The organism is Polynucleobacter finlandensis, from assembly GCF_018881755.1.
Lineage (GTDB): Bacteria > Pseudomonadota > Gammaproteobacteria > Burkholderiales > Burkholderiaceae > Polynucleobacter > Polynucleobacter finlandensis.
Genome location: NZ_JACVPS010000004.1, coordinates 1 through 114,712 on the forward strand (window position 1 = coordinate 1; position 114,712 = coordinate 114,712).

General features: G+C 44.4%; 121 protein-coding genes (1 of these 121 cut by a window edge). 52 read left to right on the forward strand and 69 right to left on the reverse strand.

What is annotated here, in order from left to right; genetic code table 11:
- Positions 1-127: 127 nt before the first annotated feature.
- Complete coding sequence (locus ICN49_RS03380) at positions 128-943, reverse strand: class I SAM-dependent methyltransferase (protein WP_216165813.1); 816 nt, start codon at positions 941-943, stop codon at positions 128-130.
- 434 nt (positions 944-1,377) lie between these two features.
- Here ICN49_RS03380 and ICN49_RS03385 point away from each other — a divergent pair, with 434 nt between their 5' ends.
- From ICN49_RS03385 to ICN49_RS03480, 20 genes are all read left to right on the forward strand, one after another.
- The gene (locus ICN49_RS03385; protein WP_216165815.1) at positions 1,378-2,385 is read left to right on the forward strand and encodes an NAD-dependent epimerase; all 1,008 of its coding nucleotides are present in this window, start codon (positions 1,378-1,380) and stop codon (positions 2,383-2,385) included.
- 113 nt (positions 2,386-2,498) lie between these two features.
- Positions 2,499-3,752 carry an oligosaccharide flippase family protein gene (locus ICN49_RS03390; RefSeq protein WP_369411502.1) on the forward strand — a complete coding sequence of 418 codons (1,254 nt, stop codon included), beginning with the start codon at positions 2,499-2,501 and terminating at the stop codon, positions 3,750-3,752.
- A 151-nt stretch (positions 3,753-3,903) separates the two neighbouring features.
- Complete coding sequence (locus ICN49_RS03395) at positions 3,904-4,743, forward strand: hypothetical protein (protein ID WP_216165819.1); 840 nt, start codon at positions 3,904-3,906, stop codon at positions 4,741-4,743.
- A 199-nt stretch (positions 4,744-4,942) separates the two neighbouring features.
- On the forward strand, positions 4,943-6,181 hold the full coding sequence (locus ICN49_RS03400) for a hypothetical protein (protein WP_216165821.1): 1,239 nt from the start codon (positions 4,943-4,945) through the stop codon (positions 6,179-6,181).
- A 50-nt stretch (positions 6,182-6,231) separates the two neighbouring features.
- A complete protein-coding gene (locus tag ICN49_RS03405; RefSeq protein ID WP_216165823.1) occupies positions 6,232-7,218 on the forward strand; it encodes a hypothetical protein in 987 nt (328 codons plus the stop codon).
- 112 nt (positions 7,219-7,330) lie between these two features.
- Positions 7,331-8,392 carry an NAD-dependent epimerase/dehydratase family protein gene (locus ICN49_RS03410; protein ID WP_216165825.1) on the forward strand — a complete coding sequence of 354 codons (1,062 nt, stop codon included), beginning with the start codon at positions 7,331-7,333 and terminating at the stop codon, positions 8,390-8,392.
- A 24-nt stretch (positions 8,393-8,416) separates the two neighbouring features.
- Positions 8,417-9,316 carry an alpha-1,2-fucosyltransferase gene (locus ICN49_RS03415; RefSeq protein WP_216165827.1) on the forward strand — a complete coding sequence of 300 codons (900 nt, stop codon included), beginning with the start codon at positions 8,417-8,419 and terminating at the stop codon, positions 9,314-9,316.
- Positions 9,317-9,403: 87 nt separating this feature from the next.
- Positions 9,404-10,411, forward strand: a complete 1,008-nt coding sequence (locus tag ICN49_RS03420; protein ID WP_216165829.1) for a glycosyltransferase — start codon at positions 9,404-9,406, stop codon at positions 10,409-10,411.
- A gap of 81 nt (positions 10,412-10,492) precedes the next feature.
- Positions 10,493-12,358, forward strand: a complete 1,866-nt coding sequence (gene asnB / locus ICN49_RS03425; protein ID WP_216165831.1) for an asparagine synthase (glutamine-hydrolyzing) — start codon at positions 10,493-10,495, stop codon at positions 12,356-12,358.
- An 18-nt stretch (positions 12,359-12,376) separates the two neighbouring features.
- Positions 12,377-13,390 carry a class I SAM-dependent methyltransferase gene (locus ICN49_RS03430; RefSeq protein WP_216165833.1) on the forward strand — a complete coding sequence of 338 codons (1,014 nt, stop codon included), beginning with the start codon at positions 12,377-12,379 and terminating at the stop codon, positions 13,388-13,390.
- 10 nt (positions 13,391-13,400) lie between these two features.
- A complete protein-coding gene (gene tviB, locus ICN49_RS03435; RefSeq protein WP_216165835.1) occupies positions 13,401-14,672 on the forward strand; it encodes a Vi polysaccharide biosynthesis UDP-N-acetylglucosamine C-6 dehydrogenase TviB in 1,272 nt (423 codons plus the stop codon).
- Positions 14,673-14,676: 4 nt separating this feature from the next.
- A complete protein-coding gene (locus ICN49_RS03440) occupies positions 14,677-15,717 on the forward strand; it encodes an NAD-dependent epimerase/dehydratase family protein (RefSeq protein WP_304610257.1) in 1,041 nt (346 codons plus the stop codon).
- Complete coding sequence (locus tag ICN49_RS03445) at positions 15,692-16,876, forward strand: glycosyltransferase family 4 protein (protein WP_216165838.1); 1,185 nt, start codon at positions 15,692-15,694, stop codon at positions 16,874-16,876. The genes ICN49_RS03440 and ICN49_RS03445 overlap by 26 nt, the downstream gene beginning before the upstream one ends.
- Positions 16,876-17,904, forward strand: a complete 1,029-nt coding sequence (locus tag ICN49_RS03450; protein WP_216165840.1) for a polysaccharide biosynthesis protein — start codon at positions 16,876-16,878, stop codon at positions 17,902-17,904. The genes ICN49_RS03445 and ICN49_RS03450 overlap by 1 nt, the downstream gene beginning before the upstream one ends.
- Positions 17,905-17,913: 9 nt before the next feature.
- A complete protein-coding gene (gene wbjC, locus ICN49_RS03455; RefSeq protein WP_216165842.1) occupies positions 17,914-19,041 on the forward strand; it encodes a UDP-2-acetamido-2,6-beta-L-arabino-hexul-4-ose reductase in 1,128 nt (375 codons plus the stop codon).
- 52 nt (positions 19,042-19,093) lie between these two features.
- Complete coding sequence (gene wecB / locus ICN49_RS03460) at positions 19,094-20,242, forward strand: non-hydrolyzing UDP-N-acetylglucosamine 2-epimerase (RefSeq protein ID WP_216165844.1); 1,149 nt, start codon at positions 19,094-19,096, stop codon at positions 20,240-20,242.
- Between the two features lie 3 nt (positions 20,243-20,245).
- Positions 20,246-21,481 carry a glycosyltransferase family 4 protein gene (locus ICN49_RS03465; RefSeq protein WP_216165846.1) on the forward strand — a complete coding sequence of 412 codons (1,236 nt, stop codon included), beginning with the start codon at positions 20,246-20,248 and terminating at the stop codon, positions 21,479-21,481.
- Positions 21,481-22,443: a UDP-glucose 4-epimerase family protein gene (locus ICN49_RS03470; protein ID WP_216165848.1), complete on the forward strand. Its 963-nt coding sequence runs from the start codon at positions 21,481-21,483 to the stop codon at positions 22,441-22,443. The genes ICN49_RS03465 and ICN49_RS03470 overlap by 1 nt, the downstream gene beginning before the upstream one ends.
- Before the next feature lie 59 nt (positions 22,444-22,502).
- A complete protein-coding gene (locus tag ICN49_RS03475) occupies positions 22,503-23,063 on the forward strand; it encodes a sugar transferase (RefSeq protein ID WP_216165850.1) in 561 nt (186 codons plus the stop codon).
- An 81-nt stretch (positions 23,064-23,144) separates the two neighbouring features.
- Complete coding sequence (locus tag ICN49_RS03480) at positions 23,145-24,992, forward strand: polysaccharide biosynthesis protein (RefSeq protein WP_255535384.1); 1,848 nt, start codon at positions 23,145-23,147, stop codon at positions 24,990-24,992.
- Between the two features lie 127 nt (positions 24,993-25,119).
- Here ICN49_RS03480 and ICN49_RS03485 read toward each other — a convergent pair whose 3' ends face one another.
- The 10 genes from ICN49_RS03485 to ICN49_RS03530 all read right to left on the reverse strand — a co-directional run bounded on the left by ICN49_RS03485 (position 25,120) and on the right by ICN49_RS03530 (position 37,755).
- Entirely contained in the window at positions 25,120-26,331 is a 1,212-nt protein-coding gene (locus tag ICN49_RS03485; protein ID WP_216165854.1) for a glycosyltransferase family 4 protein, read from the reverse strand.
- 86 nt (positions 26,332-26,417) lie between these two features.
- The gene (locus ICN49_RS03490; protein WP_216165856.1) at positions 26,418-27,335 is read right to left on the reverse strand and encodes a glycosyltransferase; all 918 of its coding nucleotides are present in this window, start codon (positions 27,333-27,335) and stop codon (positions 26,418-26,420) included.
- 116 nt (positions 27,336-27,451) lie between these two features.
- Positions 27,452-28,438, reverse strand: coding sequence for a GDP-L-fucose synthase family protein (locus ICN49_RS03495; protein ID WP_216165858.1), 987 nt, complete (start codon positions 28,436-28,438; stop codon positions 27,452-27,454).
- Positions 28,439-28,489: 51 nt separating this feature from the next.
- Positions 28,490-29,620, reverse strand: coding sequence for a GDP-mannose 4,6-dehydratase (gene gmd / locus ICN49_RS03500; RefSeq protein WP_216166188.1), 1,131 nt, complete (start codon positions 29,618-29,620; stop codon positions 28,490-28,492).
- A gap of 20 nt (positions 29,621-29,640) precedes the next feature.
- Positions 29,641-30,591 carry a GDP-mannose 4,6-dehydratase gene (locus ICN49_RS03505; RefSeq protein WP_216165860.1) on the reverse strand — a complete coding sequence of 317 codons (951 nt, stop codon included), beginning with the start codon at positions 30,589-30,591 and terminating at the stop codon, positions 29,641-29,643.
- A gap of 17 nt (positions 30,592-30,608) precedes the next feature.
- Positions 30,609-32,093: a mannose-1-phosphate guanylyltransferase/mannose-6-phosphate isomerase gene (locus ICN49_RS03510; RefSeq protein ID WP_216165862.1), complete on the reverse strand. Its 1,485-nt coding sequence runs from the start codon at positions 32,091-32,093 to the stop codon at positions 30,609-30,611.
- Positions 32,094-32,306: 213 nt separating this feature from the next.
- Positions 32,307-33,641, reverse strand: coding sequence for an undecaprenyl-phosphate glucose phosphotransferase (locus tag ICN49_RS03515; protein WP_216165864.1), 1,335 nt, complete (start codon positions 33,639-33,641; stop codon positions 32,307-32,309).
- A gap of 23 nt (positions 33,642-33,664) precedes the next feature.
- Positions 33,665-34,675 carry a UDP-glucose 4-epimerase GalE gene (gene galE, locus ICN49_RS03520; protein WP_216165865.1) on the reverse strand — a complete coding sequence of 337 codons (1,011 nt, stop codon included), beginning with the start codon at positions 34,673-34,675 and terminating at the stop codon, positions 33,665-33,667.
- A gap of 81 nt (positions 34,676-34,756) precedes the next feature.
- Positions 34,757-35,788 (reverse strand): hypothetical protein, encoded by a 1,032-nt coding sequence (locus tag ICN49_RS03525; RefSeq protein WP_216165867.1) that lies wholly within the window; start codon positions 35,786-35,788, stop codon positions 34,757-34,759.
- A 398-nt stretch (positions 35,789-36,186) separates the two neighbouring features.
- Positions 36,187-37,755: a glycosyltransferase family protein gene (locus ICN49_RS03530; protein WP_216165869.1), complete on the reverse strand. Its 1,569-nt coding sequence runs from the start codon at positions 37,753-37,755 to the stop codon at positions 36,187-36,189.
- 215 nt (positions 37,756-37,970) lie between these two features.
- Between ICN49_RS03530 and ICN49_RS03535 the strand changes: the two genes are divergently transcribed.
- The gene (locus ICN49_RS03535; protein ID WP_216165871.1) at positions 37,971-38,117 is read left to right on the forward strand and encodes a hypothetical protein; all 147 of its coding nucleotides are present in this window, start codon (positions 37,971-37,973) and stop codon (positions 38,115-38,117) included.
- 73 nt (positions 38,118-38,190) lie between these two features.
- Here ICN49_RS03535 and ICN49_RS03540 read toward each other — a convergent pair whose 3' ends face one another.
- Positions 38,191-38,733, reverse strand: coding sequence for an HPP family protein (locus ICN49_RS03540; RefSeq protein WP_216165873.1), 543 nt, complete (start codon positions 38,731-38,733; stop codon positions 38,191-38,193).
- A 173-nt stretch (positions 38,734-38,906) separates the two neighbouring features.
- Here ICN49_RS03540 and ICN49_RS03545 point away from each other — a divergent pair, with 173 nt between their 5' ends.
- Entirely contained in the window at positions 38,907-39,344 is a 438-nt protein-coding gene (locus ICN49_RS03545; protein ID WP_088524842.1) for a rubrerythrin family protein, read from the forward strand.
- Between the two features lie 84 nt (positions 39,345-39,428).
- Here ICN49_RS03545 and ICN49_RS03550 read toward each other — a convergent pair whose 3' ends face one another.
- The 6 genes from ICN49_RS03550 to ICN49_RS03575 all read right to left on the reverse strand — a co-directional run bounded on the left by ICN49_RS03550 (position 39,429) and on the right by ICN49_RS03575 (position 43,310).
- Positions 39,429-39,737, reverse strand: a complete 309-nt coding sequence (locus ICN49_RS03550; RefSeq protein ID WP_216165875.1) for a high-potential iron-sulfur protein — start codon at positions 39,735-39,737, stop codon at positions 39,429-39,431.
- A gap of 227 nt (positions 39,738-39,964) precedes the next feature.
- Complete coding sequence (gene folE, locus ICN49_RS03555) at positions 39,965-40,786, reverse strand: GTP cyclohydrolase I (RefSeq protein WP_216165877.1); 822 nt, start codon at positions 40,784-40,786, stop codon at positions 39,965-39,967.
- Between the two features lie 46 nt (positions 40,787-40,832).
- The gene (locus ICN49_RS03560) at positions 40,833-41,204 is read right to left on the reverse strand and encodes an MAPEG family protein (RefSeq protein WP_216165879.1); all 372 of its coding nucleotides are present in this window, start codon (positions 41,202-41,204) and stop codon (positions 40,833-40,835) included.
- The gene (gene plsY / locus ICN49_RS03565) at positions 41,201-41,848 is read right to left on the reverse strand and encodes a glycerol-3-phosphate 1-O-acyltransferase PlsY (protein WP_216165880.1); all 648 of its coding nucleotides are present in this window, start codon (positions 41,846-41,848) and stop codon (positions 41,201-41,203) included. Before plsY ends, ICN49_RS03560 begins: the two co-directional genes overlap by 4 nt.
- Before the next feature lie 27 nt (positions 41,849-41,875).
- Positions 41,876-42,832 (reverse strand): site-specific tyrosine recombinase XerD, encoded by a 957-nt coding sequence (gene xerD / locus ICN49_RS03570; protein ID WP_439650842.1) that lies wholly within the window; start codon positions 42,830-42,832, stop codon positions 41,876-41,878.
- Complete coding sequence (locus ICN49_RS03575) at positions 42,825-43,310, reverse strand: YajQ family cyclic di-GMP-binding protein (RefSeq protein WP_216165882.1); 486 nt, start codon at positions 43,308-43,310, stop codon at positions 42,825-42,827. The genes xerD and ICN49_RS03575 overlap by 8 nt, the downstream gene beginning before the upstream one ends.
- Before the next feature lie 96 nt (positions 43,311-43,406).
- Here ICN49_RS03575 and murB point away from each other — a divergent pair, with 96 nt between their 5' ends.
- Complete coding sequence (gene murB / locus ICN49_RS03580) at positions 43,407-44,444, forward strand: UDP-N-acetylmuramate dehydrogenase (protein ID WP_216165884.1); 1,038 nt, start codon at positions 43,407-43,409, stop codon at positions 44,442-44,444.
- Here murB and xseA read toward each other — a convergent pair.
- Entirely contained in the window at positions 44,441-45,667 is a 1,227-nt protein-coding gene (gene xseA, locus ICN49_RS03585; protein WP_216165886.1) for an exodeoxyribonuclease VII large subunit, read from the reverse strand. The two genes, murB and xseA, sit on opposite strands and share 4 nt — an antisense overlap.
- 314 nt (positions 45,668-45,981) lie before the next feature.
- Here xseA and ICN49_RS03590 point away from each other — a divergent pair, with 314 nt between their 5' ends.
- The 6 genes from ICN49_RS03590 to adk all read left to right on the forward strand — a co-directional run bounded on the left by ICN49_RS03590 (position 45,982) and on the right by adk (position 49,928).
- Positions 45,982-46,614 carry a MotA/TolQ/ExbB proton channel family protein gene (locus tag ICN49_RS03590; protein ID WP_216165888.1) on the forward strand — a complete coding sequence of 211 codons (633 nt, stop codon included), beginning with the start codon at positions 45,982-45,984 and terminating at the stop codon, positions 46,612-46,614.
- Complete coding sequence (locus ICN49_RS03595; protein WP_216165890.1) at positions 46,611-47,084, forward strand: ExbD/TolR family protein; 474 nt, start codon at positions 46,611-46,613, stop codon at positions 47,082-47,084. The genes ICN49_RS03590 and ICN49_RS03595 overlap by 4 nt, the downstream gene beginning before the upstream one ends.
- Positions 47,085-47,091: 7 nt before the next feature.
- Positions 47,092-48,177 (forward strand): tetraacyldisaccharide 4'-kinase, encoded by a 1,086-nt coding sequence (lpxK, locus tag ICN49_RS03600; protein ID WP_216165891.1) that lies wholly within the window; start codon positions 47,092-47,094, stop codon positions 48,175-48,177.
- 25 nt (positions 48,178-48,202) lie between these two features.
- Positions 48,203-48,382: a Trm112 family protein gene (locus tag ICN49_RS03605; RefSeq protein ID WP_216165893.1), complete on the forward strand. Its 180-nt coding sequence runs from the start codon at positions 48,203-48,205 to the stop codon at positions 48,380-48,382.
- Between the two features lie 12 nt (positions 48,383-48,394).
- The gene (kdsB, locus tag ICN49_RS03610) at positions 48,395-49,156 is read left to right on the forward strand and encodes a 3-deoxy-manno-octulosonate cytidylyltransferase (protein ID WP_216165894.1); all 762 of its coding nucleotides are present in this window, start codon (positions 48,395-48,397) and stop codon (positions 49,154-49,156) included.
- 106 nt (positions 49,157-49,262) lie between these two features.
- The gene (gene adk, locus ICN49_RS03615) at positions 49,263-49,928 is read left to right on the forward strand and encodes an adenylate kinase (protein ID WP_216165896.1); all 666 of its coding nucleotides are present in this window, start codon (positions 49,263-49,265) and stop codon (positions 49,926-49,928) included.
- A gap of 48 nt (positions 49,929-49,976) precedes the next feature.
- Here the strand turns inward: adk and ICN49_RS03620 are convergent, their stop codons facing one another.
- The 4 genes from ICN49_RS03620 to glyA form a co-directional block, all read right to left on the reverse strand.
- Positions 49,977-50,279, reverse strand: coding sequence for an addiction module antidote protein (locus ICN49_RS03620; RefSeq protein ID WP_216165898.1), 303 nt, complete (start codon positions 50,277-50,279; stop codon positions 49,977-49,979).
- The gene (locus ICN49_RS03625) at positions 50,280-50,576 is read right to left on the reverse strand and encodes a type II toxin-antitoxin system RelE/ParE family toxin (protein WP_216165900.1); all 297 of its coding nucleotides are present in this window, start codon (positions 50,574-50,576) and stop codon (positions 50,280-50,282) included. It lies immediately after the preceding gene.
- A 95-nt stretch (positions 50,577-50,671) separates the two neighbouring features.
- Entirely contained in the window at positions 50,672-51,118 is a 447-nt protein-coding gene (gene nrdR / locus ICN49_RS03630) for a transcriptional regulator NrdR (protein WP_216165902.1), read from the reverse strand.
- Positions 51,119-51,158: 40 nt separating this feature from the next.
- Positions 51,159-52,403 (reverse strand): serine hydroxymethyltransferase, encoded by a 1,245-nt coding sequence (glyA, locus tag ICN49_RS03635; RefSeq protein WP_216165904.1) that lies wholly within the window; start codon positions 52,401-52,403, stop codon positions 51,159-51,161.
- Between the two features lie 64 nt (positions 52,404-52,467).
- On the opposite strand from glyA, the gene tolQ reads away from it, so the two are divergent.
- The 7 genes from tolQ (at position 52,468) to queC (ending at position 57,774) form a co-directional block, all read left to right on the forward strand.
- Positions 52,468-53,124 (forward strand): protein TolQ, encoded by a 657-nt coding sequence (gene tolQ, locus ICN49_RS03640; RefSeq protein WP_216165906.1) that lies wholly within the window; start codon positions 52,468-52,470, stop codon positions 53,122-53,124.
- A 2-nt stretch (positions 53,125-53,126) separates the two neighbouring features.
- Positions 53,127-53,549 (forward strand): ExbD/TolR family protein, encoded by a 423-nt coding sequence (locus tag ICN49_RS03645; protein WP_216165908.1) that lies wholly within the window; start codon positions 53,127-53,129, stop codon positions 53,547-53,549.
- Positions 53,550-53,574: 25 nt separating this feature from the next.
- Positions 53,575-54,372 (forward strand): energy transducer TonB, encoded by a 798-nt coding sequence (locus ICN49_RS03650; RefSeq protein ID WP_216165910.1) that lies wholly within the window; start codon positions 53,575-53,577, stop codon positions 54,370-54,372.
- A gap of 3 nt (positions 54,373-54,375) precedes the next feature.
- A complete protein-coding gene (gene tolB / locus ICN49_RS03655; RefSeq protein ID WP_216165912.1) occupies positions 54,376-55,686 on the forward strand; it encodes a Tol-Pal system beta propeller repeat protein TolB in 1,311 nt (436 codons plus the stop codon).
- A gap of 106 nt (positions 55,687-55,792) precedes the next feature.
- The gene (gene pal / locus ICN49_RS03660; RefSeq protein ID WP_216165914.1) at positions 55,793-56,299 is read left to right on the forward strand and encodes a peptidoglycan-associated lipoprotein Pal; all 507 of its coding nucleotides are present in this window, start codon (positions 55,793-55,795) and stop codon (positions 56,297-56,299) included.
- Positions 56,300-57,031: a tol-pal system protein YbgF gene (gene ybgF / locus ICN49_RS03665; RefSeq protein WP_216165916.1), complete on the forward strand. Its 732-nt coding sequence runs from the start codon at positions 56,300-56,302 to the stop codon at positions 57,029-57,031. It abuts the gene before it with no gap.
- A 5-nt stretch (positions 57,032-57,036) separates the two neighbouring features.
- Positions 57,037-57,774 carry a 7-cyano-7-deazaguanine synthase QueC gene (gene queC / locus ICN49_RS03670; RefSeq protein ID WP_216165918.1) on the forward strand — a complete coding sequence of 246 codons (738 nt, stop codon included), beginning with the start codon at positions 57,037-57,039 and terminating at the stop codon, positions 57,772-57,774.
- Between the two features lie 10 nt (positions 57,775-57,784).
- On the opposite strand, the gene ICN49_RS03675 is transcribed toward queC, so the two are convergent.
- From ICN49_RS03675 to ICN49_RS03710, 8 genes are all read right to left on the reverse strand, one after another.
- Positions 57,785-58,168 carry a helix-turn-helix domain-containing protein gene (locus ICN49_RS03675; protein ID WP_216165920.1) on the reverse strand — a complete coding sequence of 128 codons (384 nt, stop codon included), beginning with the start codon at positions 58,166-58,168 and terminating at the stop codon, positions 57,785-57,787.
- A complete protein-coding gene (locus ICN49_RS03680) occupies positions 58,165-58,473 on the reverse strand; it encodes a type II toxin-antitoxin system HigB family toxin (protein ID WP_216165922.1) in 309 nt (102 codons plus the stop codon). The genes ICN49_RS03675 and ICN49_RS03680 overlap by 4 nt, the downstream gene beginning before the upstream one ends.
- Before the next feature lie 101 nt (positions 58,474-58,574).
- A complete protein-coding gene (locus ICN49_RS03685) occupies positions 58,575-59,186 on the reverse strand; it encodes a riboflavin synthase (RefSeq protein ID WP_216165924.1) in 612 nt (203 codons plus the stop codon).
- Positions 59,187-59,195: 9 nt separating this feature from the next.
- Positions 59,196-60,329, reverse strand: coding sequence for a bifunctional diaminohydroxyphosphoribosylaminopyrimidine deaminase/5-amino-6-(5-phosphoribosylamino)uracil reductase RibD (gene ribD / locus ICN49_RS03690; RefSeq protein WP_216165926.1), 1,134 nt, complete (start codon positions 60,327-60,329; stop codon positions 59,196-59,198).
- Between the two features lie 55 nt (positions 60,330-60,384).
- Positions 60,385-60,921, reverse strand: coding sequence for a GspH/FimT family pseudopilin (locus tag ICN49_RS03695; protein ID WP_255535385.1), 537 nt, complete (start codon positions 60,919-60,921; stop codon positions 60,385-60,387).
- A complete protein-coding gene (locus ICN49_RS03700) occupies positions 60,918-61,214 on the reverse strand; it encodes a hypothetical protein (RefSeq protein ID WP_216165928.1) in 297 nt (98 codons plus the stop codon). The genes ICN49_RS03695 and ICN49_RS03700 overlap by 4 nt, the downstream gene beginning before the upstream one ends.
- Before the next feature lie 32 nt (positions 61,215-61,246).
- Positions 61,247-61,867 carry a PilW family protein gene (locus ICN49_RS03705; RefSeq protein ID WP_216165930.1) on the reverse strand — a complete coding sequence of 207 codons (621 nt, stop codon included), beginning with the start codon at positions 61,865-61,867 and terminating at the stop codon, positions 61,247-61,249.
- Entirely contained in the window at positions 61,791-62,078 is a 288-nt protein-coding gene (locus tag ICN49_RS03710) for a type IV pilus modification PilV family protein (RefSeq protein WP_216165932.1), read from the reverse strand. Before ICN49_RS03710 ends, ICN49_RS03705 begins: the two co-directional genes overlap by 77 nt.
- 122 nt (positions 62,079-62,200) lie before the next feature.
- Here ICN49_RS03710 and ribBA point away from each other — a divergent pair, with 122 nt between their 5' ends.
- The 4 genes from ribBA to ICN49_RS03730 are packed head-to-tail and all read left to right on the forward strand — an operon-like array spanning position 62,201 to position 65,930.
- The gene (gene ribBA / locus ICN49_RS03715; RefSeq protein ID WP_216165934.1) at positions 62,201-63,337 is read left to right on the forward strand and encodes a bifunctional 3,4-dihydroxy-2-butanone-4-phosphate synthase/GTP cyclohydrolase II; all 1,137 of its coding nucleotides are present in this window, start codon (positions 62,201-62,203) and stop codon (positions 63,335-63,337) included.
- A gap of 24 nt (positions 63,338-63,361) precedes the next feature.
- Positions 63,362-63,892, forward strand: a complete 531-nt coding sequence (gene ribH / locus ICN49_RS03720; RefSeq protein ID WP_216165936.1) for a 6,7-dimethyl-8-ribityllumazine synthase — start codon at positions 63,362-63,364, stop codon at positions 63,890-63,892.
- A 17-nt stretch (positions 63,893-63,909) separates the two neighbouring features.
- A complete protein-coding gene (gene nusB, locus ICN49_RS03725) occupies positions 63,910-64,416 on the forward strand; it encodes a transcription antitermination factor NusB (RefSeq protein WP_216165938.1) in 507 nt (168 codons plus the stop codon).
- A 35-nt stretch (positions 64,417-64,451) separates the two neighbouring features.
- Entirely contained in the window at positions 64,452-65,930 is a 1,479-nt protein-coding gene (locus tag ICN49_RS03730) for an NAD-dependent succinate-semialdehyde dehydrogenase (RefSeq protein WP_216165940.1), read from the forward strand.
- Positions 65,931-65,955: 25 nt separating this feature from the next.
- Here the strand turns inward: ICN49_RS03730 and trmB are convergent, their stop codons facing one another.
- From trmB to ICN49_RS03750, 4 genes are all read right to left on the reverse strand, one after another.
- Positions 65,956-66,777, reverse strand: coding sequence for a tRNA (guanosine(46)-N7)-methyltransferase TrmB (gene trmB, locus ICN49_RS03735; RefSeq protein WP_255535386.1), 822 nt, complete (start codon positions 66,775-66,777; stop codon positions 65,956-65,958).
- Between the two features lies 1 nt (position 66,778).
- Positions 66,779-67,714 carry a UDP-glucuronic acid decarboxylase family protein gene (locus ICN49_RS03740; RefSeq protein WP_216165944.1) on the reverse strand — a complete coding sequence of 312 codons (936 nt, stop codon included), beginning with the start codon at positions 67,712-67,714 and terminating at the stop codon, positions 66,779-66,781.
- Between the two features lie 61 nt (positions 67,715-67,775).
- Positions 67,776-68,261 carry a DUF2721 domain-containing protein gene (locus ICN49_RS03745; RefSeq protein WP_255535387.1) on the reverse strand — a complete coding sequence of 162 codons (486 nt, stop codon included), beginning with the start codon at positions 68,259-68,261 and terminating at the stop codon, positions 67,776-67,778.
- A 27-nt stretch (positions 68,262-68,288) separates the two neighbouring features.
- Positions 68,289-69,155 carry an undecaprenyl-diphosphate phosphatase gene (locus tag ICN49_RS03750; RefSeq protein ID WP_216165945.1) on the reverse strand — a complete coding sequence of 289 codons (867 nt, stop codon included), beginning with the start codon at positions 69,153-69,155 and terminating at the stop codon, positions 68,289-68,291.
- 123 nt (positions 69,156-69,278) lie between these two features.
- Between ICN49_RS03750 and ICN49_RS03755 the strand changes: the two genes are divergently transcribed.
- Entirely contained in the window at positions 69,279-70,901 is a 1,623-nt protein-coding gene (locus tag ICN49_RS03755) for a TolC family protein (RefSeq protein ID WP_216165947.1), read from the forward strand.
- Here ICN49_RS03755 and waaC read toward each other — a convergent pair.
- The 6 genes from waaC to ICN49_RS03785 are packed head-to-tail and all read right to left on the reverse strand — an operon-like array spanning position 70,890 to position 76,413.
- Positions 70,890-71,942 carry a lipopolysaccharide heptosyltransferase I gene (gene waaC / locus ICN49_RS03760; RefSeq protein ID WP_216165949.1) on the reverse strand — a complete coding sequence of 351 codons (1,053 nt, stop codon included), beginning with the start codon at positions 71,940-71,942 and terminating at the stop codon, positions 70,890-70,892. The genes ICN49_RS03755 and waaC overlap by 12 nt on opposite strands.
- Positions 71,942-72,508 (reverse strand): dTDP-4-dehydrorhamnose 3,5-epimerase, encoded by a 567-nt coding sequence (rfbC, locus tag ICN49_RS03765; RefSeq protein ID WP_216165951.1) that lies wholly within the window; start codon positions 72,506-72,508, stop codon positions 71,942-71,944. The genes waaC and rfbC overlap by 1 nt, the downstream gene beginning before the upstream one ends.
- Positions 72,508-73,434 carry a glucose-1-phosphate thymidylyltransferase RfbA gene (rfbA, locus tag ICN49_RS03770; RefSeq protein WP_216165953.1) on the reverse strand — a complete coding sequence of 309 codons (927 nt, stop codon included), beginning with the start codon at positions 73,432-73,434 and terminating at the stop codon, positions 72,508-72,510. The genes rfbC and rfbA overlap by 1 nt, the downstream gene beginning before the upstream one ends.
- An 8-nt stretch (positions 73,435-73,442) precedes the next feature.
- The gene (gene rfbD, locus ICN49_RS03775; protein ID WP_216165955.1) at positions 73,443-74,408 is read right to left on the reverse strand and encodes a dTDP-4-dehydrorhamnose reductase; all 966 of its coding nucleotides are present in this window, start codon (positions 74,406-74,408) and stop codon (positions 73,443-73,445) included.
- Positions 74,409-75,467, reverse strand: coding sequence for a dTDP-glucose 4,6-dehydratase (gene rfbB, locus ICN49_RS03780; RefSeq protein ID WP_216165957.1), 1,059 nt, complete (start codon positions 75,465-75,467; stop codon positions 74,409-74,411).
- Between the two features lie 10 nt (positions 75,468-75,477).
- Positions 75,478-76,413 (reverse strand): hypothetical protein, encoded by a 936-nt coding sequence (locus ICN49_RS03785; protein ID WP_216165959.1) that lies wholly within the window; start codon positions 76,411-76,413, stop codon positions 75,478-75,480.
- An 8-nt stretch (positions 76,414-76,421) separates the two neighbouring features.
- Here ICN49_RS03785 and ICN49_RS03790 point away from each other — a divergent pair, with 8 nt between their 5' ends.
- Entirely contained in the window at positions 76,422-77,435 is a 1,014-nt protein-coding gene (locus tag ICN49_RS03790; RefSeq protein WP_216165960.1) for a glycosyltransferase family 10 domain-containing protein, read from the forward strand.
- The gene (locus tag ICN49_RS03795) at positions 77,432-78,463 is read left to right on the forward strand and encodes a hypothetical protein (RefSeq protein WP_216165962.1); all 1,032 of its coding nucleotides are present in this window, start codon (positions 77,432-77,434) and stop codon (positions 78,461-78,463) included. The genes ICN49_RS03790 and ICN49_RS03795 overlap by 4 nt, the downstream gene beginning before the upstream one ends.
- On the opposite strand, the gene ICN49_RS03800 is transcribed toward ICN49_RS03795, so the two are convergent.
- From ICN49_RS03800 to ICN49_RS03810, 3 genes are read right to left on the reverse strand one after another with little or no spacing between them, the layout of a single operon-like run.
- Positions 78,460-79,380 (reverse strand): glycosyltransferase family 2 protein, encoded by a 921-nt coding sequence (locus ICN49_RS03800; protein WP_216165964.1) that lies wholly within the window; start codon positions 79,378-79,380, stop codon positions 78,460-78,462. The two genes, ICN49_RS03795 and ICN49_RS03800, sit on opposite strands and share 4 nt — an antisense overlap.
- 2 nt (positions 79,381-79,382) lie before the next feature.
- Positions 79,383-80,282: a DUF6492 family protein gene (locus tag ICN49_RS03805; protein ID WP_216165965.1), complete on the reverse strand. Its 900-nt coding sequence runs from the start codon at positions 80,280-80,282 to the stop codon at positions 79,383-79,385.
- 3 nt (positions 80,283-80,285) lie between these two features.
- A complete protein-coding gene (locus ICN49_RS03810) occupies positions 80,286-81,638 on the reverse strand; it encodes a glycosyltransferase family protein (RefSeq protein WP_369411503.1) in 1,353 nt (450 codons plus the stop codon).
- Between the two features lie 80 nt (positions 81,639-81,718).
- Here ICN49_RS03810 and ICN49_RS03815 point away from each other — a divergent pair, with 80 nt between their 5' ends.
- The gene (locus ICN49_RS03815) at positions 81,719-82,648 is read left to right on the forward strand and encodes a glycosyltransferase family 61 protein (RefSeq protein WP_216165967.1); all 930 of its coding nucleotides are present in this window, start codon (positions 81,719-81,721) and stop codon (positions 82,646-82,648) included.
- 1 nt (position 82,649) lies between these two features.
- Here the strand turns inward: ICN49_RS03815 and ICN49_RS03820 are convergent, their stop codons facing one another.
- From ICN49_RS03820 to ICN49_RS03845, 6 genes are all read right to left on the reverse strand, one after another.
- A complete protein-coding gene (locus ICN49_RS03820; protein WP_216165969.1) occupies positions 82,650-83,369 on the reverse strand; it encodes an FkbM family methyltransferase in 720 nt (239 codons plus the stop codon).
- A 12-nt stretch (positions 83,370-83,381) separates the two neighbouring features.
- Entirely contained in the window at positions 83,382-84,350 is a 969-nt protein-coding gene (locus ICN49_RS03825) for an aspartate carbamoyltransferase catalytic subunit (protein ID WP_216165971.1), read from the reverse strand.
- Positions 84,350-84,853 carry a bifunctional pyr operon transcriptional regulator/uracil phosphoribosyltransferase PyrR gene (pyrR, locus tag ICN49_RS03830; RefSeq protein ID WP_216165973.1) on the reverse strand — a complete coding sequence of 168 codons (504 nt, stop codon included), beginning with the start codon at positions 84,851-84,853 and terminating at the stop codon, positions 84,350-84,352. The genes ICN49_RS03825 and pyrR overlap by 1 nt, the downstream gene beginning before the upstream one ends.
- An 11-nt stretch (positions 84,854-84,864) precedes the next feature.
- Positions 84,865-85,272, reverse strand: a complete 408-nt coding sequence (gene ruvX, locus ICN49_RS03835) for a Holliday junction resolvase RuvX (protein ID WP_216165975.1) — start codon at positions 85,270-85,272, stop codon at positions 84,865-84,867.
- Positions 85,265-85,849, reverse strand: coding sequence for a YqgE/AlgH family protein (locus ICN49_RS03840; protein ID WP_216166196.1), 585 nt, complete (start codon positions 85,847-85,849; stop codon positions 85,265-85,267). Before ICN49_RS03840 ends, ruvX begins: the two co-directional genes overlap by 8 nt.
- A gap of 103 nt (positions 85,850-85,952) precedes the next feature.
- Positions 85,953-86,762, reverse strand: a complete 810-nt coding sequence (locus ICN49_RS03845) for a YdcF family protein (protein WP_216165977.1) — start codon at positions 86,760-86,762, stop codon at positions 85,953-85,955.
- Between the two features lie 63 nt (positions 86,763-86,825).
- On the opposite strand from ICN49_RS03845, the gene ICN49_RS03850 reads away from it, so the two are divergent.
- Both ICN49_RS03850 and ICN49_RS03855 read left to right on the forward strand, forming a co-directional pair.
- On the forward strand, positions 86,826-88,304 hold the full coding sequence (locus ICN49_RS03850) for a cryptochrome/photolyase family protein (protein ID WP_216165979.1): 1,479 nt from the start codon (positions 86,826-86,828) through the stop codon (positions 88,302-88,304).
- 32 nt (positions 88,305-88,336) lie between these two features.
- On the forward strand, positions 88,337-89,176 hold the full coding sequence (locus ICN49_RS03855; RefSeq protein ID WP_216165981.1) for a symmetrical bis(5'-nucleosyl)-tetraphosphatase: 840 nt from the start codon (positions 88,337-88,339) through the stop codon (positions 89,174-89,176).
- Between the two features lie 7 nt (positions 89,177-89,183).
- Here ICN49_RS03855 and hemL read toward each other — a convergent pair whose 3' ends face one another.
- The 10 genes from hemL to ICN49_RS03905 all read right to left on the reverse strand — a co-directional run bounded on the left by hemL (position 89,184) and on the right by ICN49_RS03905 (position 99,896).
- Entirely contained in the window at positions 89,184-90,476 is a 1,293-nt protein-coding gene (hemL, locus tag ICN49_RS03860) for a glutamate-1-semialdehyde 2,1-aminomutase (RefSeq protein WP_216165983.1), read from the reverse strand.
- Positions 90,477-90,492: 16 nt separating this feature from the next.
- A complete protein-coding gene (locus ICN49_RS03865; RefSeq protein ID WP_011902084.1) occupies positions 90,493-90,663 on the reverse strand; it encodes a rubredoxin in 171 nt (56 codons plus the stop codon).
- A 38-nt stretch (positions 90,664-90,701) separates the two neighbouring features.
- Entirely contained in the window at positions 90,702-92,141 is a 1,440-nt protein-coding gene (locus ICN49_RS03870; RefSeq protein WP_216165985.1) for a THUMP domain-containing class I SAM-dependent RNA methyltransferase, read from the reverse strand.
- Positions 92,142-92,167: 26 nt separating this feature from the next.
- A complete protein-coding gene (locus ICN49_RS03875; RefSeq protein WP_216165987.1) occupies positions 92,168-92,593 on the reverse strand; it encodes a CopD family protein in 426 nt (141 codons plus the stop codon).
- Positions 92,594-92,634: 41 nt separating this feature from the next.
- The gene (locus ICN49_RS03880) at positions 92,635-93,912 is read right to left on the reverse strand and encodes a glutamate-5-semialdehyde dehydrogenase (protein WP_216165989.1); all 1,278 of its coding nucleotides are present in this window, start codon (positions 93,910-93,912) and stop codon (positions 92,635-92,637) included.
- A 35-nt stretch (positions 93,913-93,947) separates the two neighbouring features.
- Positions 93,948-95,009, reverse strand: a complete 1,062-nt coding sequence (holA, locus tag ICN49_RS03885; RefSeq protein ID WP_216165991.1) for a DNA polymerase III subunit delta — start codon at positions 95,007-95,009, stop codon at positions 93,948-93,950.
- Between the two features lie 18 nt (positions 95,010-95,027).
- Positions 95,028-95,588 carry an LPS-assembly lipoprotein LptE gene (locus tag ICN49_RS03890; RefSeq protein ID WP_255535389.1) on the reverse strand — a complete coding sequence of 187 codons (561 nt, stop codon included), beginning with the start codon at positions 95,586-95,588 and terminating at the stop codon, positions 95,028-95,030.
- 34 nt (positions 95,589-95,622) lie between these two features.
- Positions 95,623-98,295 (reverse strand): leucine--tRNA ligase, encoded by a 2,673-nt coding sequence (gene leuS / locus ICN49_RS03895; RefSeq protein WP_216165993.1) that lies wholly within the window; start codon positions 98,293-98,295, stop codon positions 95,623-95,625.
- A 51-nt stretch (positions 98,296-98,346) separates the two neighbouring features.
- Positions 98,347-99,147 carry a 4-hydroxy-tetrahydrodipicolinate reductase gene (dapB, locus tag ICN49_RS03900; RefSeq protein WP_216166198.1) on the reverse strand — a complete coding sequence of 267 codons (801 nt, stop codon included), beginning with the start codon at positions 99,145-99,147 and terminating at the stop codon, positions 98,347-98,349.
- 86 nt (positions 99,148-99,233) lie between these two features.
- Positions 99,234-99,896 (reverse strand): outer membrane protein assembly factor BamE, encoded by a 663-nt coding sequence (locus tag ICN49_RS03905; protein WP_255535390.1) that lies wholly within the window; start codon positions 99,894-99,896, stop codon positions 99,234-99,236.
- Between the two features lie 88 nt (positions 99,897-99,984).
- On the opposite strand from ICN49_RS03905, the gene fur reads away from it, so the two are divergent.
- Positions 99,985-100,440: a ferric iron uptake transcriptional regulator gene (fur, locus tag ICN49_RS03910; RefSeq protein ID WP_216166199.1), complete on the forward strand. Its 456-nt coding sequence runs from the start codon at positions 99,985-99,987 to the stop codon at positions 100,438-100,440.
- 89 nt (positions 100,441-100,529) lie between these two features.
- Here fur and gap read toward each other — a convergent pair whose 3' ends face one another.
- Both gap and tkt read right to left on the reverse strand, forming a co-directional pair.
- Entirely contained in the window at positions 100,530-101,558 is a 1,029-nt protein-coding gene (gap, locus tag ICN49_RS03915) for a type I glyceraldehyde-3-phosphate dehydrogenase (RefSeq protein WP_216165998.1), read from the reverse strand.
- A gap of 60 nt (positions 101,559-101,618) precedes the next feature.
- Positions 101,619-103,613 carry a transketolase gene (gene tkt, locus ICN49_RS03920; protein ID WP_439650843.1) on the reverse strand — a complete coding sequence of 665 codons (1,995 nt, stop codon included), beginning with the start codon at positions 103,611-103,613 and terminating at the stop codon, positions 101,619-101,621.
- A 44-nt stretch (positions 103,614-103,657) separates the two neighbouring features.
- Between tkt and ICN49_RS03925 the strand changes: the two genes are divergently transcribed.
- The gene (locus tag ICN49_RS03925) at positions 103,658-104,419 is read left to right on the forward strand and encodes a 16S rRNA (uracil(1498)-N(3))-methyltransferase (RefSeq protein WP_216166000.1); all 762 of its coding nucleotides are present in this window, start codon (positions 103,658-103,660) and stop codon (positions 104,417-104,419) included.
- 32 nt (positions 104,420-104,451) lie between these two features.
- Here the strand turns inward: ICN49_RS03925 and ICN49_RS03930 are convergent, their stop codons facing one another.
- Both ICN49_RS03930 and ICN49_RS03935 read right to left on the reverse strand, forming a co-directional pair.
- Entirely contained in the window at positions 104,452-105,072 is a 621-nt protein-coding gene (locus tag ICN49_RS03930) for a barstar family protein (RefSeq protein WP_216166002.1), read from the reverse strand.
- Between the two features lie 128 nt (positions 105,073-105,200).
- On the reverse strand, positions 105,201-107,525 hold the full coding sequence (locus ICN49_RS03935; RefSeq protein ID WP_216166004.1) for an NADP-dependent malic enzyme: 2,325 nt from the start codon (positions 107,523-107,525) through the stop codon (positions 105,201-105,203).
- A gap of 82 nt (positions 107,526-107,607) precedes the next feature.
- Here ICN49_RS03935 and thiL point away from each other — a divergent pair, with 82 nt between their 5' ends.
- The 3 genes from thiL to ICN49_RS03950 are packed head-to-tail and all read left to right on the forward strand — an operon-like array spanning position 107,608 to position 109,684.
- Positions 107,608-108,621 carry a thiamine-phosphate kinase gene (thiL, locus tag ICN49_RS03940; RefSeq protein ID WP_216166006.1) on the forward strand — a complete coding sequence of 338 codons (1,014 nt, stop codon included), beginning with the start codon at positions 107,608-107,610 and terminating at the stop codon, positions 108,619-108,621.
- Complete coding sequence (locus ICN49_RS03945; RefSeq protein ID WP_216166008.1) at positions 108,618-109,193, forward strand: phosphatidylglycerophosphatase A family protein; 576 nt, start codon at positions 108,618-108,620, stop codon at positions 109,191-109,193. The genes thiL and ICN49_RS03945 overlap by 4 nt, the downstream gene beginning before the upstream one ends.
- On the forward strand, positions 109,184-109,684 hold the full coding sequence (locus tag ICN49_RS03950) for a CinA family protein (protein WP_439650844.1): 501 nt from the start codon (positions 109,184-109,186) through the stop codon (positions 109,682-109,684). Before ICN49_RS03945 ends, ICN49_RS03950 begins: the two co-directional genes overlap by 10 nt.
- 9 nt (positions 109,685-109,693) lie before the next feature.
- Here the strand turns inward: ICN49_RS03950 and corA are convergent, their stop codons facing one another.
- Positions 109,694-110,659: a magnesium/cobalt transporter CorA gene (gene corA, locus ICN49_RS03955; protein WP_216166012.1), complete on the reverse strand. Its 966-nt coding sequence runs from the start codon at positions 110,657-110,659 to the stop codon at positions 109,694-109,696.
- A 74-nt stretch (positions 110,660-110,733) separates the two neighbouring features.
- Between corA and pyrF the strand changes: the two genes are divergently transcribed.
- Positions 110,734-111,579: an orotidine-5'-phosphate decarboxylase gene (gene pyrF / locus ICN49_RS03960; RefSeq protein ID WP_216166014.1), complete on the forward strand. Its 846-nt coding sequence runs from the start codon at positions 110,734-110,736 to the stop codon at positions 111,577-111,579.
- A gap of 2 nt (positions 111,580-111,581) precedes the next feature.
- Here the strand turns inward: pyrF and mtgA are convergent, their stop codons facing one another.
- The 4 genes in view from mtgA to ICN49_RS03980 are tightly spaced (at most 48 nt apart) and all read right to left on the reverse strand, a layout consistent with a single transcriptional unit that may run on beyond the window.
- Positions 111,582-112,322 (reverse strand): monofunctional biosynthetic peptidoglycan transglycosylase, encoded by a 741-nt coding sequence (mtgA, locus tag ICN49_RS03965; RefSeq protein ID WP_216166016.1) that lies wholly within the window; start codon positions 112,320-112,322, stop codon positions 111,582-111,584.
- A gap of 25 nt (positions 112,323-112,347) precedes the next feature.
- Positions 112,348-113,247: a shikimate dehydrogenase gene (gene aroE, locus ICN49_RS03970; RefSeq protein WP_216166018.1), complete on the reverse strand. Its 900-nt coding sequence runs from the start codon at positions 113,245-113,247 to the stop codon at positions 112,348-112,350.
- Positions 113,248-113,295: 48 nt separating this feature from the next.
- Positions 113,296-114,177: a TonB family protein gene (locus tag ICN49_RS03975; protein WP_216166020.1), complete on the reverse strand. Its 882-nt coding sequence runs from the start codon at positions 114,175-114,177 to the stop codon at positions 113,296-113,298.
- On the reverse strand, positions 114,158-114,712 hold the 3' end of the coding sequence (locus ICN49_RS03980) for a ribonuclease catalytic domain-containing protein (RefSeq protein WP_216166022.1). Its footprint extends 1,470 nt past the window's final position; the window shows 555 of its 2,025 coding nt (coding positions 1,471-2,025); its start codon lies beyond the right edge, outside the window — the gene reads right to left on this strand; the stop codon is at positions 114,158-114,160. Before ICN49_RS03980 ends, ICN49_RS03975 begins: the two co-directional genes overlap by 20 nt.

Below are 114,712 nucleotides of genomic sequence, written 5' to 3' on the forward strand. Positions count from 1 at the left end.
ATTATTAATTACGCTCTTTAAAGATTGCATTCAAATTTATCTGGATAAAGTTTGAAAGCCAACTACAGCGAAGACCGCGACGGTTCTTAGTCCATCAATATAGGGACGGTAATTCTTTAAAAAAGAATTAGATTTTTAATGGGTCAATGCGCTTAGGTTTCCAACCTGGAGGTTTTCTAGCTACCAAAATCCACGAGTCTTTCCAGTTTGGCAATAATTTGGTGACAATTAAGTATGGCGTTCGAAGGAACTTTGGAAGGACCCCAAGCATATGGTCGCATCCATGTAGCTCGATGATCTCTAGCTCTAGGAATCCTGCAAGCTGGATTAAATCACTTCGGACATATTCACGAATATGTCCGCGCCACGCGCCGTGATGCCAGTAAAACTCTTTATAATTGGGCATATTTGTACCACCAACAAGCAATTGAAATCGCTTACGTATATTTCCTGCGTTTGGAACAGTGATTAAGAGAAGACCGTTGGTTTTTATCAATTCGGTGAGATCATTAACCAATTCTCGCGGAGAGTCATGTAAATGTTCTAGTACATCATTTGACATAACCATGTCAAATGATTCCTTTTTGAAAGGTAGAGCACCATCCTCAGCTAAACAAAGATTAATACCCATTTTCGAAGAAAATTCCTTAATCTTCTCCTTGTTTCCAGGGATTAGATGCCAGTCATCCTGCAGATCATCGAAGCCTGAGCATTTGAATCCAAGAGCTTGAAGTATGGCAGTTTTATCGCAAGGCCCGCAACCAAAATCTAGAATGCTTGAGCCGGTCTTTAGATGCTTTAGGACGGCTAGGGATATAGACTCATTCGCCCCCGCGACATAAGTGCTGCTACTGCCTATACCTCGTTCCATATAATTTTTAAATGGAAAGTTATTAATAGTCTCAAAAACCGCCTTATGTACGCTTTTAAGATTTGCTTTCATTTGAAATGCTTTCTTTATTTTTTAATGGAGATCAAATTTATTACAAAATGAGAAAATATTCCCCTTACAGTAATCTTTATCCTCAGATTATAGATCAAGGTGCTGTAAGGGGTTGCGGTCTCAGCTGTACCATAAAAGCACCCATTTCACCTGTCAGCATGGATTCCCATTGAGTCTTGAAGATTTCGTACACAGCAATCTTAGTCAGAGATGAATATTTACATTTCTTGAGGATGAGTTCATATAGGAAATCCTCAATTGGTTTTAAATGGCTGTTTGATATAATCACAGATAATTGTTTTCGAAGCATGCTGTCCAATACCTAAGGATTTCTTGCTAAAAGTCCGTCTCTTGCATGCTTGTCAGTGTTCGCCAATGGTAAAGTACAGTGCTGTAAATCTAAATTTAGATATTGACTCCTTAGCTAAAAAATTATGAAAATTCTTGTCACCGGTTCTGCGGGGTTTATAGGTTCGGCATTGACTCTGAGGTTATTGGAGCAAGGGGGCACTGTTATTGGCATAGATAACCATAACGATTACTACGACCCCTCACTTAAAGAGGCTCGGCTAGCACGCCATATTTCGCACCCCAATTACACTCACCTACGTATTGATCTGTCGAATAAAAAAGCCATTGAAGATTGTTTTGCTAAATATCAACCAACGCGGGTAGTAAATCTTGCAGCTCAAGCTGGTGTTAGGTATTCAACAGAGAATCCTTTAGCCTATATTAACTCCAATATTGTTGGATTTGCTCATATATTAGAGAGTTGTCGACATCACAATATTAAGCATTTAGTTTACGCAAGTAGTTCTAGTGTCTATGGTGCAAATACTAAGCTGCCCTTTTCAACGCACCATAACGTTGATCATCCGCTTAGCCTTTATGCCGCAACTAAAAAGTCTAATGAATTAATGGCACACTCTTATAGTCATCTTTATGATCTCCCAACCACTGGATTGCGATTATTTACAGTATATGGTCCGTGGTCCAGGCCTGATATGGCTCTATGTAAATTTACTAATGCAATTTTAGCAAACGAACAGATTCAAGTATTTAACTATGGCAAACATCGCCGTGACTTTACTTTTATTGATGATGTTATTGAGGGGATTATTCGCGTACTCGATCGGCCTCCATCTAAAAATATAAGTTGGACCGGTGATAAGCCTGACCCAGGGACTAGTAGGGCTCCTTGGCGTATATACAATCTTGGAAATAGCTCCCCAATTGAATTAATGGATTACATTAATTCCTTAGAAAAAGCTCTGGGCAAGAAGGCATTGAGAAAATTTCTGCCAATGCAAGCGGGGGACGTGCCCGACACATATGCAGATATGACTGATTTAATCGAAGAATTTCAGTTTAAACCCTCGGTCACTGTTGACGATGGAATAGAACGATTTGTAAGCTGGTATAGAGAATATTTTAAGGTTTAATTAAGGTCTGGTTAGACCTTAAATTTTGTATCATTAAACAAATTACCATATCAATCTTCAAATATCTGTAATGTAGGAATTTTTGAATTAAGGATTTATAAATTAAATATCTCATTAAAGAAGGCTCATGGATACTTTTAGGGCAGATTATGTCCGTCCTTGCCTCTTTAGTCCTTGTGCGCGTGCTCACAAATTATTTAAATGTCGAGCAATACGGCGAACTTGCTTTAGCATTGACTGTTGGCACTCTTGTTTCTCAGGTGGCATTCTCAGGATCTATGCCGGGCATCATGCGTTACTTTGCTATTGCGGCAGAAAAAGGCGATATCAAAGAATACATGCGTGCTGCTGATAGTATGATGGAGTATGGCGCATTCGCCGCTTTAGCATTGAGCTTATTGCTAATATTTGGAATGGCAATATATGGGTATTCCAGTGTCTTAGCTGTGACTATCATGTCAATTATTTTTTCCGTGCTGGGAAATTTCAATTCGAAGCAAAGCATGATTCAAAACGCTGCAAGACAGCGGAAGGTAGTTTCCCTGCATACTTCATTAGATGCAGGGCTAAAGATTTTATTTGCAATTAGCTTCCTTATTTGGTTTGGGGGATCTGCTAAGGTTGTTATCGCCGCATATATAGCATCTGTTTCCATAGTTTTAATTTCGCAATCCTTTTTTATTAAACGACTAATTTCAATACATCAATCGAAAAAAAATACCACAAGTTTTTGGAAGCAGGAAATATGGAAATATTCTAAGCCTTTTATCTTTTTTAATGCATTTACTTGGGTACAGGCTAGCTCTGATCGGTGGGCGCTTGATATTTTTAGCACTACTCAAGACGTAGGTTTCTATGCAGTGCTCCTACAGTTGGGTTACACGCCGATAGCCATATGTACTGGTTTGATGGCGACTCTAATTGGCCCAATTCTATTCCAGCGTTCTGGGGATACGTCAGATCCATTGAGAAACGCAAATGTTCATAAGCGTGCCTGGCAAATAACCTGGTTAGCATTGGTACTGACAGCAGTATCAAGTGTCATAGCTTTCGCTTTCCATGATTTTATTTTTAATATTTTAGTTTCTAGTCAATACCGCGCTGTATCTTATTTATTGCCTTTTATGATTCTTGCAGGAGGCTTTGTTTCGGCCGGGCAAATTTTAGGATTGAAGTTAATGAGCGACTTGAATACCAAAGCTTTGATTTTTCCTAAGATAGCAACTTCATTACTGGGCGCCTTTCTTAGCTTTCTAGGTGCCTATTTAGCGGGCATAGAAGGCGTTGTAGGGGGATGCTTAATTTTTGGTGTATTACAGCTATTATGGATGGGGTGGCTTTCTAGGTACCCAATGAAAGTCTGTTGATTATTTTGATTTATTAGAAAGATTTAAAATGTAAATACAAAATAAGGTAAGTTAAATCCAAACACAAGTAAAAAACCTAGTCATTAAGTAATTTATGCCTTACAGATAGTTATTCAACAAATTCAAAATTAAAGTTTTTCGAGATATAAAAATGCAAAAAAATATAATTATTAAATTTTTTTACTACTCAAAACGCGATGGGTTTCTTAAATCATTAAAAAAGATTCCTACTTGGTTTATTAGTAGGTTAGGCATTAGGGAGTCCGATGTAATACTTAAACGTCGAATTAAAATATCAAAAAAAATAGATAGTATTTTTAAATCCACAGTTGCATATGGTCCATTTATTGGATTAAGGCTGCCTGTTGATTCTTGGTGGGGCGCAACAGATAGAGGGTCTATGCTCCTCGGCCTGTATGAAAAAGAAGTATTAGAGTCATTAAAGGACATCCCCAAAAAATACAACACATTTATTGATCTAGGCGCTGCTGATGGCTATTATGGAATTGGTGTCCTAGTTAATAATTTATTTGAAAAGTCAATATGCTATGAGATTAGTGAGGCTGGCAGAAAAACTATTAGAGAGAATGCCCTATTAAATAATTTGCTGGATAGGGTAGTTATTAGAGGAATTGCGAGAGAAGACTTTTTTAATGAAATTTCTCCAGAGGAGAGACAAAAATCAGTCCTATTTATTGATATAGAGGGCGCAGAATTTGATTTAATGAGTAAGGTGACATTCGAAGTTTTTAGTAATTCTGTAATATTTATAGAATTACATGAATGGGGGATGGTCGATGGAAAAGAAAAACTCCAAAAGCTGCGTGAAGATGCTTTATCAACGCATCGGATAACTGAGCTTACGATGGGTTCCCGCGATCTATCTGTTTTCCCTGATTTAAAAACATTTGAAGATAATGATCGATGGTTGATTTGCTCTGAAGGCAGAGGTCAACTGATGACTTGGTTGCGGTTTGATCCCAATACTTAAAAGTTACAGGGAACATATACGCAATGTAATACGATGTTATGCGACTAGATTGGGGAATCCTGCAATTAATCTAAATTTTAAAAAAGATGCGTGATAATTGGCGCACCATTTTTCGTTTTGTTGAATTTTTTGTCGCAAAGCTAATGCCATGATTTTTATTTATTTTAATACAAGATGTTGTTAGGTTAATACCACCCATATGCAAGAAGTGCTTATATTCCAACTCAATAAGAAAGTCCCAATGCTAATCGCTTTGGGCGCCCTGTTTTATATTTATGTGCTCCAATATCCCTTGAGTCAGCTCTTGCCAGACTCTACACTAGGACCTGAATATGGTTTAGGCAAATGGATATCAGGCTACTTTTTTGTAATACTCAGCACCGTAATTTTCATGGCAGCACTCCATTTTGGGCTTAATAGCGCCTCAAAATCAATTTTAATAACTAAGCAGCGGCACAATATAGTCATAAGGCGAATGAGCTTGCCGATGGTTGCGTTAATAATTATTTTTTTTGGCCTATGGACATACTTGATGGTGTTTTATAAATTAGGCATGACCATTTATGCTGATTTTGATCCTTTGCCACTTCATATGGCGGGAGTGCTCTTTTATGGGCGCTTATTTTTACAGCCATTGGTTTTGACCTATATTGCAACTGGATATATCTACTCAAAAAATAAGTGGTTCATTTTTTTATTATTGTCGGCTTTAGCCTGTTGGGTAAGTATTGCAAGTGGAAGTCGTTTTGCCAGTCTTGCATTTGCTGCGCCTTTCTTATTCTTATTTAAGGGAAAAGTACGCTACCTTGTTTTTGTATCGGTATTTTTGGGTCTAATTACACTGGCAACTTTGACGAGAAGCTTTTATTTGCCTTATATTATTGGTGGTGAATATATCCAGATTTATGCTAACGATCAGTATCTTTCTTCATTGATAGAAAATTTATATTTCTTACCTATCTTTTATATTATTTATCGACCCTTGGGAATGGGTGAGTTATTAATGACCTTAGATTATGGTGAAATAACATCTAGCTTTTCAGATGCGCTCCAGACATCTTTATCTTATTTTTTTCCTTTTATGTTTTCTTCCTCTGGCGCATCGATAAAAAATATTTATGGTTTAAATGATGATGTATTTGGGGGGTTTAGCTTAGATATGTTTTCTATTTATTGGACGTCATTTGGAGGAAATATAATTTTGTATACCTTTGGATTGGCTTTGATTGGATGGTTGCTCGGGAAAACCTATGCGCAGTTTGCTATTGGCCTAGCACGAATAGGGGCTGCAAAACTTGGGGTATTAGTATTTGCTCTCCTTTTTATTTTGACTTTTGAAGGTCGGGCTTTTTTAATTCCTTGGTTATTTATTCTAGGATGGCTTTTTTCTCGAAGAGAAATACCACTCCTAATTTTTAGTCTATTTAGCTCAAAATAGGCATAATTTTTTACTAAAACTAACACTCAAAACGCTCGAATTTTCCTTTTATGGCTAAGCCACAACTTACTATACTTACCGATCCTCTTCCCTGGGGTAATGAGTTATTGCATGAGGGTGCGCGCCGTATTTATCGTTGGTTAAGGACTCGCCTTAATCTAAACAAAGAATATTTTCGACATAATCTGTACAGGGGACATGTTGCCGTCACTAGAAGCTTACTCGAAGGCTTAAAACATACGGATGTAAAGTTCAATTACAATCCTACTTTTCCTTGGGATCTTGCAAATACGGTGATTGTATTGGCTGGAGTCAGAACTTTGCGACAGGCAATACTCCTTAAGCGTGCGGGGAAAATTAGAAAGCTTTATGCAGGTCCAAATATTGTTGTTTTTTCATCAGAGCATGATTCGATCTTAGCTGAACGTGAGGTCGATGCTGCGATTACACCTTGTAATTGGGTCATTGATGTATATCTTGAAGATAATCCCTCATTAAAAGAAAGGATTTTTTCTTGGCCAGCTGGGGTTGACATAGATTATTGGGTCCCAAATCCGCTGGTAAAACGGGATTCCATATTAATTTTTGAAAAGCAGAATAAAGGCCCTGTTGGCCCCATTGATCCCTATGTGGATTATTTGCGTGCGCTTGGCTGGAAAGTCCAAATTATCAAATATGGGTCTTTTACGCATAATCAATATCTTGCTTATCTACAAGAATCCTGCCTAATGCTAGGATTTGTAGTTTGCGAAAGTCAAGGTCTTGCCTGGGCTGAAGCTTGGTCTACCGACCTACCCACTTTAATATTAAAGAGAACTAGCAATGTATTGCAAGGGCGACTGTATAAGAATTCTTCTGCCCCCTATTTGTGTCCTGAAAACGGGCTATTTTTTGATGATTTTGAAGACTTCAAGAAAAAATTTCATTATTGGGAATCTCACCGTAAGCAATTCACTCCTAGAGAGTGGGTTATCAAAAATATGTCTGATGAGGTATGTGCGACTAAAATATTGAAAAATATAGATGTATTTAAATAATGCACTGAAACAAGCACTTACGAAATTTTAAGATTGCTCTAATGAGAATCTTGATTAGAGGTAACCATGAAATTAACGCCTTGTTTATATGTAAGTTAACTGTAGTTAATATATGAAAAATAAAAAAATATTAGTGACTGGCTCAAGCGGTCTTATTGGCAGTGAGGTAGTTTCTTACTTTGCTAATCAAGGCGCAACGATTCATGGCGTTGATAATAATATGAGAGAAATATTCTTTGGGCCTCAAGGAAGTACGCGATGGAATCAAGATCGCCTAATAAATAAATTTGAAAAGTTTACTCACCATGAGGTGGATATACGTGATCGATCAGGCATATTAAATTTAGTTAAGGAGATTCGTCCTGATGCGGTCGTTCATGCTGCAGCTCAACCATCCCATGACCGGGCCGCCGCTATTCCATTTGATGATTTTGATACCAATGCTGTCGGCACTCTAAATCTATTGGAAGCTTGTCGACAATACTGCAAAGAGTCGCCCTTTGTACATATGTCTACTAATAAGGTATATGGAGATGCCCCCAATCAATTGGCTTTAGTTGAGCTGGAGACTCGTTGGGAATATGCGGATGCAAAATGGCAGACTGGTTTAACAGAAACCTTTACGATTGATCAATCTAAACACTCTCTCTTTGGTGCATCAAAAGTAGCCGGTGATGTTATGGTGCAAGAGTATGGGCGATATTTCAATATGCCCACCTGCTGTTTGCGAGGGGGCTGTTTAACAGGTCCTAGCCATAGTGGTGTTGAGCTACATGGGTTTTTAAGTTATTTGATTAAGTGTAATTTGGAAGAGAAGCACTACACTGTTTTTGGATATAAAGCTAAACAGGTTAGGGATAACATCCATGCATGGGATGTGGCAAATTTCGTCGCTTCTTTCATAGATTCACCTCGAGTTGCAGAGGTTTATAACTTGGGTGGCGGCAAAGAAAATAGTATTTCTATGAAAGAGAGCTTCTCTTTAATAGAGTCTATTAGTGGTAAGCCAATGAACTATAGTTACTCTGATACTGCTCGCGAAGGTGATCATATCGTTTACTACAGCGATCTAAGCAAAATCAAATCTCATTACCCCAAATGGAATATTACTAAAGATTTAAATACCATATTCCAAGAAATACATGATAGTTGGCACCAGCGGAAAGTTGGTTAAAAAAATAATGATAGTGTTTGATTTATGAAAAAAGTATATGTCGAGCTAAATGGTGGGCTGGGCAATCAGATGTTTCAATATGCTACCGCACGAGCATTTTCACTTCGGACTAAATCAGAACTAATTTTAGATTCTCACACGGGTTTTGCGCTTGATAGGCAATATCAACGTCAGTTTGAACTGGGTTTCTTACCCATTAAAGCACACATAGCAACTTTTTTTGAGCGTTTTCCAAACTGGTTAAATCGAATACATAACAAAGTATTTGGAAATAGCACTCAATTAATAAAAAATTCGATTTATGGAACATTTATAGCTGAAACTGCACTGAAATACATCCCGGAGTTAGCCCACTACTCAATAAAAAAATCAGTATGGCTTATGGGGTATTGGCAATGCCCTATCTATTTCCAAGATTATTCAGATTTACTTTATACCGAACTCATGCCGAGCACTCCTAATGATAAAAAGTTTATAGATTTAGGAAAAACCCTTCGGGAAACCGAATCGGTAGCACTGGGAATACGCTTGTATGAGGAGAGTTCTGACCCAGCAGCTCATTCCCTGAATGGTCAAATGAAAACGGTTACTGAAATCAATAATGTAATCTCTAAATTATTAATTTCTCAACCTAAAGCAATCTTTTTCGTTTTTTGTACACATCGATTTCCAATTTTGGAGCAATTAAATTTGCCAGAATCCACAGTTTTTCTCACCCATGATGATGGTTATGCGGGTTCTATTCATAGACTATGGTTGTTAGCGCAATGTAAGCATCATATTTTTACTAATAGCTCCTACTATTGGTGGGGTGCTTGGCTAAGTAAAGCAGTCCACAAATCTGGCAATACTCCGCAATTGATATTTGCTGCAGATAATTTTATAAATACGGATGGCCTTTGTTCTGTCTGGGAAAAATTTTAACGTGTTTTTATTCTCAGCTTTTAAGTTATCTCTCAATTTGCAAATGGCTTTGAGTAATTTACCGCCTATTCGAATCGGAGTAAGCCAATGAATGGGCATCGCAATAGCATATCAAAAGACATTCCCCTCATTACGGTCATCATGTCAGTTTTTAATGGGAGTCAGTGGCTTTCAGAGTCTATTGAGAGCGTTCTCAAGCAAACTTTTTCTAAATTTGAATTTATTATTGTTGATGATGGAAGTACAGATAACTCCGTAGAAATAATCAAGCGATATCAATCTCAAGATTCTAGAATTCATCTGATTGTAAAGAATAATTCAGGATTAGCTGATTCTTTAAATCACGCAATTCAGATTGCACGTGGGCAATGGATCGCTCGCCTAGACGCAGATGATATCTGTGAACCAATGCGATTAGAAAAGCAGTTTATATTTAGTCAGCATAATCCGAGTATTGTTTTTATTGGCACTGGACACTCAGTAATTAATAGTCAAGGGCAAGTTGAGGGTATTTATGACTACCCAACTAATCATGCGCAACTTTTAAGCAATCTTATCAATATAAGAAAGTATCCGGCCCATTCATCTGCATTTTATAGGTCAGATGTAGTACGGTCGGTCGGTGGGTATCGGCCACGCATGAAGCGATCGCAAGATTGCGATTTATGGCTTCGATTATCAGAAATGGGGCAATTGGCATCATTGAAGGAGCCACTTATTCGATTGCGTTATCACTCTGAGCAAATTTCCGATATTGGGGGAAGTAAGGGCCAATTTTTTTATTCCAGAATGGCAATGATTTCTTACTGGCTCAGAATTAGAGGTTTTACTGATCCGGTAAATGCTAACGATTCAAATTATGAGTTATTTATGCAATGGCTTGATCTACAATTCAAAAAGCATGGTCTATATCAACTTCATGCGCATTACGCTCTTTTATATACCTTCCTTCAGAAGCCCTCATTCAGAAAATTTATATCATTAGCAACCAGCTCTTTTATGCATCCTATTTTTACAGTTGACCTCATTAAAAATAGAATTGCTGGCGATAAATCTATGGATAAAATCGCAAAAAAATGGTCTTCTACACAGTAAAATTTCTGAGTGTTTTGAACAATCCCTGGGTCATTTTATATAAATTGCTGGGTAAACGGATAATTTGAGATAATTGGCTTTATGTGCGCCATTGTCGGAATAATATCTAGTGCCCCTCAAACTCAGCGTGATTGGCTGTCTATTGGCCGTGATGCTATGACGCATCGCGGTCCAGATGATGCGGGTGAGTGGTGGTCTGCAGATACTCGAGTGGGTTTTGCGCACCGGCGTTTATCTATTATTGATTTATCCCCAGCTGGGCACCAGCCTATGCATGATATTTCAGGCTTGCTCTCCATCGTTTTTAATGGGGAAATTTATAACTTCTCAGAACTTCATGAGCAATTGCTTGCTATAGGCCATAGATTTAATTCTCACTCTGATACTGAAGTAATTTTGGCTGCTTATCGTGAATGGGGGGTAGAGTGCCTAGCTCGGTTAAATGGCATGTTTGCATTTGCGATTTATGATCAAGAGAAGCAAACTGTATTTTTAGCTCGTGATCGTGTTGGCGAAAAACCCTTCTTTTATCACCACAAAGATGGTGAGTTGCGTTTTAGCTCTGAATTGAAAGGCCTTTTGGCTGATCCGTCTTTGCCAAGGCAGATAGATTTGGAATCGTTGGACTGTTATTTGGCTATGGGATATGTACCGGGGGAGCTTTGCATACTTCACGGATTTAAAAAATTACCGCCTGCACATGCAATATTGTTCGATATTAAAACTGGTCTACATCATAAGTGGCGCTACTGGGAATTACCCGAAGTAAATTTCTTAAGCGCTAATGGCGTGGATGAGTTAGCCTTACTAAATGAGTTGGAAGGTTTATTGGAGGATTCAGTACGTCGCCAGATGGTGGCAGATGTACCCGTGGGAGTTTTACTTAGTGGTGGCGTTGACTCTAGTTTGATAACTGCCATGGCTGTGCGGGCATCTGACAATGTCAAAACCTTCACAGTCGGGTTTCCTGGCCATAAAAAGCTGGATGAGTCTGAACACGCACGCTTGATAGCTCGGCATTTTGGTACCCAACATACTGAGTTAGTGGCTCATCCTGCATCAGCAGACTTATTGCCGCGTTTAGCGCATCAATTTGACGAGCCTATGGCCGACTCCTCTATGATTCCAACCTTTTTGGTTAGTCAGTTAGTACGAGAGCATTGTTCAGTAGTACTCGGTGGAGATGGGGGAGATGAGTTATTTGGGGGCTATGGGCACTATAGCCGTCTAAAATGGCTTGAAAAAAAAATGGGGCCAATTCCATACCCCTTGCGCAAAGGAATATCTTTTGCTGCTGGCAAGATATTGCCTACTGGTTTTAAGGGACGGAATTGGCTGCAAGGTTTGGCAGTGGATTTAAAGAGTGGTTTGCCGCTCATTGCTTCTTTCTTTGATACTTCTATGAGAAAGCGTTTATTAGGCAATCGGGGTAATTGCACTCAATTCGCTGAAAGAATTAATAAAGACCGATGCCCTTTAAATACAGATTTAGTCCAACGATCTACTAGAATGGATTTTCAGAATTATTTGCCAGAAGATATCTTAGTTAAGGTTGATCGAGCTAGTATGATGAATTCACTTGAAGTACGCGCGCCCTTACTTGATGTCCGTTTAATTGAGTTTGCGTTTGGAAAAGTTCCAGAGTACTTAAAAGCCACTTTAGGTGAGAGAAAAATATTGCTCAAGCGGCTCACTGAACGTTTATTACCATCTGAGTTTGATCGCCAAAGAAAGCAAGGGTTTTCCATTCCACTTGCTGAGTGGTTAAAAACAGGTCCATTTCGGACATTATTTTATGAGGTTTTGTGCGATCCTCAATGTATTTTTGATAAAGCCACAGTAGAAGAGTTACTACGCAATCAGGACAAGGGCTATAGTAATGGCGAGCGCTTATTTGCTTTAGTATTATTTGAATTATGGCGAAGAGAATACGCAGTCACTTTTTAAAAATACCGGAGATCTTTTGTGAAAGCAGAATTATTAGAGTTGTTGCGCTGTCCAAAAACAGGGCAGCTATTAACTATCGAATCTAATGACACATTTGATGGGGAAATTTATAGCGGTATGCTTGTATCTGAGGATGGAGTAAATCGGTATCCCATCGTAAATAACATTCCGCGTTTTGTGAATCCATTAAATTATGCTGATAACTTCGGGGCACAATGGAATATGTTTCGCAGGACACAACTCGATAGCTACTCAGGCGCTCCAATTTCCTCAGATCGATTTTGGTTGGCTACCAACTGGAAGCCAGATAATCTAAGGGGGCAATGGATACTAGATGTAGGTTGTGGAGCAGGACGTTTTGCTGAAGTTGCATTAAATGCGGGGGCTAAGGTTGTTGCCTTAGATTACTCTAGTGCAGTTGATGCTTGCTATGCAAACTTGAAAAATCATCCAAATCTTCATGTAGTGCAAGGTGATATTTATGCGCTTCCGTTTGGGGATAGTATTTTCCCTTTTATTTATTCTTTAGGGGTACTTCAGCATACTCCCGATGTTGCTAAAGCGTTTGCCTCTTTACCCGCTAAATTGAGTCCCGGAGGGAAGTTATGTGTGGATTATTATTGGAAGCGATTGAGGACTCTATTAAACGCAAAGTACCTCTTTCGTCCTTTCACAAAAAGAATGGATCACCAAAAACTATTTAAATTCTTACAACCCAAGATTCCTACTTTGCTAATGATAAGTCGAGGGCTTGGAGCCGTGCCAATATTAGGTAAAGGTCTCAAACGATTGGTTCCAGTTGCGGACTATGTCGGTATTTTTCCACTTACTAAAATGCAACTCGAAGAATGGGCGCTATTAGATACATTTGATGCCCTAGGACCTCAATATGATAGCCCGCAAACTTTTGCAGCAGTGAAAAGAGGATTTGAAGAGGCAGGCTTGATTAATATTGAAGTGGGACACTGGGGGCACTTGGTGGGAAGAGGAAGCAAGCCTAATTTTAATAATTTTGCAGAAAAATATAGATAGAGAAAAACTTATGACTGCTAAATTAAAGTTGGCGATTATTGGGCTTGGATATGTTGGTTTGCCACTTGCAATTGAATTCGGCAAAAAAAGAAGTGTGATTGGATTTGATATCAATAAAGATAGAATCCAAAATCTTAAGAACGGTAGAGACCATACTCTTGAAGCGAGTAAAGAAGATTTAGCTACTTCAAAGCATTTAATATTTACTGATAATGTAGATAAGCTAAAAAATTGCAACTGTTATATTGTCACGGTCCCCACCCCTATAGATCAACATAAGCGTCCTGACCTTACTCCCCTAATTGGTGCGTCCACCCTTATTGGTAAATTATTAAAAGCGGGCGATATTGTTATCTATGAATCAACCGTTTACCCGGGAGCAACGGAAGAAGATTGCGTCCCAATTTTAGAGGATTATTCAGGCTTAAAATTTAACCAAGATTTCTTTGTAGGTTATTCACCAGAGCGCATTAACCCAGGTGATAAAGAACATCGTCTTACCAATATTAAAAAAGTAACCTCCGGTTCAACACCAGAAATTGCTGAATTGATTGATGCTCTGTATAACGAAATTATTACTGCAGGAACTCATCCGGCCCCTAGTATAAAAGTGGCTGAGGCAGCTAAAGTCATTGAAAATACCCAGCGAGACATTAATATTGCCCTAATTAATGAATTAGCACTGATTTTCAATAGGATGGGTATAGATACTGAAGCTGTTTTAGAGGCAGCTGGAAGCAAATGGAATTTTTTACCATTTCGCCCAGGATTAGTTGGAGGGCATTGCATTGGCGTTGACCCATATTATCTTACTCATAAAGCTCAATCCTTGGGCTACCATCCGGAAATCATTTTGGCTGGTCGTCGTCTAAATGACGAAATGGGGGCGTATGCAGCAAGGGTTTTAGTGAAATCGATGATTAAGCGCTTAATCCCAATCAAGGGAGCAAGAGTATTGGTAATGGGGCTAACGTTTAAAGAAAACTGTCCTGATCTTAGAAACACTCGAGTGGTAGATATCATTAGCGAATTGCAGGATTATGATTGTATGGTAGATATTTATGACCCATGGGCGAATCCCACGGAGGCGAAAGAGGAGTACAACATTTCACTTGTGGAAACACCAAGAACTAATACCTATGACGGAATTATTCTTGCTGTAAACCATAAGCAATTTAAAGATATGGGTATTAATAAAATTCGAAAATTAGGTGCGAAAAATCATGTTTTGTATGACTTAAAATATATTTTTCCTGCGAATCTAACTGATCTTCGTTTGTGAGTATCTGATGCCAGCATTCGATAATCTTCAAATAAAACTTTTAGCTAATCAGAAAATTTGGTTGATTACAGGTGTTGCAGGCTTCATAGGAAGTAATCTTTTAGAAAAATTACTTAGGCTAAATCAGCAGGTAATTGGAATTGATAATTTTTCAACGGGTAAACAGCGAAATTTAGATGAAGTACAGGCCTTGGTAAACCCTAATCAGTGGGCAAATTTCAATTTTTTTGTTGGCGATATTCGGAATTTAGATGATTGTAGGAAAGCTTGTGATGGGGTGAATTACGTCTTGCACCAAGCTGCTTTAGGCTCAGTTCCAAGAAGCCTAGCAGATCCTATTGCTACTAATGCAAGTAATATTGACGGATTTCTAAATATGTTAATTGCATCTAAAGATGCAAATGTTAATTCGTTTGTCTATGCAGCCAGTAGCTCTACTTATGGCGATCACCCAGCCTTACCAAAGGTAGAAGAAAATATTGGCAAACCGCTTTCTCCGTACGCTGTTACAAAACTTGTAAACGAGCTATATGCTGAAATTTTTGCAAGATGTTATGGATTTGATACTATCGGTTTAAGGTACTTTAATATTTTTGGAAAACGACAAGATGCTGAGGGTGCTTATGCTGCAGTCATCCCAAAATGGACCGCCGCCATGCTTAGAGGCGATGATATTTTTATCAATGGAGATGGTGAAACAAGTAGGGATTTTTGCTATGTTGATAATGCTGTTCAGGCTAATCTATTGGCTGCTACATCAGTAACTAATAGCGCAAGAAATCAAATTTATAATGTAGCACTAAATAATAGAACTTCTTTAAATAAATTATATGGGCTCATTAAAGAGACTTTACAGTTGCATTGCGAGCTTCCATCTTCGAAATTAATTTATCGCGATTTTAGATCTGGAGATGTTCGACATTCTCAGGCAGATATTAGCAAGGCGCAAAAATTGCTAGGGTATTCCCCACTCTTTTCGATAGATAAGGGACTTAAGGCTGCAATGCCTTGGTATATCAATGAAGTTGTCAAACGTGACAATTAAAAAAAATATTAAAGTTGGAATTGATGCTGCAAACTTACGTGGCGGAGGTGGCGTAACTCATTTGGTGGAGTTGCTTAGGGCGACAGAGCCAGATGTAATGGGTATAGAAGGTATTATAGTTTGGGGTGGAACTGTAACCCTCAATCTCATTGACGATCGTCCATGGATAAAGAAATGTTTCATTGCCGAGTTAGATCGCGGTCTACTGCGGCGTACTATTTGGCAACGATTCTCTTTATCGAAAGTAGCTCGTCAAGAAAATTGCGACGTTCTGTTTGTTCCTGGCGGAAGTTACGCTGGAAGTTTTAGCCCAATGGTGACTATGAGTAGGAATTTACTTCCATTTGAAACAAAAGAATTGGGGCGATATGGATTATCATTTTCAACTATTAAGCTTTTGATATTAAGATGCACGCAATCGTATTCGTATAAACATGCTCAAGCTGTCATTTTTTTAACTAAATATGCATTCAAGGTTGTAAGTAATTGGACCGGAACAATTAAAGGCTTAACATGCGTTATTCCTCATGGCCTCAACCCCCGGTTTTTTAACCCCCCTAAATTACAGCGTCATATCAGTAATTATGGAATTGCAAATCCTTACCGCATAATTTATGTGTCCACTATAGATCAATATAAACATCAATGGCACGTTATTGAGGCCATAGATTCATTGCGAAAATCAGGTATGCATATAGCATTAGATTTAATTGGATCTTATTACCCCCCAGCATTAAAACGATTAAAATCATCCATCGCACAGTATGACCCCCAAGGTAACTGGGTTAGTTATCTTGAGTCTGTTCCATTTAATGATTTGCATAGCTATTATTCACATGCAGATCTAGGGCTATTTGCATCTAGTTGCGAGAATATGCCAAATATTCTATTGGAAACTATGGCCTCTGGCCTGCCCATTGCTGCTTCTAATAGAGGCCCTATGCCAGAAATTCTTGGATCTGCTGGTGTCTATTTTGATCCTGAGAAGCCTAGTGAGATAGCCCGAGCGTTATCCGAATTAATTAATTCCCCTCATTTAAGGGCTGATTTATCCAAGGCAAGTTATGATTGTGCAATTAAATATTCATGGCATCTATGCGCAAGAAAAACATATCAATTTATGATTGATGTAACACAGGGATATAAAGGAACTACTTAATGTTTTCTAATAAAACATTGCTTATTACAGGTGGCACTGGATCATTTGGAAATGCTATATTAAATCGTTTTTTACATACTAATATAGGCGAAATTCGAATCTTTAGCCGGGATGAAAAAAAACAAGATGATATGCGTAAAAAATACAGTAGCCCAAAATTAAAATTCTATATTGGCGATGTGCGTGATGTTGAGAGCATACGAACTGCTATGCGTGGTGTTGATTTTGTTTTTCATGCAGCAGCCCTTAAGCAGGTTCCTTCTTGTGAGTTCTATCCACTACAGGCTGTGAAAACAAATATCTTAGGCACTGAGAATGTATTAGAGACTGCAATTGAAAATCAAGTGCAACGAGTTATTTGTTTAAGTACCGATAAGGCCGTATATCCAATTAATGCAATGGGTATTAGTAAGGCTATGATGGAAAAGGTTGCTGTGGCAAAGGCTCGCGAGAGTAAGAATACGACTATATGTGTCACTCGCTACGGAAATGTGATGGCCTCCCGCGGATCAGTAATACCTTTGTTTGTAGAGCAGATACATGCTGGAAAACCTCTGACCATTACCGACCCTAATATGACTCGCTTCATGATGACTCTGGATGATGCGGTAGATTTGGTTTTATTTGCATATGAACATGGTCAATCTGGCGAAATTTTTGTTCAAAAAGCTCCGGCAGTATCAATTAAGGTTTTAGCGAATGCTTTGACAGATTTACTAGGGTTGCCTAATCATCAGCTTGATATCATGGGTACGCGTCATGGTGAAAAGCAATTTGAAACACTGTTAAGTCGCGAGGAAATGGTTGCGGCCGAGGATTTAGGTAATTATTTTAGAGTGCCGCCAGATTTGCGCGATCTAAATTATGGCAAGTATGTCGAGCAAGGAGAAATCCAAATCTCTGAAGCAATGGATTACAACTCAAATAATACAATTCAGTTAGATGCTAGTGGCATGAAGTCTTTATTAATGAAGTTAAATTATATGCAGTCAATTACGCGCGGCGAAAATGCTTTAGCAGAGGAGTAAGGACGAATTATGCGAGTATTGATTACAGGTGCCGACGGATTTATTGGCAAAAACCTTTGCCAATATTTTGTAGAACGTTCAGATATTCAGGTTATCCGTTTTACTCGTGAAAATAGCCTCGATGAATTGCCCAAGTTATTACAAAATATCGATTTTATTTTTCATTTAGCCGGTGTAAATCGACCTCTCGATGACCAAGAATTTATTGCTGGCAATATTGATTTCACTCAAAAATTATGCGGGGCATTGGCTAATGAAGTTCAATTTTCTGGCCGTAAAATTCCCATTATCTTTAGTTCATCTGCTCAAGCCACTGTGACTAATGCTTACGGCGAAAGTAAAAAAGGTGCTGAAAATTTCTTAGTAAAATTGCATCAGGATTATGGGATACCCGTTTATATATATCGCCTGCCCAATGTGTTCGGCAAGTGGTGTAAGCCTAATTATAATTCAGTAGTTGCAACCTTTTGCCATAATATTGCTCGGGGATTACCAGTTCAAGTGAATGACGCATCCGTACAACTTACCTTGGTATACATAGATGATGTGATTGATTCTTTTGTACAACTATTGGATAGTAATAATGTGATTACCTATAGTGAGATCTATGTTGAGATTTCACCAAGCTATAGCATTTCAGTTGGTGAGTTAGCAAACTTGATTCAAGTGTTTAAAGAGAGCAGATCTACTCTCAAAATAGAGCGCGTTGGCATGGGCCTAGTAAGGGCTTTATATTCCACTTATATGAGCTATCTCCCTCCCGCATCTTTTTCATATGAAGCCCCAAAATATGCTGATTCGCGCGGAGCTTTTGTGGAGATGATTAAGACTTTAGATTCGGGGCAAGTATCCTACTTTACTTCCATTCCCGGCGTTACTCGAGGAGGCCACTACCACCATAGTAAATCTGAAAAATTTCTGGTAATTCAGGGTGCGGCTTTATTTAGATTCCGTAATATACAAACTACAGAGTTCTATGAAATTACAACTCATGGTGGTGAGGGTGTGATTGTAGAAACCGTCCCGGGTTGGACGCATGATGTAACCAATATTGGTATTGATGTGTTAATTTGTGCTATTTGGGCTAATGAAAATTTTGATCGGTCTAGGCCAGATACTTTTACGTGCGCTATTTAAGAGAATTATAAAAGTATCAATTACGTAGTTTACAGACATAATATTGTTAATAATGAAAAAACTTAAAGTTCTTACTATAGTTGGCACTCGTCCTGAGCTAATTCGCCTATCTCGTGTAATAGCAAAACTTGATGAATATTGTGAACATATTCTGGTACATACAGGTCAAAACTATGACTATGAGCTCAACAAGATTTTTTTTGAGGAAATGGGGATTCGAAAAGCGGATTACTTTCTTGATAGCGCTACAGATAGCTCTAGCGCAGCCCACACCATTGGTAATATTATTATCGACATTGATAAGATCCTGGATGAGATTAAGCCAGATGCGCTTTTGGTGCTGGGAGACACAAATAGTTGCTTAGCAGTTATTCCTGCTAAGCGCCGAAAGATTCCAATCTTCCATATGGAAGCTGGTAATCGATGTTTTGATCAGCGCGTTCCGGAAGAAATTAATCGAAGAATTGTAGATCACACTGCTGATGTCAACTTAACTTATAGCTCAATAGCGAGAGAATATTTGTTGAGGGAAGGACTTCCTCCTGATTTGGTTATAAAAACAGGTAGCCCTATGTATGAGGTTCTAAATTATTACAGACCTCAAATTGATCAATCGGAGATATTGGGTCGCCTTGAGGTTACGGAATATAGCTATTTCGTTATCAGCGCGCACCGTGAAGAAAATATAAATGCAGATGAGGCGTTTATAAAGTTAGTAGCTATCATAAATGGCCTTGCTAAAGAGTATGGCCTTCCAGTCATTGTATCCACACACCCTCGAACCCAAAAACAGATTGATGAAAATCACATTCAGTTTGATCCATTAGTAAGACTCCTAAAACCATTGGGCTTCTTAGATTATGTGAAGTTACAGATGTTAGCGCTTGTGGTCTTATCTGACAGTGGCACTATTAATGAGGAATCTTCTATTCTTAACTTTCCTGCTTTAAACCTTAGAGAGGCTCACGAGCGCCCAGAGGGCATGGAAGAAGCTGCCGTCATGATGGTTGGGTTGGAGCTAGATCGGGTTAAGCAATGCATACACATCCTTTCGCACCAGCCACGTGGAGCAAATAGAGATCATCAGACAGGCGTTAGGTTAGTAGGCGACTATAGTATGCCGAATGTATCTAACAAAGTTTTACGAATTATTATGAGTTATACCGATTATGTTAATCGTGTTGTCTGGAAGAAGTATTGATCTATGCGCATTTTGGTAGTCACTCAATATTTTTGGCCTGAAAACTTCAGGATCAATGATTTAGTTTCAGAGTTAGTAAAGCGCGGTCATCAAGTCACTGTTTTAACAGGAAAACCAAATTATCCAGATGGGAAATTCTTCCCCAATTTTCTTGCTAATCCTGAAGAATTTAAGGAGCTTAATGGTGTCAAAATCATTCGCGTACCTATACTTGCTAGAGGGGTGGGTAATTTAAAACTCGCTTTAAATTATTTAGCATTTGCTTTGAGTGCATCCTTTTTGGGGCCATGGCTGTTAAAGGGGCAGGCCTTTGATGCTATTTTTGCCTATGAACCTTCTCCTATCACCGTAGGGATTCCTGCGGCTGTAATGCGATATTTTAAGAAAGCTCCCTTAATATTTTGGGTTTTAGATTTATGGCCGGAAACTATTCAAGCTTTAGACATTGTTCGATCCAAGTTTATTCTTTGGATGTTAAAAAAGTTAGTGCAACAAATTTATCAGCGTTGCGATTTAATTTTGGCACAATCGAAAAGCTTTATCCCAAAGATAGCGCAATATACAAGCGCTTACTCCCAAATTGAATACTTCCCAAGTTGGTCTGATATAACTTTAAATGATCAAGTAATAAAGCCGGCCTCAGAAATTCCAATAAAATCTGGATGTTTTAATATTATGTTTGCTGGAAATATTGGAGAAGCGCAGGACTTCCCTACAATAGTAGAAGCTGCATATATTCTAAAAAGCCATCTCAATATTAGGTGGATCATTATTGGCAGCGGGCGTCAAAGTAAGAAATTAAAAGAGGAAGTTCAAATGCAGGGCCTTGAGCATTGCTTTTTGTTTTTAGGGCAATTTTCTGTTGAGCGTATGCCTTCGTTTTTTGTACATGCTGATGTGTTATTGGTCTCTCTAAAGAAAGCTCCAATATTTGCAATGACTATTCCTGGAAAGTTACAATCTTACTTGGCCTCAGGAATTCCAATACTGGCTATGTTGGATGGTGAAGGGGCCGATATTATCCGTAATGCCGATGCTGGCATTATATGTTCTGCCGGTGACTCTAGAGAGCTTGCTAAATCGGTATTAAGATTATCCAGAACGTCTATTCGGGATCGTCAATTAATGGGTAAAAGAGGCAAAGCTTTAAGCTTAAGAGAGTTCGATCGTGACAAATTAATAAGCAAGCTTGAGCGATGGTTTAAGCTAACCCAGTGTAGGTTAATTAAAAAAAATTAATGCGCTCCCATCGAATTTTACTTACTGGCGCAACAGGCTTTGTCGGCGCCAACCTTCTAGAGAGGCTCATTACTGAAAATTACGCTGTACTTGCAACTGTTCGGCATCTAGCTACCAATCCTTTGATACATCAAAACCTTGACTATATTTGCATGGGCGAACTAACTTCTTCTTTAAATTGGAGCAAAGCTTTAGATGGAATTGATACTGTAATTCATTTGGCTGCACGTGCGCATGTTATGAGTGAGCACAAATTAGATCCTTTGAGTGAGTACCGCCGGATCAATGTTGACTGCACCTTAAATTTGGCGCGTCAGGCAGCGAAGCTTGGAGTTAAGCGATTTATTTATTTGAGCTCTATTAAGGTGAACGGAGAAGTTACTGATCTAAATACTCCATTTACCCCTAAAGATATTCCCCAGCCTCAAGATTCATATGGCATTAGTAAGTATGAGGCAGAAATAGGCTTGTTGGTACTCGCGAATAATTCTGATTTAGAGCTTGTCATTATTAGGCCCCCTTTGATTTATGGCGCAGGAGTAAAGGGAAACATCTTAACCATGATGCGCTGGCTTTCTCGACAAATCATCTTACCCTTAGGGGCAATTCGTAATCGACGCAGCCTAGTTTCTGTAGATAACTTGGTTGATCTAATTGTCTGCTGCATAGATCATCCTAGTGCGGTAAATCAAGTATTTTTGGTTTCTGATGAGGAGGATTTATCAACCCCTGAGCTATTGCATCGAATGGGAAAAGCACTCAACAAGCCAACTTATTTAATTTCTATTCCAGTAGGACTGCTAAAGTTTTGTGCTCTATTGCTGGGCAAGCGCCATCTAATGGAACGTCTTTGCTCTTCTTTATGGGTTGATATTTCAAAAACGCAAAACTTATTGGGCTGGAGCCCAATAAGTTCAGTAGATGAAGGCTTACGCAAATGTGCCGATGACTTTATCAGATAAAGAATATAATGTAACTTGCGTATCTTTTTAAAATCTCCCCACCCTTAGTCGGACATGACATGAAGCGACTTTTTGATATCTTCGTCAGTATCTTGGGATTATCAGTATTTATAGCGCCCATTGTTCTATTAGCATTAATGATCAAATTGAGTTCTCGCGGCCCAATTATGTATTGGTCTGACCGAATCGGTAAAGATAATATAATTTTTAGCATGCCAAAATTTCGAACTATGCGAGTTGGCACCCCAGCATTAGCAACCCACTTATTGGCCAACTCTGGTAAGTATTTAACGCCACTAGGATCTTTTTTACGCAGGTCTAGTTTAGATGAATTACCTCAACTTTGGAGTATCTTAGTTGGGAAGATGAGCATTGTCGGACCACGACCAGCCCTTTTTAATCAAGATGATTTGATTTCTGAAAGAGCTAGGCTTAATGTTCATCATCTTAGACCGGGCCTAACAGGCTGGGCTCAGGTAAATGGGCGGGATGAATTATCGGTCGATCAAAAGGTAAAGCTAGATTCTGAATACTTGGAAAGACAATCCTTTTTTTTTGATGCCAAGATTATCATGCTCACTATAATGAGAGTTATTCGTAGAGAGGGTGTATCACATTAATACATTATCTATTGTATCGTGCTAAATAATTTCACTACTATGGTCTTGCATTTACCAAGATCAATAAAGCGAGCAATAGTATTGTTAGTTGATGCTGGCGCTTGTGTTCTGAGCGTATATTTATCATTTTATTTACGCCTTGGGGAATGGGTTACCCTCAGAACTAATAGCGATATATGGAACATCCTTTTAGTCGCAGAAGTCTCAGTTGCTATTTGTCTTCCCATTTTTCTATTCAATGGTCTTTACCGTCAAATTTTCCGTTATTCAGGTTCTTATGCACTGTTAAAATTAGTCCGCGCATTAGTATTTTACTCAGTGCCATTTATGATTATTTTTACATTCATTGGGGTTGAGCGAGTTCCTCGTACTATAGGCATTTTGCAGCCTATTATATTGTTACTCCTAGCTGGAGGTATTAGGGCGATCGCTAGCTTATGGTTAACTAATCCATACCGAAAATATTTAAAAATAACTTCGTTGCCGCATGTTCTTATTTATGGCTCTGGAGATGCGGGTAGGCAGCTAGCTGCCGCTCTATCTCATAGCTATGAAATGAGAGTAGTCGGATTTTTAGATGATGACCCCCTACTCATTGGCAGGGTCTTATCTGGTCTACATATTTATGATCCTAGGAATTTAATAAATATTGCAGCCTCTCTGGATGTCAAGTTAGTGCTATTAGCCATACCATCAGTCGGTCGCGCAAAACGCAATCAAATAATTCAAAATATTAAAGACGCTAAGTTAGCTGTTCAGACCCTGCCTAGTATGAGTGATCTAGCCCATGGGCGAGTAGTTGCAAATGATTTGAGAGCTTTAGATGTAGATGATCTTCTTGGTAGAGATTTAGTATTGCCAAATGTCGAGCTACTGTCTAAAAATACATTTAAAAAAAATATTTTAATAACTGGCGCAGGAGGCTCCATCGGTGGAGAGCTTTGTCGTCAGATTATAGATCTTGAACCGGAAGTGATAATTTTGGTGGACCAGAGTGAATATGCTCTGTATCAAATTCATCAGGAAATGGAAGCTACGATAGTTGCCCTGCAAAACTCCTCCATCACCTTAATTCCAATCCTTGCCTCTGTTACAAATATTGAGCAGATGCATCTTATTATTAGGCGTTGGGACCCTCATATTATTTATCATGCCGCTGCTTATAAACACGTTCCATTAGTTGAGGCTAATGTCATTGAGGGCATTCAAAATAATGTAATTGGAACGCTTGTATTGGCCCAAGCCGCAATTGCTTTAGAGGTTCCCTATTTTATATTGATTAGCACTGATAAAGCTGTTCGCCCAACAAATGTAATGGGGGCTAGCAAACGCTTAGCTGAAATGGTGCTTCAGGCTTTAGCATTTTCTACAACATCAACTCGAACCTTATTCGCGATGGTTCGCTTTGGTAATGTATTGGATTCTTCGGGTTCTGTAGTCCCAAAATTTCGTCAACAAATTAAGAATGGTGGTCCGGTAACGGTTACTGATTTTAGAATGACGCGTTACTTCATGACTATTCCTGAGGCAGCTCAACTAGTAATTCAAGCTGGGGCATTGGCGGCAGGGGGTGATGTATTTCTCTTGGATATGGGACAGCCCGTTAAGATTGTTGACTTAGCCCGACGAATGATTGAGCTTTCTGGGTTCGATGTAACGGACTCTGAAAACCCGCAGGGGGATATTGAAGTGAAAGAAATTGGACTTCGTCCGGGTGAAAAATTATATGAGGAATTACTCATTGAGGGGCACCCAGAAAAAACTTCACACCAACGAATTTTCAAATCAAATGAGGAATTTTTGCCTTGGGAAGATTTGCAGGTCAAGATAGAGCAAATAGTTAACGCCATTAATACTTGCAATCAAAATGAACTTTTAGCGTTACTAAAAGAGGTTGTTTCTGGATATCAACCTAATTCACCCGGGTAAGCCCCATCAAAATAAGTAGCTAATCGAATTTATAACAACCTTAAGCATGTCCACTATTTATCTCAAATAGACTTATTTTATTGCCATCGAGGTGGTGGTCGCCTTAAAGCAACTACTCATGACAAGCTTAATAATTCTCTAATCTTTGGATCTGCTCTATTTGAGCTCTTATGATCTTGCCTACTTTGATATATGAGTGCTCTTCACGCATATAGACAGCAGCATTTACACCCAGTTGATCTCTAAAAGCGCTATCGGATACTATTTTTTGCATATTGTCTGCTGCCACTTCAATATCGGGTTCGGCCCAAAACTGATCTTTTCCATTGGGATAGGCACCCTTGGGTACTGGCACCAGCGTATAGGGAACTAATATCGAGTTGGTAGAATTCATAAACTCAGTATTGCCAGAGTATCCGGTAGCAATAGTAGGCTTGCCTAGATACATCGCTTCAGCTAGCCCCAAGCCAAGGCCTTCGGCTCGATGCAAAGAAATATAGCAATCAGACGAACGGATTAAGCCCCGCATTTCATCTTGGGTGAGATGCCCATCCCGAATTTCAATCCGTGAATCTTGGTCAATTAATGCTTCTAGATTTTTGCTCAATGGCGAATAATGACTGCCATTCATGGTTTTTAGAATGAGTCGCGCAGAATGATCACCTTGAGGAAATGCTCTCTTAAACGCCTTGATGGTGGCTTGGGGATTTTTTCGCTCTGACATCGAGTTGAAATCAAAACTAAAGATAAACGTAAATTCCTTGGGGTTGAGTCCAAAGTACTCCTTATTTAGATACACAGGAGGTAAATCAAATTCCAGCGGAAAAGGAATTTTGACGACTTTCTTGCCGCTTTTTCTCATGGCCTGGGCAATAAATTCGGTGGCTACCCAAATCTCATCGACCAGATGCGTGGCGTACTGCCATGCCGGTGGAAAATTCTCTAGCTCCCAAAACCAATAGCCGATGTTGTACGTCTTGGTCCACTCCGGATAAGTCACCCATATAGGCAGGCGATAGAACATATCGGGATTAACGCAAATGAGATTAATCGGGTACTGGCAACGATCGCGCACATCTGCATCCAATACATCATTTGATTGCTTGCTGGTAATTTTGACCTTAAATTGGCGGACCACTAAAGGGATGAATGCTGCCTTAGCTGCAAAAGCCATGGAGCGCATAGCTTGACCCAAACCCAACTCCCCTTTGGAATAGCCGATAAAGTTCACCCCCAACTCTTGACCTGCTAAGTTTGGCTTAGAGCGCGAAACCATGGAAAAGCCCACATTGGCCAAGCGATAGCCCACAGGCTCGAGCGCCGTTTTGATTTTCTTCAAAAAAGATCGAACCTGAGACTTCATCGTACAGATCGTCTTTTTAAAATCAGTCGCATGGGTACTTTAGTAATCCATTTCATGGGCAGTCAGACCTTTCCTAGCAGCGCCGCTAAAAAGAAGCCCACATTATTTATCATGGTTTGACGATATACCCCACTTTGCTTCAGACCCGCTAAGCGAGGTACTAGGGATAGCTTTCTGGCTTGCGAAAACCGCTCAAAGATCAGCTGATTATCCAGGGTCAATAGATGCTTTATGGGGCCTAATGCGGCAATATGGCGCTCATTCCAATTGGCAAAGCGTCCGCCAAACAGCTTTTTGATTCGCAACCATTGTGACTTTAAGCTGGTATTCATCCCCCACAGGTTATTGGGGTGCTGGCGATACCGAACACTGGGAGTCTGATCAAAGAACACTGGACCCCCCATCCCGGCAACTAACATATAGGTCCACCAATCATGCAGATCAATGTTGACCAGAGGGCCGACTTGTACTAAAAGCTTGCGCGCCGCATCATTAAACACCATCGTATTACCACTGGCGATGTTCTGTACTAATGCATTGGCAAATACCGCTGGCCTTGCATACGGCAGTGATAAGCCTAAAGGGTGATTTTCTTGATCCACATACTGCGTACGAGAGCAATAGAGCGCTGGTACATCGCTGGGCACTGCAGCCAAAAATCGAGCCGCGCGCGCTAATTTATCGTCTAGCCAAATATCATCTTGATCACAGTAAGCATAGGCATCTGCTTTTAAATCGGGATGGTAAACCATCGAGAGAAAATTGCTGGCAAATCCTTGTTGGGGACCTTGCACTTGTTGCACCTTACCCTGACCCACTGTGTTTGCAAAAGCATCCATCATGGCAATAGTCTCATCACTGGACCCATCATCCGACGCTAATATAGTCCAATCGCTATGGGTTTGATTCTCTATCGAATCGAGTTGCTCTTGTAGGTAAGAGGCGCCGTTATAGGTCGCCAATAAAATCGCGATATGCATCTCTTAGATTATTTCTATCGGAGGGTGTATTGCTTGTCGCCTAGAACAAGTAGGTTTCACTCTCCTGCACAGAGATTTGGCAAGGCTCACTGATGCTCTCTGTAATTTAGTCAAATTCACTGGTGAGGCAATTGTGCTCGGTGTAAAAAATCGGCATAGGCGCAAGTCAAGCCCGCTTCTAAATTTACCAAGGGTTTCCAACCCAAGCGATTGAGCTTTCCCGAGTCCATCCACTTGCGGGGAGAGCCATCGGGCTTACTAATATCAAAACGAATCTTGCCTTCGTAGCCCACTGCTTTTACGACCGCATGCGCCAATTCCGCAATCGTCACATCCGATCCATAACCCACATTAATATGGTTTTGCATCGGTAGCGTTTGCTCATCAAAAATGGCTTTGTCTAATTGCATCACAAAAACCGATGCGGCGGCCATATCGTCCACATATAAAAATTCCCGTTTGGGCGTGCCCGTTCCCCAAATCACCACTTCGGGTGCATGGGCTAGCTTGGCTTCATGAAATCTTCTAATCAACGCCGGTATGACATGGCTATTTACAGAGTGATAGTTATCGCCAGGGCCGTAGAGGTTCGTTGGCATGACCGAGCGGTAGTCAATGCCATGCGAGCTTCCATATTGGCGGTTATAGCTTTCACACATTTTGATGCCGGCAATCTTTGCTATCGCATAAGGCTCATTGGTGGGCTCTAACTTACCCATCAGCAGCGCTTCTTCGGTCACGGGCTGGGGTGCCAGTTTAGGATAAATACAGCTGGACCCTAAAAACAAGAGCTTTTTAACTCCATGCATAAATGCTTGATGAATCACATTGTTTTGCACCATCAGATTGTCGTAAATAAACTCTGCTGGAAAGGTATTGTTGGCATAAATACCCCCTACTCGGGCGGCCGCCAAATAGACTTGGTCTGGCTTTTCTATGGCAAAAAAATCCGTCACAGCAGCTTGATTGGTTAAATCCAATTCAGATCGGGTTTTACCAATAATATTGGTAAAACCTTGCGCTCTTAAAGCGCGCTCAATGCTTGAACCCACCATCCCGCGATGGCCGGCAATATAGATCTTTGGGTTGAAGGGATCGGTCACAGGGCTTTGGTCTTATTGATGTTTAATCAATTGATTTTTATTTTGAATGATTTAGTTTTCTTTACCGACCGCTACCGCATAGCCATGATTCTGAAGCAAAGCATGTTGTTTAGCCAGGTCAAGATCGTTGGCAACCATCTCCACAATCATTTGATCTAAAGTAATTTCGGGTACCCAGCCCAGTTTTTCTTTGGCTTTGGTCGGATCACCTAAAAGGGTCTCTACCTCAGTAGGACGATAGTAGCGCGGATCGATTTGCATAATCACATCTCCTACTTTTAAGGCTGGAACCTTATCGCCTTCGATACTGGCAACAATGGCTTTTTCATTTTCAGCCACGCCTTCAAACTGGAGCGTAATACCTAACTGCTGAGCACTACGGGTAATAAATTCACGAACCGTGAACTGCACGCCGGTGGCAATAACAAAATCATCCGGCTGATCTTGCTGGAGCATCAACCATTGCATGCGCACATAGTCTTTAGCATGACCCCAGTCTCGCAAGGCATCGATATTACCCATAAAGAGGCATTTCTCTAGACCTTGAGCAATATTAGCGAGGCCACGGGTGACTTTACGCGTCACAAAGGTTTCACCACGGCGTTTAGATTCATGATTAAAGAGAATGCCATTGCACGCATACATGCCATAGGCTTCACGGTAGTTCACCGTAATCCAATAGGCATACATCTTGGCTACTGCATACGGACTACGCGGATAAAACGGGGTGGTTTCTTTTTGGGGGATTTCTTGCACTAAGCCATAGAGCTCGGAAGTCGAGGCTTGATAAAAACGGGTTTTCTTTTCTAAACCCAAAATACGAATGGCTTCTAACATCCGCAAAGGACCCATGGCATCGACATCGGCCGTGTACTCAGGAGACTCAAACGACACCGCCACATGAGACTGCGCCCCTAGGTTATAAATCTCATCAGGCTGGCACTCTTGAATAATGCGCACTAAGTTACTGGTATCGGTTAAATCACCATAGTGCAAAATCAGATCCGGATGGTTGACGTGGGGATCTTGATACAAATGATCAATTCTGCCGGTATTAAAGGAGGAGGCCCGGCGCTTAATGCCGTGAACGATATAGCCCTTCTCTAACAGGAACTCAGCCAAGTAGGAGCCATCTTGGCCCGTAATGCCGGTGATTAAAGCGACTTTTTGCGTATTTTTCATCATGATTGAATTATATGGACTTAGATGGGTTCGAACATTCTTTCAACGACCTGAGTACCAATCGTTGAAGGTCGCCAACCCAAGGTTTGGCTAATCTTATCAATACAGGCGGTACTCACCAGTAAATCCGTTGGACGCATCAAAGCGGAATCTTGAACCACATAGGCGCGCCAGTCCAAATTGACCTGCTTAAAAGCGGCCTCTACAAAATCCATCAAGGTCATAGTGGTGCCCGTGGCAATCACAAAATCTTGCGGGGTCTCTTGCTGGAGCATGAGCCACATGGCTTCCACATATTCTGGCGCCCAACCCCAATCCCTTGCAATGTCTAAACGGCCCAAGCTTAATTGAGATTGACGACCAGCGGCAATTTCCTTGGCAGCCTGAATGATTTTCTGGGTCACAAAATGCGCGGGGCGCAAAGGGGACTCATGGTTAAACAAAATTCCAGTACAAGCATACAGACCATAGGATTGCTGATAATGCTTGATCAACCAATAGACAGCGCTTTTCGCAATCGCATAGGGGCTTAAGGGGTTGAGCGGTGTGGCTTCATTGGCAATCAATCCAGAGGCACCGCCAAAACACTCGCTTGAACCTGCGTTATATAGGCGCATAGGCTTATTAGATTGCTTCATCGCCTCTAGTAAATAGATGGCGCCCAAAGTTACACTCTGAAATGTTTTTGCAGGGTCTACAAAAGATCGGGCCACTGAAGACTCTCCAGCCAGGTAATAAATTTCATCTGGATTGGTGAGGGTCACAGCCGCAGTGACGCTGCGGCTATCGGCCGATTCCATTGGGATGCACTCCACATCTTTCGCTATCCCCAGCTTAGTGAGATTGCCCGCTAAGGCGGCGTTAGGGTTACGAGAGGTACCTACCACGCGGTAATTTTTCTGTAGCAGCAACCTGGCTAGGTAACTGCCGTCCTGACCGCCTACTCCACAGATGAGTGCTGTTTTTTCCATAAAGTGAAAACTACGCCCTATCGTCCATAAACATCCTCAAAACGCACAATATCGTCTTCGCCCAGATAGCTACCTGACTGCACTTCAATAATTTCTAATGGCTCGGTTCCCGGATTGGCTAAACGATGGGTTTGTCCTTGCGGAATATAGGTACTTTGATTTTCAGTCAAGGTCAGCACTTGCTCCCCATTGGTGATTTCAGCAGTGCCCTTTACCACAATCCAGTGCTCGGCGCGATGGTGATGCATCTGCAAAGACAGACTAGCGCCAGGCTTAACCTGAATCCGCTTGACCTTAAAACGCTCCCCTTCATCCACGCTATCGTACCAACCCCATGGGCGAGAAACTTTGCGATGCAAATGCTTTTCTTTACGCTGGCGCTGCTCTAATTGCCCCACCAGATGCTTGACATTCTGACTCTGAGCGCGGGTAGTCACTAAGACGGCATCGGCCGTTTCAATGATGATCAGATTTTCCACCCCCACCGCGCTCACCAAACGGCTGCTGGCATGGACTAATGAATTTTTAGAGTCACTCATCAAAGTATCGCCATGAATGACATTGCCATCGAGGTCTTGTTTGCCCACTTGCCAAACGGCATCCCAGGCACCTAAGTCATTCCAACCGGCATCAAGCTCGACCATCTCGATAGGAAAATGCGACCCGGGGCATTTCTCAATCACGGCATAGTCAATCGATTCATTGGGAATCTGATTAAAAGTGGCCTTATCAGGACGAACAAAGTGTGCCCCAGTGGAATCGTCCACGCTTTTACCCAAGTAAGCTGCTTGCGTAGCCTCCAAGATGTCAGGGCGATATTCTTTGATAGCAGCCAACCAAACACTGGCTTTGAGAACAAACATGCCGCCGTTCCAAAAGTAGCCACCCTCTTCTAGATATTGCTGGGCAGTTTGCGCATCGGGCTTTTCTACAAAGCGCTCCACCACATATGCGCCTTTGGTCAACTGCGCATCGGTTGATTTTCTTTGTGTGTGGATGTAACCATAGCCCGTCTCGGGGGCGGTGGGCGTAATACCCAAAATCGCAATAGCGCCAGACTGGGCAATGGCTACGCTTTGCTTGAGCGCCTTGGTGAAGGCGGCGTTATCTTGAATCGTTTGGTCTGCTGGAGTCACTACCAAAATGGGATCACTATCGTGATCTTTCGCTTGCTCTTGGGCATACAGCGCAGCCAAGGTCAGTGCAGGAGCGGTATTTCTGCCAGAGGGTTCTAACAATAAATCGGCCTGGATATTTTTTAATTCTCGCAATTGATCTAAAGCCAAAAAGCGATGCTCTTCATTGGTGACCACAATGGTCTTGCCTAAGGTCGTTTGATCACCCCCAATGGAGTTGGCTCGCTCTATTGCCAGTTGGAATAGGCTTTGATTGGAGTCATCACCAGAAAGTACCAAAAATTGCTTGGGGTAAGTAGAGCGGGAAAGGGGCCACAGCCGAGTTCCTGATCCACCACAAAGAATCACTGGTACCACTAAAGCCATATACAGATATCCAATTCCAAATAAGGGTTAATGCAGAACCTAAATGGGGTCTGAGAAAACAACCCAAAACCCCTACAGTTCTAATGATTAGCAGTGATTTTAGCGTAAATCCCCCCCGATAAGCCGATAAAGGGGTTTGCCCTATTGGCACCAATCAATTGATTTATTTATTCGCTTCACTGATTGGCCCATTAATGCCATGAGCATTATGTATTAATACGCATTTTTATGAATGAGGCCACGCCATGGGGTATAAAAAATAATCTTTAAATCCAGCATTAATGACCAATTATCGATATAAAACAAATCATGCTCAATGCGGGTCTGCAAATCGGTATCGCCACGCCAGCCATGGATTTGGGCCCAACCGGTAATGCCGGCTTTGACAAGGTGCTTTTTCATATAGCCAGGAATTTCGTCCTTAAACTGCTCGACAAATTCGGGGCGTTCGGGCCGAGGACCCACAATTGACATATCCCCCTTGAGCACATTAAAAAACTGGGGTAATTCATCCAAGCTCGCTTTTCGGATCCAAGCGCAAAAGCGACTATTGGCCGCTTTTTTGGCTGAATTCCCCCAAATGAGCCCTTCTTTTTCGGTATTTACCGGCATGGTGCGAAATTTCAAGATGTCAAAATGCGCACCATTCCACCCTACCCGCTTTTGCCGATAGAGCACCGGGCCTGGGGAGCTCAATTTGACCATGATGGCCAAAAAGAGAAATACCGGCGAGAGCAAAATAATGAGGAGGAGTGAAATGACAAAATCCTCTGCTGCTTTGAGATAAAGATTAGCGCCATTCATCGGTGTGCCATAGAGGTCCACCATCTCAATTCCCAAGACTTCGGAAACGCCATGGTTAATTAATCGATAAGAAAACCAATCAGGCACAAAGCGTACATTGGCAGTGCTATTTTTCAAGCCCTCCATTAATGCCGGGATCTGATCATGATCGCTCATCCCCAAGGCTAGCCAGATTTCATCTAAAGGCTCTTTAGCCAAATCTTGCAATTGCGCCTCACTTGGCGCCACTAAATATTGAGAAACCCGAAAGCCGGACCAAGGCGATCGCTCAATTCTTTGCTGCAATTCTTTGGCAGTGCTACTAGAGCCAATAATCGCCACATGCTTTAAATTAATACCGCGCGCGCGTAATCGAGCCAAAATCAGATGGACAATGTAACGCGCCATCAGAAGACCAGAGAAGGTATAGATGGCCCACATTAAAATCCAGGCCCTGGAGTAAAAATAATTGGTCTTACTAAAGAGCAGCCAAAAAACAATGAGCACCCACGTTTGAACAACAACAGTGCCAACCGCTTGAATCAGCTTAAAAAAGCCCTCACTTCTCCACGAGCGATATAGCTGACTATTGAGTAAGATGAAAATCAAAGCGCCCATCAAGATGAGTGAGAAGTAGCGCTGACTATCTAGATCGCTCGGCCGCACAATCCGATAGCTATAAAAAGCCAACACTCCCGCAATCACGAATGCCGACACATCGATCAAGCGGGCAATAGTGGCAGGAAGGAGATTGCGTGAGCTCATGAATACACTGGTTGAGGAATCATTTACTTGAACAATGATTGACGCTGTAGTTCAAACTTCCAAGCAGACTCACACATCTCCTTCAAGGTACGTTTAGCCTCCCATTGCAAGATCACTTTAGCCTTATCGGCGCATGCATAATAAATGGGCAAGTCTCCTTGTCTGCGAGGACCTATTTTCATCGGGATAGATTGACCGGTGGCTTTTTCAAAAGTTTGGATCATCTCTAAAACACTATAGGGCTGACCCGTGCCTAAATTGAGGGTATGCAAACCAGCTGATTTTTGTATCAAGCGCAAAGCGGCGACATGCCCCTCTGCCAAATCCATGACGTGGATATAGTCACGCTCACCAGTACCATCCTTGGTGTCGTAATCATTGCCAAATACGGTTAAAAAGGGTCTTTGTTTTGACGCCACCTGATTGATATAAGGCATTAAATTATTGGGCTGATCATTAGGCAGCTCGCCAATGGTGTAGCTTGGGTGAGCGCCAATGGGATTGAAATACCGCAGAGACGCGATTGCCCAACGCTTATCTGAGACAGCTAAATCAGCCAGGATTTCTTCCGCTTGTAATTTAGTGCGCCCATAAGGATTGATTGGACAAGTGGGGTGCACTTCATCATAGGGAAGGTATTGTGGAATACCGTAGACGGTAGCGCTCGAGCTAAAAATAAATTGATAAATACCGTGCTGCTGCATCGCTTGAAGGAGCGTAATGGTTCCGCCCACATTATTATCAAAATACAAGAGTGGATCTGTTGCTGATTGGGCAACTGACTTCAAACCCGCAAAATGCATTACGGCGGCAATAGGGTGTTTTGAAAAAATGGTGGCCAATATTGCGTTATCGCGCACATCACCCTCATAAAAGGGAATTGGCTTAGCACAAAGTAGCTCCAGTTGCCTGGCAACGCTCGCTTGGCTATTACACAGATTATCTAAAATCACGACATCATGCCCATGTTCAAGCAATGAAGCCGCCACGTGACTTCCAATAAAGCCCAGGCCACCAGTAAGTAATATAGACATCCACTCATATTACCCGTAAAACTGAAGTCTATTTTTAAAATGTATAGCCAAGCTATCTCGCATTCTTGACTGATTATATTTTTACTTTAGAGGATTGCTGCGCCCCCTCATGGTGTCAGAGTCTTTATATTCATAACTCAGGAGCAAGGCGACCATCAAGGCGATCAAGTAACACAAGATCTCAATAGCATGCTGATTACTCAGCTCGCCTACCGTATAAAGCATGATCAACCCTAAAGAAAGAAAACTGGCCAGATCTTTAAATAAGCTTTTTGAGCCTAGGCTCAAAAAGACGATGGCGATCAAGGATCCCAGCATCAGGAAAAGGCCAGGGTAACCATAAGCAAGCCCTATTTCCACCCAGGCGCTATGGGTAGAAGGCATATTCTGGCCACTATGAGGGTATTTTTCATAAAGTAGAAATGTAAAGGGGCCTTTGAGTACACCCACACCTAAAGGATTTTCTGGCATGAAAATCTGCAATCCTGCTACACCCCAGGCTATACGCTCGTAGTTATTAATATTGACTGTTTGACCAGAAGCATTCTTGGGGTAACCCATTTCCTGGGGATTTTGCCACTGAGGGTATTTTTCTACCTGAACAGCGACCTGAGCATCTTCCCACACAGAGAACCAGCCCCGATTATGTTGAGCATGCTCTGCTCCAAGCCAAGTAAGCGTAGTCACAAGCCCGATGACAACAAAAATTAATATAGCCCGTCCTTTGCTGGCAATACCGCCAAAACGAGGCACCTTAAAGACATCCCACATTAACTTAAAACATAAGATCGATAGCAGGATCACTGCTAGGGCAATGCCATTGCGCGTATCCAGAATAAATACGTAGCCATATAAGACGGCGGCAACTGCCACAAGACAGAAGAGGCCAACAAATACCGCTAGCAACCACTGCTCACGCCGGACAGTATCTGCTAAGGCGCCACACAGACCTGCAATCAATATCGTGCCGGCCAAAACCCCGCTGATTTTTCCATAAAAGATGTAATTGAAATAATCGGGCGCAAAAAGACTGCTTGCTGCCATTGCCTTAGGGATGTACTGATAAAAAAGATACCCGAAGCTAGCTACCATACCCAACCAAAGTAGACTCATTGCATGGGGCCTCTTTTGAAGAGCCAAACCCGTTGCCAACCCTAGCATTACTGCCAACCCACCTCTCAACCAGGTACTAGTTAATTCATGGAACTGAAGGCCAGGAAAACGGGAGAAAAATACATAATGGGTGATCACCCAACAAAACATGAGGCCCAATAAAATCAGAGGCATCCAAAATTTAAGGGGAATTTTTTCATGATAGTTTTTGAGAAATTGATAGATATATTTTATTGATATCAGGGCGCCGATTCCGAGCAGAGTATTTCGTAAGGCAATCGTACCCTTAACAGCCCAGATACCCAGAAGCACACTGCTGATAAAAATTAATATCCACCCCAAGACGTCCCTCTTGGCATCTTTATCGTTAACATTCAAAAACTTTAGCATTTGCAGATTCAATTAGCACAAACCTTTGGCGCATAAATTAACAATTCTTGTATATGGGGCATGAAATACTCTTCCTCAGGAACGCTCAAATGCTCATAAAGAACAAATCCCTCCGGTGGAATCCTATTGGCATATTCCCCTTGACCTGCAGAGTCAAGAATGACAAACCTTACACCTTTAGAGATTGCTGAACCAGAATCAATATCTGCCCTCAATGCAGCTATGTTTACACCAGCTCCAAAAGGAGCTATTTGCAATTGAGGGATAGGACTAATCACCTTAAATAAGGAATTACGCGTGTTGTTAATCTGATAATCAATCGAGCATGGTTTTTGTTGTAACTCAGTAAGTGTACGCACAATAGTTTGATAATAATGCGCCATCTGAGGGCTCCAGCGCTGACCGCGAAGCACTTCTGGTGTAGGTATTGCCTGGGCATTAATCACCGTGTACCAAGTGGGGTAAAAATAATTACCTCGATTTCCATAAGTTGCCGTCAAGCCCATCCACAAGGTAAAGAAAATAAAAAAGGTTTTTAGCTTTCCAGTTGATTGCAAAAAAGCAAAGAGCACAATGATTCCTACCGAACTCCCCGTAGCGATTCTGAATGTTTCTGCCAGATGTAGAGAGCTAGAGACTAACAGCAGACTTGCTAAAGCAATCTTGGCAACGCCTGGCGTGACATAGTCTTTTCGTTTCCCCAATAGTGCCAATATAAAAATCCATAAACTACTGAGCAAGATGAGACTTGTCAAAATCCAACGCACATCTCCATGCCGGTAGCCAGTATAAATTTCTTTAAAAAGCGCCTGGAATGGAAAGCTTTTAATATAACTAAAAGTCGTATTAGCGTAAATTGCGGGAAGATCGATGGAGAGATTAACCCAATAATCCAATAAATGATTGCTAGCAAGGTAGCTAAAGAAAATTCCGATAGGTAATGAAAGGCCTAGAGCAGTGATCAATAAAGAGAGGATTGTTTTTTTGTATTCCCTGCCTTGAATCAGATCATAAGAAAAAGACAGCAAGATCAACAACATAACTGCTAGCGCTAGGCCCTCCCTTGCCAGAATGGCTAATCCAAAAGCCAAGCCCGCTAAAAATAACTTTAACAACGTTATTTTCTTGAACTGTGACTGCCAACTTTGCGTCGCCAAAACATAAATCCCGCACATCAAAAATGGGAAGGCGATGTAATTTGACCAAGGGTACATGGCCAAAGGGTGAAACAAAACCAGCGTGATCAGCACATACAGAGCTATCGTTTTACTCTTAAGAATATGTAGTGCGCTAGCGTAAACCAGCAATATGCCAATGGCATAACAAATACTCGTAATGACAATAATGGAAAGCATGTTCTTCCCAATGCCGAAGGCAAGCGCCTGCAGAATTGTTGTCAAAATACCATACTGAATAAAGATATCTTTATAGGGAGCCTGGCCCTCATACAGATCTTTGGCATTGCTGAGCATTAAACCCCAATGGTGCGGATCAATGTCGTAAGCACCCTGCCAGACAGAAAAAAGCACCACAATAATGGGGCTAAGAATCAAAAATAGGCGTGAGTACTTTTCCATTTAGCTCAAGCGGCGCCTTGAGTGAGATCTGGATCCACTGCAAAAAATGACGGGTAATATTTTGGTCACCGCTTTCTTTTTATCGCTTGTTTACTCTTGATTTACTCTTTAAATAGTTAATATAAATTTTATAGTCTTTCTCATTGATTAAAAATTTATTAAAATCTTTCAAGGAGCAACATCAACAGTTTTAAGAAATCCCTACAGGAGTCAAAATGACGTCAGGCAATATCCCAAAAATCAATGTTCGCAATTCTGTTTCAGAATGCACCCAGTCACTGCGCAAGGAAAATGCCGGTAAATATCAAAATTACAGCATTAAAGACTGTATCGCCTCAATTGCTGCATCCAAAATTCAGTAATTAACTATTGTTATAAGTTTCAGGTCTTTTTAAGCCATCTTAAGCCTAAAAGACCTTATTTCATGCTTTAAAACTATCTTGCAGGGTGATTGGGGTACTGTTTACCGGTCATATTGCTATATATCGCCCCGGCTATCACCAGCAAAATGGAGTCCACCATGACTGGAAAGAAGGCGTAGCGATAGTTCATCACATGGCCCAATACCGCAATTAATGCTACGGCGGCGGCCGGGGGATGCAAACACCGCAATACGAACATCCCCAGAATGGAAGCAGCAGCAGCAATTGGCATCGCCAGTAATGGTTCTCTAATAAGATTGGCAGTAGTAATGCCGATCAACGCCGACAAGGCATTGCCAGCAATCACCGCCCATGGCTGGGCCATCGGGCTGCCTGGCAAGACAAATACCAAGAGAGCACTTGCCCCTAGGGAAGCCATCAACCATTCATCGAGTCCGCTCAGTTCACCAAGGTACTTAGCGATAGTAAGTACTAACATCAATCCAACAAATGTGCCACAACTAGAACGAAAACGCTCAGTCCAAGTCACTGCGGGTTGATCACCCCCAAAGTAAAAGGAGTAACGTTTAAGCAAATACCTAGCTGTATGTCTCATCTTTTATTTCTTTAATCGAAATTTAACTATTGGTTGCTTTTAGCTATCAAGCCAATACAAAAATATGATTATTCGATAGCCTTGTTTTGTTCATAATAACCCCGTGGTAAGTGGTTTTGCTCTGGCTATAGACCGCTCACCCTAACCCATACAATTATTTTTAGGAGTCATTCATGGCTAAAACTGTAAAAGGCACAAAGACTGAACAGTCTTTGAAAGAAGCATTTGCTGGCGAATCTCAAGCAAATCGTCGTTATTTGTATTTCGCGAACCAAGCTGATATTGCTGGTGCAAACGATGTTGCAGCAGTGTTCCGCTCAACTGCTGAAGGTGAAACTGGCCACGCCCATGGTCACATGGAGTATTTGATTGAAGGCGGCGCAGGCGAGCCAGGCACAGGTATGCCAGCTAAGACAGTTGCAGAAGCTTTGCAAGCAGCGATCGCAGGCGAAACCCATGAGTACACTGATATGTATCCAGGCATGGCTAAAACTGCACGCGATGAAGGCTTTGATGAAATTGCTGACTGGTTTGAAACTTTGGCAAAGGCTGAACGTAGCCACGCTAACAAGTTCACCAAAACTTTAGAAGCGCACTTGGCTAACGTTTAATTTATTAAACGAGTCAATAAAAAAGCCACCCTCGGGTGGCTTTTTGTTTTACTGAAATATATTCTCAGTAAGCGACTGGATAACTTAAGCCTTTTTAGCGTAAGCAGAGCACCAGCCTTTAGCAGCAACTTGCTTGCCAGCAAACAATGCGCAACCACCAGCAGCAGAACCAGCAGCACCTTGATAGAGAGCGCAATTACTACAAGCTTGTGGCGCAGCATATTTAGCGTACTTTGCTTTATCCACTTTAGATGCATCTGCTTTGTAACCCAATGCAGCAGCTTGTGGGTCAGTTTCAGCAACCATGGCTTGAGCTTGTACTTTGGTGTTTAGAGCCAAAGTTGCAGCACCAGCGGCTGACATGATCATGAATTGACGACGGGTAGTTTTCATATGGACTCCAGTGGGTTAATGGTTAAATTAAAAGCGAAATATCAAGCATCAATGAAAGCAATTCAGCAAAACTTCATTGGCAACTAGAGCGATCATAGAGCAGAAGAATTCAGTTCTCTAGTCGAGCCTTAAGTATTTGATTTATATGGAGTATTAGTTGAGAATTATTCTCAACCATTGATCGACATGTATCAAAAATGAAAGTCTTACAGAAGCACTACGCCTGACTAACGTCTCTCTAGCAAAGAGAGGAACTCACGTCGTAAGTTGGCATCTTTTAAGAAAGCACCACGCATCACACTATTGACCATCTTGGAGTCACGATCTTTTACGCCACGCCATTGCATGCAGAAGTGATCGGCATCCATCACGATTGCAACGCCAATGGGTTTGATCTTTTTCTCGAGCATATCAGCCAACTCCACCACCGCCTCTTCCTGAATTTGTGGGCGGCACATGACCCACTCAGTAAGGCGTGAGTATTTAGACAAGCCAATTAACGCTGAGTCTTTACTTGGTAGAACGCCGATCCAAATGCGACCCATAATCGGGCATAGATGATGAGAGCACGCGCTACGGACGGTGATTGGGCCAATGATCATCAGCTCATTTAAGCGGCTCACATTGGGAAACTTTGTTAAGGTTGGCTGCACTACATATCGACCATTAAAGACTTCTTGCACGTACATTTTGGCAACGCGTTTGCTCGTATTAAGGGTGTTGTGATCACTTTCTGTATCAATCACCAAACTCTCTAATACCGCCTGCATCTTTTCCGCAACCTCATCTACCAAACCCTCTAATTCACCAGGTTTAATAAAGGCAGAAATATTGTCATTGGCATGAAAGCGCGCTTTTTGCGCCTCGATGCGACGACGGATTACAACTGACAAAGGCAGTCCACCATCTTCTTTTTGAACAACCTTCTTGGCGGCAACTTTCTTGGCAGTAGCTTTCTTGGCAGAAGCTTTTCTTGCCGGCGTTTTTTTGCTTGCTGCTGTAGAGGCCGTCTTACCTGCTAACTTCACAACTGCTTTTTTGGTGGCCATATATCAATTTTTCTAAATAATGTCTAAATAATCTTTGACGATCAATCTATATCTGAAAGAAGATCGCCACCACACAAGCGATCCCACATAACCAAACAATAGAGCGCATAGTTGGCCAATTGCCTACATAACAAATCAAATAAGCAATACGCGAAATCACAAAGCCAAGTGCTAGCAAATCTAACCTGGCTTGGGGTGCCTGCATGAGCGACGCAATGATGACTGCGGCAAAGAAGAGCGGTAGGGATTCAAATAAATTGGCTTGCGCAGCATTGGCGCGCGCCCGAAAGCCTGTTTGCTTGGCAAGCCATGTACGGGGCTGACCATTGTCGTAACCTTCAAAACCTTTTTTGGCGATACCTGCAGCAACATAAGGAAGTAGGCCCATGAATAACACACAGGCAAATGCAATAGTCATGATTTTGAACTTTCAGAAGAGTTGTTACTGTTTGCATCCTTTGAGCCAATTCTGGACTCTTTGCCGTTCATCAAATTGTGGATATTGCTACGGTGACGCCAAATTAATAAAGCGCAGACTATCAGTAGCGCAATACCCATTGGATGAAAGCCAAACAAAAATACAAAATAGATCGGCCCAAACACTGCGGCGGCTAATGCCGCTAAAGATGAGTAACGCATGAACTTGGCAACGATGATCCATGTAGCCAACGTTGCTAAACCCAAAATCCAATTAATCCCAAACAAAATACCGCACGCAGTCGCAACGCCTTTACCACCCTTAAAACCATGAAAGATTGGAAAGAGGTGCCCTAGAAATACGGCGACAACAACACCACACAAAATCCAAGAATTCAGACTAGAGCTCAAAGACTCTTCGCCCAAAATCATGCGGGCCAACACCACTGCTACAAACCCCTTTAAGGCATCGCCTAACAATGTCAGAACCGCAGCACGCTTATTGCCCGTTCTGAGCACATTGGTTGCGCCAGGGTTACCCGAGCCGTAAGAGTGTGGATCTGGCAGGCGCATGCATTTACTTACCACCACCGCGAAGGAAACTGAGCCAATCAAGTACGCAATCGGGATTAAGAGAATATCCATGCCGCTATCTTAAACACATCTGACAATTTAGGTGCCGCGCGGATGATGTTGCTGATGAATGGATTTGAGACGCTCTCTGGCTACATGGGTATAGATTTGGGTAGTGGAGATATCGGCATGGCCTAAAAGCAACTGTACTACCCGCAAATCTGCTCCATGGTTGAGTAAATGGGTTGCAAACGCATGGCGAAGAGTATGGGGTGACAGAGCCACGGGGATGCTCGCCTGCAAAGCATAGCGCTTGATGAGCGCCCAAAATGCCTGACGGGTCAGCGCTGAACCAGTATGGCGCCCGATGAACACTGCATCTGAAGTTTTACCTTCTAGCAGTGGTGTTCTAGCATCTGCCAGATATCTGCGTAACCATTGACCTGCCTCCCCACCAAAGGGCACCAATCGCTCCTTGCCACCCTTGCCATTCACAATCCGAACCACGCCCTCATTTAAACCCAGCGCCACGGTTTTTAAAGAAACAATTTCAGAAACGCGCAGGCCGCTGGCATACATCAATTCCAACATAGTGCGATCGCGCAAACCTAAAGGGGTCTCAATATTTGGAGCATTGAGCAAACTCGTCACCTGATCCTCACTTAGCGTCTTTGGAAAGCGCAATGCCTGCTTAGCAGCACGCAAACCAATACAAGGATCGCTTTTGACAAGATGGTGACGTAGCGCATGTCGATAAAAACGCTTGAATACTGTGAGCCGTCGGTTAGCAGTGGTAGCCTTATCCGCCCTGCGATGGGCAATATAGGCTGTGAGCTCTTTTTCATCTACGGAGTACAAATCCAGATGAGCCGTTTTATACAACCACTGCGCTAAGAGCAAAAGATCCCTGCGATAGGCAGTAAGGCTATTTTGAGCTAAGCCATCTTCCAACCAACAAGCATCGCAAAATCGTTCAATCGCCTCCTGGCTGGCAGGGGCTAATTGTGCAGGACTAGATTTTTCGGTCAGTCCTGCAACAGAGTCTTGCTTAGTCACGGAAGTTATTAAAGCCCAATGGTGCTTCTGTTACTTCTTTTTTGAGCAATGCCATGGTTTCTTGCAAATCATCGCGCTTAGCACCGGTCACACGCACCGCATCGCCTTGAATACTCGCCTGCACTTTGATCTTGCTATCTTTAATGATGCGCACTACTTTTTTAGCGAGCTCTTGCGTAATACCCTTTTGGATCTTCATCGTTTGCTTACGCTTATCACTACCAATAGTCTCTTTTTTGTCGTCTTTAAGATAGCGCACGTCCACATTACGCTTGGCCATCTTGCCAAAGAGCACATCGCGCACTTGACCCAATTTAAAGTCGTCATCACCAAATAAAATCAAGGTTTCATCTTTTTGTTCTACACGACTATCTGAGCCCTTAAAGTCAAAGCGATTGGTAATCTCTTTATTGGATTGTTCAACGGCATTTTTTAACTCAATCATGTCTGGTTCGCACACTACATCAAATGTTGGCATATCAAATCCTTTAATTTTTTTACCTTAAAACCCGCTATAGCATTGCCAGCAAGTCCTTTTTTCATGGAAATTGCCGAACACGAATAAGATTGTGGCATGAACTGTGCAAAAAATGCGCCTGCTGCCCCCCAGCCCCTCTCAAATGTATCCCTTGAGAGCAGAAATACTTTTGGCTTGCCCGCTATTGCTGAACTTGCTTATGACATTACCTCCCCAGATCAGTTGCCAGGACTAATGGCTAACCTTCTGAATGAAGGGGGTGCTTGGCAAGTTTTGGGTGGCGGTAGCAACGTAGTGCTTCCCAATGCCCTAAGTGGTAGCACCTTACTCATGAACATTAGCGGCCGAGAAATCATCGACAGCAATGATCATTTCTCGGCAGTGGCTGTAGGCGCAGGAGAGAACTGGCATGACTTTGTCGCTTGGACGCTAGAACAAAATCTACCTGGATTAGAAAACCTAGCCCTCATACCAGGCACAGTTGGCGCAGCCCCCATACAGAACATTGGCGCTTATGGCGCAGAAGTTGCTCACTTCATTGACTGCATCGAAGCCTTTGATAGCAAAGAGCAAGCCTTTGTCACTCTGAGTAAATCTGATTGCCACTTTGCTTATCGTGATAGCTACTTTAAGCAAAATCCTGGGCGCTTTATCGTGACAAAGGTCGTCTTTAACATTCCAAAGGCATGGCTACCGCGACTAACTTATGCTGATCTTGCAAAACAGTTTTCTGATCATTCATCGCCCAGCGCTCAAGAGATATTTACTGCGGTCTGCAACATTCGCCAAAGCAAACTTCCTGACCCAAAGATAATCGGTAACGCTGGTAGCTTTTTTCAAAACCCCATTGTTGATACAACACAGTATCAAAACCTTTTGGCTCTGCATCCTAATCTTGCTTCTTATCCCGATGCCAATGGCACTCGCAAACTGGCTGCTGGCTGGCTGATTGATCAATGTGGATTCAAAGGCTATCGCGCTGGACCTGCTGGCGTTTATGAAAAACAAGCCTTGGTTCTAGTCAATCATGGTGGCGCCACTGCAAACGATATTTTGGAGCTTGCAAGCACCATTCAGAAAAAAGTTAAAGGGCGCTTTGGTGTTGAGTTGCAAATTGAACCCAATATCCTTTAGTTGGACTTGACTGCACTCAATTCAATTTGGGCTTCACCTTCAGCTAAGCGTACTTGATAGCTTGCATTTACTTTGAGATCCCTAGGGTTGCGCACCGCTTGTAGGGTTTCATTTTCTTGGGTCAAGATAACTGAGTAGCCACGCTCTAAAGTACGCTGGGGATTGAGCATCTCTAACTGGGATTGGTAGTGATTTTGATTCCGCTTCCAATTTTCAACTCTGACCATCCATGCTTGATTGAGGCGCTGTTGCCAATTGCCAATTTGCTCGCGCATGCGATCTGGGTTAGGCAGTGCATGACTCAATCGTAATGCCAGCTGATCTAAAGTCTGCGCTTCGCGTTCAACCCTTTGAGAAACCCTTTGCAGCAAAGCCTGCGCAATGGCATCCAATTCTTGCAGCATTTGATCTCGTCTTGGTGCAGCCATTTCTGCTGCACCAGTGGGCGTTGGTGCGCGCAGATCAGCAACAAAATCAGCAATCGTCACATCTGTCTCATGACCCACACCACTGACTACTGGAATAGGTGACTGCGCAATCGCATAAGCCAACTTCTCGTCGTTAAACGCCCAAAGATCTTCAATACTGCCGCCGCCCCGAACCAGCAAAATGACATCGACTTCTGACTGACCCTGTTCAGCCTCTTTTGCGGCAGCATGTAATGCAGCAATAATTCCAGCGGGTGCATCAGGTCCCTGAACCAATGTTGGGTAAATTACAATCGGAATATGCGGCGCTCTTCTAGCAAGCGTACTGAGCACATCTTTCAATGCAGCAGCCTGTGGTGAAGTGACAATACCAATTGCCCGAGGATGCGAAGGGATATCACGTTTGCGCTCTGCATCAAAAAGCCCTTCTTTAGCTAACTTTGCTTTGAGCTTCAAAAAGGCTTCGTAGAGTCCGCCCATGCCTGCGCGGCGCATGCTTTGCACTGTGAGCTGAATATCTCCCCGTGGAACATAAAAACCCAGATTAGCTGCTAGCTCGACTAAATCACCTGATTGAGGCAAAAATCCGACTTGGCCATTGCGTCCACGGAACATCACACAGCGGATCTGCCCTTCTTCATCTTTGAGGGAGAAATACCAGTGCCCACTGTCATAGGCTTTGAAATTCGAAATCTCCCCGCTAACCCAAACGGTATCAAAGCGCTCCTCCAAAGAGCTCGCAATGGCGCGGTTTAGATCGCCAACACTGAGGATTTCTCTTGATATTTCCGACATATTTTCTCTTTTATTACACAGCTATAAGGCTCAAAGGTAGATAAATATCCACAGAAGCCCATGAGCCCTTAGGTTGACCGTCTTCAGTAAGCAAGAGCTGACCCAAAACGTCTCACAAATCCAACATGACATTTGCATCTCATTGATTTATATCAATATATACAAATACCCAGAACAGATATTTCCTACGTATTTTCCCTGATCTCACCATCAATCAAGGACTTACAGACTGCTTCGAAAAAAGTTTTGCACAGAGTTATCCACAGGCTAGCTTTCCTAAAACCACTTCCCAATTCAGCTAAAGTACTGAGCTTATGTACTCCATCTTACTGTCTGCCGGTTGGCCTATTTGGCCCCTCCTCATTATCTCGATCCTAGGCCTAGCCATTGCTATTGAGAGGGCTTGGTACTTACGGCAAATCAATATCCTCCCAAAAGCGACCTTAGAGGCGGCTTTTAGCCTAGCAAATCAGCTCTCCACTCAAAAGTCTATTGCGAACGTTCAGATCGCCCAGTTAGCCCAAAGCTCCCCAGCGGCACCGCTATTGGCCTGTGCATTATTAGAGAAAGCTGCAGGAAACAATTCGGATCATGCTCTGGAAGAAATTCAGGCAATCGCTCAAGGCACTTTCTTAAAGTTAGACCGATATCTTGGTGCTTTAGCAACGATCGCTACGGTCGCGCCCCTGCTAGGTCTTTTCGGCACAGTAGTGGGCATGATTGAAATCTTTGGAAGTCAAGGTGCGATTGCTGGTGGCGCCGGTAGCCCGCAGCAACTTGCCCACGGCATTTCAGTTGCGCTGTACAACACGGCTTTTGGTTTATTGATTGCAATTCCAGCATTAGCGGCATGGCGTGGATTACGCGCCATGGCCAATCAACGCCAACGCGAGTGCGAAGAATTCACCAGACAGCTTTTTAAGAAGCTATACCCAAGCAACGCATGAGTTGGCTTAGCGCACACCACAGTAAGCAAGGCGGCTTCACGCTGGGTGCCGCCAGCGCCAATAGCACTCATATCGAACCTGAAATTAATCTTATTCCGTTTATTGATGTGCTGTTAGTGGTGCTCATTTTTTTAATGATCTCCACCACTTTCACACGCTATCAAGAATTGGCCATCACCCTGCCAACAGCTAGCGGCGTAGAAAGTCAAAATGACATTAAGCAAATTCATATTGCCGTGAGTCGCGATGGACGCTTTGCTGTAAACGGTAAAGTGACAGATCGCAGTCAACTCAGTAACTCGCTGAGTCAATTTACTCAAAATAGCACTAATAAAGATAGTGCTCAAGGTATTCAAGTCAATATTGATGCCGATGCAAGAGCCCCACATCAAGCAGTGATGAGCGCCTTAGAAGCAGCGCGTGACGCGAACCTCTCCAATATTGTTTTTAGCAGTCAATCTAAAAAGTAAATTGACGATGTCTTTTACCAATCACTTTCGCAAAGCGCCAACTTTTTGGGAAAGGCGTGGGCCAACCAGCTTATTGCTGTGGCCGCTCTCATGGGTCTATGGCTTGGTATTGCGCATGCGCAAGCTGATTTCTGATCTGCGTCTCTTTAATACAAAACCGATTGCCGTGCCAGTCATCATTGTTGGCAATATCCGCGTTGGTGGCACTGGCAAAACGCCTATCGTGATTGCGCTAGCCCAAAAGTTAAAAGAACTCGGTTGGAAGCCTGGCATCATTTCTCGCGGCTATGGGGCACAAGCAAGCAACATGCCAACTTCTGTGACCAGCGATTCTGATCCGAGTATTGTTGGAGATGAGCCTGTACTCATTGCGCAGCGTACGGGCAATCAATTTCCAATCTGGGTTTATCCCAAACGCAAAGAAACGATTGCGGCCCTCTTAAAACATCACCCAGAAGTCAATGTGATCATCAGTGATGATGGCTTGCAGCATGCAGGCTTACCACGTTGGCCAGCCAGAGAAGGTGGGAGAGATATTGAGTTTGTGGTGCGTGATGGACGCGGTGAAGGCAATCGTTTTTTATTGCCCGCTGGACCCTTACGTGAACCTGCAGAACGCGATCGTGATGCAACATTGATGACAGCAAACCCATCACCAAAATCAATCCCAGTAGATGAATATTTTCAAGGGCGACGCGCCTTTACCTTGAGCCCACAATTGGGTTTGGCATATCAATTGAATCATTCAAGTAATCGACAATCTCTTGAAAGTTTTGCTGAGCAATATTTACCTAAGAAAATGACTGCTGTTGCAGGGCTTGGCAATCCCCAACGCTTTTTTGATGCATTACAAAAACACGGTGTTGTAGCTAAATGCATTGGTCTACCTGATCACAGTACTTACACAGATACGTTTTTTAGCAAGATTGATGCTAAATGCATCCTGATGACGGAAAAGGATGCCGTAAAATGTGCTGGTATTACAGATGAGCGCATTTGGGTTGTGCCGATGTCAGTCAACATCCCAGATAGTCTCTCTGAATGGATGCAGTCAATATTGCAAAGACCAGACCCAAATCAATACACCTTATAAAAGACATCAAAGGCAAGGACACCCCATGGACAAACGCTTACTCGAAATTTTGGTTTGCCCTTTATGCAAGAGCCCAGTGCATTTGGATTCTGCAAAACAAGAACTGATTTGCAAAGCAGATCGCCTTGCTTACCCAATTCGCAATGACATTCCCGTAATGCTAGTGGATGAAGCACGCAGTCTCGAAGCAAACGAAGTGTCTTAAGCAAGCCTTTATATGAGTCACTCATCTAAGACCCCTGAATTTCTGGTGGTTATTCCTGCGCGCCTTGGATCTACTCGCCTACCTCGCAAACCATTAGCTGATATTCATGGCAAACCCATGGTTGTGCGCGTTGCTGAGCGTGCCATGCAATCCGCCGCCCACAGCGTGATTGTCGCTACGGATGCACCAGAAATTCAAGCAGTCTGTGATGAACATCGGATTGAGTGCCTGTTGACTCGCGATGACCACCCCACTGGAACAGACCGCATTGCTGAAATCGCCCAACAACTCAAATTGCCTGATAACGCCATAGTCGTCAATGTGCAGGGTGATGAACCTTTAATTCCAGCGGCACTCATTAATCAAGTAGCCCAAGCTTTGGCAGATCATCCTGCGTGCGCTATCGCAACAGTTGCAGTGGTGATCGCAGACCCAGCGGAGGTTGCCAATCCCAATGTCGTAAAAGTCGTCCTCAATCGCGCCGGCGAAGCAATGTACTTCTCCAGAGCCGGCATTCCTGTTATCAGAGATGCCTCATCTGCGGCAGCTACCGAACACTTACGTCACCTTGGCATTTATGCCTACCGAGCAGACTTTTTGCAGGCCTACACCCGCTTAGAGCCAGCACCCCCAGAACAAGCCGAATCCCTAGAACAGTTACGCGCCCTCTGGAATAGCTATCGTATTCAGGTCCACGTGGCATCAGAAGCACCGCCAGCAGGCGTGGATACCCAAGATGACCTAGAACGTATTCGTTCAAGCTGGAAGCCTTAAGAGCCCATTTAAGCCTTGTTTTGGTACTCGGGGATAATCCTAGGAATACATCAGCAGCTAGGCAGTAAAAATACAGGACAATCAAAAGTCTTCTAAGGGGAAAACAATGCGGTTAATTCTGCTCGGTGCACCAGGTGCTGGCAAAGGTACTCAAGCCCAGTTCATTTGCGAAAAATTTAGCATTCCACAAATCTCTACTGGCGATATGCTGCGCGCCGCCGTTAAAGCAGGTACGGATCTTGGAATCGCTGCTAAAAAAATTATGGATGCCGGCGGTTTAGTCTCCGATGACATCATCATTGGCTTAGTCAAAGATCGCCTCACTCAGCCAGATTGCAGTAAAGGCTATTTGTTTGATGGCTTCCCCAGAACGATTCCGCAAGCGCAAGCCATGAAAGATGCTGGCGTGCCAATTGATTACGTTTTAGAAATCGACGTACCGTTTGATGCCATCATTGATCGCATGAGCGGCCGTCGTGTTCACCCCGCTTCAGGACGCACTTATCACGTCAAATTCAATCCACCAAAAGTGGAAGGTAAAGATGATGTGACTGGTGAGGCGTTGATTCAGCGCGATGACGACAAAGAAGAAACTGTCCGTAAGCGCCTTCAGGTCTACAACGATCAAACCCGTCCATTGGTAGAATACTACTCAAGCTGGGCTACACAAAGCAGCCTTAGCGACAAAGTAAAGGCGCCTGCTTACCGCAAAGTCAATGGCACAGGTAGTGTTGATAACATCACTGCTTCGATTTTTGCAGTATTGACATAACCAACGAATAGTCCAATAAAAAAGCCTGCGTTTGCAGGCTTTTTTCCATTAGACATGGACAGTTAATCTCATGCCTAATGCATGGATCACTTTCGCTACAGTCTCAAAACGTGGTTGCGCACCTATTTTTAAGGCACGATACAAAGCTTCGCGTGTAACACCACTTTTTTTTGAGACGTCCATCATGCCCTTGGCTCTTGCTATATCTCCAATTGCCGCAACAAACAAACTAGGATCGCCATCCTCTAAAACCGCAGTGAGATATTCGGCAATGTCTTTATCCGTCTTTAAATAATCCACGACATCAAATTGGGGTAAATCACGAACTTTTAGTTTCTGTGCATTTTTCATTTAACTCTCCAGTTTTTGAAGTAGTTTTTTAACTTCCTTAATGTCAGCTTTTTGGGTTGCCTTTGAACCGCCACCCAACATGACAACTACAACTTTCCCGTATCGAACAAAATACATTCTCCAGCCAGCACCAAAATGCTCTCGCATTTCCCATAATCCATCAGCAATTGGACTGATATCTCCAAAATTTCCTAAAGTCACTTTTCTCAACCTGGCAAGCAAACGCTTTTGGGTATAGGAGTCCCGAATACCATTAAACCAAGCCTCAAATTCCGCTGTTTTTCTGATTTCATACATACCTCAATTGTAACCAATTGGTTACAGTATATCTCATAAAACCTCATTCCTGAAATAGGCTTTATGAGTAACCAATGGGACTTACTGGAGGGGTTTTACTTCAACTCTTTGAGCGCACTCTCAAAAGACTCAATGTCTTCAAAGCTTCGATAGACAGAAGCAAAGCGAATGTAAGCAACTTTGTCTAAACGCTTGAGTTCTCGCATGACTAGCTCTCCTACACGCTCACTAGGAATTTCTTTTTCACCAAGACTCAATAGCTTTTCCTCAATGCGCCCAATCGACTCATCGACTGATGCTGCAGAAACAGGGCGTTTACGCAAAGCTAATTTAATTGAGCTAGCCAATTTTTCATGACTGTACTCAACCCGGCTGCCATTCTTTTTAACAATCGATGGCAAAGCCAGTTCTGCCCGTTCGTAAGTTGTAAAACGCTTATCGCAACCCGCACAACGGCGGCGGCGGCGAATCGTGTCGCCCTCATCCGATACCCTGGTGTCTAGAACCTGGGTATCGTCGTTATGACAGAATGGGCAGCGCAATGATGGCTTTCTTTTTTAGGGGTTGATTTTAGCTTTTGATCTAGCCGTAAACCGGGAAGCGTTTAGTGAGCTCAGAGACTTGTGCGCGCACCTTAGCAATATTATCGGCATCAGTTGGGTTATCCAATACATCTGCAATAAAGTGACCAACCTGACGTGCCTCAGCTTCTTTAAAGCCGCGGGTTGTCATCGCCGGTGAGCCCAAACGAATACCACTGGTCACCATTGGCTTCTCAGGATCATTGGGGATGCCATTCTTATTGCAAGTGATATGCGCCTCGCCCAAGACACGCTCCGCTTCTTTACCAGTCATTTTCTTGGCCCGCAAATCCACCAACATCACATGTGAATCTGTACCACCAGAAACAATGCGTAAACCACGCTCAATCAAAGTTTCTGCAAGCGCTTTGGCATTAGCTACTACTTGTTTTTGGTAATCCTTAAAGCCTGGCTCTTGTGCCTCTTTAAATGCAACTGCTTTAGCTGCAATCACATGCATCAACGGACCGCCTTGTAAGCCCGGGAACACGGCAGAGTTAATGGCTTTCTCATGCTCTGCCTTCATCAAGATGATGCCGCCCCGTGGACCGCGCAAACTCTTGTGAGTCGTTGAAGTCACGATGTCAGCATGTGGCACTGGATTTGGATACGCGCCTGCGGCTACGAGACCGGCATAGTGAGCCATGTCCACCATAAAAATCGCGCCGACTTCTTTGGCCAATTTTCCGATACGTTCAAAATCAATTTTTAGTGAATAAGCAGATGCGCCAGCAATGATGAGTTTTGGTTTGTGTTCACGAGCTAAACGTTCCATCTGCTCGTAATCGATTGCTTCATTTTTGTCTAAGCCATAAGCAATTGGGTTAAACCACTTGCCACTCATATTCAATGCCATGCCGTGCGTTAAGTGACCGCCTTCAGCCAAGCTCATCCCCATAAAGGTATCGCCTGGTTTTAAGAAGGCCAAGAAAACTGCTTGGTTAGCAGAAGCGCCACAATGCGGCTGAACGTTTGCAGCTTCAGCGCCAAAAAGGGCTTTAACGCGATCAATCGCTAATTGCTCAGCCACATCCACGAATTCACAACCACCGTAATAACGCTTACCTGGATAGCCTTCTGCATACTTATTGGTTAACTGAGAGCCTTGAGCCTCCATTACCGCTGGGGAGGTGTAGTTTTCAGAAGCAATGAGCTCAATATGGTCTTCTTGGCGCTTATTTTCATTCTGAATGGCTGCCCAGAGCGCTGGGTCGGTTTTGGCTAAAGTGTTTTGACGGTCAAACATGGTGATAATCCTGAATAAGTTGGATTGCTTAAGTAAAATCAACCTACATCATACAAAATCCCTCATGAACCCTACTCAAGACCTCTCCTTTCTCTCCCTAGTCCTCAATGCGAGTCTATTAGTCCAGCTAGTAATGTTGTTATTACTCGGCATGTCGATTGCCTCTTGGACCATTATTTTCAAAAAAGGGGCTGTCCTAAGGGGCGTTCGCAATGACACCGAGCGCTTTGAGCGCGACTTTTGGTCTGGCGGGGATTTAAATACCCTGCTCGAAGCATCCTTACGCAATAAGAGCAGCAGCGCCGTTTTAGAGCATATTTTTGAGGCCGGTATGCAAGAATTCATGAAATTACGTGAAATCGATGCTGCCCGCCGCGCCATGAAAGCGACTTACCAGCGCGAAATGGACATCCTAGAGGCCAATCTGCCCTTCTTAGCCTCAGTGGGTTCAGTTTCCCCGTATATCGGCCTCTTTGGCACTGTTTGGGGCATCATGCACGCCTTCCGCGGCCTAGCCAATGTCCAAAATGCCACCTTGTCAGCGGTAGCCCCAGGCATTGCAGAAGCGCTTGTAGCAACTGCGATTGGCCTATTTGCAGCGATTCCTGCAGTAGTCGCCTACAACCGCAACGCTACTGATGTAGATCGCCTCTCGATTCGTTTTGAAACGTTCATAGAAGAATTCACCAATATCTTGCAACGCCAAGGTACGGGTAGATAAACATGGCAGGTTCATCCCTTAGAAGGTCCAATAAACGTCGCGTGATGTCCGACATCAATGTGGTTCCTTACATTGATGTGATGTTGGTTTTACTGGTGATCTTTATGGTGACCGCCCCCATGGTCAATCCTGGTGTCGTCAGCCTACCAACAGTAGGTGGTGCAAAAGTCCAATCCTTGCCGCCCGTTTTCTTAACTATTGATGCGAATGAGAATGTCATTGTGCGTAAAGATGGTGAGCCTGTACAAACTTTGAATAAATTTGAGCTTGGTGCATTTGCTCGCACGCAAGCAGAAAAATCTGCTGAGCAACCTGTTGTTGTCGCTGCTGATAAATCCATTAAATATGAAGTAGTCATGGAAGTGATGTCAAAGCTCAAAGAGAATGGCGTCAAGCGAGTTGGCCTAGCGGTAAAGAGTCAATAAACACATTGGTAGCTAACATCATTTCATGACTAGCGCGCAACTCCGGCAGATGCCATTCTTGCGAAACACTCGAAAAAGTAAAGCAAGCAATAAACGTGCTTTTACCTATTCGCTCGCAGCGCATCTTGGCCTACTCGCATTTTTAATGATTGGCATTAGCTGGAATAACAGCACGCCTTCGGGTGTTGAAGTTGAACTATGGGATGCAAGCCAACAAGTCGAAACGCCAAAAGAGCCAGAACTCAAGACTGAAGTTAAAGAAGAGGCTGCAGATATTGCAGTCAAGAAAAAGAAAGTTGAAAAAGAGCCTCCGAAAAAAGAAGTGGTGAAAGAAGCACCTAAACCCGTTCCGCCAGCGAAGGCCCCGCCACCCAAAGAGACCCCTAAAAAAGCAGAAGCTCCAAAAGCACCTTCTCCTGCAGAAGTGAAGGCTAATGCCGCGGCAGAAAAAGTTCGCGCAGATCAGTTGGCGCGCCTCCGTGCCGCAGCGGGTGCTGAAGGTGGCAGCGGCGGCACAACTGGCAGTGGTGTTGGTGGTGGAGGCAATGCGCCTCCCGGCTGGACAGATAAAGTTGTAAAAAAAGTTAAGCCACTGATTGTCTTTAACCTTGAATCTATTAGTGGTAATCCCGCTACGGTGGTTAAAGTTGACCTAGCGCCTGATGGCGCAATTTTGAGTACCAGCATTCTGAGTTCAAGCGGCAACGCCGGATGGGATCGCGCAGTACTGCTAGCACTCACTCGCGCTGAAAGTTTGCCAAAAGATGACAATGGAAAAATTCCACAACGCGAAGTAAAACTGACCTTTAAACCCAAGGACTAAAGCATGTTGCAATTTGCCAAGACATTATTCTTACGCAGCCTATTGGTATTGATTTTTAGCTGCCTTGCTTGCTTTGGTTTTGTGAGCTCAGCACTAGCGCAAATGAATATTGAGATCACTGGCGTAGGTCAATCTCTTTATCCCATCGCAGTCATGCGCTTTAAAGATGAAAATAAGCTTCCTACTAGCGTTACTGAAATCATTCGCCAAGATTTAGCCCGTAGTGGTTACTTCAAAAATACTGAGAATGGCAATGCGAGTGAAAGTGATGAAGGTACACCAAACTACAAATCCTGGGCAGCACGCGGTGCTGATGCTCTGGTAGTGGGCTCTGTAGTGCAAACTGGTGGAGCGCAGTTTGAGATTCATTACAAATTATTTGATATTCGTAAGAGCGAAGGTCTCGGTGGTTTAAATCTCAATTCCAGCGCAGATAATTTGCGTGCAGTCGCTCACAAAATTGCGGATGACATCATCTTTAAATTACTGGGCGAGCGTGGTGTGTTCTCCACCCGACTGTCCTATGTCATTAAAGAAGGTAAGCGTTATCGCTTAGTGATCTCCGATGCGGATGGACAAAACATTCGCAATGCGATGAACAGCTCTGAACCCATCATCTCGCCATCATGGTCGCCAGACGGCAAGAAGGTAGCGTACGTTTCTTTTGAAGATCGTAAACCTGTGATCTATGTTCATGAGTTAGCAACTGGTCGCCGCATTGCACTATCAAACCAAAAGGGCAATAACAGCGCCCCAGCATGGACTCCAGATGGTCGAAAACTGGCCATCTCTTTATCGCGCGATGGCAATACCCAAATCTATGGCATCAATGCTGACGGCACTGGTTTGCACCGCTTAACCCGTGGCAGCACCATTGATACCGAACCTCAATACTCGCCTGATGGCCGCTATATTTATTTCACGAGCGATCGCGGCGGCAATCCTCAGATCTATCGCATGAGTGCTGATGGCGAACAAGCAGAGGGTGCCAAACGCATTACCTACAAACAAGGTTTTGTAACCTCCCCACGCATTTCACCAGATGGAAAATATTTGGCTTACATTGCCAATATTGGTGGAGCTTTTAGACTCTACATCCTCAATTTGGCTACCGGAGACTCTCAAGCTCTCACTGATGGCTCAAGCGATGAGTCCCCCTCTTTTGCGGCCAATGGTCGTTATGTCCTCTATTCCACCAAAGTCAATGGCAAGCGCGTTCTAGCTGCGGTCTCGGTTGATGGAAACTCCAAACAGGTACTGAGCATTCCAGGGTCTGATGTACGTCAGCCGTCCTGGGGTCCGTTTATGGATTAAGTTTATCGATGAACCAGCTGAAATAGGCTAGTACAGTGTTCTTGGGGGCATAATATTGGGTATTAGCTCATTTAGTTACACAGTTTTGTAGGAAAAAGGAAAGATCATGAAGATTTCTATCGCACGCCGTGCCGCAAGCTTGGCACTTTTAGGCGCAACCGCACTAATCTTGGCCGCTTGTTCAAGCGTCAAGCTCGATGATGTCAATGGCGATAGCGGCAGTGGTGGTAGTAGTGGCAACTTCGCTTCACAACCATGGAATGATCCTAAGAGTCCTTTATATGAGCGAAGTGTTTACTTTGACTTCAATGAATACACCGTTCAGACTAAGTATCAAAAGACTTTGTCTGCTCATGCGAGCTATTTGAAAGCCAACCCAAAACAAAAAATTATCATCCAAGGTAATACTGATGAACGTGGTACCGCTGAATACAATTTGGCCTTGGGTCAACGTCGTTCAGATGCGGTTCGCAAGTCATTGAACTTGATGGGTGTGTCAGATGATCAAATGGAAGCGGTCAGTTTCGGCAAAGAAAAGCCAAAAGCTGAAGGCGATAACGAAGCAGCTTGGGCTGAGAACCGTCGCGCTGACATCGTGTACATCACAAACTAAATGAGCAAGCTTGAACACTCTTTTAAACAAACGCTCTCAGGAGCGTTTTGTTTAAGTGCAACTCTCGTTTGCTTAACTGCCTCTAGCAGTGCTTGGGCGCTCTTCTCTGATGATGAAGCACGCAAAGCGATTTTGGATTTGCGCAAGTCTTTAGCGACTACACAACTAGAACTTCAGAATCAAATCGAAAAACTCAAAGCCGATAATGCTGAATTGCGTGGCAAGGTGGAATCCCTTGAAAAACAAGGCGAAGACATTAACAATAGTCAGAAGACTTACTACCAGGATCTGGATACGCGCCTCGGTAATTTTGAGCCTCGTACAATTACGATTGAGGGTGTTAGCGGCACAGTTCAACCTGGCGAGAAAAAAGCCTATGACGATGCCTTAAAAGCCTTCCAAGCTGGCAATCTGAAGAAAGCTGATGAAAGCTTTACTGCTTTTGCTGGGAAGTATTCTCAAAGCCCTTACTTGCCTCTCGCCCTTTACTGGGGAGCTAATAGCAAATATGCAAACAAAAATTACGCTGCTGCCATTAGTCAACTGCAAACTCTGATTAAGAAATATCCTAACCATCCACGCATTCCTGCGGCAATGGTGACATTAGGAAATTCTCAATTAGAAAGTGGTAACAAAGCGGCTGCTAAAAAGACTTTTAGTGACATCATTGCAAAATACCCTGATACAGAAGCTGCAAAGGATGCTCAGCAGCTTTTGCCAGCAACAAAGTAATCTCCATGTCTACATTGACAGCAGCATTTGAGAATATTGCACCACGCAAACCCAATGCGCCCGCTGTCATTCTCTTTTCGGGCGGCCTAGACTCCACCACCATTCTGGCACTTGCCAAAGATCTAGGTTACGCACCTTATGCGCTTTCAGTTGGTTACGGCCAAAGACATTCTTCAGAATTGGCTGCAGCAAAACACATTGGCAAAAAGATGGGGGTCGTACGCCATGAGGTTGTTAACTTAGACCTTACCCGCTTTGGCGGTTCAGCCCTGACAGATTCTTCGATTGCGGTACCCATTACTCCAGGCAAAGATCATGAGATCCCGATTACCTATGTGCCAGCTCGCAATACCATTCTGTTGTCACTAGCCTTGGGATGGGCAGAGTCACTTGGTGGCTTAGATATTTTTTATGGTGCCAATGCGGTGGATTACTCTGGTTACCCTGACTGCCGTCCAGAATATGTGGAGTCATTTGAAAGAATGGCGAACTTAGCAACCAAGGCTGGCGTAGAGGCGATAAACAATGACAATCGCTTTCGGGTACATGCCCCTATTATTGGTATGAGTAAGTCAGAGATCATTCAACTTGGCGCAACACTTGGGGTGGATTATTCCCAAACCGTTTCTTGCTATCAAGCCAATGATTTGGGTGAAGCTTGCGGTGAATGTGAATCTTGCCGTCTCAGACAAGTAGGCTTTAAGTCTGCTGGCGTGGCTGATCCAACTAGATATCGAAACTAGACTTAAACAATCAAGCTATGTGAAGTTCATCTGACTGCTGAATGAGGCTTTCAGCTGGTATACCAAGCATTGAATGCAACTTCCAAATCATTTTTAAGGTTAACGGACGCTTTCGATTCAAAATTTCATAAACTCGATTTAACCCACCGATCATGGGCTGTAAATCTTTGGGCCTCAAACCAGCTTGATCCATCCTAAACTTAATTGCCTCAATCGGATCCGGAAGATCGATTGGATAATGCTTAGCTTCATAAGACTCTATCAACATTAGTAATACTTCGAAGCGATCTGCTTTTTTGCTTTTAGGAGCGGGCTCATGATCGATAAAATAGGAGGCCTCTGCGAGCGCAGCTTCATATTCATTATCGTTACGTATAGGCTTTAATTCTTTCATGTATCCCCCATTTCTACCGTCTTTGCATTAACGTTATCGTACTCAGTATGGGTTCCAATAAATTTTATGTAGAACACCCCGAGACGATAAGCAACCGCAACAATTAAGCGGTAATCATTTCCCTTTATATTAAAAACTACCCTATTGTTACTGATAAAACTTGCATTTCTATATTGATTTTTGATTTCTTGAGGTGAAGACCATTTGGTGCTAACTACCTCGTCATACCATGCCCTTAGTGGCTGTTCTGCATCTCGATGAAGCAACCAAAACTGCACCAAGTATTTTTTAGCAATTACCCTCATAATCTAATTATAGTCCCAAAATGGGACTACTGCAAGAAGGGTTAAAAAGCTATCTATTGAGCAAGGTTATTTGTAAGAAAGCTACCTGTAGACCAAGAGATTTATGCCTGACTCATTATCCTAGCCACATAGCGAGCAATTAAATCAACCTCAAGATTGACTCGATCACCTTGTTTTAAATTACCCAAGGTGGTGTTTTGCAAGGTGTGCGGGATGATATTGATATCAACGACACAAACGTTCGCTAGATCTTCAGTTTTATTCACTGTGAGTGAAACCCCATTCACAACTATTGAACCTTTGTAAGCCAGAAAAGCAGCGAGTTCTTTAGGGGCTTCAATTCTGAGAAGCCATGAACCATAGGCGTCTTGAGCTACGGCAGTGAAGTGTGCAACCTTGCCCATGCCATCCACGTGCCCGCTTACCAAATGACCACCAAGGCGATCATTTAAGCGCATGGCCTTTTCTAAGTTGACTGGGCCCACGGCATCCAAGCCAACGGTTTTATTCAAAGACTCTCGTGAAATATCCAAGCTGAAGGTATTGCCCTCAATCTTGGTTGCCGTCATACAAGCGCCCTGAATCGCAATGCTGTCACCTAGAGCAACATCATCCAAATAATGGGCAGGGACTTCAATCTGCAACTGCAAGCCATCACCTACAGGAGTAGCGCTCTTAATTTTTCCTACAGCAGTAATGATTCCAGTAAACATGGGGGGATTTTATTCCTTAAGCGAGCTTGCTGGTTTCGCCAAGCGCAAGCGCATATCTGACCCAAACATTGCCTGATCCAAAATTTGCCAATCCTGCCCTTGTTCAAGTGCAGTCAAGGGAGAGATGTTTGCCATACCAATACCCTCACCCATCAAGAAGGGTGCGTAATACAGCAGTAACTCGTCTACACAGTCTTCTCGAAGCAAGGAGCCATTTAATTTAAAGCCAGCCTCAACATGAATTTCATTCATCTCGCGTTCTTGCGCTAGATAAGTAAAGAGCTTTGGCAGGTCCACTTTGCCATTAGCATTCGGCAAAGGGATCACCTCAATGCCGCGTGCTTCAAATGCTTTTGCAGATTGCTCTTTTGCTGGGGTATCGAGTTTTCCACACACCAGGATGACGCCCGAATGATTGAGGTTTTCAAAAACTTTAGAAGCAACTGGTGTCTCGAGTTTTGAATCTACGATGATTCGCCAAGGCTGTCGCTCAGTATCGACATCGCGCACATTCAGCGTTGGGTTATCTTCTTTTACAGTGCCCACTCCCGTAAGAATGGCGCAGGCTTGAGCGCGCCAGTGATGTCCATCTGCGCGCGCAAGAGGCCCCGTGATCCACTGACTTGTACCGTCAGGCAAAGCAGTCTTACCGTCCAAGCTTGCTGCAATTTTGAGACGCACCCAAGGCAAACCTCGAGTCATCCGAGAAATAAAACCACAATTCAAAGCCTCGGCCTCAGCCTGCAATAGGCCGCAGCGCACTGTAATACCTGCAGCCCTTAATAACTCCAAACCTTTTCCTGCAACGATGGGATTGGGATCGGACATGGCCACAATCACTAAAGCGGGTTTGGCGGCAATGAGCGCATCAACACAAGGCGGCGTTCTCCCAGTGTGACTGCATGGCTCTAAGGTGACGTATACGGTTGATCCCTCTGGATCAAAACCATTAGCACGAACATCAGCCAAAGCCTGCACTTCGGCGTGGGCGCCACCAACCTTCTGGGTATGGCCTTTCCCAATCACTTTGCCGCCCTTTACCACCACGCACCCAACTCGTGGATTGGGATTGGATAAATACAGTGATTTAGCAGCCTCGGCTAGAGCCTGGCTCATAAATTCGTGGTCTAAAGCGGTATACATACCAGTATTAAAACCGATTGGCGCTACTAAACAAATAAAACGGCCAAATCAAAGATTATTTACAGGATTTAGCATCCTGATGAGGGTCGCAGATTCTCCAGCGGCCACCGCTGCCCAAAATCACATGCCGCTCGAGCCCCTGATCTTTTAAATGCCCCAAAACCAGGCGATTTGCCACAAATCCACCTTGCGCAGTCTTGGCTGCACCGGCCGCATTAAACAAAATCCCGCGTTGATCAGAATTGGGTCCGCTAAATTGCTTTCCTCCAAGCTTGAAAAAGATAGGGGAAATATTTTCCTGCATCAACCAAATCTTCTCTGCGCAAGGCTTTTTACTGCAGCCACTCTTTACCTGCCATCCACTATTCCAATCATTCTGAAATCGTGGGGTGATGTAAATAGCACTTCCAATGTGTAAAGCCTGATCACGAGCAAAATGCGCATGGGAAATAAAACGTCGCGCAAGCGTTTCAATTTCTCGATTGGCAATCTGATGCTGCAGCCTGGGCATCGTGATTGTGGCCAATATCGCCACAATCAAAATCACCACCATTAACTCCAGCAAACTTCCGCCATATTCTTTGGCATTCATTCTTTAAACGCCTGACGCCAGCTTAAGCGGATTGCACTCCCAGAGGCATCATCTAGATGGATCACTGACTCGAGCGTAACGAGACCTACTGTAGACACCTTCCAGAGCTGCTTGCCAATAGATTGCACAACACAGGAATCCGAAGCTAGCGTTGCCACATGTGAAATTTTTCGTTCACATTCCAGCAGCTTCTTTTCTGCTGCAATAAATTCTGCTTGAGTCGTTTTGATTGTTTGAGTGGCAATGATTTCAAGCGCAGTCATGCGCTGTAGATAGCCGACCAGTGAAGCCATGAGAAGTAATAGGGATAAGACCCAGGCAATAATCAATGGAGATTCCGGCTAGCAAAAGTTCTAGTAAATTCTGAGGTAGATTTACCTAGATCCATTTGAATGGTCACCTTAAATAATTTTTGGGGACTTGGTGCCACTCCTTCAATCGCTAAGTAATGAACGCCATTCATCAAAGTAGTATTTTGTAGGCGGCCTTGTCGATCTAAGGACTGGCACATTAAAGAACCCCCATGGATTCGAGCCGCCTTCAGCACTCCAGCCTGACGTTCAAGAAAAAATCCCTGATGCGCTAAATGATTTTTAGTGCGATCTTTTGTTAGGGTATTGCCAATGCAGTCAAAATCGATTCCATCAGAGATTTCATGTTTAATAAAAATCGTGTCAGACCGATTTAACCCAACCCCCTTCTGAATTTCCAGCAATGCTTGTTTTGGGGTTTTTGACTTCTTTACATCTAAAGTTCTCACATTGATGTACCCAGCCATGCGAATGGCGCGGCCAATGAGTTCAAGCGCACGATTCGCTTGGGCGGCGGCCAGTTGAGATTGCTCAAGCTGAACCTGTTTTACCAACATTTCACCGCTGACCTTTAGTAGTGGACCGACGAGCATGAGGCAAAGCGCCATCCCTACGAGGCATTCGAGCAAGTTCACCGATACCCCCTTTTTCTAGTATTTGAATTTCATGTTGATCTAACTCCAGCCTGAGTTGTCTGCGTTCCTCTTGAGTCTTGCCATAGCGCAGCACTAAGCCTTGATACGCCTCAAAGGCAGTAATCCCAAGCCCTGCCATCAAACTCATAGCCACTAAGGCTTCGAGCAGCACAAAACCATGATCATTTGAGGAGGGCAAAAAATGGGGCATCCCACATCTTCCTATCAAGCGCCTAGGCTGAATACGCTCTATGGCAAGCTCCACTATCAGAAAGTGCGCATATTGCCCCGTCAGATCCCTACACAGAGCTCCTCAGCTTAAAATAGGGGGCTATGCCAAATAAACTTGCCCCTACCCAAGAAATCATTGCCGAGCTTCGCGCCGGCAGGATGGTGATCTTGGTTGACGAAGAAGATCGTGAAAATGAAGGCGATCTCGTCATCGCCGCCGATCACGTCAGTCCCGAGGCGATTAATTTCATGGCAAAACATGGTCGTGGTCTCATTTGCCTAACGCTGACTCGTGAACGTTGCCAGCAAATCAATTTACCCCTGATGGTGCGCGATAACGGCACCTCTATGGGCACCAATTTCACCGTCTCGATCGAAGCAGCTAGCGGGGTCACTACTGGCATTTCTGCTGCCGACCGTGCCCACACGATTTCAGTAGCGGTGGCGGCAAAAGCAAAACCCAATGACCTAGTGCAACCTGGTCACATCTTTCCACTGATGGCACAACCAGGCGGTGTACTCATTCGCTCCGGCCATACTGAGGCGGGTTGTGATTTAGCTGCGCTTGCTGGTTGCTCGCCAACTTCCGTCATTTGCGAAATCATGAAGGACGATGGCACGATGGCACGTTTGCCGGACTTGCTAGAGTTTGCAAAAGAACATCAATTAAAGATTGGCAGCATTGCTGACCTGATCCAATATCGCAGCCAACACGAAAGTATTGTGATTCGCGAAGGCGAAAGAGAGTTCGCTACTCCTTGGGGTAATTTTCAGGGAATCATCTATCGAGATACTCCCAGCTCTTGCATTCATATTGCGCTGGTTAAAGGCAAACCTTCTGAGAATCAAGAAACACTCGTTCGGGTTCATGAGCCCCTCACAGTCTTAGACTTTCTAGAGGCTAAAAGTAGCACCCACTCTTGGCCTCTCGCACAAGCCTTGCAAGAAATTGCTGCCTCTCCAGCTGGCGTGGCAGTTCTATTAAATGCTTCTGGCGTTGCCGCGCCCGGTGATGTGGATTGGTTGGCGCAATTTCAAAAGCTTAACGGCATAGACCAGCAAGCAGCAAAGCCGCTGGCTCGTAAAACGGATTTCCGCAGCTACGGCATTGGTGCGCAAATTCTGAAAGACCTTGGGGTTGGCAAAATGCGCTTATTGGCAAACCCCGCTCCTACCCCGAGTCTATCGGGATATAAATTAGAAGTGACAGGCTATCAACCTTTCACATCACCCAAGTAATCAAACCTTATCTAAAAAATAATCATGAGCGATCAAGCTAGCAACTTCAACAGTAATTCAGGCGTCGGTGTTTTAGATATTGACCTCACAGGACAAGACTTTCGGATTGGTATTGTCCAGGCCCGATTTAATGAAGCGCATTGTGTTGCGCTCAGTAATGCCTGTATTAAAGAGTTGATCGCATTAGGTGTAGCCCAAGAAGACATTCGCCTAGTAACTGTTCCTGGCGCATTGGAAATTCCCTTTGCCTTGCAAAAATTAGCCCAGACTGGTGAGTTCGATGGCTTGGTAGCACTGGGCGCCGTGATCCGTGGCGAGACCTACCACTTTGAATTAGTCTCCAACGAATCTGCTGCTGGCATTACACGTGTCTCCCTTGATGCTGGCCTACCGATTGCTAATGGTGTCCTGACCTGCGATACCGATGAACAAGCCAATGTCCGTGTTGAAGTTAAAGGTGCTGACTGCGCACGCGCAGTTATTGAGATGGCTAATCTAGCCTTGGCACTTATTCCTGATCTCGATATTGAGATCAACCCAAACTCATCACAGTAAATCCAAAGAAGAAGTTAATGACCAAAAACACCACTACTCCAAACGCCGATAAATCATCAGGCAAAAGCACCGCCCCAAAGCGAGCGCTAACGCCACGTCGTCGTGCCCGTGAGTACGCCCTTCAAGGCGTCTATCAGTGGCTAGTCATGCGTCGCGCCGGTAGTCTACCCAATGCAGCCCTGATTGCAAAGCAATTAGCGGAAGACCCGGCCTTTGCCCGCTGCAAACTCGACCTATTCCAAGGAATCTTTGAAGGCGTAGTGGAGCGTGCAGATGAGCTCGATAGCTTAATAACCCCCGCGCTAGATCGCCCAAGCAATGAACTCTCTCCTGTAGAGCACGCCGCGCTTCTGATCGGCACCTATGAGTTGGCTATCGATTTATCCGTACCCTACAAGGTGGCCATTAACGAGGCTGTAGAGCTTGCTAAAACCTTTGGTGGTACCGATGGTCATAAATACGTCAACGGTGTTCTAGACCTGCTTGCGCAGTCCCTACGTAGCGCCGAAACTCAGGCTAACTAACCCAATCCTATAAAAATCTTGATGAGACTAGCGCCATGCAAAAAATTGATATTCGCAAATTATTAAAAGACCCAAGCCTTTTTAGAGAAGAGGCATTCATCAACGGTCAATGGCTTAAGGCAGCCAGCGGTAAAACTTTCCCCGTGAACAATCCCGCCACCGAAGAAATCATCGCCGAAGTGACCAATCTCAATGCTGGCGATGCTCAATTGGCAATCGATGCGGCCGCCCAAGCTTTACCAGGATGGCGTAGCAAAACCGGCAAAGAGCGTGCCATCATCATGCGCAAGTGGTTTGATCTGATTATTCAGAACACTGCCGATCTAGCTATCTTGATGACCTTAGAGCAGGGCAAGCCCCTCGCTGAATCCACTGGCGAAATTGCTTACGGTGCCTCCTTTATTGAATGGTTTGCCGAAGAGGCCAAGCGCATCTCTGGTGATATCCCTACAAGCACTTGGGGTGATAAACGCATCATGGTTTTGAAGCAACCTATTGGAGTATGTGCCGCCATTACGCCTTGGAATTTTCCGAACGCCATGATCACTCGAAAAATTGCGCCAGCTATGGCAGCAGGCTGCACTATCGTGATTAAGCCAGCTGAGCAAACCCCGCTGTCAGCGCTTGCACTCGCTGAGCTAGCGATTCGGGCGGGCATTCCAAATGGTGTAATGAATATTCTGACGGCTGATGCTGATCACTCGATTGCCATTGGTAAAGCATTGTGTGAATCCTCTACCGTTCGCCATATTTCCTTTACAGGCTCTACAGAAGTAGGTCGTATCTTGATGGCGCAAAGCGCCCCCACCGTTAAAAAGCTAGCTCTAGAACTTGGCGGTCATGCCCCCTTCATAGTTTTTGAAGACGCAGACATTGATGCAGCAGTTGCGGGTGCCATCATTTCCAAATATCGCAACTCTGGCCAAACGTGTGTTTGCGCTAATCGTCTTTATGTTCACAAAAAAATACATGACGTCTTTGTGGAAAAATTTGCCAAGGCCGTACAAGCCATCAAAGTAGGTAATGGCCTAGAGAACGGCATTTCCCAAGGTCCATTGATTGATATACCTGCACTTGAAAAAGTGGAGAGGCATGTCGCTGATGCGCTTGCTAAAGGTGCAAAGCTGGTCATTGGTGGAAAACGCTCTGCGCAAGGCGGCAGCTTCTATGAGCCCACTATTCTGGCAAATGTCACTAATGACATGCTCATCACCTATGAAGAAACCTTTGGACCGGTAGCTCCCATCATCCCATTTGATAGCGATGAAGAAGTTCTCAAGCTAGCTAATAGCAGCCAATATGGCCTTGCATCGTATTTCTATAGTCGGGATATTGGCAGAATTTGGAAAGCTGCTGAGGCTCTGGAATACGGCATTGTCGGTGTCAATACCGGCCTCATTTCTAATGAGGTTGCCCCCTTTGGTGGCGTCAAGCAATCTGGTCTAGGTCGTGAAGGTAGCGTCTACGGAATGGATGAGTACCTGGAGTTGAAATATGTTTGCGTCGGTCTGTAAGAAAGCGTTTTCTCAGTTAGCTTTATTACTTTTTCTTGTAAACCAAATCCCAAACGCCGTGCCCTAACTTCAGGCCACGGTTTTCAAACTTAGTGAGAGGCCGGTACGCTGGCTTCTCCACATAAGCCAGATGCTCAGCATTGATCTGTTCAACGGTCGGATGGAATTCATTCGAGGCAGGCGCCTCAGCCTTCACAGCATCCGTGGCGAGGAATGTTTTAATGCCCGCTAATGTTGTAGAGGTATTTTCTAATGCCTCTTCGGCATTGAGCACCAAGAGCATTTGTTCGGCATAGTTATGCCAATCGGTTGCCAAATGCAAATAGGCGCTTGGCTTTAATCGTGACACTAACAACTTTACAAATGGTGCTTGAATCAGCCGACGCTTGTGATGACGCTTCTTATGCCAAGGATCAGCAAAGTAAATATGAATGCCATCCAAAGCATTGGGAGCAATCATCTTTTCAAGAACCTCGACGGCATCATGTCGAATGATGCGCACATTAGTGAGTCCTGCTTCACCTATTAGCTTTAATAAAGCACCGACACCTGGCGGATGAACTTCGATTCCTAAGAAATCATCTTGCTTACGTAAGTCAGCAATCCTGGCAGTAGTCTCCCCCATACCAAAACCAATCTCTAAGATTTTAGGATTAGTAGAGCCGCCAAATGCTTGCTCTAGATTGAGAAGGGTTTCTTGAAACGGAATTAAAAATTGCGGGCCAAGCACTTCGATGGCGCGCTGCTGCCCACCAGTGGTTCTGCCAGCGCGCAACACAAAAGAGCGAATACGTTCTAAGCGACGCTCACCTTGATCGCTACCATCCGCCTGATCCTCAGAAGTCAACTTAAGCCAAGACCTTCTTAAAGTAAGCAATTGTCTCTTTGAGGCCATCCTCTAGGTTAACCTTCGGCTCCCAACCAAGCTTAGCCTTAGCTAGCTCAATATTGGGTTGACGCTGCTTAGGATCATCTGCAGGCAATGGCTGATAGATGATCTTAGACTTACTACTCGAGAGCTTGAGAACCGTCTGAGCCAGCTCAAGCATGGTGAACTCACCAGGGTTGCCAATATTGACTGGGCCTGTAAAGCCTTCTTCAGAATTCATCATTCTCACCATGGCATCGATAAGATCATCGACGTAACAAAAACTACGGGTTTGCTGACCATCGCCATAAATGGTGATGTCTTTACCTTGTAGAGCCTGCACAATAAAATTACTCACTACGCGCCCATCATTTGGATGCATACGGGGACCGTAGGTATTAAAAATACGGACGACTTTGATATCTAATCCATGCTGACGGTTGTAGTCAAAGAATAACGTTTCAGCACAGCGTTTACCTTCGTCATAGCAAGAGCGGATACCAATCGGATTGACTTTTCCCCAGTACTCCTCTGGCTGGGGGTGTACTTCGGGGTCACCATAGACTTCACTAGTAGAGGCTTGTAAGATTCTGGCGCGAGTGCGTTTGGCAAGGCCGAGCATATTGATTGCGCCATGCACACTGGTCTTAGTAGTCTGCACCGGATCGTATTGATAGTGAACTGGTGAGGCTGGACAAGCTAAGTTGTAGATCTGATTGGTTTCTACGTACAGCGGAAAGGTCACATCGTGGCGCATCACTTCTAAATTAGGATTACCCATGAGGTGGGCTAAATTCTGCTTTGTGCCTGTAAAGAAGTTATCTACCACCAAAACCTCATTACCCTCTTTAAGGAGTTTCTCGGTGAGATGCGAGCCTAAAAAGCCTGCGCCGCCGGTGATGAGGATTTTGTTCATGATGTAAGCCTTGTAGTAATCAAAGTCATTCTAACTGCGTTTTAAGTGAGTTGGCGCGCAGTTAAGCTTGAGGGGTGTTCCAGCCTGCTGAGCGATATGCATACATCACTTCAGCCAAAACAATCGATAAGGAAGTCATGAAAGAAACCAGTCCTAGTACAAAGGTCCAAATCACATAACTGGTTTTTGCATAATGTGCGGCGCCCGTCTGGAAGAAAAATAACTCCAGCACAGTTAATGAAATAAACACGCCGCTTAGTACATTAAAAAAGATTGCAGCCGTGCAAAGGCGCCCTCTGGTTTTTGCTTCTTTTAATTCAATCAGCATGTGCTCCCTCACCAAGGGAGAGATCACTTGAGCCCCCGTGTAGAGCTGGTTCTGAATGGATCGCATGCGATCGACTGATCTAGCTAAACGTCCTGAAATGGCATTAATTAAAGTGGCCACTGCAGTCAATAAAAATACTGGGGCGAGTGCCAACTGAATATTATTGGTAATTGCATCGATCGATGCATCCATGGGAATGACGGCGGTAAAGAGTGACATTTTCTGCTTATCCAGTTCTAAATTTTCTTAATGCGACCAGGCTACTAAACCGGTATATGAGGTGATTAACACTAGTAAACCAAATATGATGCGATACCAAGCGAAGGGAATAAAGTTATGTCCAGCTACATAATGAATCAACCAACGCACACAAACAAAAGCCGAGATAAAGGCTGCGATAAAGCCAACTAAAATTGCCAATCCAAAACCTCCAGCATCATTGCCTGCTAAAGATGCCACAGGTGATTTCCACAACTTGAGTAGTTCATAAGCAGTTGCGCCACCAATCACGGGAATGGCCAAGAAGAATGAAAACTCAGTTGCTACGGCTCTAGGTAGCCCAAATAGCATGCCTCCAATAATGGTAGCGCCTGAACGTGAAGTGCCAGGAATCAATGCTGCACATTGAGCAAGTCCTACCTTAAAAGCATCCATTGGAGACAGATCATCAACTGTTTTTACCCGTTCTAAATAATGATCGTGCTTTAAGTTGGCTTGCCTACGCTCGGCCCAAAAAATAATGAATGCTCCGCCAATGAAAGCGAGGGCAACTGGGATGGGTGCAAATAAAACCGCTTTGATATGTTTACTAAACAGCAAACCCAAGCTCATTGCTGGGAACGAGGCAATTAGAAGGTTCAGTACAAAGCGACGTGAGCCAGCGCTAGAAAATACAGTGGAAGCTACAGACCATAATTTTTGACGGAACTCCCAGCACACAGCCAAAATAGCGCCAAACTGGATAATGACCTCGAACGCTTTGCCACGCTCATCATTGAAATCTAAGAGGTCCCCCACCAAAATAAGGTGTCCCGTACTGGAAATAGGGAGGAATTCTGTTAATCCCTCAACTACCCCCAAAATAAGCGCTTTTGCTAACAAAATAAGTTCCATAGCCCGAATTTTATAGGCTTCCGGTCCCAATGTCGGCATTTAAGCAAACAGCCGTCGTGGATCAAAGCCTTTTTCTCAAATTAGCCTTAAACTTCATGGCACATTGAAAAGTACCCGAATTAAATGACTGAAGCACGCTTTCGACTTTCTAAACAATCCATATTTGGTTTAATCCTAAGTCAGGCGCTTGGACTAAGCATTGCCGCCAATCAGGCAATGGCTCAAGCGCCGGCAGGCACTCGACCCTCATTACCGACGCCAAGCAACTCCCAAGCTTTGCTAGGGCTCGATATTCCGCCGCAAATGGTAGTGGCACCCAAACAAGCACTGCCTAGTGATGGGGCTCCCTCAAACGTCAGCCTCGGCAATGCTGGAAGTGTTAAGCCAAGCCAAATGACAGATTTAATTAATCTGTACCAAGAGGCTGCCTTTAGCGACCCCGTTTTGAATGCCGCACGTTTTAACTACCAAGCCAGCAAAGAGCTGTACTGGCAAGGTCTCTCGTTGCTACTCCCCCAAGCAAATGCTACCCCTGGTGGTACGCGCTACTACCAGCATGGAGTTGGCACAACACCAGTATCAACTACCCCTGGTAACTCGAGGGTCTTTGACCAAAAGAGTTATACGGTTACCTTGACGCAACCCGTTTTTAATATGGGAGCCCTTGAGGCTTTCAAGCAAGGTGACCTCAATACAAAGATTGCCGATATGCGCTTCTTTCTGGCGCAGCAAGATTTAATTATTCGGGTGTCACAAGCCTACTTTGATGCTCTTACTAGTCAAGATAACGTTGAACTCTATCGAAATAAGAAGGGCCTGATCAAGCAACAGCTAGAGATAGCGCAGGCTAAATTTGATGCTGGGCTTGCAACTATTGTTGATGTCAATACAGCGCAGGCTGCTTTAGATTTAGCTAACTCACAAGAGATTGCCGCACAAGCAGATTTAGTAGTCAAACGTGGCGTGCTTGAGCAATTGGTCGGCAGGCCAGTCGGGGCACTCAAACCTCTCACCAAAGAAGCCAAGATTGATGGCGTCCTAAAGGACCCCCGCTCCAAGAGCAAAGATGTCAAAGGCAATCCAATTGCGGATAGCGTCAATCCCCAATTGCCGCCTGGACAAACCTTAGATGACTGGATCAATCAAGCGGAGGCTGCAAACTTTAATGTCTTAGCGGGCCAACTCAGCGTGAGCCTGGCAGAGAGTACCTATCGGGCTTCTCAGGCTCTGAATTACCCATCCCTGAATTTGGTGGGCACTAGCGGCTATAACACCTCTAATGGCACGGCTACTAACTTTAATCCTGCAAACACCAACGTGTATAACAACACCGTTGCTTTGCAGATGACTATCCCACTGGTTTCAGGTGGATTTAATAGCTCGGTCATACGTCAAAATGCTGCGCTGGTAGATCAAGCCAAAGCAAACTATGACAATGCTCGTAGAACTGCTGCGCAGAACACGCGAACTGCATTTACGGGATTCTACGGTGGCTTAGCAAGCGTCAAAGCCTTTGAAGCAGCTGAACGCTCCTCAACATCCGCATTGGAATCGAGCAAACTCGGATTTCAGGTGGGCACCTTAATTAACCTGGATGTGTTGATTGCGCTCGATACTGTCATTACCACCCGATCACAACTTCAGCTAGCGCGTTACAGCACTATCCTCAACGCCATTAAATTAAAAGCCCATGCATCAGCACTTTCAGATGAGGATCTGATAGCAGTCAACGCTTTATTGCGATAGTAGTCTTAACGAAGCCCCGAGTACTTCATCAACAGTAGGTGGAGCTTGAATATCCCCCAAGTTAATGATTCGATTAGACCAATAGCCTTCGGTTTTCCACCGCGGTGAATCACAGTAAATCTCTACCGTTGGCTTTCCCAATACAGCCGCGAGATGCGTAAGGCCAGTATCAACCCCAATAGTTAATGTCGCACCAGCAATCATTGGAAAAGCCTCCTGAATTGAAAAGGCATCCGGCACGATCGCACCATCAATTTGACTAGCCAGTTGAGCGCTGATTTTCTTCTCAGCAGCGTTACCCCAAGGAAATACTATTTGATAACCTTTGCTCGATAAAGACTTGCCTAAAGAGATCCAATGCGCATTACTCCACCTTTTGGCTTCACGCGCAGTGGAATGAAAGCAAAGAATGTATGGCTTTTTTAATACCCCCAGATCTCTGGGTGTTTCACTAGGTCCCCGTTCATCAACATGAGTCTCTGGATAGAAGGACGCTGGGTTTTCTTGGCGATCAAGCAAAGGCCAATCTAGGGCGGAACTCATCACCCAACGCGAACGATCAATCGCATGACATTGCTTGGGTACTTGCACGCATTGGTTATAAAAAGCCCGAGCGATAGGTTCATAGCCAGAAAACTCCGTGGCATTAGCCAAGCCCGCAACTACTGCATTCGAAGATTTATGCGCTAAGGCACAAACTAAGGCGGACTTTAAAAGTCCTTGTGTCTCGATAATCACATCATAGGAAACTGCTTGAAGCTCTTTTTTGAAAGCAAAGAATTCTTTCCACGTTTGCAATTTGAAAAGGCTTTTCTTCCACCGACGCAGTCCGAAAGGAATAATGCGATCAATGCCTCGAAACCCCTCTATCGAGAGTAAGGGTTGCAACAAGTGAACGTATCCCTCCTCAACCACCCAGTCGATCTGCGCTTCCGGCAGACGTGCGCGCAAGTCCGAAACAATCGGTAAGTTATGTAGCACATCACCTAATGAAGATAACTTCACCAATAAAATTTTGGGGTATGCATCTTGAAGATCCATTAGAATTTTGGTGCCTGATCCCAAGATAAGCCTGCTAAATCTTTTGCATTCATATTGGGAGAGATGTCCTCAGGCAAAGGCCACTTGATGCCGACAGCAGGATCATTCCAAGCTAAACACGCTTCGCTTGTTGGATCGTAATAATCAGTGGTTTTATACAAAAATTCTGCCGTAGGTGTAAGCACCAAAAAACCATGTGCCAAACCTGGTGGAATCCACATCTGCTGATGATTTTCTGCGCTTAACTCGACCCCAGCCCATTTTCCATAAGTAGGCGATTGCTTGCGAATATCCACCGCTACATCAAATACCGCCCCCGCAACTACTCGGACCAGTTTGCCTTGTGTTTTCTCTGTTTGATAATGTAAACCTCTCAAAGTCCATTGACGAGAAAAAGAATGGTTGTCTTGAACAAAATCATAATCCTGCTCAATGGCACTTGCAAAATCTTGCGCGTTAAATGATTCTGTAAACCAGCCGCGCTCATCCCAAAATACTTTTGGCTCAACAACAAACATATCATGAATTTCTGTACCGGTAATCTTTAACTTTGAGCTTGATGACATTAAATTATCCTCTTTGGAGAAAGGGAAACGGGTTGTGCCGCTCCATTTAACTCCCCCAAAATCTTATTCAAATATTGCCCATAGCTATTCTTACTTAATTGAGTGGCAACCTTTTGCACGGCATCTGCTGTAATCCAACCCTGTCGATAAGCAATTTCTTCAGGACACGCCACCATTAAACCCTGACGTTTTTGCAAGGTGGCAATAAATCCTGCGGCATCCAATAAGGAGTCATGGGTGCCGGTATCCAACCAAGCAAACCCTCTTCCTAGGATTTCAACGCTCAGCTGATCTTTTTCTAAGTACGCACGATTGACATCGGTGATTTCAAGTTCGCCACGGGCACTAGGTTTAATTGAGGCGGCAATATCACACACTTGCTTGTCGTAGAAATAGAGTCCAGTAACCGCGTAATTACTACGGGGCTTCATCGGCTTTTCTTCAATTGAGACCGCTTTGTAGTTTTTATCAAACTCTACTACGCCGTAGCGCTCAGGATCGGTCACGTGATATGCGAATACCGTAGCTCCTTCTGAGCGCGCATTAGCATTGGACAAGTTCGCCACTAACTCGTGGCCATAAAAAATATTATCTCCAAGCACTAACGCGCTGGGATTATTTCCGACGAAATTTTTTCCCAAAGTAAACGCTTGGGCAAGACCATCCGGAGATGGCTGAACGCAATACTCAATATTCAAACCCCACTGGGAGCCATCACCCAACAACTCAGTAAAGCGTGGAGTATCGTGCGGTGTTGAAATGAGCAAAATATCTCGGATACCAGCCAACATTAAAGTGGTTAGGGGGTAGTAAACCATTGGCTTGTCATACACTGGCATCAACTGCTTAGAAACGGCCTGTGTAACTGGGTACAAACGGGTGCCAGACCCCCCTGCCAAAATAATACCTTTACGATTTCCCATCATGACACCCTTTAATTAAGCTGCTTTTTTACTAATTCGGAAACATAGTCTCGAACGAGTTCATTCCACACCGGGAATTTTGACACAGCACCAAGATCCTTTAGGGTCTTTTGAAGCTTTTGAGTAGACATGCGCGAATTCATCGGACGTGGGGCTGGTAAGGAGTACTCGGTAGCTGGTATTGCTTTGATATCGGCCACCTCTGTCGCTAGACTTAACCCAGATTCCCTTGCTATCTTCACTGCCTCACATGCCAAACCATGCCATGTGGTTTCACCGGCAGGGACGGCATGATAAATACCCGATGGGAAATCTCGAAGCAATATCTGTGAATCTGCAGATAGACCAAATAAAAAATCGGCACTGAGTGCCGCCAACCAATCTGCACTCGTAGGCACCCCAAATTGATCGGCAATGACTTTTAATTCGCTTCGGTCTTTTGCTAAACGCAGAATAGTTCGAATGAAGTTGCCTCCCTCTCCATATACCCAGCTGGTTCTAAAGATCGCATAGCGTGTATCAGCATTATTAGATTGAGAGAATGCATCAACAATTAAGCACTCTCCTTTGGCCTTACTCTTGCCATAAACACCTAAGGGGCGAACGGCGCGATCTTCCGAATAAAAATCTGATCCCTCACCGTCAAATACATAATCCGTTGAGTAATGCATCAGACTTGCGTTATGAGTCACTGCATATTTGGCCAAGAATTCTGGCACCACTGCATTGATAGTAAAAGCAAGATCATGTTCTTGCTCTGCTTTGTCTACCGCCGTATAAGCTGCCGCATTAATAATGAGGCTTGGCTGAAATTCATGAAGAATATTTTCGAGTGCACTTAAATCAGCAAGATTGCAGTCCTGTCGACCAATATAGCGAATGTCTACTTTGGAATGCTTATTCTGAAAAAGTCTTTGGAACTCCTTTTGAAAGGCTCTACCAAGTTGGCCATCCTTGCCAGTGACTAAAATCTTCATTTAGTGATATTGCTTTTGAAGCCAGTCACGATAAGAACCGCTAACCACACCATCAACCCACTGAGGGTTATCTAGATACCACTGGACAGTCTTACGGATACCGGTTTCAAAAGTTTCAGCAGGCCTCCAGCCCAGCTCACGCTCTATCTTGCTAGCGTCAATGGCATAGCGTCGATCATGACCGGGTCGATCCTTCACAAAGGTAATTTGATCCGCATAAGGCTTGCCATCAATACGCGGCTTTAACTGATCTAAAATGAAGCAGATGGTTTTGACCACATCCAGATTGGCTTTTTCATTCCAACCACCAATGTTGTAAGTCTCTCCCAATTTACCCTTGGCCAGTACTTCCCGAATCGCAGAACAATGATCTCCAACATATAGCCAATCTCGGACTTGCTGACCATCGCCATATATAGGCAGAGGCTTGCTATTGAGCGCATTCAATATCACTAGAGGAATTAATTTCTCTGGAAAGTGATAAGGTCCATAGTTATTAGAACAATTTGTGGTTACTACTGGGAAGCCGTAGGTATGGAACCAGGCGCGCACTAAGTGATCAGAGGCCGCCTTAGAAGCCGAATAAGGACTATTTGGCTCATAGGGATGATTTTCGGTAAAAGCAGGATCGGTTCCAGAGAGTGATCCATAAACCTCGTCGGTTGATACATGATGAAAACGGAATTGCTGTTTAGCATCACCTTCAAGCGCATTCCAATATTCCCGCGCGCACTCGAGCAGATTAAATGTACCCACAATATTGGTTTGCACAAAATCTGAAGGGCCATGAATCGAGCGATCTACGTGACTTTCAGCTGCAAAATTAATAATTGCCCGAGGCTTGTGTTCAGCAAGCAATTGCTTAACCAGATCCCGATCACCAATATCACCATGCACAAACACATGACGAGGATCATTTTCTAGAGATGCCAAGGTTGCCAAGTTTCCAGCATAGGTTAACTTATCAAGATTAATTACACCTTCGGCGCCTGGATTGGCGAGCCAATCCAAAACAAAGTTACCACCGATAAACCCAGCACCACCGGTAAGCAAAATCATCAAATTTCCTTTAAAGGGATTTCATTGAATCAAGGTATTTATTAAAGCGTTTCTTGCCGAAGACTGCATGCCCTAATCTCCTGATGATTATAAAGACCCCTCTAGGCTTTAAAGGCGGGGGAGGCTCCACGGCATCAGGATATCTTGCACAATTTATCAAAGCGCTATTAATGTAAATTCTGTAACCCTTGGCACGCAGTTCCTCATGAAAAGGAACATGATCCGCCACATCAAAACCGCCATGCTTGTCTGTACCCGCATAACGACCGGCCAGAAAGGCCGCGCGCTTGTATATCGCCAAGCCACCAAAAGCGGAGTCCACCTCAATCAAGCCAAGACCTGGATCTAATAGCGCCTGCCTCGCAGTTACGGCTAAATTTTCTGCGGGCTTATCACCAATGACGCTCTCCAGGGCATATTTATGCTGCCAGCAATCTACAGGGCACCAATCGGGATGACGTAAAGCCCAAATATCATAATATTCACCCAGTTGATTGGCAGTAATAACATCCCACGGCTCAGAGACCCCCCAGCAATTCGTAATCTTTTCAGGGGTGATAAGCCCATTCATACCATCCATATCTGCCATAGCCACATAATCAATATCTGCAAATTTTGGGTCGGTATTAACAGCCTCAATCACTAAATTCCTGCATAGCGCTATGCGATCTGTACGCCTAGGGTATTTATCGCTGAGTTTTCCTGCACTAACAAAAGAGAAATTTTTGATTTTTCCTTGTAACTCCTCCAGTTTTTTCACGGTATCATCACTAGAATCGCTCTCGACGACAAAGCAAAAAATTTCTTTGAAATTACCAAGACTCGAGACCAAGGCTTCAACTTCGTGCTGAATAATGGCGGCTACATTCCTAACTGGGCCAGCTAGTAATATCCTGGATTCTGCAATAGGTTTTCTTTGAGAATGTTTAGAACTAAATAGAGCCATATAAATAGATGATATTCGCGAATTATTATCAACAAGATAGAGTTAAAAATGCCTCATTTGAGGAGGTTGATAGACATCATACCTATAACCCAACCATTACCAATAGACTACTTAGATCCGAATTCCTGAAACGTGGAATTGAGCTAAACAACCCCGATGTCAATCAGGGGCGAGATATTGCCTTTAGCATTCTCCATGACGGCCAGAACATTGAAAACATTCGTGGGCCCAAATACGTTATTGCCACCGAGAATCCCTATATTTGCCCATTAAACGGGGATACGCAATATCTGAGCGCATTTGATGGAGTGTTTTCTTGGAATAGAGACTTATTACAACTCCCCAACGTAACCCACCTGTTTATTCCCAATCGAATTCACTTCGAGCAAACCCCAACTTTTTCAGAGCGCCCTATTTTTTCTTGTCTCATTAATGCAAACAAGGCATTTCGTGAAAATTTTGAAATTGATCTTTATAAAGAGCGGATTGAAGTGATTCGCTGGTACGAGAAAAAAGCACCAGCACATTTTTCACTTCATGGCTTGGGCTGGGGAAAGCCCGCGCCAGCCTTTACATTTACCAATAAGATTTCTAGAAGATTTCAGCGCTTAGCAACCCAGTTGTATGGATATAAACCATTCCCCAGCTATCAAGGTGAAATTGAAAATAAAGCAGACATTTATAAAAAAACAAAATTTGCTTACTGCTATGAGAATGTAGTCGATTTACCTGATTACATTAGTGAAAAAATATTCGATTGCTTCTTTAGCGGATGCATCCCCGTTTATTGGGGCTCAAATACGATTCAAGATTACATCCCAGACGGATGCTACATTGACCGTAGGAAATTTAACTCTACAGAAGAAGTCCACCAGTTCCTATTGAGAATCAATGCATCGCAATACGCAGAATATCAATCCAATATTAAGCAATTTCTAAATAGCCCGATTGCAATGCAATTCGACACAACAACATATGTCTCAACCATTATCAACAAAATTTCTCAAGATTTAGGCTTATGAATAGTCGCTTTTTAATTGACTATGACAATCCAGATGCTGGCATTGGTCACTCAATGGGAATCATCAATCGAGCCCTTAAGATTGCTGCAAGAAATAATTTAGACTTTGCATATTCCGAAGGCCAGCTAATCAAGTCCCATCAAGACTCATTACGATGGAAAATCAAACAAATTTTGCGCACTTTGCGAGGCAAAAAGCGAGATGAAACACATAATATTGGCAACGACCTCAATCGAATGCTTAGCCCCAAAAACCTGCTTGTCAGTCGTGAAGAGATTGAAAGCCGGATTCGACGTGGTGAACTTAAAGTAATCCCCCTTCCAGAGTTTGAAATTCACATTCCATCAAATCAGCAAGTGGATGATGAGGTCTACTCATCCATTGATCACTTCATTCAATCCCACCCAGAATCAAACGTCGTATTCACAATCAGTCGCAATCGATTTGGTGACCATGAATACGAAGCAAGCAGGGATTGGTTTATCAAAGCCTATACCAAGGCGCAGGAACAACATCCGATTCCACTTAAATACGATTCATCTAGGGTCAATATTGCAATTCATATACGGCGCGGTGATCTGCTTCCTAGTAGACAATTTTCCGACCTATCTTCAAGAATGCTCCCTGATTCCTGGTATTTAAATGTACTTCAAGTGGTCACTGCATTTAGTATTAAGCCAATCGCCATTCATATTTTTAGCGAAGGTTGGAATGGTCAATATATTTCCGAAAATGGCTTGCCATTCTCTTGGCAAGATCATTTTAAAGCCACTGCCTTTGAGGTCTCTGAGTATATTGATACTAGCTTCATAGATACATTTCACCATTTACTGCATGCTGACATCCTTATAGGCTCTAAAAGTGGCATGTCACATTTAGCCGGAATGTTGGGAGAGCAAATCAAAATAATGCCTGAAATGTGGCACTCATATAGGGGTGCAAATAAAACATTACTGCTAGGAAACAGCATTACCGAGGCGGAAACGTCTGCTATCACTAAACATCTCGCACAGAACCTATTGGATTAGGCATTGGGAAATAGACCCACCCAAGCAGCAACGCAATATCTCTCGAGACGAGTTAGTGGAGTCCAAAAACCATTACGCCTGTATTGAAAGCGCGCATATATCTCGCAATTTGCCTTAAATGAGATGCCACTAAATCTTTGATTCAATGCTTTTAACAAACCAACACCATTACTCAAGCGGGTAGACCAACCCTGTTGCTGAGGTAAGAATTTTTCAGGGATCCCTAAAAGCTTAAGATATTTTCTTTGAACCTCAGCCGTAGTCAACTTAAATTTCTCAAGATGTACAGCGCTAGTTTGAGCCGGGTAGCGCCTATAGGTTATCAGCCTGTCTTTCAGATTGATGAAACGAAATCCCGCAGCAGCCATCTGAACCCACAGGAAATAATCCTCTGAAGTGAGTATTGTAGTGTCGTATTTAAAGCGCTTAAAAATTTCTGCCTTGCCAGTGATTGTCGAATTACATAAGCCGCAATAAACACTTAGCAGTGCTCTCAAGTCGGCATCCGTAAACTTATCCTTAGATTTTTTAATACGGGTACTAGTCTCATCCAAAACCCACTGGGCACTGCCACAGATATCACAATCGCCCGCCTCCAGCACCTCTATTTGCGTTTCCAGGCGCGTAGGATCGGCGATATCGTCGGCATCCATAAGGGCAATATATTTGCCTTTTGCCCTATCTATCATTTCATTGCGTGCTTTTACAACGCCATAATTTTTATCTGATAGCACCTTAACAATTCGTGAATCATTGTAAGATTCAATGACTTTTCTTGTGCCATCACTTGAGCCATCATCAAAAATGATGAGCTCAAAGTTTGTGTAGCTCTGATTCAGAATGCTATCAATAGCTTCGCCGATAAAACGCTCCGAATTATAAGCAGGCATCAAAATACTAACCAAAGGCATATTCATGATTAAACCCAGCTTTGCAAGTATCGACCAACTCTTTTTAACTTTTTGAGCGCTCTAGAAACAATAGATTTTTGACTGCCCCCATAGTCCAAACTCAAATCCCAGCTGGACTGATAAATTACGCCTAAATAATTCTCTTTCAGCTTAGCAGTCGACTCACCCAACCTTCTCAGCAGAAAGTAATGCCAGTCATAGTAATAAACCCGAAACAGTTGCTCAATTGGGTACAACGGAATGGCTCGAAAATTTAATAAGGCCTCTAAGTACAGAAGAGTCTCGGGATGTTCTTGGGTACACAGATCCCAAAAAGTAATATTCCGCGGCTTCAGATACTCCTGGTCAAGAGATTCCCAAACCTTGGCTGACCATATAAATGGGGGGCAGGGGCAATAGTAGTTTGGGCCTTCCCGTTTAAATATGGCTTTGACCCTATCGCCCTCAGCTCGAAGATTTTCTGGAGCTTTACCATGCCCACGATTTACAGCTAGCTGAAAATATTCTTTATTTTGATAGATAACGGTGTACGGATTGCCATCATTAGCAAGAAAATCTGATTTTCTAAAATCTTGTATAAAAATACAATCAGAGTCCAAGCAAACATAGTTAAGGCATAGACCAAGACGCCAAAATTCTGATTTGATTACTTGCTGAGAAAAACTTCCAGGCTTTGTCTTCTCAATTCCAACTGGAGCCCTTTCATTTGCGGCAAGAATAGACTCGTCGGATATCCACTGATAAGAGCCTGCTCCTACAACTTTTACTAACTCCGCATATTGATCTTCAGGAGTTGATATGTAAAAAGGAATTTGATCTGCGTTATGAGTTTTTATTGAAGCCAGCAATTGTTTGAGGCGCAAAAAATCTTTGCGATAGGACTTACAGTACAGGGCCAAATTATTCACTAATCAACCCCCTTTAGTTTGCACATGCGAAAGAATGGTAGCAACCGCTTGGTCCACTCCAACTGGATTCCATAAGGGCTCAATTAACTGCTTTTTCTGCCAATCCAACCAAATGCGCTCCAAAGCCATAGCGATGTCACCCTCACCTCCAGCGGCACTTAAATACGATTTTCTATCCAGCAGCATTTGATCCAACTGAGGATTGCGATGCGTAATACCCCATATTGGTCGGCCTGCCCAGAGATAGTCATAGAACTTAGATGGAATGTACTCGGCACACCACTCATCATCACCATGAAGCAAAATGAGTACATCTGCTTCTTGCATTTTTTCGGCTACTCGCTCTCGTCCAGATTTTCCAGTGAGAACATCTTTTTCTAGTCGTCCATGAGCAAGCAAAATATCGGCATAGTCATAATTCTTAATTGCCTCAATAGACAGTGAATCCAAAGCGGCCCCATACTCGTGAACACGCAGATGATTTCTTGCCTCTGGATACTTCTGAAAGAGACTATGTGCGGCTTTTAAAACTGTAGAGAGGGATCGATCATTGGCTAATGAACCAAAATGACATAGATTTAAATACTGCCCATATTGGTGTGCGCTCTTCCGAGCCATTTCAACAGGAGGATTTGCACCTGGCATCACTACGAATCCATGGGCATTTCCAGTGGTATTCAAATTGGGGTTACGTACTTTTGCATAATGCAAAGCACCGTCCGTAAACCACCATACATAATCGGAGTGCTTACAAAGCTGAGCTTCTAAATAATGACGAAACCGAGCGTCTCGATTTTTAGGCTTCTGAAAACCTTGGTCATTGGGATCCTTGCGGATCACCAAGGGATCATGAACCTCAGAAATTAATGGCAGGCCTGTGGCCTTCTTCAGCCATACCCCAGCCAAATGGGCCGACCATGCGCCCCCAATCGAATAGATCACATCGATCTTGCCGGAGCGAATTAAAAAATATCCACGTACAAAGGCTGGAACAGCCCAGGACCACTGACTTGAGTAACCCAAGAAGAATTTCTCTAGACCTATCAGTGGGGCCAATACTATCGAAACAGTTCGCGTAAGGAATTTATAAATAAAGCCGCGCCCATATTGATTGGCAATCCAATGACGAAAATCGAAACGAAAAGCTGCAGGACCCCAGGCTAAGAACTGCTTATGTGGAAAGCGATGATCTTTTAAGCCGGTAATTGCACTAAACACAGTTGGATTGATGCCAGCATCCAGGAAGTATGGAATTTTGTCTGTGATAGTTAAGCTTGCTGCCCGACCATCCATGTTGAATGCATGAGACAGTAGCAGCCACTTTTTACCGAAGTTCCGACTAATATTTGCAGGCACTGTCAATCTTATATCCCTAAAGTGAGAGAATATGCATTATTCAACGAAAATATTAGTTCATATTCTAAGCGATATACGCCATGAGGCACATTAAGGCAAAAATTAAAAGACTCTGTGGACTCTTAATGCCCTCTAGGGATGATGCCTATAAATTCACCCTGATTGAAGACAGGCTTTACACAAAAGAACCAGTGTTTGTAAAGAATTCTCGCGTGAAAATTATTAAAAAAAATACCCCAAGAATTGCACTCGAAGTAGCGACCTCTTTCGATGAGAACTGCTACCTACTACTACTTCACGAAGATAATTTAGCGCATTTTTTCCACGATATTTTTTTTCCACTTTATGTTGCTTGGAGAATGAAAAATAAAAAAATATTTGCATCAATTAATGACAAACAATTTTTGAAGGATTTTCTGATTGCAGTTTTCGGAGTTGAAAATGTCTTTTTTTCTAATAGGGCAACAACATATAAATTTCTCAGCATCACCCCTACTCCCGAAAGCCGGGACCTGAAAGAGTATCCCGATTACATTGAAATCTGTAGGGAGATTAAGAGTAAGTGTCTATCTAATCTTGATATAGAAGAGCACAGATATAGAAATCTTCTTTATGGTCGCAATGAGTTAGCTCGAAAAAATTTGCTGGAGATCGACTCCGACTTTTTACAACAGTTAGACATCGAAAAGGTAGCACTCTCCGAACTGTCATTCAAAGAAACCGTCGAATTGCTATCAGAAGCAAAATCCTTCGTATATATGGTTGGGGCAGGAGTTTTCTATCTGCTCTTCTTGGACAAAAATGTGAAGGTGCTCGAAATTAATCCCGTAAGAAATAATTCATGGGCGCAAATGTTTGGAATGGAAAAACTGTGCCAGCTAAACGTATTCGTAAGCCAAAATACACAGGCAAGTGCACAGCCAGCGCAAGGAGATCAAACTTTAGATAATCACGTTTATTTTGACGAGAGTATCAAAGAAGAAATTATTGCACTTCTTTCCAAAACCTAACTTATTGAAGTGCTGACTTGTGAATAAATAGGCCATCAGTCCAGCCTGCCAAACCCTCTTGGTAATGGAATTGATAAAGTGAGACCAATACAAAGTCATGATCTAACAAGAAATCGTATACCTCTGAAAATCTTGGTACATTTTTATACATCTCAGAAAAAATGATTTCAAAATAAAGTAGCTTCACTTTGTTAGCAAGAATTGATTCCTTCGCGCCTTTAATAACCTCAAAGTCAAATCCCTGAGCATCGATTTTCAAAATATCAATTTTTGCAATGGAATTTTCAGTGCAAAACTGATCAATAGTCTTCACTGACACTACAGCCTGTCCGACAATCTCGCCACTGCCGCCGCTGCCCATCTCTAAAAATGAATTCATATCAGAGCTTGAGTTCTCGAATAAAGTCATCTCTCCGCTCTGAGCTCCTAATGCCATTTTATAAGGGCTAACGTTAGTATAAGCATTGGCTTTTTGCTCTAGCAAGGCAAAGGCTTTACTGCTTGGCTCAAAAGAATACATTGCAGCATCGGGAAAGTATTTTTTAAATCTTTCGATGGATTGGCCTACGTTTGCTCCCACGTCAAATATCACCAGATCACTACCTTGTACTCGTCTTGCCATATCACACAGAGGATCTTTGCCAAGACCTTCATTGTCGAAATGGGTTAAAGCAGATGCAATTTTTCGGGCGTATTTATTAAATTTTGATTTAAATGACATTTGATTTCTTGGTTAATTTCCAGCCACAATTGACATCACTGCCATGCGCACAGCAATCCCAAATGTAACTTGATTCAAAATGACAGATTGGGGGCCATCAGCAACAGCTGAGTCAATTTCAACGCCGCGATTCATTGGGCCTGGGTGCATGACAATGGCATCTGATTTTGCCAATGCCAAACGTTCTGGAGTAAGGCCATACTGCTTGAAGAACGCCGCGCCCTCGGGAACTTGGCCAGCCTCCATACGCTCTTTTTGGATCCGTAAAGTCATGACTACATCAACCCCCCTAAGACCCTCTTCGATGCTATGGAAGACCTTAACCCCAAGCATATCTAAATCACTAGGCAAAAGGCTTTCTGGCCCGATTGCACGAATATCAGTACAGCCTAGAGTGCGTAATGCGCAAATATTGGATTTGGCAACCCTACTATGAACAATGTCGCCAATAATGGCGACCTTCAGCCCAGAGAAATCTTTCTTAAAGTGGCGCATGGTGTACATATCCAACAGGCCTTGGGTAGGATGCTGATGACTACCATCGCCCGCATTCACCACATGAACATGCGGCGGTACATGTTGAGCAATTTCAATTGGCGCCTTAGAAACACTGTGGCGCACAACAAATATATCCGCCTGCATCGCCACTAAGTTATCGATGGTATCTAACAAACTCTCACCCTTAGCGGTTGAAGAAGTCTGGATATCCAAATTAATCACGTCGGCCGATAAGCGCTTGGCCGCAATCTCAAAAGTAGTCCGAGTACGTGTAGAGTTTTCAAAAAAGAGATTGAAGACGCTCTTGCCACGCAGTAAGGGAACTTTTTTCACCTCTCTAGAGGGGTCGGTCACACTGACAAACTGCTGTGCAGTATCTAAGATATGGATAAGCTGCTCTCTAGGCAGACCCTCAAGGGTCACAAGATGCGTTAAATCACCTGCAGCATTGAATTGATTAAATGGTTGAATAAACTCACTCATCAGTCGCGATCCTCAAGTTGAAAGGTGAATTTACCGTCGGTATTTTTTTCCAAGACAAGTACTTGGTGATCAGGGGCTTGCACTTTCTCGCCCACGAAATCTGCAGAAATAGGTAGCTCACGATTATCCCGATCTGCCAATACCATCAACTCCACTTTGGCTGGTCGACCAAAGTCAAATAATTCATTTAGTGCAGCACGTACAGTTCTGCCTGTTAGCAAAACATCGTCAATCAAAATAAGATGTGCGCTGTTCACGTCATAAGGCAACTGGGTGGGCATTGTTTTAGCGGTCCGAATTGCAGTCATGCCTTTTTCAGCGTAGTCATCACGATGAAAGGCGACATTAATGACCCCGTAATGAGGTAATTCCAAATCAGCAGCCAGACGCTCAGCAATCCATGCTCCGCCCATGGCTAAACCAGCCAGTTCAAAAACTTCCCCTGACGCCTTGCGCTTGCGCAAAACTTCTAGCAACTTTAGATAGGACTGCTCAGCATTCATCTCAACTTATCCTAATTCTTCTCATGAAAGTACTGCTCCAAAATCAAGGCAGCAGACTGTGCATCCAAATTGTCCCGCATCTCTGGATTTCCCTTCAAAATAGCTGAGGTATAGCGTTCATCCACCCAATCGACCGGCAGATGAAAGCGTCCGTTGAGCTGATTCCCAAACCTCTGGGCCTTTGCTGTCATTTCATGGGGTACGCCATCAGGATGTCTTGGGAGACCAACAACCAATTGATCAGGCTGCCATTCCTGAATTAGGGCCCCAATAAGCCTAAAACGAGTGTCATCGCCATTTTCAGCAATGGTTTGTATAGGCTGCCCAGCTTTAGTTACCGTATTTCCAATAGCCACCCCAATTCTGCGAGTGCCATAGTCAAAAGCCATTACTGTGAGGTCTTTTTTCGCCTCAGGCATGTCCTGCCTCGCCAGAGAGGTGAGAAGGATCAAAACCGAGATGGCTCATAGTCCGCTCGTAGCGCTGGCTAGAAGGGGTATTGAAAATAATCTCTGCCATCTCCTCACGGCTCAAGGGAACATTAATCCAGCCGTTGAGCGCAATTTCTTCTTCTAGCTGCCCTGCTCCCCAACCGGAATACCCAAGGGTCATTTGAAAATGCTTTGGGCCTTGACCATTGGCGACCGCTTCTAAAACATCCTTGGAGGTAGTCATGGTGAGGCCCCCTGGCACTGCAAGGGATGATGAGTAGGCACATTCAGGGTTTGGCTCGTGCAAAACAAAGCCTCTTTCAATCTGTACTGGCCCGCCAAAATAAACTGGTTGCTGAAGTAAAGGGGCTATTTCAAGTTTGAGTTCAATTTTGTCAAACAGGGTTGCTAAATCAACCTCGGTTGGTCGATTCACCACTAAGCCCATGGCGCCCTTCTCTGTATGCTCGAACAGGTAAATCACAGAGCCTGCAAAATTCTCATCCACCATGCCAGGCATAGCAATTAAAAACTGATTTGCCAGATGATCGGCGGAATAGGAGATGGATGACCCCGCACTTGGGGTTTGGGTGGGTTTTAGTGCTGCGCCCACAGGGGCTTTCTTAGCCGAGCTCATGTAGGTTTATTTTACCGAATTTACTGATTCACTAGATCTTTCCGGTAGCCCAATAAGCGAACAGGCCAATTGCCTCATGGGTCAGCTTATGCCAATTCTGAATCCCATCCTCCAGATCAAATGAAGCCCACCTCAAAGTGGAAGCAGTTTGATAATCCACTGGCACCGGAACCACCTGGATCCCCTGTTTTTCGAAAATCTTCACAGACCGATACATGTGACTTGCGGAAGTAATTAAAAGCCAAGGCTTTAGGGCCCCATCGGAATTCTTTTCGCCGAACTCGCCAATCATCGGCTTCATGTACAAAACGTTCTCATAGGTATTGCGAGATTGATTCTCATAATGAGCCGATTTATCTGCCAAACCCTGCTCAGCAATCAATTGCTTAAAGGCATCCGCCTCTGATACCCCCTTGGGGGATAGGCGCCCTGAGAAGCCACTAAATATAAAAGGTAAATTTGGGTATTTACGTATGAGCTCAAATGCCTTAGTTACACGCTCCGCTGCAGCGCCAATTGAAATCTCGCCACGATCTACGGCAATTTCACCACCCTCGATTGCGCCACCCAAAATGATGATCCCACCAATATCTTTCTCTGAAATTTGAGCCAAATTGGTCTTTGGAACAACGTCCTCAAGCGCCCGTAAAAATATTTCCGATGTCGGCAACCACCCTACCAGCAGTAGATCCAGCAAAGCAAGCAGCAGAAAACGCTTACATAGATGAGATTTTCTCAAACCCAGAAATAAGAGACTCAGAACCACAAAGACAATAACCCAATTTAATGGCTCAATGCAAAACTGCACAGCCTTTGAGACTATAAAAAATAATGTATCCATATGAAGAAGGATATTACCCTGTCGCTCAAGCACGCCAATCAAATAAGCCCTAAGATAGTGGCTATGAAAAAAGTACTGGTTTGGCTACGTCGTGATCTGCGTCTTTATGACAACACAGCCCTTCATCACGCTCTCCAGCAAAACAATCAAGTCTGGCTAGCCTTTATTTTTGATATTGGCATCCTCAAACCCCTCATACAAGGGGAGCTAGATCAAGATGGGCTTAAGCATGATCGGCGAGTAGACTTTATTTGGCAAGGCATTCAAAAGATTGATGAGGAACTGCGCCAACAAGGTGGTGGTCTGATCATTCGCTATGGCAATCCCACGGAACGCATTCCCCAGATCGCTCGTGAGCTTGGTGTAGATGCTGTATTTACCAATCGTGATTACGAACCCTCTGCCATTGCTCGCGATGAAATGGTTAAAGATAAATTGTCTGAGCTCGATATTGAATTTGAAGATTTCAAGGATCAGGTCATCTTTGAGAAAAAAGAAATCCTCACCAACTCGAATACTGTCTTTTCGATCTTTACACCCTACAAAAATAATTGGCTGAAGACGCTTCGAGAACAAGACTTAGCTGCTTATGATTGCACTCCCAAGAACAATCAATTTGCACCCATTCCAAAAAAACTCGATTCACCATTGCCAAGCCTTAAATCAATGGGATTTGCAAAAACTGGTATTGAGTCCTATTTGCCACCAGGCTCTGATGGTGGACAACATTTTTTGGAAGACTTTCTCCCGCGCATTGATCAATACCAGATTGGCAGAGACTTTCCGGCCATCAAAGGTGTTAGCTACCTGTCCACCCATTTACGCTTTGGCATGCTATCGATTCGAGGTCTGGTCCGGGAGACCCATCGCCGTATGCTTGCTGGCAGCATGGGTGCCACCATTTGGTTAAGCGAACTCATCTGGCGTGATTTTTATTTCATGATTCTGGCCAATCATCCCAGGCTTGCCGATGGTGTTTCCTTCAAACCAGATTACAACAATATTCAGTGGGAAAGTGGCTCGATTGCCAAAAAACTCTTTACCGCCTGGTGTGAAGGCAAGACCGGCTATCCACTAGTAGATGCAGCCATGCATCAACTCAATCAAAGCGGCTATATGCACAATCGACTGCGCATGGTCGTTGCTAGCTTTTTAACAAAGGATCTGGGCATTGACTGGCGCTGGGGTGAGGCCTACTTTGCAGAGCATCTAAACGACTTTGAATTTTCCTCTAATAATGGCGGCTGGCAATGGGCTTCATCATCGGGTTGTGATGCTCAGCCATATTTCAGAATTTTTAATCCCATCACACAGTCTGAAAAATTTGACCCTGAGGGTAAATTTATTCGCAGATATTTACCTCAACTAGAAAAACTTTCAAAAAAATCTATCCACGCACCCTGGGAAGCCGGCCATATTGAGCTAGAAGCTGCGGGAATATTGCTGGGGCGAGACTACCCATTGCCTGTCGTCAACCATGATGAAGCGCGCAAGAAAACCTTGGTGCGCTATAGCGTCGTTAAAAAAGTTAGTGCCGAATAGCTTCGTATTTGGTTTCCCCTTTAATATAGGGTATGAATAAGATTTACGCTATTGGCGATATACAAGGATGCGCCCCATCCCTCAAAAGCCTCATCAAGAAAATACCTAAAGAATCAAAAATGATTTTTCTGGGAGATCTTGTTAATCGTGGTCCAAGCTCACTTGGAACGCTTCGTCAGCTTAAGTCCCTCCAAGAGCAAGGTCGTGCTGAATGTATCTTGGGTAATCATGATTTGCATCTACTGGCAATCGATGCCGGCCTTCGCAAGACCAAAGGCCTGGATACTGTCAGTAGCATTCTCCGTGCCCCCGATCGAGCTGAGTTAATTCATTGGCTGCGCCATCGACCCATGGCTTTAAGTAATGGCAAAGTCATTACGGTTCATGCCGGAATTCTGCCGCAATGGGACCTTCAGCAAACTATCGAGTGCGCACAAGAAGTTGAAAAAGCTTTGCGGAAAAAATCCTATGTTGATTTTCTGGCTAATATGTATGGCAATGCCCCCAATAAATGGAGTAATTCCTTAAAAGGTAGCGAACGTCTGCGCGTAATCACTAATGCTCTAACCCGTTTGCGTTTTTGCACCCCCACAGGGCAAATGGAATTTGAAAGCAAAGAAGGTCTGGAGAATGGGCCTAAGGGATACATTCCTTGGTTCAAAGTTCCAAAGCGTAAAACCCAAGATGCTTTGGTTTATTTCGGGCACTGGTCTACCTTGGGTTTAATGAGGCGAAACAATGTCATTGGGCTCGATACGGGTTGCGTCTGGGGTGGCAAACTTACCGCTATGGAAATCCCAGACTCAGGCAAAGACTCTAAGAAACTAGAAATCATTCAAGTAGACGGCTACGACCATCCCTTGAGGATGTAAAAAAGTCTTAGAGCTTCTGAAAAGACGTTTCTGCAGCAGTGATGATTTGTGCAAGCACTGCATCATCATGTGCAATCGAAGTAAATCCAGCTTCGTAAGCTGATGGCGCAAGATATACACCTTCATCTAACATTGCATGGAAGAACTTTTTAAATGCCTCAATATCCGTTTTAGTAACTGCTTCGAACGTGGTTGGCACTTTATCTGCAAAGTAAAAGCCAAACATGCCACCAACACTATCAACAGCAAATGGAATGCCCGCCTTATCAGCGGCCTGCTTCAATCCCGTCATCAGTTTTTGGGTTTGAGTGCTCAAACAATCGTAAAAGCCAGCTCGAGAAACAATCTCTAAAGTTTTAAGTCCAGCAGCTACCGCAACCGGATTACCAGACAAGGTACCTGCTTGGTAAACATTTCCCAAAGGCGCTAACTTGGACATGATTTCTTTTTTACCGCCAAAGGCAGCCATTGGCATACCGCCGCCCATTACCTTACCGAGACAAGTCAGGTCAGGAACAATCCCTTGCAAAGATTGCGCACCACCCAAGGCAACCCGGAAACCGGTCATGACTTCATCGTAAATTAATACACTACCGTGCTTACTAGTCAAATCACGAATCGCCGATAAAAATGCTTTTGAAGGCTGAATCAAATTCATATTGCCAGCAATAGGCTCCAAGATGACTGCTGCAACTTGGTCTCCCTGCTTCTTGAATACCTCTTCAATGGCAGCAACATCGTTATAAGGCAGCACTAAAGTATGCTTCACCAAATCCTGAGGAACGCCGCCAGAAGATGGCGCATTCTGAGTAGAGTCGGCAAAGGTTAATAAGCCAGACCCCGCTTTAACCAGCAAACTATCGGCATGGCCGTGATAGCAACCTTCAAACTTAATAATCAAATCGCGCCCAGTATGGCCACGCGCTAAGCGCAAAGCACTCATCGTTGCTTCGGTCCCGCTAGATACCATGCGCACCTGCTCAATGCTCGGCACCAATGCGCAAATACGTTCAGCCAATTCGATTTCGCCTTCGGTCGGCGCACCATAACTAAAGCTTGTCTCTGCCGCCTTTTTTACTGCCTCTACTACTTCAGGGTTGGCGTGACCAACAATCATCGGACCCCATGACATGATGAGATCGATATAGCGCCTATCTTCAACATCCCAAAAATAGGGGCCTTTTGCCTTAGCAACAAAACGGGGGGTGCCCCCAACCTGCCGAAAAGCCCTCACTGGAGAATTAACACCTCCAGGAATGGTTTTTTGTGCACGCTCAAATAAAACGTCGTTTTGTCCCACGGTCATTTCCTATCTATTAAATCGCCATCATTTCAAAATCTTCCTTACGGGCGCCACACTCAGGACAAGTCCAATTCATAGGAACATCTTTCCAAAGTGTTCCAGGTGCAATGCCCTCTTCAGGCAGCCCTGCGGCTTCGTCGTACACCCAACCGCAAATAAGACACATATACGTTTTAAATTCCATTGCCAAACTCTTTCTTCACTCAACTCAATATTTATATTTTAAGACTCGCGCTTTTGATGCATCTCAAATTTGAAGAGACGACATTCCAATGGGCCATTAAATAAAGGGGTGCGCTTTGACTCTTTGATGCGCAATTGACCCGGCAGCGCCATATCAGCAGTTAATACAAATACGTTCCAGCCACCAAACGCATCTTTTAAATGCTGGCCAAACTGCTGCAAAAACTCAACAAACTTAGGGTCTTGCTCCTCTTGTGCCTGGAGGCGCTTTAATGATTCACGGCTAGAACGTTTAGCACTTTGGCGACCAGTCTCTAAATTCAACTCAAAACGATTCTCAGGCTCTTGCTCTTCGTATTCGGCCTCACGATCAGAGCCACGCTCTTGCCCACGCCCACCCTTCAGTACTAAGCGCTCGCCATAAGGAGGATTCAGTAGCATTACTCCTGCTTGCGAACTAGCCGGTGGCTTTGCAGCCAATGCGTCTACCTGACGCACTACTGGCAAACCAGGCAATTGGGCGCGCTGCCAGTTCCCTTTGAACATGGAGACTAACTTTTCATTAATATCACCGCCGGTGATCAATAAGGAATCAGCATCTGGGTACTGCTTACGCTTTTCCAAAATCTCTGCCAAAGCAGAATCTTTCAAACCAATCCAACGCTTTTGCTCGGTGGCTTCATTGAAGGGTTTTAACCTCTGAAAACCAAATCCATGTGCAGAGGTCACGAGAGGTCGATAAGCCAATCTACTTGGCTTGGCATCTTCGCCATACATACCCGACCGAATCGCACCCGACGGAATAGCCAATGCCATTTGTGCGGCCTCAATCAAGAAAGTACCGCTACCGCACATCGGATCAAACAGAATCTGCGAGGGTTTCCAGCCGGTAATCGACAAAATGCCAGCAGCTAAATTTTCTTTCAACGGGGCATCGCCTTTTTCATCTCGCCAGCCACGCTTAAATAATGCCTCGCCAGAAGTATCTAAATAAATAGTGACTTGAGTTGCCGTAAGGTGTGCCTGAACTCTCACATCTGGAAATGCAGTATCAATACTCGGGCGATCGCCAGTCACATCGCGAAGGCGATCCACAATCGCATCTTTTATTTTTAAGGCCGCAAAGTTCAAACTTTTGAGCGGTGAACGATGAGCAGTGACATCCACCCGAAGAGTTTGTTGAGAACTAAACCACTCCTCCCAAGCAAGCCCACTAGCTAGACGGTATAAATCTTCTTCTTGACGATATGGCGCCTCGGCCATTTGCAACAAAACACGGCTAGCAATCCGCGAATGAAGGTTCAGTGCCATAGCAGCGGATAAAGGGGCGGCAAGACCGACGCCACCTGTGGGGCTGGTTGGAGTTGGATCAATGACCCATTTCCCTAAAGCTTGTGAATCTGCTCGCTGTGCAATGGCTGCTAACTCTTGGGCAAGCGGTGCTTCTAATCCACCGGGACAAACAACAAAAAATCTCATGAGGCTAACAATCTAAAAGGGGTGAATTAAGGCTTAATGACAACCAAAGCAACAATCACGATCAGCAAAAGCACGGGGACTTCATTGAACCAGCGGTACCAAACACCAGATCGCTTATTCATACCTGCACGAAACTTCTTTAACAAGCCCCAGCAGGCGTGGTGATAACCAATTACCAGAATCACAAAAAATAATTTGGCGTGCATCCAAACTTCGCCCCTGCCTATGCCGAAAAACAGCCAGAGCATTAAGCCCAATAAAACTGCTGGCACCGCCAGAATAGTCATAAAACGAAAGAGTCGATCGGCCATGCCCAGAATGCGAGCATGTGCTTCCGCATTTTTTTCGTCAGCCAAGTTCACAAAAATACGCGGGAGATAAAAAAGACCTGCAAACCAAGAGGCAATAAAAACAATATGGAATGTCTTAATCCAAAGATAGGTGTTACCCATTAATTGCATCCTTGCTGATATGTAAATGCGCTCACGTGCATTTAAGTACGAATCTCGCCATGACCCATGACGATATATTTAAGAGAGGTCAAGCCATCCAAACCAACCGGACCGCGTGCATGTAGTTTGTCATTGGAGATGCCAATCTCTGCACCTAAGCCATACTCGAAGCCATCAGCAAAGCGGGTGCTGGCATTGACCATCACGCTGGCACTATCAACTTCTCGTAAGAATCGATCTGCATTAACCTTGTTATTGGTAATGATGGCATCCGTATGTTTACTACCATAACGCTCGATGTGATTCATGGCCTCATCAATATCCGACACTGTCTTAATCGCCAAAATAGGCGCCAAGTACTCAGTCTGCCAATCTTCCTCTTTAGCGTCCACTAGGCCCTTAAAACCAGCATCCTCTAGAGTTTTACGAGTCAGAGCATCCACACGAAGCTCAACACCTTTGTCTTGATAAATCTTGCAAAGCGTTGGCAATACCTGAGAGCCCACTTCCTTGTTTACGAGCAAAGTCTCCATAGCATTACATGGTGCATAGCGCTGTGTCTTGGCGTTATCGCAGACTTTAATCGCCATCTCGATATCCGCATCAGCATCAATATAAGTATGGCAAATCCCATCCAAGTGCTTAATCATTGGCACGCGCGCTTCAGCCATTAAACGAGCAATCAAACTCTTGCCGCCGCGTGGCACGATGACATCAATATATTCGTTCATGGTGATCATTTCACCTACAGCGCTTCTGTCGGTAGTAGCCACAACTTGCACAGCATCCGTTGGCAAGCCAGCAGCGGCCAAACCATCTTGAATAATCTTAGCTAATACCGTATTTGAATCAATCGCCTCAGATCCGCCGCGCAAGATGACAGCATTCCCAGACTTCAAACACAGTGCTGCTGCATCAATCGTGACATTAGGGCGAGATTCATAAATGATGCCAATAACGCCGAGTGGAACACGCATTTGCGCTAACTCAATTCCGGATGCTTGTTTTTTTAATGCCGATATTTTTCCAATCGGATCTTCAAGCGAAACAATTTGCTCCAATCCAAGCGCCATCGTCTCGATCGTTTTTGAGGTCATAGTGAGACGATCAATAAAGGCAGCATCTTGGCCACCCGATTGAGCCCGCTCGATATCGCCCTGATTAACCTTCTGAATCTGGGCAGACTGCTCACGTACTAATTTGGCGATGTGCAGTAAGGCTTGATTTTTCTGCTCACTAGATGCGCGAGCCATGGCACGCGATGCACTACGTGCCCGCTTACCAATATCTTGCATCATCTTTTTAATTGAAGAACTCATGTTTAATCATCTACCAATATTTAACTTGTCTTTACTTAGCGCAACAAACTGCCAACTAAACGTAAACCATCCCAAGGGTCTGATGGCAACTCTGCCGAATATAAGCCTTTAACCTGACGATCCAATCCTGCAGCAACCTGCATTGCTCTGCGCAACCTTAAAGGCTGAACTCGCCTGAGTGCATTTGGGTAAAGACGTTCTTTATTTCCCCACACTCGATTAGCGCGCATGAGTTGCTGTACCGACTCACCAGCATCACTCGCAGCCTTTAGTTTAGATAGTATCCGAAGCTCTTCAGTTACGCTCCATAGAATTAAGACTAGCGGCTCACCCTCGCCTTTGAGGCCATCTAGCATGCGATTGAGGCGCCCCAAATCGCCAGCCAACATCGCTTCAGTGACTTCAAATACGTTATATCGCGCTACTTTCAAAATCGCAGAACGAATTTGCTCTTCGGTTAATTTCCCAGTTGGATATAGCAATCCCAGCTTCTGAATCTCTTGGTGGGCAGCAATCAGATTACCTTCAACCTGATCGGCAATGAACTCTAGTGATCTCTGACCCTCAGGCCCAGACTCCACTTCTTGACCCTGCTTCTTCAAACGCCCTGCAATCCAACTTGGCAAGTAGCTACGATCCAAAGAATCAATCTGAATCGCCATACCCGCATCGTCTAAGGCGCTAAACCATGCAGAAGTTTTAGTCTTGCCATCTAACCTGGGCAAAACTATGCAAACCACTGTATCTGGACCATCTGGACCCACTGCCTGCGACTGAATCTGTGCTGCAAACTGTTTTAAAGCTTCGGCGCCATCACGACCCGGCTTGCCTGTAGGGATACGCAACTCTACCCAGCGCTTATCCCCAAAGAGTGACATGGTTTGTCCTGCGTTCATCAGGGCACCCCAATCAAAGCCACGCTCTTGAAGCAAAACTTCACGCTCGGTATAGCCTAATTTTTTTGCAGTAGCCCGCAGTTGATCCATCGCCTCCATCATCAATAGCGGTTCATCACCACTAAACAGATACAAGGGTTGAATAGCGCTAGCAGAACTGAGCGATTTGAGATGTGCTTGCAAGGCATCCACTTTAACCATGCGAGATCATTACTCCCCTTAAAAACTTCTGGCTTGCGGAGCTCTTGCGGAGGCAGCTACTCGGCGCAAAATCTGCACAGCCAAATCACTACGCATAGAGGTTAAGAACTGTTGCTGCTGGACATCCGTTGCCAGAACAGTAGAAACTGAGAAATCCATATCGCGAGTGATATAAATTTCCGCCTCAGGAACAATTTCAGCACCTGCGGTATCAAAAGCCCTAAAACCAACTCGAATATTTAAACGGTAGGCAGAAACTTGGCCATTAGAGTTGTACGCCAAAATCTCTCGACCACTAATATCGTTGGTGATCTCTAGAATTAAATCCGCATCCTTTGGATTAATAGCCACTTTCGCATCTGTTCCAGTCAAAATAACTCTCTGTAAATCAGCCCGCATCGGCGGCGAAGGATTGCCAGTAATGGCAATAAACTTATAGGGAAGATCAACCATGCCACGTAAACGATAGCCACAAGCCATTAATGAGCCCATTGACAGCAAGCCGAATAGACCAAGCGTAGCCCGGCGCAAAGTATTGATTCCTTTTGCATCCAACTGCATTTTTTGATCTTGGCTCATATATTCAGTTTCTATTAAAGGTCTGGGTAATGACTTAAGCGACAATGTTGATCAAACGACCTGGAACCACAATCACCTTCTTGGGTGGTCCGCCATTTAGAGCTTTTAAGGCCGGCTCGCTTTGTAATGCTAAAGACTCAATCTGTTCCTTAGACGCATCAGCCGGAACACGAATATCACCGCGTAACTTACCGTTGATTTGTAACATGAGCGTAATCTCCGTTTGAACCAAGGCTGCATCGTCTACCGTAGGCCATGGGGCATCTAATATAGGTCCAAATACTTTGAAGTACCCAGCATCCTGCCAAAGCACATGCGTCAAATGAGGTACTACTGGATAAAGGATGCGCAAGAGAATGCCCAAACACTCTCTCAACACAGGAGCGCTAATAGCATTGCCATCACCCAACTTCACTGGCTCAAGAACATTTAACATCTTCATGGCAGCAGAGACAATGGTGTTGTACTGACGGCGCTGATAATCAAAGTTAGCCTGCTTCAAAATGGAGTGCACTTCGCGACGCAATTGTTTTTCAACGTCACTTAAGTTGGCTGGCAAGCTATCTGATGCAGCACTAATAGCAGTAGCCTGACTACTGGAATACATCCAAACGCGACGCAAAAAGCGCGATGCGCCTTCAACACCAGCACCAGACCATTCCAACTGCTGCTCCGGTGGGGCAGCGAACATCGTAAAGATACGAGCAGTATCGGCGCCATATTGATCAATCAAGGCCTGTGGATCAACACCATTATTCTTGCTCTTGGCCATCTTCTCAACACCACCAATAATGACCGGGGTGCCAGAGGAGTCGCCTATTAACTTGGCGCCTTGGGGGCGACCTTTGTCATCAAGATCTAACTCAACATCAAGGGGGTTTAACCATGTCTTCTTACCAGAGGCATCTTCTGTGTAATAGGTTTCATTGAGAACCATGCCTTGGGTTAGCAAATTCTGGAAAGGCTCATCAAAGGTAATCAAGTTGAGATCACGCATGACCTTAGTCCAAAAACGTGCATAGAGTAAATGCAAGATGGCATGCTCAATGCCGCCAATGTATTGGTCCATGGGCATCCAGTATTCATTACGCTCATCGACCATTGTTGTCGCTTTAGGGCCGGTGTAACGCATGAAGTACCAAGAAGAATCCACAAAAGTATCCATCGTATCGGTCTCACGACGCGCAGGCTTGCCACATTTTGGGCACTTCACATTGAGGAAGTCCGCACGCTTATTGAGTGGGTTTCCACTGCCATCCGGTACACAGTCCTCAGGCAATACCACCGGTAAATCCGCTTCTGGAACTGGAACTGCACCGCATCCTGGATTTTGATCGTCACCACAGTGAATAATGGGAATCGGGGTACCCCAATAGCGCTGACGAGAAATTCCCCAGTCGCGCAAACGATAAGTCGTTTTGATTTCACCGATACCCATTGCTTCTAAATCTTTGGCGACAGCAGCAACTGCCTCCTCATATGACATGCCATCGTACTTACCGCTATTAAGGCATTCAACCCCATCTTTTTGGGCATACCAATCTTGCCAACGGGTGGCATTAAACATCTCAGAAGGGCCGCGCAAGGCAATCACTTGCTTAATAGGCAAGTCATACTTGAGCGCAAATGCAAAATCACGCTCGTCATGTGCGGGCACGCCCATCACCGCACCATCACCATAAGACATCAACACATAATTACCGATCCAGACTGGTACCGGTTCATTCGTCAGGGGATGGGTCACATACAAACCAGTGAACATCCCTTCTTTTTCTTGTGTGGCTAGATCGGCTTCAATCACGCTACCGGTTTTGCATTTCTCAATAAAGGCGGCAAGCGCTGGATTGTTAGCGGCTGCTTGTGTAGCCAAAGGATGTTCAGCTGCAACAGCGCAGAAAGTAACACCCATAATGGTATCTGCTCGTGTGGTGAACACATACAACTGACCGTCTTGAATAAAATTGCCATGGGCATCAGCAATCTCGTGCTTAAACGCAAAGCGCACGCCACGACTTTTACCAATCCAATTTTGCTGCATGGTTTTAACGCGCTCAGGCCAACCTAAGCTATCCAAACCAGAAAGTAATTGCTCTGCATATGCGGTAATGTTGAAGTAATAACCTGGAATTTCACGCTTCTCGACTAAAGCACCAGAACGCCAACCGCGACCATCAATCACTTGTTCGTTAGCTAAAACAGTTTGATCAACTGGATCCCAGTTCACCACCTGGGTCTTGCGATAAGCAATCCCCTTTTCTAACATCTTCAAAAAGAGCCACTGATTCCAACGATAGTAGTCAGGATTGCAAGTGGCGACTTCACGAGACCAATCAATCGCTAGACCCATCGCAGCCATTTGCTTTTTCATATAAGCAATGTTGTCGTAGGTCCATTTGGCCGGCGGAACCTTGTTCTGAATCGCTGCATTTTCTGCAGGCATACCAAATGCATCCCAGCCCATTGGCATCAATACGTTGTAGCCTTGCATACGCAATTGACGTGCCATCACATCATTGATGGTGTAGTTGCGTACGTGACCCATATGCAACTTACCGGATGGGTAAGGGAGCATTGAACAGGCGTAGTACTTTGGTTTTTTCTTACCAGTGGCATCAACTGCATTCTCAGCCACTTTATAAACTTGTGCGCTCTCCCAATCAGCTTGCGCTGCCGCTTCAATACTGCGGTGGTCGTAATCCTTACTCATTCAATACAACTCTTTTCTTCTATTTTTATCGGGTAATTTTTTGCAGATGCCTTACTTACGCAAGCCTAGAACATCTTGCATGTCATATAGGCCTGACGCTTGGTTTTGCAAGAAGCGTGCTGCGCGTAAAGAGCCTTGAGCATAGGATTGACGGCTCGAGGATTTATGGCTGATTTCAATCCGCTCGCCATCACCAGCAAACAGAACCGTATGGTCACCAACGATATCGCCACCACGAATGGTTGAGAACCCAATGGAGCCTTCTTTACGTTCGCCGGTATGACCCTCACGAGCATAAACAGCCACGTCATCTAATTTCTCACCCAAGGCGTCGGCAATTACTTCACCCATCTTTAATGCTGTACCTGAAGGCGCATCTACTTTATAGCGATGATGAGCTTCAATAATCTCAATGTCATAACCTTGGTTCAACATCTTGGCAGCAATCTCCAGAAGCTTGAAGGTCGCATTGACACCTACACTCATGTTGGGCGCAAACACAATTGCTAATTTTCCCGAGGCCTTTTTAAGATTTGCGATCTGCTCTGAACTCAGACCAGTGGTGCCAATAATCATTTTGGTGCCAGTTTTTTCGGCTACTTCTAAATGCGCCATTGTTCCTTCTGGACGGGTAAAGTCAATCAGGAATTCTGCTCCACTAAGCGCTTGCGCTATATCAGCAGTAATCGCTATGCCAGTTTTTTTACCTAAGAATGCGCCAGCGTCTTCACCCAGTTGCGGGCAGGAGCTATGCTCTAGCGCACCGACTAGTTGAGTATCAGCAGTATTGAGCACAGCTTCAATCAGCATTTTTCCCATGCGACCGGTTGCTCCAGCAATTGCAATCTTCATCATTTATTTCTTCGCTTCTTATCAAAGGTATTCAAAGCCGTTTGCTCTGACATCCATACAAAAGTAATTCTGCTTACTGCCTATAGCTACTTCGTTTCGGTTGCCACTGGAACATTCAAAGCGCCAGGTCCCAATGCTTCAGTTGATGGCACGGGTTGTCCTTCTGTTGGCTTTTTTGAAAAACTAAAAAAGTCCCAGAATGAGCTTTTGCTCTCGTTAGCAACAGGTATGGGTGTGCCAGCAGGCAAGTTATCAGTTTTGCTCGGTACCAGTAATTCAGGCTGCTGGAGAGGTGGTGTTACTGGCGCTTTATTCGAGCCTGTCATCACATCCCAAAATGAGCGCTTCGCTTTAGCATAGCTATCAATCTCAGCAACCAACTCCACATCCGTTGGTAAGGCATCGCCCTCAAACTTCACGAGCTTGTCACCATCAAAAAACAGTGTGATGCGACGATCTTTACCAACCACTTGACCATTGCGCTTAAATTCAAAAACATAGTCCCAGCGATTTGCATGGAAGTAATCTGCTAATAAAGGAGTACCCAAAATTTGTCGTACCTGCTCACGCGTCATACCCAGTTTCAATTTAGAGTATTGCTCCGAAGATACGAAATTGCCCTGAACGATATCTGGCACATAAGGCCTAAAAATCTTATTCATCCAGGTACGCTGGGTGTCATCCACTGCGGTAGTGCACCCACTAAGGCCGATAAACCCAATAAAGGTAACAGTCCAAAAGCTCCGCAAAGCTGGATTCAAAAAACGTCTAAAAAGTTCAAGGCAATTTTGCATGGCTGGCCGTATCATTAAGACATTGATTTTAGCGCCCAAAGCCATGAATACGACCCAAAACCCTACTCCAGCAGATTTGCGCGATATTGGCCTAAAAGCCACTGGTCCCCGCATGAAGATTCTGGACTTTTTTCATCAGAATGGTGGCACCCACTTTAGCGCTGAAGACGTCTTTAATGCACTCGCAAAAGATGATCAAGAAATTGGTTTAGCAACTGTTTATCGCGTTCTTACACAGTTTGAGCAAGCTGGGCTGTTGCTTCGCAGTCATTTTGAGTCCTCCAAGGGTGATAGTCGGGCGATTTATGAGCTCAATGAAGGGCAACATCACGACCATTTGGTATGCCTAGATTGTGGGCATGTAGAAGAGTTTGTAGACGAAGCTATAGAAAAACGGCAACGGGACATCGCCAAAAACCTTGGATTTAAGCTCCAGGAGCACACATTAGCCATGTATGGGCACTGCGATAAGAAGAATTGCCGGAATAAACAGAAATAGGCAAATATAGTAAATAAGCGCAGATAAAGAAAAAAGACCTCATTTAGAGGTCTTTTTCATATAAAACAGTACTTTTAACGAATCTTGACCTACTTTACAGCCATCAAAGCCTCAGCAGCATTCAACATTTGCACTGAATAACCCCATTCGTTGTCATACCAAGCTAATACTTTCACCAACTTGCCATCCGCAGAGACACGAGTTTGTGAAGCGTCGTAAATACTGGGGCGTGGATCGTGGTTGAAGTCGATAGAAACCAAAGGTAAGGTGTTAAAGCCCAAAATGCCTTTCAGCTCACCCTCGCTGGCCGCCTTCAAAATTGAGTTCACTTCATCCACGCTCGTGGCGCGACTGGCAGCAAAAGTTAAATCCACTACAGAAACATTGATGACCGGAACGCGCATCGCAAAACCATCAAAGCGCCCTGCTAAAGCTGGCAATACCAAGCCAACCGCTTTTGCCGCGCCGGTTTTAGTGGGGATCATGCTGGTCACTGCAGAACGGGCACGTCGCATATCCTTGTGATACACGTCAGTGAGAACTTGATCGTTTGTAAACGCATGGATAGTGGTCATCAGGCCAGATTCGATACCGATTTTCTCCAACAATGGCTTAACCAATGGCGCCAAGCAGTTGGTAGTACAACTCGCATTGGATACAACCACATCACTTGCCTTGAGCACTTGCTGATTCACGCCGTAAACAATCGTGGCATCCACATCTTTTTCGCCAGGCGCAGAAATCAATACCTTCTTTGCGCCCTGGGAAATGTGCACCATGGCTTTTTCTTTAGAAGTAAATTTGCCAGAGCACTCGAGCACTAAATCAACGCCTAACTCACCCCAAGGCGTTTCCAAAGGATTGCGGGTTGAGAACATCTTGATGCGATCGCCGTTCACCACCATGCAATCACCATCGACTTTTACTTCAGCAGGAAAACGTCCATGCGCAGAGTCATACTGCGTTAAATGGGCATTGATATCGATATCGCCCATTGCGTTAATCGCAACAATCTTGATATCCCGTCTTGGCTTTCCATTAAGCTGATCTTCATATAAAGCCCGCAAGACCATGCGTCCAATACGCCCATAACCATTGATAGCGACACGAATTGTCATTTAATTCCCCTTACTAATTTGAATTCTGTAATGAATACTTATTTCAGCTTTTATTATTGTTTATTTAAGAGCAATACATTGCTTGACGGTTTTTGCAATCTGATCCACCGTCAAGCCAAAATATTCATAGAGCACCGGCGCAGGTGCGGATTCACCGAAGGTATCCACTCCATGCACTGCTGCACAGCCATACTTCCACCAAAAATCCGTGACGCCAGCTTCGACTGCAATACGCGGAACTTTCGCAGGCAATACTTTGGCCTTATAAGCAGCATCTTGCTGATCAAATACGGTAGTTGAAGGTATCGACACCACCCGAATTCCTAAGCCTTCATTTTCTAAGCGCTCGGCTGTTTGCAAAGCCAAGGCAATTTCAGAACCTGTAGAAATGATGACCGCATCAATCGTGGATTTCTTCGAATCACGCAAGACATAGCCACCGCGCGCGATATCTTTTATCTGTTGCGCATTACGCGACACAAATGGACAGTTCTGGCGACTAAAAATTAAAGCGCTTGGGCCATTCTTACGCTCAATGGCTGAGCCCCACGCTACCGCACTTTCAGTGGTGTCACATGGACGCCAAACCATCAGGTTTGGAATCAAACGCAAGCTAGCCACGTGCTCAACCGATTGATGTGTTGGGCCATCTTCACCCAAACCAATCGAATCATGGGTGAACACAAAGATGCTACGCAACTTCATTAAGGCAGCCATCCGCAAGGCGTTACGACTGTAATCAGAGAAGGTGAGGAATGTACCACCAAATGGAATGTAACCGCCATGCAAAGCAATGCCATTCATGATGGCGCTCATACCAAATTCACGCACACCGTAGTTAATGTGGTTGCCCCACTGATCAGCGCGTACTGGTTTACATGTGCTCCAGTTGGTTAAGTTGGAACCCGTTAAATCTGCAGAACCACCCATGAACTCAGGCAATGCTGGAGCCAAGGCTTCGATCGCATTTTGACTGGCTTTACGTGTAGCAATCGTTTCTGCTTTCGTTTGGCAAGTTTTCAAATACGCATTCAGTGTTGCAGAAAAATCTTTCGATAGATCTCCTTGCATACGGCGCTGCAATTCAGATGCAAGTTCTGGATATTTATTTTTATAAGCTTGGAACTTCTTATTCCACTCGTGCTCGGCTGCTTGGCCGCGTTTTTTAAAATCCCATGCCGTATAAATATCTTTTGGAATCTCGAAAGGAGCATAAGGCCAGTTCAAAGCAACACGGGTTGCCGCAATCTCAGCAGCGCCCAATGGAGAACCATGTACCTTGTCGCTACCTGCCATATTGGGTGAGCCTTGACCAATTGCAGTCTTGCAACAAATCAATGTTGGCTTATCACTTTTCTTGGCTTGTGCAATAGCCGCTGCTACTGCCTCTGCATCATGACCATCCACCGCGCGAATTACATTCCAACCATAAGCCTCAAAACGCTTTGGCGTATCTTCGTTAAACCAAGAGACAACCTTGCCATCAATAGAGATGCCGTTGTCATCCCACATAGCAATCAGTTTATTAAGTTTCAGAGTACCAGCCAATGAACACACTTCATGACTAATGCCTTCCATCAAACAACCATCGCCTAAGAAAACATAAGTGTGATGATCAACAATGTTATGCCCGGGACGATTAAATTCTTCGGCTAATAATTTTTCTGCAATTGCCATCCCTACCGCGTTGGAAATTCCCTGACCCAAAGGTCCAGTGGTTGTTTCAACGCCGGGAGTAATACCGTACTCAGGATGCCCTGGAGTTTTGCTATGCAACTGACGGAAATTTTTCAACTCACCAATCGGTAAATCGTAACCAGTGAGATGTAAGAGCGAATACAACAACATGGAACCGTGACCATTTGATAAAACGAAACGATCGCGATTCATCCAATGTGGATCTGTCGGATTGTGTTGTAAATGTTCATTCCAAAGTCCAACGGCAATATCTGCCATCCCCATGGGCATCCCAGGGTGCCCTGAATTGGCTTGTTGAACTGCATCCATCGAAAGGGCGCGAATGGCATTGGCCATGCGAATTTGTAGGTTTGACATCGTAAAAGTGGTCTCGGGGAAAATAAATTGGCTATATTTCAGTAATGCCTCAATTTTATCTTCCCGGGCCTTGGGAAATCCAAAAGCCAACCACCCTCACCCCTGAGGTAGCCCACCATTTGCGAGTTCGCCGCGTCCAAGCTGGCGAAAGCTTCCCAGTATTCGATGGAAAAGGCCAAGTGGCCCAGGCAGAGCTCCTATCCTTGACTGCTAAATCTGGGGAGGCTCTGCTAACCCAAGCTCGCCTTGACACCCATCGTGAGAGCCCTTATGCCATTACATTGGCCCAAGGCCTTGCTGGTGGCGATAAAATGGACTGGATTGTTGAAAAGGCCATTGAAACAGGCGCCCAAAATATTGCCCCCTTGCAATGCGAGCGCTCCGTTATCAAACTCACTGGGCCCAATAATGCGGAACGCGCTCAAAAACGACTGCTCCACTGGAAGGGCATCATTCAAGCTGCCTGCGAACAATGTGATCGGACCGTTCTAGCTAACCTAGAGCCCATTCAAAGCTTTGAGAGCTTCCTTAAAGCCTCGCAAAAGCCAACATTAAAGCTACTCTTAAGTCCAGATGCCACCAAAAGCATGCATTCAGTGCTGATGGAGACAGTGCCTCAAGATATCGTCTTAATGATTGGTCCAGAAGGTGGTCACTCCCCAGAGGAGGAGGCGCTCGCCCAAGCTGCAGGCTATCAGCTCGTATCTTTGGGTGAACGGGTGCTGCGCACAGAAACAGCTGGTGTTGTAGCGATTACAGCCGTTCACACTATTTGGAACCCAGAAATGCAAAATCGCCTCAAATAGAGGCGATTAGGCTACATCGAATTGCTTGCTGATTAAGCGAATGAGTAGAAGACGCGATAAGGCGTACGACGCTCAGCCCAGAAATCAACTGCATCGCGGAAGACATCCAACAAGGTCTCGCGTGCTTCTTTGTCGAACTTCTGTGTACAAGGCAAGCCCTCTAGAACTACCACGAAGCCTGGCTGTGGGCCTGACTTATCTACCAAAGTAGTCAATGCATCTAAGAGCGGGTCATAGTTCTTTGCCTGCTGCTTAGTAAGCGAATAAGCAGTAGCAATAGACTCAAGGACCTCGCCTTTAGTCATTGCATGGGCACAGCTAGCGTAAATAAAGTGCTGACCTAATTCGGTAGCAGCTTCCTGCAGATCTGGCGTGCGGAAAGCACGAATAGATTGCACGATATTAGGGCGCACACTGCGCAACATTGCCGGTGGTCCGGCATCACGAACGGCCAAAGCGGCACGCCAAGTAGCTGTCACTTTTTTCCCCGAAACTTGATTTGCTGCATAGGTTTGTAAACGAGATAAACCACCCTGAGCATAAACATTGGCAGCGGATGACTCAGTTTCAAGTCGATCATTGCTGTCCCAACTTTCAGCCCGGCTATGTTCATCGAAGCTTGCTGTATTGGTGTTTTCAGAGCGATTATTCATGATGGGTGCTAGGTTACCCTTATCCCGCCATCAAATCAAGCCCAAATACAGTACATTTTATATAAACCATTGATTTATATAGAAATAATATATGTAAGTTATCACTAACTTACATATATTAGAAGCACTTAAGAGATCCCCCTGGCATTACTAGCGGCCTCTACAACTGCCAAAGTCGTCACATTGACTATCCGTCGCACTGTCGCAGCTGGCGTCAAAATATGAATCGGTTTAGCGACTCCTAACAACAATGGGCCAATCGCAATGCCATTACCCGCAGCTGTCTTCAATAAGTTGTAAGAAATATTTGCAGCATCAATATTTGGCAGAACAAGCAGATTCGCATCCCCCTTCAACGATGAAGAAGTAACAGCACCAGCACGAATGGTTGCATCCAATGCGCTATCGCCATGCATCTCGCCGTCGACTTCTAATTTCGGGTCCGCAATCTTCAGTAGAGCTAACACCTCACGCATTTTGATTGCAGAAGGTGCGTTGCTTGAACCAAAGTTGGAGTGCGAGAGCAGTGCAACTTTTGGAACGAGTCCTAATTTGCGCATCTCACTTGCGGCCATCAGTGTTAACTCTGATAACTGTTCAGCTGTTGGATCAATATTGATGTGGGTATCAACCAAGAATACTTGTCGACCAGGCAGAATTAAACCGGACATCGCACCATAAACATTTGCACCCGCCTCTTTGCCAATCACTTCATCAACGTATTTCAGATGCGTTGCAGTTTTGCCAATCGTTCCAGAGATCATGCCATCGGCCATGCCTTTAGAAATCAACATGGATCCGATCAAGCTATTACGGCGGCGCATCTCTAGCTTAGCAAAAGACTCTGTAACGCCTTTGCGCTCTGTTAAAGCGAGATAGGTCTGCCAAAAATCACGGAAACGGGAGTCATTTTCTGGGTTAACGATTTCAAAGTCATTCCCAGCCTTCATGCGCAAGCCAAATTTCTCAATACGATGCTCAATCACCGCAGGACGACCAATCAAAATCGGTGTTGCAAGATGCTCATCAATGATGATTTGGACTGCGCGCAATACGCGCTCGTCTTCACCTTCGGCAAAGACAATGCGCTTTTGGTTAGCCGGTACACGCTTAGCAATACTAAACAGTGGCTTCATCAAAGTGCCGGAGTGATACACAAACTGCTGCAATTGATTGCGATAAGCGTCAAAGTCTTTAATGGGGCGTAAAGCTACGCCGTCATCCATCGCCGCTTTTGCAACTGCAGGTGCAATCACAGTAATCAAGCGTGGATCAAATGGTTTTGGAATCAAATATTCGGGACCAAATGATAAATTCTCAATGCCATATACAGAAGCAACAACCTCACTCTGCTCAGCCTGAGCTAGCTCTGCTACGGCCTTTACAGCCGCGACTTCCATGCCACGTGTAATCGTGGTGGCACCTACGTCTAAGGCACCACGGAAGATGAATGGGAAACACAAAACATTGTTGACTTGGTTTGGATAGTCTGTGCGGCCCGTAGCCATGACTGCATCAGGACGAACTTCTTTTACTTCTTCAGGCAGAATTTCTGGGGTGGGGTTTGCTAAGGCGTAGATCAATGGCTTGGGAGCCATCTTCTTCACCATGTCTTGTTTAAGCACGCCACCAGCAGAGAGACCCAAGAAAATATCGGCACCTTCAATTGCTTCAGCCAGTGTACGCAGCTTAGTTTCTTGGCAGAACGGCTCCTTCTCAGGATCCATCAACTCTACGCGCCCTTTATAGGCAACACCAGCAAGATCGGTTACCCAAATATTTTTACGAGGAATGCCAAGATCTACTAAAAGGTCTAAGCAGGCTAAAGCAGCTGCACCAGCACCTGATGTCACCAACTTCACTTTGTCGATATCTTTACCAACCACTTTTAAGCCATTCAAAATAGCCGCGGCAACCACAATCGCAGTTCCATGCTGATCATCATGAAAAACAGGAATCTTCATGCGCGCTTGCAACTTGCGCTCAACCACGAAGCAATCAGGCGCCTTAATATCTTCTAAATTAATACCGCCGAAGGTTGGCTCAAGCGCAGCAATGATTTCTACTAACTTGTCGGGATCGTTCTCATTGATCTCAATATCGAATACGTCAATGCCAGCAAATTTCTTAAAGAGAACTGCTTTACCTTCCATCACAGGCTTACTTGCCAATGGCCCAATATTTCCTAAACCTAAAACAGCGGTGCCATTAGTAATCACTCCAACCAAATTTCCACGCGCCGTGTATTTAAAAGCATTAGCCGGATCTTTAACAATTTCTAAGCAAGGTGCAGCAACGCCAGGGGTGTATGCCAACGCTAAGTCGCGTTGATTGGTTAGCTGTTTCGTTGGTGCAATTTCGATTTTTCCAGGGACTGGAAACTCGTGGTAATGAAGCGCAGCATCTCTAAGGTCTGCAATTTGTTGATCTTTGCTATTGCTTGATTGGGTCATCTGTTAACTCGTTGTAAGACATATTGAGCCTTTTATTCTATTCCTCTCAGATGAAGAACTCCTAAGAGCCATAAAATGAGGCATGCATTCTGAACTTGGCGAATTTGAGCTCATTCAACGTTTTTTCAAAACGAGGGCGGAGGCTATGCCTTCTCCAGACGGCCAATCGATTGCGCTGGGGATTGGGGATGATTGCGCCCTCATCAAACCTCACTCAGAAGAAGAAATTGCCATTACTACCGATATGCTGGTCGAAGGGCGGCACTTTTTTGCGAATGCCAACCCAGAATGGTTGGGCCACAAAGCCTTAGCAGTTAACCTCTCAGACCTTGCTGCCATGGGCGCTAAGCCGCTTGGTTTCACGCTGGCTATCGCATTACCCCATGCCGATTTAGGCTGGTTAGAGGCCTTTAGCAACGGTTTATTTGCAGTTGCACAAAAATATTCTTGCCCACTGATTGGTGGTGACACTACCGCAGGTCCACTCAATATTTGCATCACAGCCTTTGGCAGCATCCCCCTCGGAAAAGCCATTAAGAGATCTGGGGCGATTGCAGGGGATGAGATTTGGGTGTCAGGCTCTGTAGGCGATGCAAGACTCGCACTTGCTGCACTGCGTCATGAATTACACCTTTCCACCATCGATTTACAAACGATTGAACTTCGCATGCATCAACCTACTCCCAGAGTTGATCTGGGAATCTGCTTAAGGGGTATTGCTAGCGCAGCCCTGGATATTTCCGATGGGCTCTTGGGCGATCTAAAGCACATACTCAAACAATCTAAAGTGGATGCCGAGATTTTTCTCGATCGCATCCCAAAATCTGTAACACTGCAACATCAGAGTGAAGCCATTCAGAATCAATTTGCTGCATGTGGCGGAGATGACTACGAGATTTGTTTTACAGCACATCCCGAGCAATGCAATGCCGTCAATGAAATCAGCAAAAAATTACATATAGCAATCACGCACATCGGTAACGTTAAAACAATGCAATCTGCAGAAGCAAGCATTCAGTTATTAAATAAAAATGGTGAAGCGTTGAGTGTCACTGAGACTGCAGGCCTTCTTAAATCATTCGATCACTTTGCATGAATCCAGAAATAAACCAAAGTCTAAGCGCAAAGCCAACTGTTAAATGGATGCTGGGGTCTGCAAGTCGTACCATTGCTTTTGGCTTTGGTAGCGGACTCAGCCCAATAGCGCCAGGTACTGCTGGCACTCTGTGGGCATGGGCTAGCTTTCTGATTGGAAGTTATTTCCTCACTACTGCAAACTGGCTCTGGATTATTGGCGTGGGAATCTTGCTGGGATGCTGGATCTGCGGACAAGTCAGTGAAGAGCTTGGCAAAAAGGATTTTGGCGGCATCGTTTGGGATGAGGTTGTGGCCTTTTGGCTCATTCTTGTACTCACAATGCCCATGACAATATGGATGCAAGCTTTAGCCTTTGGCGTCTTTCGTTTCTTTGATGCTGCTAAGCCAGGGCCAATTGGCTTGATTGATCATCACTTCAAACATCTCGAAGAAAATAATAACCAAGCACCCTCCAACATAAAGCAAACTCTTTGGCGAGGTTTTGGAATCATCGCGGATGATCTCGCTGCAGCTTTCCTAACGTATCTTGTGATCGTCGCAGTCCAAGTTGCCATTCAATTATCTATATGACCTCTACCTTAGACATCGCCAAGGAAGTCGCTAAGCACCTCATTGCCAGGGGCTGGACGCTAGCGCTGGCTGAATCTTGTACCGGCGGACTTGTATGTGCAGCCTTGACAGACTTGCCAGGCTCTAGTGACTGGTTCGAGCGGGGCTACATTACCTATAGCAATCAAGCCAAAACAGAATGTCTGGGCGTGCCAACTGAAACTATTGAATCTTTTGGAGCAGTGAGTGAACAAGTCGCAAAAGCAATGTCAGAGGGCGCACAAAAAAATGCTGGCGTTAACGTCGCCGTTTCGATTACCGGCATTGCAGGACCAGCAGGCGGCTCAATAGAAAAACCAGTGGGTACCGTTTGTTTTGGCTGGACGATTACAAAAGAAAATTTAGTAGCCATCACTATCTGCAAGACGATGCAATTTTCTGGAGATCGCCAAGCAGTTCGCGAACAAGCCCGCGACTATGCACTTTCTGAGCTGATTGAACTTCTCAAATAACTTAGTAAGTTATTTCATCCAACCTTTGTGATGGAAGTACCAAAGTGGGATGATCGCAGACACAATCATGACGCCAATAGCCATTGGGTAACCCCAGGATAAGTCTAGCTCCGGCATAAATCTATAGTTCATACCCCAGATACTGGCCAGTAATGTTGGCGGCATCAAGGCGACAGATACCACCGAGAAGATCTTGATGATTTTACTTTGGTTCAAGTTAATGAAACCAACCGTTGCATCCATTAAGAAGTTAATCTTATCGAACAAGAATGCGGTATGGTTTTCTAAAGAATCAATATCTCGCAGAATCTGACGTGCTTCTTCTTGTTGCTCATCAGATAATAATTTGCTGCGCATTAAGAAAGAAAGTGCGCGGCGGGTATCCATCACATTGCGACGAATACGTCCGTTTGTATCTTCTTCTGTTGCAATGGTTTCTAAAACTTCGGCAGCATCGGCATCATTAATGTCGTCAGAAAGCACTCGCTTACCAGCACGCTCTAAATTTTCGTAAACCTCTTCCAAGGCATCGGCAGAGTACTCAGCATCGGTTGAATACAAGTCGAGCAAAACATCTTTTGCATTGCTCACTGAGCCTGGGCGTAAACGGGCACGCAAACGCACCAAACGGAACACTGGTAAATCTTCATCATGAATAGAGAACAAAACTTGTTTGGTCATCACGAAAGCAACCCGGACGTTACGAGAAGTTTCTTCTTCGTCCAACAGGAAGTCAGTACGAATGTGCAAATGGCCGTCATCAGCCTCGAAATAGCGAGCTGAAGCCTCTAAGTCACCTAAATCATCTAATTCAGGCAAAAGTACACCAAATGCCTCTTTAATCCAGATAAGCTCTTCCTCTTCGGGATCGACAACGTCAATCCAGATAGGATTTGAATATTGCAACAATTCATTGCGATCTTCGACTTGCTCTTGAGAGAGGCGGCCATTTTGCAGAACGAACAAGTTGATCATGGTGAACTCCTAAGGAATGTGCGCTAGTTTATCCTATAGACCATGACAGTTTCACTAAAATAAGCTCAAATCCAATGAACTCCAGTCCAAATACCTTTACCCAGCAACTCCAGTCTGCATGGGCTTCCCAAGGCAGCATGCTGTGCATTGGGTTGGATCCAGATCCGAAGCGCTTACCCCCATCGCTACAAGGGAAACCAGAGGGCATTTTTGAGTTCTGCCGAGAAATCGCTGATGCCACAGCAGATTTAGCTTGTTCCTTTAAGCCCCAATTTGCTTACTTTGCATCTCAGGGCGCCGAAGCTCAACTAGAAAAACTCATAGCGCACCTGAAGCATAAATACCCCAAGATCCCTGTGATTCTGGACTCTAAACGTGGAGATATCGGCAGTACAGCCGAGCACTACGCCATGGAAGCCTTTGAACGCTATGGCGCCGATGCCGTCACTGTTAGCCCCTATATGGGCTTTGATTCGGTTGAGCCTTACCTGCGACACGCTGGCAAAGGGGTCATTATTTTGTGCCGCACCTCTAATCCTGGTGGGTCAGATTTGCAATTTTTAAATGTTGCTCCTGGTGGCGAACCACTCTATCTTCATGTGGCCAAATTAGCAGCCAAAAAATGGAATAGCTCCGGTCAAATCAGCCTGGTGGTTGGCGCTACCTTCCCAGAAGAGATTGCTAAGGTCCGGGCCGTTGTTGGCGAAATGCCACTGCTGATTCCGGGGATCGGTGCGCAAGGTGGTGATATTGACGCCACCGTCAAAGCAGGCAGTATTGCCAATAAACCAGGGATGGGAATGATGATCAACTCATCTCGAGCGATTTTGTATGCCAGCTCTGGATCTGATTTTGCAGAAGCCGCCAGAAAGGTAGCGCAAAGTACTCGAGATGCCTTACGCTCTGCAGCCACAAAATAAAACTAGCGGGACCCACTCTTTGGGATTGGCGTCAAAGCGACCCTGTCCATATTCTCCAGGATAAATTCTTGACGAGTTGGAAAGTGAATATTGGCTTTCCGGCAGTACTGGGCTTTATCAAAACACTTAGGTGCAGGCAAAGCCGATGCTAATGCTGCAGCCTGTTCACGATCTAATACGGCAGGCGTAGTCACAAAATAATGTTGGGCGGCTGCACCCACACCAAAAATGCCCTCACCCCACTCCACAGAATTGAGATAAATCTCAAATAGTCGTTGCTTGGAAAGCATCAACTCTAGCAAGCCAGTTACAACAAGCTCTTGGCCTTTGCGAAAATAATTTTGCTCTGAAGACAGAAATAAATTTTTTGCTAGTTGCTGGGTAATAGTAGAACCACCCCTCAATGCCACCTTGGAGTTAGCGTTAAATTGATGATGTTGTTGATTCTTTTCCCAAGCCTTTTGCATATCCTCAACACGAACACCCTTGTGCTGAAAGAAGATGTCGTCTTCACTCACCAATACAGCCCGCTTTAAGTTTGCCGAAATTTTGTCGTACGGCACCCAATGAGACTCAATAGAGCAAGACCAATGCCAGCTACATAAACGCCAGCGTTCAGCCCTCTGAAAAGCGGTACCACTCGGATTAAGGCTGGACCATAGGCCAATCTGCAGCGCAAAGTAGATCTGCATCGCAATGAAGCCGCACAGCAAGCACTTTACAAAATAACTGAGCCAACGCATTAGAAATAAATTTGGCTAAATAGGATTAGGTGCGCAACTCGGATAAAACAGAACGTGGATCAATCGATGCATCTGCGCCACGCCATATCAGAAATGCATCAGCGGCTTGTTCCACCAACATACCCAAGCCATCACTAACCCGAGCACCTCGGTGCAAAGCTTGCTGCATAAAGGCCGTCGTTTTGCCGTACACCATATCGTAAGCAAATGAACTCGGCACAAAAACATGACTTACTGCCTGGGCTGTCAACGGGGATTGGTCGCTCAAGCCAGCAGCAGTCGCATTAATAACGAGATCAAAAGCTAGCGGAGTTTTTATTTGGTCTTCCAGATCGAGCAATGCGCGTGACTCAAGCTGAGCATGATGATTGTTTGCAAAATCATGAAATAAACCAACCAGCTCATCAGCCTTAGCGCTGGAGCGATTGGCAACGATCAGTTGGGCTGGCTCTTGCTCAAGCAAAGGCCCCATCACGCCACGAGCAGCGCCACCCGCGCCCAAGAGCAAAATACGTGCCCCCCGAATCTGAATACCCTGCGCTACAAGATCCCGCACCAGGCCCGCACCATCAGTGTTATCACCGTAAATCTTGCCCTCTTTAATCCACAGGGTATTTACAGCGCCAGCCAGCTTTGCTCGCGGCGTTAAAACATCTGCCAAGACTTGTGCATCTAATTTAAACGGAACGGTGACGTTCATGCCCTTGCCGCCAGCAGCAAAAAAGGATTTAGCAACTTTGGCAAACTCACCAATAGCTGGTTGCAGGCGCCCATAGTGGATTGCTTGCTTCGATTGCTCAGCAAAGCGTTGATGAATAGCGGGCGACTTGCTATGGCTAATGGGATTCCCGGCGACAGCATAGACATCCAAGCCAGGAAAGCGACTAGGGTCAGCATGAAGATCGTTAGCGGGAATAGAGCTCATAGTGCCTACAGAATAAGCGAATTTCTTGAGGGGTTTCTTTAAATTGTATTAACGTCGCAACTCTAGGCGGTCAGATCCATCGCGCGTGAACTCAAAAGTGGAAATCCAATCGAGCACGTCAATCTGCTGATGCATCTCACTTGGAAACGCCCCAAAAGGTGCTGACGCTCGAACAATGGCTAAGGCCTGTCGATCCAACTCGGGATTACCGGAACTGCGCCCAATACTTAAGCCATCCTTACCCTGAGCGTTATTAGCGATACGACCCTGCGCATCCACACTCACCACGATTACCAAACTGCCATACAAAGGCCTGCCATTCGCACGAGGGAAAAAGGTACTCCCATAAGTCTCAATTTTTTGGCGCATAGCATCGTAGTACTGCGCAAATGCTACTGCTTTAGTGCTTGAGCCCGTCAACACTTTACGACGGGGCTCGCGCCCAACCACCTGTAAGCGTTTAGACAACTCGGCTTCCAGGGAATTTAACTGAGAAACCGAGCGCTGCTCATCCCCACTCTTTCGACCACCGGAGCGCGCCTTGTCAGCATCCATTTTTGCCAGCATCTGCTTTTGCTGTTTTTCCAAAACTTCGAGTTGGGCTTGTGCGCCCAGTCTCGCCCGATGGACCGCTGTTGCATCTTGATCAACGCTTTTTCCGCCGCCCTGTAAATCAGCCTGCGCTAATTTAGTCGCCTGCTTTGGTGGACTTGGATTGCTCGCATTAACCAAAACCACACTCAAAGGCGTATTGAGTCGCCGATTCTGAATCTCACCAATACCCCAACGAAAGGATAAAAAAATCACATGAATTAATAGAGAGATACAAAGTGCTAGACGAAAAGGGTGGCGACGCCAAGCATTTAACAAATAGTCTTGAATCTTCACAAGGCGATTTGATTGCAGGAATTTAGGTAGCGCTTGCATCATCGTCAGGCGCTTCTGCAACAGATTCAGTAGACTCTTCAGCCGGCTTTACAGGTAGCTCAATTTGCAAGATCCTGACCCCTGCAGTTAATTGCAATAGATCGACATCCGAAATAATCACCTCAGCACGCGTCATGCGAGGATGGGTAGCCAACTCAGGAATAGGCAAATGCAGTGGAATCAGTTCCACTCTGGACATACCTTCTTTCAGGTGGCGAACGAAGAGTGTCTTGGGTTCGCTATCTTGAGCAATCCAACGAAGGCACCAATATTTTTCCAAACGGTCTTGGTATTCAGCATACGCTTGATAGCAAGACTCAAAATCTGCAGCAATGCCCATCAAGTTCGCATCCCTAGGTGGAAATGGTGCCACCATCTTGGCAGTCACACCATGCTTAGCCAAAGCGATGAGCTGCCATTGATTGACCAAGTCTGAATAGCGACGCAGTGGTGAAGTACTCCAAGCGTAATAATCGAGCCCCAAACCTTCATGAGGCCCTGGAGTGGTTTGCATACGAGTGCGTAATGGGCCCCAACC

Bases quoted from the DNA above. Each gene is read 5' to 3' on its own strand.
- ribH (WP_216165936.1), top strand. From the start codon at position 63,362: ATGAGCGATCAAGCTAGCAACTTCAACAGTAATTCAGGCGTCGGTGTT.
- ribBA (WP_216165934.1), top strand. From the start codon at position 62,201: ATGCCAAATAAACTTGCCCCTACCCAAGAAATCATTGCCGAGCTTCGC.
- xseA (WP_216165886.1), bottom strand. From the start codon at position 45,667: ATGTCGGAAATATCAAGAGAAATCCTCAGTGTTGGCGATCTAAACCGC.
- tkt (WP_439650843.1), bottom strand. From the start codon at position 103,613: ATGTCAAACCTACAAATTCGCATGGCCAATGCCATTCGCGCCCTTTCG.
- ICN49_RS03890 (WP_255535389.1), bottom strand. From the start codon at position 95,588: ATGAGCCAAGATCAAAAAATGCAGTTGGATGCAAAAGGAATCAATACT.
- galE (WP_216165865.1), bottom strand. From the start codon at position 34,675: ATGTCTATATTACTTACTGGTGGCCTGGGCTTTATTGGAAGTCACGTG.
- ICN49_RS03605 (WP_216165893.1), top strand. From the start codon at position 48,203: ATGGACAAACGCTTACTCGAAATTTTGGTTTGCCCTTTATGCAAGAGC.
- ICN49_RS03445 (WP_216165838.1), top strand. From the start codon at position 15,692: ATGAAGTTGTCAAACGTGACAATTAAAAAAAATATTAAAGTTGGAATT.
- gap (WP_216165998.1), bottom strand. From the start codon at position 101,558: ATGACAATTCGTGTCGCTATCAATGGTTATGGGCGTATTGGACGCATG.
- rfbC (WP_216165951.1), bottom strand. From the start codon at position 72,508: ATGTCATCAAGCTCAAAGTTAAAGATTACCGGTACAGAAATTCATGAT.
- ICN49_RS03710 (WP_216165932.1), bottom strand. From the start codon at position 62,078: ATGCCCCATTTTTTGCCCTCCTCAAATGATCATGGTTTTGTGCTGCTC.
- adk (WP_216165896.1), top strand. From the start codon at position 49,263: ATGCGGTTAATTCTGCTCGGTGCACCAGGTGCTGGCAAAGGTACTCAA.
- ICN49_RS03490 (WP_216165856.1), bottom strand. From the start codon at position 27,335: ATGCATATCGCGATTTTATTGGCGACCTATAACGGCGCCTCTTACCTA.
- ICN49_RS03865 (WP_011902084.1), bottom strand. From the start codon at position 90,663: ATGGAATTTAAAACGTATATGTGTCTTATTTGCGGTTGGGTGTACGAC.
- ICN49_RS03755 (WP_216165947.1), top strand. From the start codon at position 69,279: ATGACTGAAGCACGCTTTCGACTTTCTAAACAATCCATATTTGGTTTA.
- ICN49_RS03540 (WP_216165873.1), bottom strand. From the start codon at position 38,733: ATGAGACATACAGCTAGGTATTTGCTTAAACGTTACTCCTTTTACTTT.
- dapB (WP_216166198.1), bottom strand. From the start codon at position 99,147: ATGAAGATTGCAATTGCTGGAGCAACCGGTCGCATGGGAAAAATGCTG.
- asnB (WP_216165831.1), top strand. From the start codon at position 10,493: ATGTGCGCCATTGTCGGAATAATATCTAGTGCCCCTCAAACTCAGCGT.
- ICN49_RS03680 (WP_216165922.1), bottom strand. From the start codon at position 58,473: ATGAGGGTAATTGCTAAAAAATACTTGGTGCAGTTTTGGTTGCTTCAT.
- ICN49_RS03700 (WP_216165928.1), bottom strand. From the start codon at position 61,214: ATGGCTTCACTGGTCGGCTATCTACAGCGCATGACTGCGCTTGAAATC.
- aroE (WP_216166018.1), bottom strand. From the start codon at position 113,247: ATGAGCTCTATTCCCGCTAACGATCTTCATGCTGACCCTAGTCGCTTT.
- ICN49_RS03535 (WP_216165871.1), top strand. From the start codon at position 37,971: ATGACGTCAGGCAATATCCCAAAAATCAATGTTCGCAATTCTGTTTCA.
- ICN49_RS03595 (WP_216165890.1), top strand. From the start codon at position 46,611: ATGAGTTGGCTTAGCGCACACCACAGTAAGCAAGGCGGCTTCACGCTG.
- rfbD (WP_216165955.1), bottom strand. From the start codon at position 74,408: ATGAAGATTTTAGTCACTGGCAAGGATGGCCAACTTGGTAGAGCCTTT.
- corA (WP_216166012.1), bottom strand. From the start codon at position 110,659: ATGATCAACTTGTTCGTTCTGCAAAATGGCCGCCTCTCTCAAGAGCAA.
- kdsB (WP_216165894.1), top strand. From the start codon at position 48,395: ATGAGTCACTCATCTAAGACCCCTGAATTTCTGGTGGTTATTCCTGCG.
- ICN49_RS03845 (WP_216165977.1), bottom strand. From the start codon at position 86,762: ATGGATACATTATTTTTTATAGTCTCAAAGGCTGTGCAGTTTTGCATT.
- ICN49_RS03510 (WP_216165862.1), bottom strand. From the start codon at position 32,093: ATGGCTTTAGTGGTACCAGTGATTCTTTGTGGTGGATCAGGAACTCGG.
- ICN49_RS03575 (WP_216165882.1), bottom strand. From the start codon at position 43,310: ATGCCAACATTTGATGTAGTGTGCGAACCAGACATGATTGAGTTAAAA.
- ICN49_RS03590 (WP_216165888.1), top strand. From the start codon at position 45,982: ATGTACTCCATCTTACTGTCTGCCGGTTGGCCTATTTGGCCCCTCCTC.
- ICN49_RS03385 (WP_216165815.1), top strand. From the start codon at position 1,378: ATGAAAATTCTTGTCACCGGTTCTGCGGGGTTTATAGGTTCGGCATTG.
- ybgF (WP_216165916.1), top strand. From the start codon at position 56,300: ATGAGCAAGCTTGAACACTCTTTTAAACAAACGCTCTCAGGAGCGTTT.
- ICN49_RS03380 (WP_216165813.1), bottom strand. From the start codon at position 943: ATGAAAGCAAATCTTAAAAGCGTACATAAGGCGGTTTTTGAGACTATT.
- ICN49_RS03545 (WP_088524842.1), top strand. From the start codon at position 38,907: ATGGCTAAAACTGTAAAAGGCACAAAGACTGAACAGTCTTTGAAAGAA.
- holA (WP_216165991.1), bottom strand. From the start codon at position 95,009: ATGGTTAAAGTGGATGCCTTGCAAGCACATCTCAAATCGCTCAGTTCT.
- ICN49_RS03740 (WP_216165944.1), bottom strand. From the start codon at position 67,714: ATGAACAAAATCCTCATCACCGGCGGCGCAGGCTTTTTAGGCTCGCAT.
- ICN49_RS03935 (WP_216166004.1), bottom strand. From the start codon at position 107,525: ATGACCCAATCAAGCAATAGCAAAGATCAACAAATTGCAGACCTTAGA.
- ICN49_RS03975 (WP_216166020.1), bottom strand. From the start codon at position 114,177: ATGATGCAAGCGCTACCTAAATTCCTGCAATCAAATCGCCTTGTGAAG.
- ICN49_RS03800 (WP_216165964.1), bottom strand. From the start codon at position 79,380: ATGAATATGCCTTTGGTTAGTATTTTGATGCCTGCTTATAATTCGGAG.
- thiL (WP_216166006.1), top strand. From the start codon at position 107,608: ATGCATTCTGAACTTGGCGAATTTGAGCTCATTCAACGTTTTTTCAAA.
- ICN49_RS03505 (WP_216165860.1), bottom strand. From the start codon at position 30,591: ATGGAAAAAACAGCACTCATCTGTGGAGTAGGCGGTCAGGACGGCAGT.
- ICN49_RS03790 (WP_216165960.1), top strand. From the start codon at position 76,422: ATGATATTCGCGAATTATTATCAACAAGATAGAGTTAAAAATGCCTCA.
- folE (WP_216165877.1), bottom strand. From the start codon at position 40,786: ATGGCCACCAAAAAAGCAGTTGTGAAGTTAGCAGGTAAGACGGCCTCT.
- pyrF (WP_216166014.1), top strand. From the start codon at position 110,734: ATGAACTCCAGTCCAAATACCTTTACCCAGCAACTCCAGTCTGCATGG.
- ICN49_RS03875 (WP_216165987.1), bottom strand. From the start codon at position 92,593: ATGGGTAACACCTATCTTTGGATTAAGACATTCCATATTGTTTTTATT.
- ICN49_RS03530 (WP_216165869.1), bottom strand. From the start codon at position 37,755: ATGGAAAAGTACTCACGCCTATTTTTGATTCTTAGCCCCATTATTGTG.
- ICN49_RS03515 (WP_216165864.1), bottom strand. From the start codon at position 33,641: ATGAGCTCACGCAATCTCCTTCCTGCCACTATTGCCCGCTTGATCGAT.
- ICN49_RS03745 (WP_255535387.1), bottom strand. From the start codon at position 68,261: ATGTCACTCTTTACCGCCGTCATTCCCATGGATGCATCGATCGATGCA.
- pyrR (WP_216165973.1), bottom strand. From the start codon at position 84,853: ATGAATGCTGAGCAGTCCTATCTAAAGTTGCTAGAAGTTTTGCGCAAG.
- ICN49_RS03945 (WP_216166008.1), top strand. From the start codon at position 108,618: ATGAATCCAGAAATAAACCAAAGTCTAAGCGCAAAGCCAACTGTTAAA.
- ICN49_RS03815 (WP_216165967.1), top strand. From the start codon at position 81,719: ATGAGGCACATTAAGGCAAAAATTAAAAGACTCTGTGGACTCTTAATG.
- ICN49_RS03415 (WP_216165827.1), top strand. From the start codon at position 8,417: ATGAAAAAAGTATATGTCGAGCTAAATGGTGGGCTGGGCAATCAGATG.
- ICN49_RS03870 (WP_216165985.1), bottom strand. From the start codon at position 92,141: ATGAGATTTTTTGTTGTTTGTCCCGGTGGATTAGAAGCACCGCTTGCC.
- rfbB (WP_216165957.1), bottom strand. From the start codon at position 75,467: ATGATTTTGCTTACCGGTGGTGCTGGGTTTATCGGTGGTAACTTTGTT.
- ICN49_RS03730 (WP_216165940.1), top strand. From the start codon at position 64,452: ATGCAAAAAATTGATATTCGCAAATTATTAAAAGACCCAAGCCTTTTT.
- ICN49_RS03675 (WP_216165920.1), bottom strand. From the start codon at position 58,168: ATGAAAGAATTAAAGCCTATACGTAACGATAATGAATATGAAGCTGCG.
- queC (WP_216165918.1), top strand. From the start codon at position 57,037: ATGTCTACATTGACAGCAGCATTTGAGAATATTGCACCACGCAAACCC.
- ICN49_RS03795 (WP_216165962.1), top strand. From the start codon at position 77,432: ATGAATAGTCGCTTTTTAATTGACTATGACAATCCAGATGCTGGCATT.
- waaC (WP_216165949.1), bottom strand. From the start codon at position 71,942: ATGGATCTTCAAGATGCATACCCCAAAATTTTATTGGTGAAGTTATCT.
- murB (WP_216165884.1), top strand. From the start codon at position 43,407: ATGAACTGTGCAAAAAATGCGCCTGCTGCCCCCCAGCCCCTCTCAAAT.
- ICN49_RS03405 (WP_216165823.1), top strand. From the start codon at position 6,232: ATGGCTAAGCCACAACTTACTATACTTACCGATCCTCTTCCCTGGGGT.
- plsY (WP_216165880.1), bottom strand. From the start codon at position 41,848: ATGGATATTCTCTTAATCCCGATTGCGTACTTGATTGGCTCAGTTTCC.
- ruvX (WP_216165975.1), bottom strand. From the start codon at position 85,272: ATGCCTGAGGCGAAAAAAGACCTCACAGTAATGGCTTTTGACTATGGC.
- mtgA (WP_216166016.1), bottom strand. From the start codon at position 112,322: ATGCGTTGGCTCAGTTATTTTGTAAAGTGCTTGCTGTGCGGCTTCATT.
- ICN49_RS03880 (WP_216165989.1), bottom strand. From the start codon at position 93,912: ATGAGTTCTTCAATTAAAAAGATGATGCAAGATATTGGTAAGCGGGCA.
- tviB (WP_216165835.1), top strand. From the start codon at position 13,401: ATGACTGCTAAATTAAAGTTGGCGATTATTGGGCTTGGATATGTTGGT.
- ICN49_RS03750 (WP_216165945.1), bottom strand. From the start codon at position 69,155: ATGGAACTTATTTTGTTAGCAAAAGCGCTTATTTTGGGGGTAGTTGAG.
- ICN49_RS03820 (WP_216165969.1), bottom strand. From the start codon at position 83,369: ATGTCATTTAAATCAAAATTTAATAAATACGCCCGAAAAATTGCATCT.
- ICN49_RS03930 (WP_216166002.1), bottom strand. From the start codon at position 105,072: ATGAATAATCGCTCTGAAAACACCAATACAGCAAGCTTCGATGAACAT.
- ICN49_RS03785 (WP_216165959.1), bottom strand. From the start codon at position 76,413: ATGGCTCTATTTAGTTCTAAACATTCTCAAAGAAAACCTATTGCAGAA.
- ICN49_RS03625 (WP_216165900.1), bottom strand. From the start codon at position 50,576: ATGTATGAAATCAGAAAAACAGCGGAATTTGAGGCTTGGTTTAATGGT.
- ICN49_RS03650 (WP_216165910.1), top strand. From the start codon at position 53,575: ATGACTAGCGCGCAACTCCGGCAGATGCCATTCTTGCGAAACACTCGA.
- ICN49_RS03645 (WP_216165908.1), top strand. From the start codon at position 53,127: ATGGCAGGTTCATCCCTTAGAAGGTCCAATAAACGTCGCGTGATGTCC.
- ICN49_RS03465 (WP_216165846.1), top strand. From the start codon at position 20,246: ATGCGCATTTTGGTAGTCACTCAATATTTTTGGCCTGAAAACTTCAGG.
- lpxK (WP_216165891.1), top strand. From the start codon at position 47,092: ATGTCTTTTACCAATCACTTTCGCAAAGCGCCAACTTTTTGGGAAAGG.
- ICN49_RS03420 (WP_216165829.1), top strand. From the start codon at position 9,404: ATGAATGGGCATCGCAATAGCATATCAAAAGACATTCCCCTCATTACG.
- wbjC (WP_216165842.1), top strand. From the start codon at position 17,914: ATGCGAGTATTGATTACAGGTGCCGACGGATTTATTGGCAAAAACCTT.
- ICN49_RS03410 (WP_216165825.1), top strand. From the start codon at position 7,331: ATGAAAAATAAAAAAATATTAGTGACTGGCTCAAGCGGTCTTATTGGC.
- fur (WP_216166199.1), top strand. From the start codon at position 99,985: ATGAATACGACCCAAAACCCTACTCCAGCAGATTTGCGCGATATTGGC.
- nusB (WP_216165938.1), top strand. From the start codon at position 63,910: ATGACCAAAAACACCACTACTCCAAACGCCGATAAATCATCAGGCAAA.
- ICN49_RS03525 (WP_216165867.1), bottom strand. From the start codon at position 35,788: ATGAGTCTACTTTGGTTGGGTATGGTAGCTAGCTTCGGGTATCTTTTT.
- ICN49_RS03825 (WP_216165971.1), bottom strand. From the start codon at position 84,350: ATGAGTGAGTTTATTCAACCATTTAATCAATTCAATGCTGCAGGTGAT.
- ICN49_RS03550 (WP_216165875.1), bottom strand. From the start codon at position 39,737: ATGAAAACTACCCGTCGTCAATTCATGATCATGTCAGCCGCTGGTGCT.
- ICN49_RS03695 (WP_255535385.1), bottom strand. From the start codon at position 60,921: ATGAATGCCAAAGAATATGGCGGAAGTTTGCTGGAGTTAATGGTGGTG.
- ICN49_RS03560 (WP_216165879.1), bottom strand. From the start codon at position 41,204: ATGACTATTGCATTTGCCTGTGTGTTATTCATGGGCCTACTTCCTTAT.
- ICN49_RS03475 (WP_216165850.1), top strand. From the start codon at position 22,503: ATGAAGCGACTTTTTGATATCTTCGTCAGTATCTTGGGATTATCAGTA.
- glyA (WP_216165904.1), bottom strand. From the start codon at position 52,403: ATGTTTGACCGTCAAAACACTTTAGCCAAAACCGACCCAGCGCTCTGG.
- ICN49_RS03620 (WP_216165898.1), bottom strand. From the start codon at position 50,279: ATGAAAAATGCACAGAAACTAAAAGTTCGTGATTTACCCCAATTTGAT.
- ICN49_RS03395 (WP_216165819.1), top strand. From the start codon at position 3,904: ATGCAAAAAAATATAATTATTAAATTTTTTTACTACTCAAAACGCGAT.
- ICN49_RS03925 (WP_216166000.1), top strand. From the start codon at position 103,658: ATGCCTCAATTTTATCTTCCCGGGCCTTGGGAAATCCAAAAGCCAACC.
- wecB (WP_216165844.1), top strand. From the start codon at position 19,094: ATGAAAAAACTTAAAGTTCTTACTATAGTTGGCACTCGTCCTGAGCTA.
- gmd (WP_216166188.1), bottom strand. From the start codon at position 29,620: ATGAAAAATACGCAAAAAGTCGCTTTAATCACCGGCATTACGGGCCAA.
- rfbA (WP_216165953.1), bottom strand. From the start codon at position 73,434: ATGATGGGAAATCGTAAAGGTATTATTTTGGCAGGGGGGTCTGGCACC.
- ribD (WP_216165926.1), bottom strand. From the start codon at position 60,329: ATGTATACCGCTTTAGACCACGAATTTATGAGCCAGGCTCTAGCCGAG.
- ICN49_RS03470 (WP_216165848.1), top strand. From the start codon at position 21,481: ATGCGCTCCCATCGAATTTTACTTACTGGCGCAACAGGCTTTGTCGGC.
- ICN49_RS03400 (WP_216165821.1), top strand. From the start codon at position 4,943: ATGCAAGAAGTGCTTATATTCCAACTCAATAAGAAAGTCCCAATGCTA.
- ICN49_RS03685 (WP_216165924.1), bottom strand. From the start codon at position 59,186: ATGTTTACTGGAATCATTACTGCTGTAGGAAAAATTAAGAGCGCTACT.
- leuS (WP_216165993.1), bottom strand. From the start codon at position 98,295: ATGAGTAAGGATTACGACCACCGCAGTATTGAAGCGGCAGCGCAAGCT.
- tolB (WP_216165912.1), top strand. From the start codon at position 54,376: ATGTTGCAATTTGCCAAGACATTATTCTTACGCAGCCTATTGGTATTG.
- tolQ (WP_216165906.1), top strand. From the start codon at position 52,468: ATGAACCCTACTCAAGACCTCTCCTTTCTCTCCCTAGTCCTCAATGCG.
- ICN49_RS03850 (WP_216165979.1), top strand. From the start codon at position 86,826: ATGAAAAAAGTACTGGTTTGGCTACGTCGTGATCTGCGTCTTTATGAC.
- pal (WP_216165914.1), top strand. From the start codon at position 55,793: ATGAAGATTTCTATCGCACGCCGTGCCGCAAGCTTGGCACTTTTAGGC.
- ICN49_RS03855 (WP_216165981.1), top strand. From the start codon at position 88,337: ATGAATAAGATTTACGCTATTGGCGATATACAAGGATGCGCCCCATCC.
- ICN49_RS03450 (WP_216165840.1), top strand. From the start codon at position 16,876: ATGTTTTCTAATAAAACATTGCTTATTACAGGTGGCACTGGATCATTT.